Source organism: Paraburkholderia sp. HC6.4b (assembly GCF_014200875.1).
Lineage (GTDB): Bacteria > Pseudomonadota > Gammaproteobacteria > Burkholderiales > Burkholderiaceae > Paraburkholderia > Paraburkholderia tuberum.
The window spans coordinates 1-115,343 of the sequence record NZ_JACHDC010000012.1 but is presented as its reverse complement, the minus strand read 5'-3'; the positions used below and the strand labels follow the sequence as shown (position 1 = coordinate 115,343).

The window sequence follows — 115,343 nt, the reverse complement described above, 5'->3', positions numbered from 1 at the left end:
TTCGTTGGCGGCTTCATCGGCTCGCCGCAGATGAACATGCTGGCCGCGACGCTGGTGTCGCGAAGCGATGCGCAAACCGTCGTGGCGCTCGCCGGCGCGAGCCAGCGCATCGTGCTGCCCGGCCGGCTGGCGCAGCCTGTCAGTGGCGAGTTGACGCTCGGGGTGCGCGCCGAGCATCTGGGCATCGGCTCGCTCGACGAAGGTCTCGCCGCGCGTGTCGAACTGGTCGAGCATCTCGGCGACGTCTCGATCCTGCATGCTCGACTCGATGGCATGGCGCACGCGATTGCGCTGAAGCTCGACAAGAAGGACGCGCAGCACGCGGTCGGCGCGCGTGTCGGGATCAAGGTGGCGTCGTCGTCGGTCACGCTGTTCGATGCGAACGGCGCCGCGGTGAGCCTCGCGCGACCCGAAGTCGGCGAGGACGTCGGCGCGGTGGTTTGACAGGCCGATGTCGGCGAGTGAGCAACGGTAAAGCCGCGCGAATCGTTGCATGCGTGGATCGTGCATTTCGATGCGGAGCCTTCATCAGGACCCCCTGCATCGAACGAGGAAGACTGACGCAAGCAGCGATGACGTTAGCCAGTTCGCATTAAATATTACGCAGTACTTTCGACGCCTTGCATCGAGCTTTCTCCTTGCCGGGCTTGATTTAGCGGGTCCAGTCGAGGGGTCGGATAGTGGTTCGGAGCTTAGGTAAACTCCGCATGGCGGCCGCGAACATGCGCCATTAACATCCGCTAACGTTAAGGGTAACGTTAAGCAAATTTGCATCTATTCGAAGATCTATAACACGGGGCAAAACATTGCAAGCCAAGACGCGCCGCGCCGCTATCCGGCGCGACCCGTATGGCCAGAGCGGTCTGTGTAAAACCAATTGATTAGGTGAAAGTGCAGCGGTTGCGCGCAGGAATTGGCGCGACCGTTGCAGGCTGTGTCGCGGTTACGGTAGTTGTCGCCGCGAGTTGGATTGGAGCTTGAGGGAGCTCCTGGCAGTAGGCTGGGAAGCAACGACTGAGAGCAAGGTTGATAAAGAATGTCGGGCACGCATCGCGGGTGTTCGCCTGCGGGCGCACCGGCCCGATACAAAAAATACCGTTGGATTTTTGCTGGGTGGAGAGCGTCATGGAAAAGCGAGTATCTAAAGCCATTTTCAAGTCCCGGGCCTGCGAGCTGTTCCGTCAGGTCGAGGCATTGGGCGAAACCGTGGTCGTCACCGACCGCGGGCAACCCACCATCGAAATCCGGCCGTATCGCAGCAAGCAGGAAAATCCGCTCGAGCTGCTGCGCGCGTCGATTACGCATTTCAACCTGAAGCACGCGCTGCAGCCTGTCACTGCCGAGCAGGACGAGTAATGATCACGCTCGACACGCTTGCGCTCGTGTGCTGGCTCGGCAGGCAGAAAGCGCTGAGCCAGGCCGCGCACGATGCGATCGATCGGGAGCTCGCCGGCGGCGAGATCCTGATTTCGGCAATCAGTGCGTTCGAAATCGCGGAGTTCGTGAAGGTCGGCAGTCTCGGGCTGTCGATGGACGCGCGCAGCTGGATGTCGACGTTTCTGTCGCTCGACGGCGTGCGGATGATTCCGGTCGACACCGAGATCGCGTTTCGCGCGGCCACGCTGCCGCCCACGCTCGCCTTGCATCAACGCCTGATCGTCGCGACCGCGCGCACGCATGGCGGCGCGCTCGTGACTTCGGATGCGAAAGTGCGCGCGTCGACTTACGTCGAAACGATCTGGTGACGGACGCGGCGCTGCCTGGTGCGGACGGGGCCGGTGGAATCGCGCACCACCAGTTCCGCCGGCAGCGTGATGCGCTGCGAAGCGGCGTCGATCCCGGCGATCTGCGCGAGCAGCGTGTTGACCGCCGAGCGCGCCATTTGCTGGAACGGTTGGCGGATCGTGGTGAGCGCCGGGTGAAACTGCTCGGACATCGGGATGTCGTCGAAGCCGATCACCGAGATGTCGTCCGGCACGCGCAGTCCCGCTTCGCGGATCGCGGCGATCACGCCGAACGCGCTCTGGTCGTTGGCCGTGAAGATCGCGGTGGGCGGCTCGGCGAGATTCAGCAGGTCGAACGTGACGTCGAACGCCATCATTTGCGACAGGTCTCCCGCGGCGACCAGCGCGTCTTCGCGCGGCAGGCCGAGGCGAGCCAGCGTGTCGTGATAGCCGCGTTGCCGGTCGCGCACGCCTTCGATCGTTTCGTCGCCGGCCAGAAACGCAATGCGCTTGTGACCGAGCTCGGCGAGGTGCTCGACCGCGAGACAGGCGCCGCCGTAGTTGTCGACCGACACCGACGGGAAGCCCGTCAGCGTGCCGCGCTGATCGACCACGACGACCGGTACCTTCGCGGTGGCGAGCGCCTCGAGGCACAGCGACTCGCGCGGAAGAATGGCGAGGATACCGTCGGAGAATTGCTGGATGAGCCCAAGCAGGTCGTGATGCGTATGACGATCTTCGTCGAACACCGTGTAGACCAGCATCTCGCAGCCCGCGCCACGCGCCGCGCGGCCCGCGCCGAGAATCAGTTCGCTGGAGAATTGCGTGTCGAGTGTCGGCGTGATGATGCCGATGATGCCGTTGCGGCCGCCCGACAGTTTCTGCGCGGTGCGGTTGACGACGTAACCGATGTCCGACGCGATTCTCAGGACTTCGTCGCGGGTTTCGCGCGACACGCCGGGACGGCCGTTGAGAGCGCGCGACGCGGTCATCTGGGACACCCCGGCAAGCTTGGCAACGTGCTCAAGCGTTGGGGTCTGTCTTGCCATGCGGGTCGAAGGTGTGCGAGAGGTCATTGGATGGGTCGACTCGCTAATCGCGTTAGCGATACCGTTTATGTAGTCGTTATTCTAGCAGAACCCTTTATATTTCAGCTTTCCCGCAATCGGTCCATCTTATCCGGCCGTTGCGTCGCAGCCCGCCGGGACCAGGTAAAATCCCGCATAGCCTTACTTCACGCATCGACCTAACATTCACTAACGTTAAGGCTAACGTTAATGTTTCGGTGATTTCTTATAAATCCAGAAGAGGGGACACACCCATGGCGTACCCGGCTTTGTTTAAAGCGCGGTCCATCATCGGCGCGACGGCGCTGCTGTTTTCGTTGTCTGCAGTTGTTTCGAACGCCGTAGCGGCGGACTCCAAGACGATCACGGTATGGGACCAGCAGACCAATGCGTCGTCGAGCAAGATCATTCGCGACGCCTCGGATCGATTCGAAAAGGCGGTTCCGGGCTACAAGGTCGAGAATTCGCACGTCCTGAACGAGGCGTACAAGACTAAGCTGAAGGTCGCTTTCGGCGCGAACCAGCCGCCGTGCGTGTTCGAGAACTGGGGCGGCGGCGGGCTGCACGAGTACGTGAAATCCGGCCAGATCGCCGACCTCACGCCGTACCTGGAGAAGGATCCGGCGTACCGCAGCCGCTTCATGCAAGCGTCGTGGAATGTCACGACGTTCGACGGCAAGACCTACGGTGTTGCCGCCGAAAACGCGGCGGCCGCGGTGATCTTCTACAACAAGGAAGTCTTCAAGAAGTACGGCATCACGCCGCCGAAGACGTGGGATGAACTGATGCACGTCGTTGAAGTGCTGAAGTCGCACAACGTTGCAGCGTTCTCGCTCGCGAACAAGAACAAGTGGACCGGTTCGATGTACTACATGTACCTCGTCGACCGTATCGGCGGTCCGCAAGTCGTGAAGGACGCGATCGAAGGCAAGGGCAAGGGCTTCGAAGATCCGGCGTTCGTCGAAGCCGGCAAGCGCATTCAGGAACTCGTGAAGGCTGGCGCGTTCGCACCGGGCATCAACGGTCTCGATTACGACTCGGGCGCCTCGCGCCGCCTGTTGTACACGGGCAAGGCTGCCATGGAGCTGATGGGCGCCTGGGAAGCTTCGACGATCGCGAACGAAAATCCGACGTTCTCGAAGGATCTCGACTTCTTCGCGTTCCCGAGCGTGCCGGGTGGCAAGGGTGATCCGCGCGACCTGATCGGCACGGTCGGCGACGGCTTCCTCAGCATCTCGACCGAGTGCAAGACGCCGGACGCAGCATTCAAGCTGATCCAGGCACTGACCGACGAGCAGGCGATGCAGGCTCGCGCGTCGGATGACCACAAGCTCCCGCCGGTCAATAACGTCAAGATCGAGGATCCGTTCACGCAGCGTCTGCAGCAAATGCTTGCCGCCGCTCCGAGCGTGCAGCTCTGGTACGACCAGGCACTGCCGCCGGCCCTCGGTGAATTGCACAAGGACACGACGCAAGCACTGTTCGGTCTGTCGCTGACGCCTGAGGCTGCTGCGCAGCAAATGGAAGCCGCTTCGAAGAAGGGCGGCTGATCTCCAGTCTTAAAGAAAAGTCCGACCGGCACCGCGAGGTGCCGGTCGGCATACAAGCCCGTGAATATCGCACTTTCCGCTACACCCGAACGCCGGCTGAGATTTTCATCGCAAACGCTCGTCACGGTTGTGTTTCTTGCGCCGTCGCTGCTGCTGCTGGCCGTGTTCCTGCTTTATCCGCTCGTCTCCAGCCTGCGGCTGTCGCTGCTCGACTGGAACGGCCTCGGCAACACTGCCCGTTATATCGGGCTCGCGAACTGGGCGCGGCTCGCGCACGACATGGTGTTCTGGCAATCGCTGAAGAACAACGTGATTCTTGCTGTCGCGTCGATCGTCGTCCAGCTTCCGATCGCGCTCGCGCTCGCCGTGCTGCTGGAGAAGGCCGGTCGTGGCTCGCGCTTGCTCAAGGTGCTCTATTTCCTGCCGCTGCTGATGTCGAGCGTGGCGATCGGCGTGCTGTTCAAGCAAATCTACGATCCGAATTTCGGTCCGATCAACGTCGCGCTGCAGGCATTCGGGCTTGATGGCCTCGCGAAGGACTGGCTGGGCGATCCGCATTTTTCGCTGGCTGCGACCATCGCCGTGATCATCTGGCAGAACGCGCCTTTCTACATGATTCTGTTTCTCGCCGGCCTCTCGTCGATGCCGGCCGAGGTCAACGAGGCTGCGCTCCTCGACGGCGCATCCGAGTGGACCATTTTCTGGCGCATCAAGCTGCCGCACCTGCAAGGCACGGTGCGCACCGCTGTGCTGCTGTCGGTGCTCGGGTCGCTGCGTTACTTCGATCTCGTCTTCGTCATGACCGGTGGCGGCCCCGAAGGCTCGTCCGAGGTGATGGCCACCTACATGTATCGCACGGTGTTCAGTTCGTTCCAACTCGGCTACGGCAGCACCATCGGCTCAGCGATGTTCCTAATCGTCATCACGGTGGCGGCGGTGTCGATGTACTTCACCCGCCGTTATGCAACCGAGGTCTGAACCATGAACAAGAAACTACGCTTCCCCCGCGTGGGGGTTCCGCTGCTGGCACTGATCTGGCTGGCCGTCACGACGATTCCGTTTCTCTTCATGGTCGCATCGAGCTTCAAGAGCCAGGAAGAGACCTTCGCGACGTCAGTGTGGGCGCCGCCGAGCCACCTGTATTGGGGTAACTACGCGGCTGTGCTGCAGGGGCCGTTTTTCACTTATTTCCGTAACAGCGTGTTCACGGTGGGCGTGTCGGTGCTGCTGATCGTCATCATCAGTGCGATGGCGGCCTACGTGTTTGCGCGCTTGCGCTTCTCGCTGAACAAGACGCTGTTCGGTCTGGTGGTCGCCGGCATGATCGTGCCGCTGCATGCGACGCTCGTGCCGATCTATCTGCTCACGCGCAACCTCGGCCTTTACGACACCGCGTTCGCGCTGCTCGGCCCTTATGTGGCCCTCAGTCTGCCGGTGTCGATCTTTATCCTGACCGAGTTCATGCGCCAGATTCCGCGCGAGCTCGAAGAAGCGGCGCAGCTCGACGGATGCAGTCCGTTCCGCATCTTCTGGCGTATTTTCTTCCCGCTTTCGGCACCGGGGCTCGCCACCGTGACGATCTTCAACGGCATTGGTCTGTGGAACGAGTTCATCTTCGCGTACATGCTCACGTCGACGGCCGAGCACCGTACGCTGCCGCTCGCGATTTGGGACTTCATGGGGCAATACGCGTCGAACATACCCTCGATGCTGTCTGTCCTCGTTCTCACGTCGTTGCCGCTGATCGTTGCCTACGCGTTCGGTCAGGAGCGCGTGATCAAGGGGATGATGGCCGGCTCGCTCAAGGGCTGATCCGCATCGCACCTCACCTCGAATCGTGTGGGCCAAAGTGGCCCGCACACCGAACTTCGCATAAACGATATGGCAAGCATCTCTCTCACTAACGTACAGAAGTCCTATACGAGCGGTAACTCGGTGATCCGCGACGCCAACCTCGAAGTCGGCAGGGACGAATTCTGCGTGTTCCTCGGGCCGTCGGGCTGCGGCAAGTCCACGCTGTTGCGCATGATCGCCGGTCTCGAATCGATCACCGACGGCGAACTGCGCATCGACGGTCAACTGATGAACAACGTCGAGCCCGCGAAACGCAAGGTCGCGATGGTGTTCCAGAACTACGCGCTCTATCCGCATATGAGCGTGTACGAGAACATGGCATTCGGCCTGCGTCAGGCGAAGGTCGATAAGGCCACCATCGACAAGAAGGTACGCAGCGCCGCTGCCGCGCTGCAACTCGACAGCTACCTCGAACGCCGCCCCGCTGCGCTGTCCGGCGGCCAGCGCCAGCGCGTGGCGATCGGGCGCGCCATCGTGCGCGAGCCGGGCGTGTTCCTGTTCGACGAGCCGCTGTCGAATCTCGACGCCGCGCTGCGCGTGCAGACGCGCACCGAAATCGCCCGTTTGCATCGCGAGTTCAACCGCGCGAGCGCGGTGTACGTCACGCACGACCAGATCGAAGCGATGGCGCTCGCCGACAAGATCGTGCTGCTGCACGCCGGCGCGGAGATGGAAAAGCACGGCAGCATTGCGCAGATCGGCGCGCCGCTCGATCTGTACCACCGGCCGAAGAGCCGCTTCGTCGCTGGCTTCATCGGTTCGCCGAAGATGAACTTCATGCCGGCCACGGTGCTCGCGGTCGACGACAAGGGCATTCAGGTCGAGCTGACCACGGGCGAGCGCGTGCGCGCGGAGGTCGACGGCCGCAGGCAGCGCGTCGGTTCGCAGGTCACGCTCGGCATCCGGCCGGAGCATCTTGCCCTGCCGTCGGCGCAGGCCGGCGTGCAGACGATCCGCTGCGCCGTGCGCCTGGTCGAACGGATGGGCGAGCACAGCTACGTGCATGTGGACGGTGGCGTGCGCGACGGCAACGCGATGATCGCCAAGCTGCCCGGCGACGGTGGCGTGACGCACGACGAACGCGTCGAACTGGCGTTCGCACCGCACGCGTGCCACGTTTTCGACGACAAGGATTTCGCGCTGCCGCGTCTGCACTGATCCGCTTGCGATCGCGCTGCTTGCACGACGCGAGCAAGCGCGGTCCCATTGCATCGCGTCGCTAGACGCAACGAACGACCCGTAGTCGATCAAACACGGCGAATTCGAGTCGCGGCTGCGTTCGATCGATTAGCAGGACTGCGAAGTCTGGAAAGGTATCTGAAATAGAAGGGATGGCATCCGGGCTGAAGCAACGCCATGCCGCATGCTTGTCAGAAACAACGGATTTGTCGGCGCTTCATGCGCTTCGTACACCATGATAAAAAAAGGAGTTTTCGATGTTGCTTCGCCAAAGTGAGGTCCCGCTCTACCGCAATCCAGCCGCAGCCGTGGAAGAGCGCGTGGCCGATCTGCTCGCGCGCATGACACTCGACGAAAAGATTGCGCAGCTTCACGCCGCGTGGCTGAAGCTGTCGACCGATGGCAATCACAAGGCGCGTAGCATCGATTTCGCGCAGAGCGCCAACCAGATCACGGTCGACGAGATCCTGCAGCATGGCCTCGGCCAGATCACGCGTCCGCTCGGTACGCATACGGTCGATCCGAAAGAAGGCGTACGCGCGCTCAACGAGCTGCAGCGCAAGATGGTCGAAGACACGCGCCTCGGCATTCCGGTGATGTCGCACGAGGAATGCCTCGTCGGGCTCATGATCAAGGACGCGACGCTGTTCCCGTCGCCGTTGAACTATGCGGCGACGTGGAATCCGCAACTGGTCGGCGAAGTGGGCACGATCATCGGCGAGCAGGCACGCTCGATCGGCTGTCATCAGGGGCTCGCGCCGGTGCTCGACGTGTCGCGCGACCCGCGGTGGGGCCGCACCGAGGAGACGCTCGGCGAAGACCCGTATCTGGTTGGCGTGCTCGCGTGTCATTACGTGAAGGGCCTGCAGGGCGAACAGCGCGATCTGCTCGCGACGCTCAAGCATTTCGTCGGTCATTCGGCGAGCGAAGGCGGCCGCAATCATGCGCCGGTGCATGTCGGTCCGCGTGAGCTCAACGACGTGTTCATGCTGCCTTTCGAAATGGCCGTGAAGCTCGCGAACGCGGGCTCGGTGATGCCCGCCTATCACGACGTCGACGGCGTACCCTGTCATGGCGATCGCGCGCTGCTGCACGACACGCTGCGAGAGAAATGGGGCTTCGACGGTCTCGTCGTCGCCGATTACGCGGGCGTCGACCTGCTGTTCAGCCATCATGCGGTGGCGCGCGACAGCGCGTCGGCCGCGGCCCTCGCGTTCAACTCCGGCCTCGACGTCGAGCTGCCGGGTCACGAGTGCGCGGTGCATCTGAAGGAAGCGCTCGAGCGCAACGAGATCAGCGAAGCGACGATCGACACCGCCGTCTCGCGCGTGCTGCGCGTGAAATTCCAGCTCGGCCTGTTCGAGAATCCGTACGTCGATCCCGAACGCGTCGACGTGAAAAGCGCGACCGCGGGCGATACCGCATATCAGGTTGCGCTCGAATCGGCGGTGCTGCTGCGCAATCAAGGCGACGTGCTGCCGCTCGACGCGCACGGCCCGGACAAGATCGCGGTGATCGGCCCGACCGCCGACGATCCGCTCGCGCTGCTCGCCGGCTACAGCTTCCCGGTGCACCTGATCAACAGCGGCGAGCAGTCCACTGCTTCGATCGCGACGCCGCTGCGTTCGCTGCGTGCGTTGCTCGGCGACGAGCGCGTCATTCACGCGCAGGGTTGCGACATCATCAAGGAGCGCCGCGCGGGCGCGCCGGTGTTTCCGGGCGACGTGTCGCTCGATCTGACCGGCGACGCGCATTGCGACGAGCTGATCAGCAAGGACACCGACGGCATCGCGGCCGCGGTCGAGGCCGCGCGGCAAGCGGGCGTCGCGCTGGTGTTCGTCGGCGATCTGGCGGGGCTGTTCCAGTCCGGCACGGTCGGCGAAGGGTCCGATACCGACAGCCTCGACCTGCCGGGTGTGCAGCAGGCGTTGCTGCAGGCAGTGGTCGATAGCGGCACGCCGACGGTCGTCGTGATGACGGGCGGCCGTCCGTACAATCTCGGCGGCCTCGAAGAGCGCATCGCCGCGCAGATCATGGCGTTCGCGCCGGGCGAGCGCGGCGCCGAGGCGCTGGCCGATCTGCTGGTGGGCCGCGCCAATTTCAGCGGCCGTCTGCCGCTGTCGGTGCCGAAGAGCGCGGGCGCCGTGCCGTACGTGTATAACCATCGTCTGAAGAGCGCGGGAACGCCGATTGCATACCATTTCGGCTGCCGCTATCCGTTCGGTTTCGGTCTCGGCTATACGCAGTTCCGTTACGTCGATCTCGCGCTCGCGCACAGCGAAGTGCCGATCGAAAGCGGTACGATCGAGTTGAGCTTCACGGTCGACAACATCGGCGCGCGCGACGGCACCGAGATCGTGCAGATCTACGTGCGCGACCGGCACGCGTCGGTCGCGCGGCCGGTCCGCGAGCTGAAGGCGTTTGCGCGCGTGCCGCTCGCGGCCGGTGCGTCGGCGCGTGTGCGCGTGAAACTGCCGGTGGACATGCTGAACTTCACTGACGCGTGCGGCGAGCGTATCGTCGAGCCCGGTGACTTCGATCTGCTGGTCGGCAGCTCGAGCCGCGACATTCATCTGAGCGGCACGGTCGCCGTCGCGGGCTCCGCGACGAGAACGCTCGAATGCAACTGGCGCATGCTGAGCGAGGTCGAGATCGTGGCCTGAGCGGCGGGTCAGGGCGGCGAGCGCCGTCCTGTATGTGGTCCTACTCGTAACAAGTGGAAAATCTGATGTCGTACGCAACCTATCCAAGTCTGTCGGACAAAACCATCGTCGTGACCGGCGGCGGCGCCGGGATCGGCGCCGCGATCGTCGAGGCCTTCGCGCAGCAAGGCGCGCGCGTGTTCTTCCTCGACGTCGCCGAGCACGATTCGCTCGCGCTGCAGGAAACGCTTCGCCACGCGAAGCATCCGCCGCTGTTTCGCCGCTGCGACCTGAAAAATGTCGACGCGATCGAAAACACGTTCGCCGACATCATCGATGCGGTGGGCCCGATCGACGTGCTCGTCAACAACGCCGGCAACGACGACCGGCACGAAATCGGCGAACTCACCGCGAGCTACTGGGACGACCGTATCGCGGTGAATCTGCGCCACCAGTTCTTCTGCGCGCAGGCCGCCGCAAACGGTATGCGTCGCGCGGGGCGCGGCGTGATCCTGAATCTGGGCTCGGTGTCGTGGCATGTCGCGCTGCCGAACCTCGCGATCTATATGACCGCCAAGGCCGGCATCGAAGGGCTCACGCGTGGTCTCGCGCGTGATCTGGGCAGCGCGGGCATCCGCGTGAATTGCATCATCCCCGGGGCGGTGAAGACGCCGCGGCAGATGCAGCTGTGGCAATCGGCTGAGAGCGAAGCGAAGGTCGTCGCGAGTCAATGTCTGCAACTGCGCATCGAGCCCGAGCACGTCGCGCGTATGGCGCTGTTCCTCGCGTCCGACGACGCATCACGCTGCTCCGGCCGCGATTACTTCGTCGACGCAGGGTGGTACGGAGAATGAGCATGCCGGTCGCAGTGTGCGTATGGGCGGTCGGCGCCGAGCTGGCCGAAGGGCCGCTATGGCAGGCCGCCGAAAACGCGGTGTATTTCGTCGATATCAAGGGGCGCCGGATTCATCGGCTGTCCGTCGCGACCGACGAGCAGCGGACGTGGCAGGCGCCCGATCAGCCCGGTTTTCTGGCGCCGCTCGCGGACGGCACGTTCGTATGCGGGCTGCCATCCGGCTTGCATCGCTTCGATCCGGCGAGCGGCGAGTTCAGCAAGCTCGCCGAGGTCGAACCGCATCTGCCGGGCAACCGCCTCAACGACGGTTTCGTCGATGCACGGGGACGCCTGTGGTTCGGCTCGATGGACGATGCGGAAGAGGCGCCGAGCGGCACGCTGTATCGCGTGAACGAGCAAGGCGCGGCAATCGCGCAGGACGACGACTACGTGATCACGAACGGCCCGGCGATGAGCCCGGACGGCCGCACGCTGTATCACAACGACACGATGCGGCGCGTGGTTTATGCCTTCGACGTCGCCGCGGACGGCACGCTGTCGGGCAAGCGCATCTTCGCCGCGATCTCCGGCGACGGCCATCCCGACGGCATGGCCGTCGATGCCGACGGCTTCGTGTGGATCGCGCTGTTCGGCGGCTGGCGGATCGAGCGTTACTCGCCGGCGGGCGAGCTGGTCGATCAGGTGCCGTTGCCGTGCGCGAACGTGACGAAGCTCGCGTTCGGCGGCGACGATCTGCAAACCGTCTATGTGTCCACCGCATGGAAGGGACTGACGGCGGTCGAGCGCCGGCATCAACCGCAGGCGGGCGGGCTGTTCTCGTTCCGCGCGCCGGCGGCGGGGCAGGCTCAGGCGCGCTGCACGGTGGGCTTCGAGCGCTAGACGACAAAAACACAGCGACAGGACAGGCCGCAAAACGCAACCCTGACGTTGCCTGGTCGCTCCGCAAGGAGCGGCCCGCTATCATGTGCGTTCCATGACTTTCGCGCATTCGCCCCGATACCTATCATGACGTCCAGGCCGCCAGTCCCGCCCCGCATGTCCGATGTTGCCGAACGCGCGGGCGTCTCGAAGATGACCGTGTCGCGCGTGCTCGCCGGCCGCAACGTGTCGCAGGCGACTCGCGAACGCGTGCAGAAGGTCATCGACGAACTCGGCTACGTCGCCGATGCGGCGGCAGGCGCGCTGTCGTCGGGACGCTCGGCGTTCGTCGCGGTGCTGGTGCCGTCGCTGTCCAGCTCGAACTTCTCCGACACCGTGCGCGGACTGAATGCCGCGCTGGGCCCGCACGGTCTGCAACTGCTGCTCGGCGACACGGACTACCGTCTCGAACAGGAAGAACTGCTGGTGCGCTCGATGCTGCGTCACCAGCCGCGCTGCGTCGCGTTGACGGGCGGCCGGCACACCGAGGCGACGCGCATGCTGTTGCAGCGCGCCGGCATTCCGGTCGTCGAAATGTGGGATCTGCCCAGCGATCCAATCGATACGGTCGTCGGCTTTTCGAACTCGGCGGCAGCGCGCGCGATGGTCCGGCATCTGCACGAGCGCGGTTATCGGCGGATCGGCTTCATCGCGGGTGCCAGCGAGCGCGACCGGCGCGGGCACGACCGGATGCGCGGCTACGTCGCCGAAATCAAGGCGCTCGGTCTCGGCGAGCCGCGCGTGATCCGGCTCGGCGATTCGCCGATCACGATGAGCCACGGCGCACCGGCGATCGGCGCATTGCTCGACACATGGCCCGATACCGAGGCCGTGATGTGCGTGAGCGACATGTCGGCGTTCGGCGCGATCATGGAGTGTCACCGGCGCGGGCTGTCGGTGCCGGGCGACATCGCGGTCGCCGGGTTCGGCAACTTCGAGGTGTCGTGGTGCTGTCAGCCGAGCATCACGACGGTGTCGGTCGACGCGTACGGCATCGGCCTGCGCGCTGGCGAAACGCTGCTCGCGGCGCTCGCCGGTCGCGAAGCGGGTGAGGTGCAGCGCAGGAAAGCGGTGAAGATCGATTTCACGGTGATTGCACGCGATAGCGCGTAGATGGCGCACTAGCACTCCCCTTAATTAATGGTCCGGGAACCATTAAACATTAACTTGGGAAGGAGTTAAGTGCCGATTCTTCCATTTGCGAGGCGAGTTCTGGAGTTGGTTTCAATGAGTCGTCGCCAGATAAGTCCGTAGTCTTGCTGAAAGGTACATTACGCACGCCGGCTGGCGAAATACTGAGGATCGTAGTGGCCCACCCACCCTCAGCTGATTCGGAGCAGAGGCCCGACTCAAGTCGCTTTTCGGCCATTGCTGTCATTGAGGCAGCTTGGGTGCTACGTCGGCAATGTGGCGGGCTGCTGACGGTGGCGGCATCGAGCAACCCGACGGCTGCTTTCCACATCACCGCTTTCTGGGTCTCGGTGTAATAAATCCGGCGTCGCTGCTTCATCTGCAACACTCCCACTGCTTGCGCAGCTTCCATTGTGTTGCATCCACCGGTTGAATCCGCAATAGTCAAGCGGCCGCTCGTTCAGAAAAGACTTCGAACGCACTGCGGGGGCGAAACGCCCCCCGGGCACTCATACGCACGCGGCGTGTCGCGGATTGATTCAGCCCGGCCGAGGCCGCCGTTCGGGTGCCCTCTGTAGGGAATCCGCGCGGCCGGCTTTGAATGAGTTGCGGCCGATGGACTGTCACCACGGCCGACGCGTTGAATCGGCGGCGGCCGTGGTGACAAAGAAGCCCCCCGGGCAGGCTGAAGGCCGTCAAGCGACGGTATGCTGCTCGACCACACTGTCCTTCGTACGCCAATCAGCGAGCCAATGCGACAGACGGTCAAACCACAGGTGCACGACCGGCGTCGTGAACAACGTCAGCATTTGCGAAACAATCAGTCCGCCGACAATCGCTATGCCGAGCGGCACGCGCAATTCGGCACCCGCGCCGTGCCCGAGCGCGAGCGGCAGCGCGCCGAATAGCGCGGCGAGTGTCGTCATCATGATTGGACGGAAGCGCAGCACACAGGCCTGGCGGATCGCTTCGCGCGGCGACAGGCCTTGCTCGCGCTCGGCCACCAGCGCGAAGTCGATCATCATGATCGCGTTCTTCTTGACGATACCAATCAGCAGGATGATGCCAATCATGCCCATGATCGACAGAGCCTGACCGCACAGCATCAATGCGAGCAACGCACCCACACCCGCCGAGGGCAGCGTCGAAATGATGGTGAGCGGATGAATCGCGCTTTCGTACAGGATGCCGAGAATCAGATAGACCACCACGAGCGCCGCGGCGATCAGATACGGCTCACTCGCGAGCGACGCCTGGAACGCTTGCGCCGTGCCCTGAAACGAGCCCGTCAGACTATCGGGGGTGCCTGCTGAGACTTCGGCCTGTTGAATCGCCGCCACCGCGTTGCCAAGCGACTGACCCGCCGCCAGATTGAACGAGATCGTCACGGCCGGGAACAGGCCCTGGTGATTCACCGAGATCGGTGACACATTGTTTTCGATCTGGGCGAGCGTGTTGAGCGGCACCAATTCGTTCGTGAGCGGCGAACGCACGTAGAGATGCGCGAGTGCATCCGTCGTCAATTGAAAGCGTGGATCGACTTCTTCGACTACGTGGTACTGATTCAACTGCGTGAAAAGCGTCGCAATCTGCCGCTGGCCGAATGCATCGTAGAGCGTGTCGTCGATGGCTTGGGCCGTGATGCCGAAACGCGAAGCCGTGCTGCGGTCGATCACGAGTGTTGCGCTGGTAGCGGCGGCTTGCTGGTCGGACGTGACGTCGACGAGTTGCGGCAGCTTCGACAGGCGATCGGTCAGCACGCCCGCCCAGTGATTCAGTTCGCTGATGTCGGGGTCCTGCAACGTGTACTGATACTGCGCAGCGCTGATGCGGCCACCCACCTGGATATCCTGGCGAACCTGCATCGACAATGAAATGCCCATCACCTTCGCCAGTTGCGGCTTCAAACGATTGATAACCTGCGCAGCACTGTCCTTGCGCTGCCCAAAGGGCTTCAGGTTGATCATGACGCGCCCCTGGCTCACTGTCGGATTGGCGCCCATCCAGAAGTAGACGTTGTCGACGGCAGGATCGGCTTCGATCAGATGGCCAAGCCGCTGCATCTTCTGCGACATCGAGCGCGGTGAGATATCCGGCGCGGCTTGTGCGACGCCCATGATCAGCCCGGAGTCCTCCTGCGGAAAAAATCCCTTCGGGATTACGACGAACAACGCGCCGGTCGCGACAACCGTCGCCACCGTGACGGCCAGCATCAGCTTCTGGCGGTCCAGTACCCAATCGAGGCCGCGCTCGTAGCGATGCTCCACGGCGGTGAAGACCGCTTCAAGCCCTCCTTCGAGCCTGCGCATCCAGCCGCCGCCATCCGGCTCGGGCAAACGGATCAGCCAGCCACACAGCATCGGCGTGACGGTCAACGATACCAGCGCCGACATCACGATGGCCGCGCTCACCGTCACCGCGAATTCGCGGAACAGCCGGCCGACGATGCCGCCCATCAACAGGATAGGAATGAACACCGCGATCAGCGAGATCGTCATCGAGATGATGGTGAAGCGCACTTCCATCGCGCCGAGCAGCGCGGCCTTCATTCTGGGCACACCTTCTTCGATATGCCGCATCACGTTCTCGATCACCACGATCGCATCGTCCACCACGAAGCCCACCGCAATGGTCAGCCCCATCAGCGACAGATTGTCGAGGCTATAGCCCAGCAGATACATCATGCCGAAGGTGGCGACCAGCGAAAGCGGAATCGTCAGGCTGGGAATGATGGTCGCCCATACGTTGCGCAGGAAGGAGAAGATCACCATGACGACGAGCGCGACCGTCAGCATCAGCGTGAACTGCACGTCGTGCACCGACGCATTGATGGTCTGCGTGCGATCGCCCACCACATGCAGATGCGCCGCCGCGGGCAGCGTCGCTTCGAGTGCGGGCAACTTCGCCTTGATGTTGGCGATCGTCTGCACGACGTTGTAGCCCGGCTGCTTGTGAACATCGAGAATGATCGCGCGTTCGTGCCGGAGCCACGCGGCTTGCTGATTGTCTTCGGCGGCGTTTATCACCGTGCCGAGATCGGAGAGGCGAATCGGCGCGCCGTTCTTGTACGCGACCACCAGATCGCGATACTGCGACGCGGTGGTAATCTGGTCGGTCGCGTTGAAGATCACCGAGCGGTCCGGGCCATTCAGGCTGCCCTTCGGTGCATTGACCGTCTGCAAACCGACGATCGAGCGCACATCTTCGAGCGTCAGGCCGCGTGCGGTGAGCTTGTCCGGATCGAGCTGGATGCGCACCGCGGGACGCTGCTCGCCGTGGAAATCAACCAGACCGACGCCGGGCATCTGCGATATCTGTTGCGCGAGATAGTCTTCGGCGTAGCTATCGAGTTGCGTGAGCGTGAGCGAGGGCGAAGTCAGCGCCAGTGACAGCAACGTGAAGTCGGCGGGGTTGACCTTCTCATAGGTCGGCGGGTTCGGCAGATTCTTCGGCAATGTGCCACCGGCCGCGTTGATCGCGGTCTGCACGTCCTGCGCCGCGCCGTTGATATCGCGCGACAGGTCGAACTGCACGGCGATGCTGGTGGTGCCGAGCGAGCTGGACGACGTCATCTGCGTCACGCCCGCAATCAACGAGAGTTGCCGCTCCAGTGGCGTCGCCACCGAAGTCGCCATGGTCTCCGCGCTCGCGCCGGGCAACTTCGCCACGATCTGGATGGTCGGAAAATCGACCTGCGGCAACGGTGCGACCGGCAGCAGAAAATACGCCACCGCGCCGGCCAGCAGCACCGCGATCGCCAGAAAACTTGTCGCGATGCGCCGTTTGATGAACAATTCCATGAGGCTCATGACGGATTGTCCTTATTAGCCTGGCTGTCTGCCGGGTTGGCATTGGCCGGCGCCTCGGCAACCGCCGCTACAGTGGTCGCCGCCACATGTACGCCCGGGTTCAACCGACTTTGTCCATCGAACACCACCAGGTCCGTGCGCGCGACGCCGCTGCGAATCTCCGTCATACCGTCGACGGTGACGCCGGTTTGCACCGGGCGCATCTGCGCCGTACCGTTCGCGGTGATCACGTACAGTTGCGTGCCGTTCTGCGTGTTCACCACCGCGCGGCTCGGCACCGCAAGCCGCTTTGCATCGGTACGCATCAGCACACGCGCATTCACCAGTTCGCCGGGCCACAGCTTGCGGTCCGTGTTGGTGAACGAAGCCTTGAGTTTGATCTGGCCGGTCGTGGTATCGACCGTGCTGTCGATGAAGACGAGCGTGCCGTCGGCGAGCGGCGTGCTGCCGGAACGCGTGGTCACGTTCACCGCCAGCGGCGCTTTCGCCTGATTCGCGAGCAGTTCGGGCAGCACGTCCTGCGGCACGGAGAACAGCACGGTGATCGGCTCCATCTGCGTGACGGTGACGATGCCGGTGGTGTCGGCCGGATGCACGATCGCGCCGATATCGGCTTCGCGTGCGCCGACGCGTCCGGTGAACGGCGCGCTCAACGTGGTGAAGCTCAATTGCAGCCGGTCGCTTTGCACCAGCGCGGCGTCCGCAGCGACCGTCGCGGAGAGCGCTTCGACTTGCGCCTTCGCGGTGTCCACCGCCTGAGTCGTCGCCGCGCCGATGCCGACCAGTTGCGAGTAGCGCGCGAGATCGAGCCGCGCGTTATCGAGCGATGCCTGGTCTTTGCGCTGCGCCGCTTCCGCTTGATGCAACTGGGCAGTGAGCGGTCCCTGATCGAGTTGCGCCAGCAACTGGCCGGCTTTGACGTCCTGTCCTTCAGTGAAGGCGGCGCGCTGCAATTGCCCGTCGACACGTACTTTGACGTCCACGGTATTGAGCGCGAGCACCGTGCCCACCGCGGCGACGCGAATCGGAAAGTCGCGGCTCACCGGATGACCGGCGTTGACCGGCACGGCGGTCGCCGCCTTGACCGCCGGGTGCCGCGGCCAGAACCACACCGCCAACATCGCGACAACGACGGCAAATGCCAGGATGAGCGGCGCGCGGCCGCGTCCGCGGGGCGCCTCGTGGTTCGGAAGGTGTGCAGATTTCATGAGCGGGATGACGTAGAGGTGGAGGCGGTGCTGCTATCGCTATCGTCGGTCACGCCGAAGCCGCCGCCGAACGCGCGAAACAGGCTCACGGACGCTTGCAGGCGCGCGAGCCGCGCCTGCACCAGCGTGTCTTCGGCCTGATACAGCGTGCGTTGCGTATCGAGCACGGTCAGAAAGTCGACGGTGCCGAGCTTGTACTGGGCTTGCGCGAGCGTAGCGGCTTTGCGGGCGGCGTCGGCGGCGTTCTGGTCAGCGACTTCCGCGAGCTGCTGCTGTTGCGCCGCCGTGAGCGAGTCCTCCACGTCCTGCAGCGCGGTTATGACGGCCTGCCGGTAATCCGCGACGCCCTTCGCTTCGGCCGCCTGGCTCGCGTGCAACTGGCCACGCAGCGCGCCGCCATCGAAGATTGGCGCCGCCAGCGAGGTGGCGATACTGGCGAACGGGCTCGACAGGAAATGCGACAGCGACTTGCTGCTCAGCCCGCCGTCCGCAGTCAGTACGATGTTCGGCAGAAAGGCCGCGCGCGCCGCGCCGACACTCTGATTCGCCGACTGCAACTGCGCTTCCTTCGAACGGATGTCGGGGCGCGTTTCCAGCAGGCTCGCGGGCAGATTCGGGCGCGGTTGGGGAATCGGGATGTCGGCAAGCGCGGCATCGCTGACCGTGAATTGTTCAGGCGCGGTGCCTGTCAGCACCGCAAGCGCATGGATGTTGGTATCGAGCTGCTGTTGCAGCGCCGGCACGGCCGCCTGGAAGGTGGCCAGCGCGTTGCGCTGCTGCTGTACCTGCAATTCGGTCGCGACGCCCGCCTGCTGTTGCGCGAGCAGCAGCTGCAGAATGTGCGCGGCATCGTCGGAAATGGAACGCGCAATCGCGAGCCGGCGGCGCAGACCCTGCACCTGAAAATACGTGTCGGTGACCGACGCGGTCAGCGTCAGCGCCACCGTATCGCGATCGAACCCGGAGGCGCGCGCGAGCAGGTCGGCGGCGCCGGCGTTGGCGGCGTTGAAGCCCCAGAAGTCCACCTCGTAACTGGCTTCGGCGAACAGGCTCTGGGTCTTCGTGGTCGAACCGCGCCCCTGATGACTGCGATCGAAGCTGGCGCCGAGCGATAGCGACGGATACTGCGGTGCACCGGCTCGCTCGGCGTTGCCGCGCGCCTGTTCGACGCTCGCAATCGCGGACGCTAGCGTGAAGTTGTTGCGCAGGCTGCGATCGACCAGCGCGTCGAGCGCGGGGTCGTGATACTCGCGCCACCAGCCGCTTCTGACTGGCACGGTAGCGGCGAGCGACCCTCCGGCCGTCCCGTCGAAGGATTGCGCCAGCGGCGCGCCCGGCCGTTGATAGGCAGGCACAAGCGAGCAGCCGGCCAGCACCGCGAGGCCGAGCGCACATAAGGCGGCGCGCAGGCACGATACGCGCGCAGGTGGACTGACGGCGCGCGAAAGCGGCGCCCAACGGGACAGTCCTGACATTGGAGAACGCTCCGGCAACTAGAAGTGTCGCCAGATTAGCCAGCGGGTCCTGTCGGCGCTTTCGCCCATTAATTAAAAAAATTTAATGCGGCGCAACATGCCGCGTCGGCGCGCCCGAGCCGGGGCTTACAAGGCGTTCCGCGCGTGTCAGGGCGCCGGGTTCAACACGTATCCCGCGCCGACCACGGTATGAATCAGCGCCAGCGGGAAGTCGCGGTCCACCTTTGCCCGCAGCCGATGCATGTGCATATCGATGATATTGCCGCGCGGCTCGAAATCGTAATTCCAGGCCGCCTCGAGCAGCATGCTGCGCGTCACCACCTGCCCCTCGCGGCGCACCAAACATTCGAGCAGCAGGAATTCGCGGTGCTGCAGGCGCAGATCACGACCGCCGCGGTTTGCGGTCCGCGCCCGCGTGTCGAGTACCAGATCCGCGCATTCGAGCCGCTCGCTCATCCTGCTGCGATCGGCGCGCCGCGCGAGCGCCTCGATTCTGGCCAGCGCTTCGACGAACGCATATGGCTTCACGAGATAGTCGTCGCAGCCTGCGCGAATCGCCTCCACGCGTTCGTTCAGGCCGCCGACCGCCGACAGCATCAGTACCGGCGTCGTATCCCCGCCGGCGCGCAACTGCTGGACGAGAGCGAGGCCGTCGAGCGCCGGCAAGCGCCGATCAGTCACAATCACGTCGTAGATGCCCTCACGCGCATAGGCGAGCCCGGTCGCGCCATCGGCCACCGTGTCGACAATCAGACCGCTCTCGCTCAGGCCACGCGCCAGGAACTGGCTGGCGCGCATATCGTCTTCGATCAGCAGGATTCGCATGCGCTGCGGCTTACGTTAAGGGGCTTACATTAAAAATTTTTCATGTTGGCGCGAAACGCCTGTACAGCTTCGCGCGGCATACTGCGGACATCGTAGGTACGAGCCTAGTGTAAATCGGCCGGCTAGCGCAGGTTCGACGCTCGTTCATTTCTGGAAAAAGGCATGACGAACGTATTGGTCGTCGAGGACGACGAGCAGACTCTCGCAGAGATCGTTGAAGCGCTCACCGATCACGGCTGCCGGGTCGAAACCGCGAGCACCGGCCGCGACGGTTTGATGCTCGCGGTCGCCAACAGTTACGACGCCATCGTACTCGATCGCATGTTGCCGGGCGGCCTCGAAGGGCTCGGCATGCTGTCGGCGTTGCGCAGCGCCGGCGTGCTCACGCCGGTGCTGATCCTGAGCGCGCTGTCGGCGGTCGACGAACGTGTGCGCGGTTTGCGCGCCGGCGGCGACGACTATCTGACCAAGCCGTTCGAGTTCATCGAACTGACCGCTCGGCTCGATGCATTGATGCGCCGGCGCGAGGCGGCGCCCGCTGTGCAGGAGTACCAGGTCGGCCCGTTACGTCTGGACCCGCTCAAACGCGAAGTGACCTGCGCCGGCCGCCCGGTACCGCTGCTGCCGCGCGAGTACCGGCTGCTCGAATACCTGATGCAGCACCAGGGCCAGGTGGTGAGCCGGACCATGCTGTTCGAAGCGGTATGGGACTACCGGCTCGACGAGCGGACCAACGTGATCGACGTGCACATCAGCCGTCTCAGGAAGAAGCTCGACCCGGACGGGACGGCTCCGATGATCGATACCGTGCGCGGTTCGGGGTACATGCTACATGCGCCTGACTGAACTGCACCGCACCACCGGCTTTCGCCTCGCCACGCTGTTTCTGGTGCTGTTCGGCGTGATCGCGCTGCTGCTGTTCGGTTACCTGTACCGCGAGATCACCGGCTTCGAACAGGAGCGCATCGACGACTGGCTGCTTCGCGAGCACGCACAATTGAAACGCGAAGCGCCGGACGAACTGGTCGCGCGATTCGAACATCAGAACCAGTTCGATCCGCGCCGCCAGCGCCCGTTCGGCCTGTTCGAAGCCAGCGGCAAACATCTTGCCGGCGGCTATGCGGGCGATCTGCCGGCCATCCCCGTCTTTGGCAAGCCGTTTTCGATGCGACTCGCAAATCTGCCCGGTCACCCGCCTGGCCGATGCATCGCCGCGCACGTGCCCGATAACCGCATCGCTTTGCAATGCCAGAACACCCTCGAGCTCGACCACTTCGACGACGAACTGCTGCATGCGCTGCTCTCCACTGCGATGATCACGCTCGTGATCGGCCTGATCGGGGCGACCCTGATTGGCGTTTCGGCGATGCGGCGGCTCGATGCGGTGACCGCGTCGATCGAGGAAATCGTCGCCGGCAATCTCGGCAGGCGTTTGCCGGTGCATTCGAAACGCGACGACGTGGATCGCCTGGTCGGCGTCGTGAACGGAATGCTCGACGAAATCGAGCGCCTCATGAACGAGGTCAAAGGCGTGTGCGATGCGATTGCGCACGATCTGCGCACGCCGCTCACGCGCGTGCTCGGCGGACTCGAACGTGCCCAACGGCGCGCCAGAACCGAGGCAGAGTATCGCGCGGCCATTGATGAAACCATCGTGGAAACCAGCGGCCTGCTACGCACTTTCAACGCCCTGCTGCGCATTTCGGAAATCGAAAGCGGCGTGCGCCGCGCCGGCTTCACCAGCGTCGATCTGGCCGCCGTCGCCGACGACGTGTTCGAATTCTACGAGCCGACCGCCGAAGACAAGCAGATTGCCTTCGAACTGCAGCGCACCGTGTCCGGCCCGCTGGAGATCCAGGGCGATCCGAATCTGCTGTTCGAGGCGCTGGCGAATCTGGTGGAAAACGCCATCAAGTTCGCACCGCGTGACGGAGCCGTGCGTATCACGCTGTGGCATGACACAAGAGGCGCCGGCGTGACGGTACGCGACAATGGACCGGGCATCGCACGGGCCGAGCGCGATGCCGTCCTGCGCCGCTTCTATCGTGGCGAGGCCAGCCGTCATACCCCCGGCAGCGGCCTGGGGCTCAGTCTTGCCGCCGCCGTGGCCGGTATGCACGGCATGACGCTGGCGTTCCACGACGCGCACGTTGGTTGCGAGATCAGTCTGTTCAAACCGGCGCAACGTACCCAACGTCATATTGCGGATAGCCGATGATCGATAACCTGCCGGTGCATTGACCTCGCTCCGTAAGGTTCTCGGCGGGCCTAAGCTTCTGCTCCGCGTACTGTTTTTTGTTACATAGAGCCTTGCGCGAAAAAAACGCTCAGATTGGCGCCCCATGCACACGCTCACTCTAACCGTCACACGCCAGCGCGCGCAATCTGGAATTCGGCGGGAGGTGCGCTGCGCGAAAGGATTGCTACCCTTTGTCAGATGCGAGGATGATGGGTGTCATCGCCGCGCAGCCGCTTCATAGCCTGCGTCCGACGTGAAATCAGCATTGGTGAATGTCTCGTGCCAGTCGAAAGTGGACGACCAGCGAGCTTCATCAAGTGGCTGAAACTGGCCGAGAGGAGCGGTGCCTCCGACGCGAATGCGGCCGCAGAGACAAACAGTCTGTCGTACGGCCGCGGCGTGTTTTTAGATCTCAGTTTGCGCTGAGATCTCGAGCGCATCGTCGACCTCTATGCCGAGGTATCGAACGGTGCTTTCGAGCCTATGTCCCAGCAGAAGTTGGACCGCTCTGAGGTTCTTCGTCCGCTTGTAAATCAAAGTAGCCTTCGTCCGACGCATCGAGTGTGCGCCGTAAGCGGTCGGATCAAGGCCGATCGCGGCGACCCATTGATGCACCTTCCGGGCGTATTGTCGCGTTGAGATATGCGGCGACCGAGAAAGGCGGCTTGGGAAAAGATACTCGTCGGACCTCAGCTTAGCCTTCTCGATCCATGCAGCGACCGCAGCGCGAGCGGGCTCTGTGACCTCGAACTGCACGGGTCGTTTGGTCTTACGCTGCATTATCATCGCGCGCGGGAGTATCTGATTGGCGTGGGTTACGTCGCGGACATGCAGGTTGACGAGGTCGCACCCGCGCAGCTTGCTGTCGATCGCAAGATTGAATAGCGCTAGATCACGAACCGCGTGCGCGTTCTGGAGGTGAATCCGGATTGCCCCGACGTCTTTCGGCTTCAGCGGCGGCTTCTGACCAACCAACCTGCCTTTGTTCCAGAGCTGCCGGCTTTGATTGCTTCCCATGAGAGACTCCCATTGAGTTGATGGGAGTTACATTGTCTTCCTCCATTCTTTTTCGCCGTCACCGGTCGGAGCAGTCTCTTTGCCCAAGTCGGCCTTTGCCGTCATTCAGGTACCGGCTCTGGTCAGGCGGCAATACGCCGCTTTCCGGACGTTTGCACCTCGACGGTCGCGTGAACGGTCCACATCGGCCCCTCGCTAGTGCAGCGCTCAGACCAGGTCGATGGCGTAGAACGACACCGTCGCAACGGCAGGATGGAAGGTGCTCGCTCAGAAACTCGGCGAGCACTGATTCGTCGATGCGACAAACGTCCACACGACGGCGATGAATCCATTGCGCAAAATGATCGATGCTGCGTACGTAGGTGGCAAAACTGTTATTGGCGTAACCGCGGTCCGCCAGGTACTGCACGAACGCATCGACATGAGGCGCCAAGGGCCGCTCGTTGAGCCAGTTGGTGAAGCAGCGTTGAGGAAGTCGGACGTTTTTCATGGCGGTCTCCTGAAGTAGGACCACCACTGGACTCCGATGCCGAAACTATGTCTAGAAGATCGCTAACCAGCCCGCCGCCAGCCGCGCTGCACCTACATTACGCGAATTCGCAGCCAACTAACTATACATAGTTGAATTCTATACATAGGCGCCGAATACGGACGTTCGCAATTCGGTTCAGCAGCAATTGTCGGCGCTGTCCAACGTCGGTCCCGATGGGCACTTCGGTCACCACCGTGCACAATAGCCGCTGTACTACGCAAAGGATGGCCTGTGGGCGTCAACTTCGACCTGAATGATTTTGCAGGCGTTTCGAGCCGTCGTATGGTTGGGTGGCTTCCGGAAGGCCACCGAGGCGGTCAACATCTTGTTGTCGGCTCTGAGCCGCCCCATCGACAAGCTCGAGCAGGCAATCCGCGTGCGACATTTCGAGCGAACGTCGTCTTCGGAACGATCGATGTCCGCTGGTTATCAATGGACGCGGGCGAAAGCCCGCAACTGCCCTAAAGCACAGCAGCCACGTGGTTGCCTTGCCCCGCGCCGGTAAGACTCGCGCTCAGGCCACGAAGCGGCACTGGGACGCGGGCGTGCGCGTGTCCATGTTGCGTCCGCGGTTGAGGTGATCGTCAATTTCCGCCGCGCAGCCGAGCATGCGCGGATAAAGGAAGATCGTGAACGCGGCAGTCTCCAGATCGGACTCGCTGAATTCACCGCGTCGCAGCGGCTGCCACAGCATCTTCAGCAGCAATGCGGCGATCACCGCATCGACATTGACGCAATAGACGTTGCGCGAGACGCCTGCGTCGAACAACGCCTGCACCAGCTCGCGGTAGTACGCATGGAACACGTTGTATTCACCGCGCTTCTCGCTCAAGTCGGCGATGAACACTTCGCGCGGGTCGTGGTTGACCGGTCTGTCCTTGAACACCGGATGATTCACGCCCGGAAGCTTTGCGATGTCGAGGCTGCCCGCATGCTTCTGCCGCGCCTTGTACTGCGCGTATCGCTCGACGGAGCGCTCGGCGAGCGAGCGCAGGTCCACGCCGTGGCCGGGTTTCGACGGATCGTCCAGCGCGGTTTCCTTGAAAGCATCAATCAGGAACGTGATGCCCTCGTACCCGTTCCCGCCGTGCGTGTAGCCGGTATGCGAAAGAAAACCGACGAGCGCCTTGTTGAGTTGCACGCGCTCGGGGCCTTCCGGACCGTCGGCAGATACCGCGCCCTTCGCGCCCTGCGCCGAGATCGCACCCGGACCGTTGGTGAGCAACAGGCCGACGAGCGTTTTGAAGGCGAAGAGGTCGTCCGGGCCCGGCTTCCGGTTGAGCAGCGCGGCGAAGCCGATTTCGGTGAGACTGCGCTCGTTCAGCAATTCGTCGGTGGAGAAGCCGCAGAAACCGTCCGGGCGATGTCGCGATGCATCAGCCGATGCACCGATCAGCGTCGCGAACAGCATGCTCCACCAGGGCAGGCTTTCGGCGGTCACACGCGAGATGCGCTTGCGCATGAGCGGACCCCACGCCAGCGTCGTCGTAATTGCGGCCAGCACCGCGTCGCCGGTCGGGTGAGCGGGCTGCGACGTCAGCCAGCGGACGAACGCCGATTTCGCGCCGCGCGCGGCGAGTCCCGCGAGCATTGCTTCGGCGAGCGGATCGCGAGAGTCGGCGAAGAACTGTTCACAGCCGCTTGCGTCGATGCGTGCGACGTCGAAGGTTTCATTCAGCGCGTCGGCAAGACCAGCGGCCGCAAAACGATCGATCAGCCACCTGGCCGCGTCCCGCGCCGCGCGCTGACGTTTCGGCCCGACGATCGACGCCGCAGCTGCGAGAATTGCATTCGGGGCGTTGTCCGCTTCGCGTGCTGCCTGCGCCGCCGCGAGTTCCGGCCTGCCGTGCAGATTGACGAATGCGGCGATCGCCACATCGATGAGTTTTTCGTCGTTCTCGGCGCCGAATTCGTGCAGCAGGGCAAGGCCGACGTTCGCTTCGAGAGAGCGCGTCGCCGCCTCCAGCATCGACGCGCCGTGCAGGCTGCTCACTTGCGTCTTCGCGTCCATCTGCGACGCGCCCGATGCGTCCTTGAGCGTCTGGCGCGGAGCGATCACACCGATCTGTCGATTGACCTGATGGACCTGCTCGTTATACGGCGCAACAGCTTCCACGACCGGAATCGCGAGGCCGTCCGGCAGCGCGATGCCCTGATCGGAGCCGAACCACGGCTTGAGTGCGAGACTGCCCTCCGACTCGAAATCGGGCATCGTCGCGTTGGCACGCATCACGGCGCTCAACGCGGCCGGGATGTGCGCGATGTTCGTCACCACGGCACCCTTCGTCGAGCAGCATGGGTCATCCGGCGTGAAGAGGCGCGCGACGCCGAACTTCTGCATGAACCAGCGTTCCTTGGCTTGCGCATCGTCGTTGCCGCCGGCCATCGCGCCGGCGTGGCCGACGGCCCGCGTGAGGCGGCTCTTCCACCGTCCCACGACGCACGCGACGACTGGCTTCGTGAAGACCGCATCGGCCTCGTAGTAGCCACCCGGTTCGCAGTAAAGCACAGCAGCCTTGCTGCGCGCATCGTTGCCGAGCGCGAACGCGAATTCCGGCGCGGCATAGTGGATATAGACGTCCTTGCCGCTCGAGATGACCGTCGACGTGCCCCAGCCACCCATGCGCAGGTATTGCGCAATCGTCGTGCTGAAGCCACCGGAGTTGGAGAAGATCGCGATCGAGCCCTTGCGCAACGAATCGTCAGGATTGTCGCCGCCGAGCGCTCCGCCGATCCTCACGCGATTCCACGAATCGGCGACGCCGAGGCCGTTCGCGCCGAAGATGTCGATGCCCGCCTGCTGGCCCATCGCGCGGATTTCGCGGGCGTCGTGGACCGCGATCTTCTCGGTGATGATGAAAATCTTCCGCAACTCGGGATTCACGCGAATCAGCTCAGCGACGCCGTCGCGGGCCGCGGACGGCGGCAGGTAAACGACGCCGCAGTTGAACCGGTGTCCCGCCTGCAGCCCCTCACGGACGTTGTTGTACACGGGGATATCGCCGGCCGGCGTCGCGAGCACTTGCCCGCCCTTGCCCGGCGCCGTGCCGAATACGACGTTACCGCCCGAGAATGCGTGACTCACGGGCGTCACGTCCGACGATTCACCGCCCAGGATGTTGAGCACGCACACGCGATCCTCGCGCGTGGCGATCTGTGCGAGTGAGTTGACGTCAACGAAGTACTTGAACGTATTGCTGCCTTGCTTGTACATGTCGATCTCCTCAGGCATGAGCCGTTTCGGTTTGCCTCGGTGACGCGCCAATCCTTGCTGCGATCTCGGTGCGGCCGCCGGCGCGCATCCAGGCGTCCGCCTGGCGTGCGTACTGGATCACTTCGCTGATGTCAGAGTCGAAGCCGAACAGCCGGTAGGGCAGGCCCAGCGAGTCGCATGTGTCCCTCAGCGCCGACATGCCGCGCACGAGGTTCGGACCTCCACGGCCCAGCACGACATGGAGCGGCGTCGGGCCGTGCTCGCTGAAGTGCTCGCGCAGGGCGTCGGCCATGGCGCGCAGCGTCTCGTAGATGTCCGTGTTATTTGACTTGCCGCCGATGATGAAGAGCACGTTCGCCTGTTCGAGCCAGTGCCTGAAACAGATGCGCGCCACTTCCTTCATCTTCGCGTAAGGCGGATTGCCGCCGAAATCCGACGAGATGATCGCGGCGTCGCCCAGCATTTCGGTGACGAGCGAGTTGGCGCCGCCGCCGAAGGTCGGGGCGAGGATCGTCCCCTTCTCGTTGATGACATACACGTCGCTCTGGCCCTGATGGGTGCGAAGCTGGTTGATCTCCTGCTCAAAATCCGAGTAATCGGCGGCGAACAGATGAGGCGGCAGGCCAAGACGCGCCCAGCGCGGATCGTCGCGATCGAAGCCGCACTTGAAGTCGCACGCAACCGGCGTAAGGCGACCGTGCCTGTCCTCGCGCATGCGGATCGGGTTCAACTCGAGCGTCGTCATGCCGAAGTCGTGAAAGAGTTCCCAGAGTTTCGGCAACTGCTGCACGAGCGGCGAAATGATCTCCTTCGGCGCGCCGATCTCGCTCAGTGCATTCGCTACGACGAACGCCTTCAGCCCGGTCAGCGCATCGAACGGCACCATCGCCACCTGTTTCGGGTCGACTTCCTCGATGTCCATGCCGCCCATGTGGGAGAGCGTCATGGTCGGTGCGCGAAAGCGGGTGGAATCCGTGATCGAGAAGTAGACTTCGTGCGTGGCCGGCACACCGGCTTCGAACGTGACGCCATTCGCCTTCGCCTTGATGTGGCCGACGGCATGCTCGGCGAAGTAGAGCCGCTCCTTTTCCGCGAGCGCGGTCTTCAGGTCGGTCGCGCGGCCGAGCAAACCTGCCTTGCCCTTCTTGCCGACTCCGCCCTTGAAGACGGGCTTGATGAAGATCTGGCGATGACGGTCGATTAGCGCCTTGACTTCCTCTTCGCTGGCGCTCGGACCCAGGATTTCGCTGGCCGGAAATCCGACGAATTGCAGCAGGCGCGCGCCGTGCAACATACCCGTGATTTGCATGGAAATGTCTCCTGAAGTTTAAGCAATGCACTTCGCCTGCTTACAAAAGAGCACGTTGCGGGCGGACAGCGGTGAACCCAGTCGCGAGATGCCGGTTCCCCGGCACGCGGCGATCCACGAGCAAAGATTGTTGGAACCGAATCATTCGGAGCGGGGCGCATAGGCATTTTGGTCCGGCCGCTCTGCGGGCCAGGCGGACGAGATGCGTGCCTTGCGCGACTCGTCAGGCGACGGTCGCCGATCGCTCCGCTGCATCGCCTCGTCGATAAAGCACAAGCGTCGCGACGAGGCCACATACGGCTGCGAAACTCAACCAATAACCGGGCGCCGCCTTATCGCCGGTCACTTGAATGAGATAGGTCGACACGGCGGGAGTAAATCCGCCAAAGACGGCGGTTGCAAGGCTGAAAGCGAGCGAGAAACCAGCGACGCGCACGTTGACCGGCATGACTTCAGTCAGAGCCGCGACCATCGCGCCGTTATACATCCCGAAAAAGAACGACAACCACAGCAGCGCCGCGAGCATCCGCACAGTGTCCGAGTGCGTTTCTCAGGTCCCTGCCGTGCCAAGAAACAGTCAGCTACGCGGTAATGGTTTCACTCGCGGATGTGGAGCTCGGGGGTTTATATTAGACGAGCTGTGGCAAGCACTTACTTTCCGGCAGGCGTCTTCGCGCCAGTGCCCGGTAACACATCGAAGCGCAGCAGCCTTCCGCCAGCGCCTGATTCGCCAGGCGAGACCGCGACATACAGGCAGTGGCGCGCAGGCACCAGAAGCGCCGTCTTGGCGCCCTTGGCCGTCGGCACGCGTGCGATTTCCTCGTAATGGCCGGGATCCTTCTGCTGGATCACGCCAAGATAGTCGTCGCCGGCCAGGTAGATGCGCTGGTTGACTTCGTCGAAGATCACTTCGTTCGTGCGCTGGGGTGCGTCGAACGTCGCGATCGTGTTGCCGTTCGCGGCATTGAGCACAAGCAGCTTGAACGGCTTGCGCGTGCCGACAAACAGGCGTCGATGCGTCTCGTCGAATGCCATCGGCGCATTCAGCTCCGCGCCATGGATCGGCCAGTTCGCAATCACCTGGCGCGTCGCCTTGTCGACGACGGCGAGCGTGCTCTTGCCCGTCACGTTGACGAAGAGATGGTGGCCGCGCTGCTCGGCCGCCATCGCTTCGGTAAAGTCGGTGTCGAACTTCACGTCGCCGACGTGGCTGCCGGTGCGCGGATCGACCTCCGAGACGATCGTCTGCGTCATCTTCGGCTCGGCGTTTTTACCGCCCGTGACAATGTACATGTGACGGCGCGACGGGTCGTAGCGCATCGAGTCCGCACCGAGGGTGAGCTGGATCGAACCGATGACGCGATAGCTCGTTGCGTCGACGATGCGCGTCATGCCGGCGCCGCTGTCGGTGACGATCAGACGGTTCAGGTCCGGCAGGTACAAGATCGCGTGGGGCTGGTCGAAACCCTTGACGGTGCGCAGATGCTTGCCGCTGCCGAGATCGAATACTTCGAGCGTGGCGCCGTCTTCGCCGGCGAGGAACAGCCGCCCGCCGTCAACGTCGGCGGCGAAGTGGTCGAAATCGCCTTTGTAGTCCGGCAGCGCCGTGCTGCCGATCAGTCGCAGAGGTGCGCCCGCCGGGCTGGCTGCATCGACCGGGGGCGCCGTCGCGTAGGCGGTGTGCGGCAGCGTGGCGCACAGGGCCGCGAGCGTCGTCAGAGATACGATCGCGGAAATTCGCAAACGCATGGTCAGACTCCTGAATGGGGATGGCTCGATGAATACAGCCTCGTCCCCGGCGCGCCGGGGACGAGGCATTGCAAGCGCGCGGCGGGCCGTGCGCGCGGCTACTTCGCAGGCTCGAACAACGCGGCGTAGCTCGGGATCTGCTTCTGCAGCGCGTCACGCAGGCCGGTCGAAGCGAGGAAGAAGGCGGTCTCGCCCTTCGCATTGGCGCCGTCGTTCTTGTACGCGAGCACGATCTCGCCGACGTTCTGGCCGCTCGCGTCGCGCAGCGGCAGCATCATCACGAACTTCTTGACCGTGTCGTTGGGACGATGCCAGCGCGGGTCGACGATCGTGATGCCCTTTTTCGAGATGTCGATGTCGTCCGGATCGTCGGCATTGCCGATGCGCTCGAGGTAGGAACCGGCGAACATCGTGTAGGCATCCTGCATACCCGGAGGAACGCCGTGCAAAGTCACGCTGAGCAATTCGGGATGCTGTTGCATGATTTGCTCGGACAGTTTCTGAGCAAAGATCTTCGCGCTCGGCGGCGTCCAGTTCCTGGCGTGCGGTTCGGGCGCGGCGGCGGCGGTGTCAACCGCATACAGCGCGGAAGCCGACAGGAGGCCGAGCGTCGCGGCGAACAGGGTCTTGGTCAGGGTCTTCATGTCTCTCCTCTCTTTGCCCGATGGGCGTTATGGAAGCAGGTGCGAGTCGAGTGTAGGCTCGCCACCTTGAACGAGCGTGAACGCGATCTGAACGCAAATTCAGCCTGAAATGGGGAGGCCGTCGCAACGAAGGTTGCCGTCACGGCGACTGGCGCCGGTTGCGCGTTCGCGCGTCGCATGGTCACTCCGCCTGATCGAGTTTCGCCAGTTCTTCCTTGACGACGGCCGGGGTCAACGGGATATAGACGCCTTCTTTCGCGACCACGTCCTGTCCGTCGCGGCTCAACACCAGTTTCAGGAATTCCTTGATCTTCGGCTGCAGCGGCTCGCCGGGCTTCCTGTTGACGAAGATGTACACATAGCGCGAGAGCGGATACTTGTGCGTGTACACGTTCTGCAGTGTCGGCGCGAGGAACGGTCCGCCTTCGCTGGCTGCCAGCGGCACGACCTTCACGTTCGGCGTGACGTTGGCCAGCAGTGCGTACGTGAGCCCGCCCGGGTGCGTCGCCATGTCCTCGGCGGCCACCGTGAACGCATGCGTGAAGCCCTTGCCCTTGACGAACTGGATGTTGTCCTTGTATTCGCCGCCTTCCAGCAGGTTCAGCTTCAGGAAGTATTCGATGCCGTTGACCGGCTTCAGGCCGTAGAGGTGAATCGGCCGGTCGGCCCATTCGCCGCCGAGCCCCAAGTCGCCCCACGTGGTAATGTCGGCGTGGCCGCGATTGCGTGTCTTCGAATAGATCGCGTCGAGCTGGGCCATCGTCAATCCTTTGATCGGATTGTCCTTGTCGACCAGCACGACCGACGTCGCCGTCTTGCCGAGCGACCCGACGCTGCCTGTCGCGACGCGAATGGCGAGCGGCTTGTAGCCGAACTTGTCGACGAAGGCTTGCTCCTCGGCCGGCAGCAATTCGCGCCCGACCGGCGCCAGGTCCGCCGTGCCGTTGGTCAGAGCCGGGCCGCCGGCACCGGACGCCTTGGCTTCCATGGTGACGCTCAGGCGCGGATAGGCCTTGCGATACATCTTGATCCACCCCAGCGTGATTTCATCCATTACGTCAGCGCCGACGAGACGCAGGTCTTCCTCCGGCACGGACTGGACTTCGCCCGGATGCCAGATCGGTATCGACGGGTCGACCTTGAGGTGATGCTCGACGGCCGCGTACTTCAGGGCGAATGCCGGCGGCGACGTCAGCGCGCCCAGCGCTGCGATGCCAATCACTGCCGCGGCCGATGCCGCCGCAGACCTGCGCAACCCGCCAACCCTCTGCGTCTGTTTCATGTGCGTCTCCTGATTGAAGAAGTACTGGTGAGTTCGCCCTCGGCGGGACGATTCGTTGCGTGCTGCGTATCGGGGTGGGGCGGCCCGGCCGACGCGCGTCGTGCATCGGCGATGCTTTCGCCTTGCCACGATGGTGGGCCATGAAGCTGAACCCGACCTGAAGGTATCCTTAATAGATTTTCAGACAGACGACGCCAGTCAGTGCCTGGGTTGAAACAGCGCCGCGAGCGATGGCGTGCTTCCGGCCAGCTCGTCGCGCACCTGCTCGGCCCGGCGCACGATCATGTTGCGATCGACGCCCGGCACGTAGCGGAATGTCGAGCCGATAACGCCGATCGTCTTGCCGTTGGCGTCGCGCATCGGCAGCTCGACCGACAGATCGCCGGTTTTCGTCACCTCGACGCGCGGCTCGCCGCTGTCGAGCACGGCCAGGTCGTCGGCATCGGCGGACTTGCCGATACGGCCGATGTTCGACGCGATGATGACGTTGTCGCTTCCCGTCGGTGGGGTGACGTGCAGCGCGAGGATCGTCAGCTCGGGATGCGCGGCCAGCGTGGTATCGACGAGTTGCTGCGCGTAGGGCGCGGCGGTCGTGGCGGCGTATGCAGACACGGCCGAGGCGAGCAAAAGCGCCGCCGTGGCGGCGCGGATGGGTCGGTGCATGTGGACACTCCTGGAATCGGCGCCGCCCGGCGGGAATGCGCGGGACCGGCACGCGGCGCCGGGTTGGCGAGGGGGAGACGAGCGGCGCGCGGTCAGTTGGCGAGCATCGCGCGCGAGCTATCCGCTTGCTGCGCGCGCAGCGGCACGTACATCGCGTGATCGATCACGGCTTGCTGGCCCTGCTTGCTTAGCACGTAGCGGAGGAACTCGGCGATGGCCGGATCGAGCGGCTTGCCGGGAGCCTTGTTGGTGTTGAAATAGATCAGCCGGCTCAGCGGATAGGTCGCCAGCGCGACGTTCTCGTACGTCGGCGCGACGTACGGACCGTTGTTCGATGCGGCAAGCGGCAGCATCTTCACGGGCGCGTCGATATAGGCGATGCCCGAGAATCCGATGCCGTAGCGATCGTCGGCCACGTCTTTCGCGAGCGGGAACACGAGCTTGTCGTAATGGATGTCGTCGCGCCACTCGCCGCGTTGACCGTTGGCGCTCAGCACGCGTTGCCGGATGAACTCCTCGAACCCGTTCCACGGCTTGATCGCGTAGACGTGCACCGGCTTGTCCGCCCATTCTCCGGTGAGACCGAGGTCGCCCCAAGTCTTGATCGGCTTGCCGCCGCGCAGGTGCGTGCGCGAGTAGAGCGCGTCGATCTGGTCGTAGCTGAGCTTTTCCAGCGGGTTGTCCTTGTTGACGAAGAAGCCGATCGCGTCCAGGAAGCCGAAATGCCGGTACGAGCCCCCGGAAATCGGTACGCTGAGCGGGCCGTAGCCGAACTTCGCCTTGAAGTCGGTGACGTCGTCCGGCTTGAGCTCGCGCGAGACGAACACGAAGTCGAGCTTCTCCTTGACCAGCTCCTTCGCGCCGAGGCTGCCCGCGTACGGTGGGGAAATGCGGATGTCGACGTTCGGGTAATACTGCCTGAAGCCTTCGATCCAGCGGTTGACGAGCGACGGCAGCACGTCGGAAGCCGCGCCCCTGAACGTGCCGGCGAGCTTGAGGTCGGTGCGGGGCTGGTAGTCGGGCAGGGCCGAGTCGAGGCGCGGCTGCAGGATCTCCGGCTCGGCCAGCGCGCGTCCGACCTTCATCCCATCATCGGCTTGTTCCTTGGTTTGCGGCGCCACCGTCTTGAGCGCGGGCACAACCCACTCGACCATCGGCGTGGATGGGGTGTCGGCGCCCGCGGCGCCCACCGCCCAGACCGACGCCGCGGCAGTGGCAATGATCAGGCGAGCCGAACGGCGGCGCGGCATGCGCCGGTTCGTCCCGCAACGGGGTTGGTTTCGATTCACGAGATGTCTCCTCCTTTGTTCAAAGCGTGCGTGATTCCACTGCCGCTCCATTTTGAGGCAGGCGGCGCGAAAGTTGAAACGCGGTGATCGCGCCGGCCTGCGCGAGATGCGGCGAACGGCGCAGCGCCCATGCCATGCGTCCAACGATAGTGTCGCCGGATGAACGCAATCTGAAGACATTCTGAAAATCCGTTCATGGAACGCCTTGCCGAGCATGAACGAATTTTCAGCATCGATTCAGGTTGGCTTCAGCGTGCCGCCGTACCGTCGGGGCAGCTTCTCCGGGCGCGATTGCGGGGCGGCGTTCCTGACCGGAAGCCGAGCCGCTGCGCGCCATTCTCCACATCCGGCAGGAGACCCCCGTGCCTGTTTTCGATTCTCCATTGCGGCGCGCATCGCCATCGATGCCGCCCCTGTCATGCTCGTCCCGGCCATTGCGCTCGCAGGATGCATGCGCGCCCGCGGCGCGCCCTCGTCGTACCGGAGCCGGCCTCCTGCTTGCGGCCTGTCTGGCACTCATGCCGCCGTGCATTGCGCAGGCGGCCGATACCGTTGCAGGCTTGCCGGCCTATCGATCGCTCCCGAACCTGAGCGGAACGCTCAGCAGCGTCGGGGACGACGCGATGGGGCCGCTGCTCGACGCGTGGCTGGCCGCCTTCGAGCGACGCCAGCCGGGGATCCATCGCGGGCCGCATTGGCGGCACGCCGGCAGTGCGACCGCATTCGGCGCGCTTATGTTCGGCGACGCCGATATCGCACCGCTCGCGCGTGAGCCGTTACAGACGGAGCTGCAGCCGTACGCGCACCAGTTCGCAGGCGACATGATGAAGTCGCCGCTGTTCGTTTGCGTCGCGAGCCTCGACGGGCAGGCGGCCTATCTCGCCGTGAACCGGCGTCCCGGCGCGCCGCTGCCGCCCAAGGTCAAGGCGTTCGTGGCGTTTGCGCTGAGCGACGAGGGTCAGGCGATCGTCGCCGCGCAGAAACGCTTTGCGCCGCTCACCGCCGCGCAGGCCGCGCGTGAACGCGCGAAGCTCGACGGCTTCCTGCCGCCGCTTGACGCCCAACTGGCCGTCTATCGTCCCGTGGCCGGCCTGCACGGCGAGATCGACAGCGTCGGCAGCGACGGGATGAAGTCGCTGATGGACACGTGGATCGACGGCTTCACGCACGTACAGCCCGCCGTGCGCAAGGGCGATCGATGGGAACACCTCGGCACGTTGAACGGGTTTCACGCGCTGCTCGCAGACGACACCGCGATGGCGCCGATGGGCCGCGAACTCTGGCCGGACGAGCGGGCTGCCTGTACGCAGATCCGTCACGCGGCGCCGCTCGAAATCCGCGTCGCGCGCGGCGGTTTCAACACGCCGCAACGGACCACGGCCCAAGCGATCTTCGTGCATCCGGACAATCCGCTCAACGGCGTCACGCTGGCGCAACTGGCGTCGATCCTGCGGCAGAACCCGGGTATCACGCGGTGGGGCCAGCTTGGCCTGACCGGCGAGTGGGCCGACCGTCCGATCACGATCTACATCCCGCCGCACGTCGCGCCGAACGCGATGTCGATGCAGGTCATGGTGCTGGCAGGCGGAGCGTGGAACAGCGCTGTCCACGAGGGATCGATCGACGACACTGCGCGCGCGATCGCTGGGAATCCGGGCGCGATCGGCTTTGGCGGACTCGAGGAAGGCGGCCCCGGACTCAAGACGCTGGCGGTGGCGCGCCGGGACGGCGAGCCGTTCTATGCGCTCGATGCCGAGAATGCGGCGAGCGGCAAGTATCCACTCACACGCTACATGTACATCCGCCTGAACCGTCCGCTGACGCCGCCGGTGAAAGCGTTCCTGCGCTACATCCTGAGCCGCGACGGCCAGGAACCGGTGCGTTACTCAGCATACTTCCCGCTGAGCGCGCAGGAGGCGCGCGAAGAGTCGGCGAAGCTCAGGTAGGCGTCGCGCGGATCCGTCCCGGCGCATGCCGCGTGCGGCGCCGGCGGTCCCTGAATAGGCGTTCATTTTCCGTTCAGCCTGACTTTAAGGTTGCCCCGTATAACTCAAACCGTTCCGTGAGCCCACCCGTCCCTGATCCGGGACGCGACGCGAACGCCATGTGGAAAACGGCACGCCATACCTATCGAAACCGGAGGAGACATCCCATGAAACACACTGTCCTGCGCATCGCCGCTGGCGCGCTGATGCTCGGCACCCTGGTTCCGGCCGCGCATACCGCCGAGAAACTCACCCTGATGGTCGGCGGCATGGAAAAGCAGATCTATCTGCCGGCCAAGCTCGCCGAGCGGCTCGGCTATTTCAAGGAGCAGGGCCTCGACGTCGAACTCATCAACGAGGCAGCGGGCGTCGATGCCGAGAACGAACTGGTCGCCGGCACAGTGCAGGGCGTCGTCGGCTTCTACGACCACACGATCGACCTGCAGTCGAAAGGCAAGTACATCGAGTCCGTCGTACAGTTCAGCCACACGCCTGGCGAAGTCGAATTGATCTCGTCGAAGCTCGCCGGCAAGGTAAAGTCGCCCGCCGACTTCCGCGGCTTGACGCTTGGCGTCACCGGGCTTGGCTCGTCGACCAACTTCCTAACCCAATACCTCGGCGTGTCGCACGGCGTGAAGACGTCGGAGATGACGTCGCTGCCCGTCGGTGCCGGCAACACATTCATCGCCGCGCTCAAGCAGGGCAAGATCGACGGCGGCATGACCACCGAACCGACGGTCTCGCGCCTCGTCAACACCGGTGACGCACAGGTCCTGGTCGATCTGCGCTCGCCCGAGAGCACGCAGAAGTGGCTCGGCGGCCTGTACCCGGCGGCCAGTCTGTACATGCAGAACGACTGGGTACACTCGCACAAGGCGACGGTGCAGAAACTCGCGAACGCGTTCGTCAAGACGCTGCGCTACATCAATACGCACAGCGCGGAGGAGATTACCGCCCAGATGCCCGCCGACTACTACGCTGGGGACCGCGCGTCATACATGAAGGCGCTGGCCAACGGCAAGGTGTCGTTCATCGCCGACGGCCGCATGCCGGAATCGGGGCCGCCCACCGTGCTCAAGGTGCTCGGGTCGTTTGATAGAACTGTGATGGGGCACAAAATCGACCTGTCGAAGACCTTCACCACCGAGTTCGTCAACGCCGCGCAGGTCAAGTAGCCGCGCCCGCGTGACGGCCCGGCAGCGAGCCGTCGCGGGCGTTTCGTCGAATCCAATCTCCTAAAGGTGGCAATCCAATGACAGCCTCCCAGGCAACCATGCCGTATCCCGCCGCTGCGTCGAACGACGTTCCTGCGATTGAACTCGATCGTGTCAGCCGCCGCTTCGTCAGCCCGGAGGGTAAAGCGATCATGGCGCTGCAGAACTTCAGCATGTGCGTTGCGAAGGGCGAGTTCTGCGCCGTCGTCGGCCCGACCGGCTGCGGCAAGTCCACTACGCTCAGTCTGATCACTGGCCTTGCCGCGCCGAGCGCCGGCGCGGTCAGGATCAGGGGCAAGCCGGTCACCGGCATCGATCCTCGCATCGGTTTCGTGTTCCAGTCCGACGCGGTGTTCCCATGGAAGAGCGTGCTCGATAACATCGCGGCCGGTCCGCTGTACCGCGGCGAGAACAAGGCGCAGGCGTACGAGCGCGCGATGGAATGGATTCGCCGCGTCGGTCTGGTTCGTTTCGAACGCCACTATCCGCACCAACTCTCCGGCGGCATGCGCAAGCGCGTGGCGCTGGCTCAGACCTTCATCAACGAACCTGAGATTCTGCTGATGGACGAGCCGTTCTCGGCGCTCGACGTCCAGACACGCATGCTGATGCAGGACGAGTTGCTGCATCTGTGGAGCGTGAATGGCGCATCGGTGGTGTTCGTCACGCACGACATTGAGGAGGCCATCGCGCTCGCGGACAAGGTATTCGTGCTGACGTCCGGACCGGCGACCGTCAAGACGTCGTACGAAATCGACCTGCCGCGCCCGCGTGATGTCGCGGAAGCGCGCTATTCCCCCCGCTTTATCGAACTGTCGCGGCAGATCTGGAACGATCTTCGCGACGAGGTCCACATCTGAGCGCCTGGCGGCGCGCTAAGGAAAAACATGAATACCCCGATGGCAGGAGCCGTATCGAACGAGATCGAGTTGCGGAAGGTGGAAGTCCGCGCCCAGGCAAGCATACGTCGGCGCCAGACGCTGGTGTATGTGCTGCGGCTCGCGGTGCTGGTCGTCACGCTGGGCGGATGGGAACTCGCCGGGCGCGTGGGCTGGATCGATCCTTTCTTCTTCTCGACGCCTTCGCTGATCGCCGTGCAGATCTGGCAGTGGCTCACCGAGGGAACCTCGCAAGGCCCGCTCTGGGTGCAAGTGCTGGTGACGCTGGAGGAAACCGGGCTCGGCTTCCTGATCGGCAGCGTGGCAGGCGTGTTCGCCGGGATCTTACTGGGCCGCAACAAGCTGCTCGCCGACGTTTTCAGCCTCTACATCAAGATCGCGAACTCGATCCCGCGCGTGGTGCTCGGCTCGGTGTTCATCATCGCGCTGGGGCTCGGCATGGCGTCCAAGGTCGCACTGGCCTTCGTCATGGTGTTCTTCGTGGTGTTCTCGAACGCGTTCCAGGGCGTGCGCGAGGCGGACCGCAACCTGATCGCGAACGCGCACATCCTGGGCGCCTCGAAGCATGCCGTGACGCTGACGGTCGTGCTGCCGGCCGCGATGAGCTGGATCCTGGCGAGCCTGCACGTGAGCTTCGGGTTCGCGCTGGTGGGTGCCGTGGTCGGTGAATTTCTCGGCTCGAAGCAAGGGATCGGGCTGCTGATCTCGACCGCGCAGGGCGCGTTCAACGCGGCCGGCGTGTTCGCCGCGATGATCGTGCTCGCCGTCGTCGCGCTGGGTGCGGAGTTCGTGCTCACGCAGCTCGAGAACAAGCTCCTGAAATGGCGACCGCCGCAGTTCTCCGACGCGGGCCACTGATCCCCGCGCGCCGGCCGGCCACGCGTCGCCGCGCATCTGCCCGCCCCGACCGTCCTGACCCATCCCGCTCGTGCCTCATGCCGGGCGCTCACACGCAGCGCCGGCCACCCTTCGATCAGGAGAATCGGCCTCATGATGTCCACCCGTCATCCGGAGTCGGCCGCGTACCGCGCCCCGCATCATGCGCGATTCGTCAAGGCGGCGCTCGCCTTCGGCGCATGCCTGGTTTGCCATGGTGCGCTTGCCGGCCCGCCGTTCGTGACCGACGATCCGGAACCCGTCGAACGGGGGCATTTCGAAATCGATGCCGCCGCGTCGGGCACCGTGCGCGCCGGCAGTCACAGCGGCACGCTGCCGGGCCTCGAGATCAACTACGGATTGGTGGAGAACCTGCAGATCAACGCGACGGTCGGCATGGCGTTCATGCACGAAACCGGAGATCGCACCCATTACGGATTCGGTGATACCGAACTGGGCGCGAAGTACCGCTTCATCACCGAGGACGAGGCGGGCTGGCGTCCGCAGGTCGCGTTCGCGCCGAGCGTCACACTGCCGTCCGGCAACGACCACCTGGGCCTCGGTGACGGCCACGCGCACGTGCTGCTACCGCTGTGGACGCAGAAGACGATCGGTAACTGGACGACGTTCGGCGGTGGTGGATACGTCGTCAACCGCCATGCGGGACGGAAGGGTTACTGGACCGGCGGTTGGGCCGTCCTGCGCAAGTTCGGCGAACGACTTCAGCTTGGCGGCGAGGTCTTCTACACCGGGGCGGCGACCAGGGACGATCCGTCCGCGATTGGCTTCAACCTCGGCGGCACCTACGGGCTGACGGAGCACGACCGCATCCTGTTCTCCACCGGGCGCGGCCTCACTCACGTGAGCGACACTAATCGCTTCTCCTATTACGTCGGTTATCAGCTCGACCTGTGACGCGCGCCCGCTGTATGCTCAGGCGGCGTCGGTGGAATGGAGCGGCGCGTTGAAGGGGATATTGCCGGCGGTGTCGGACGGCGTGACGGCGGGAATCTCGAAGACCATCGACAACCCGCGGCCGTCCGGCCCGGCCTCCGCGAAGATGTGGCCGCCGTGCAGCTCGACGATACTGCGGCAGATGGCGAGGCCCAGGCCGCTGCCCTTGTCTTCGTCGCCCGGACGACGGATGCGCACGAAGCGTTCGAAGATGCGCTTGCGCTGTTCGGCGGCTACGCCGGGACCCTCGTCCTCCACGCGGACCTGCCAGCATTGGTTCACCAGCGTGGAACGCAAGGTGACGCGGCTTCCCGGAGGCGAGGCCGCCAGTGCGTTGCTGAGCAGGTTCAGGAGCACCTGGCGGATCCATTTCGACTCGATTGCGGCCTGTCCGCTGCCGTGATGGGTCAGGAAGAAGCGCTGCTCGCGGTGTTCGGCGAGTACATGGGCGTCCTGCGCGAAGTTCTGCAGGAACAGTTCAGGGTCCTGCGGCCTCAGATCGAGCGAAATCGCGTGTGCGTCGGCACGCGACAGGAACAGCAGGTCCTCGATGATGCGCTGGAGGTGGGCAAGTTCCTTGATCTGAATTTGCACCGCCTGTTCCTGCGCTGGCGTCAACTGACCGTCGACGACCAGTTTCTCGGCTTGCAAGCGCACGAGCGTCAGGGGCGTCTTGAGTTCGTGGGAGGCCTCAGCTGTAAACCGCCGGATCTGGTCGAACGACGCTTCGAGACGGTCGAACATCTGGTTGAGCAGGCGCGCCAGGTCCGAAATCTCGTCGCGCGCGCCTGACAACGGAATGCGCTCGCTCAGATTGTCCGAGCGGATGTGGTCGGCCGTGTCCTGGATCAGCCGCAGCGGCCGTAGCGCCATTCGGCTGAAGCCGTAGCCGATCACGCTGCTGATCGCGATCATGACGATCAGCAATCCGTAGAAAGCATGTTCATAGGCGGTCATTACCACGCGTACGTGTTCTTTCGTCGTTGCCACCACGACCGTGTACGGTCCGAGCGCGAACTTGCCCGCGCGCAGTTCACCCAGTCCTTCAACATTCGCATTGAACGCCTGGTGGCGAGGCGACGGAGCGATATCGCGACCGTGAAGGCCCGGGGAGCGAAACACCACCGTCCCAGCCGTCCCGTAAATCTCGGTGAAGAACAGTTCGAGCTTGTCGGACATCATCGCCTGAACACGCTTGCGCAACTCCGCCTCCGACAGCTTCGTACCGAGCGCGGTCTGGCTGGCGCGAATCTGTTCGAACTCAGATTGGTTGAGCAGATCCAGCGCGTGGATCGCGTGATGTTCGATGAAGTATCGTCCGGCAAGAAACAGCGACGCGAACGTGACAGTCGAAGCGAGTACGTAGCAGATGGCGAGCCGCGCGCCGATGGATTTCATAGCAGCTGGTAACCGACGCCGCGCACCGTCTTGAACAGCGGCTTGCCGAGCGGCGCCTCGAACTTGCCGCGCAGCCGGCTCATGTAAACGTCGAGCAGGTTGGTGTCGACGTCGTAATGGGATTCCCAGATCTTCTCCGCTATCAGCGTCCGGGTCAGGATGCGGCCGGGATTCTGCAGGAAGACCTCCAGTAACGCGAATTCGCGGCTGGTGAGATCGATCGGCTTGCCGTTCAGATGGACGGTGTGGCTCAGCAGGTCAAGCTTGATGCCCGCATGCTGAAGCACGGTTTCCTTGACGGACGATTGGCGGCGAAGCAGCGAGCGCATGCGCGCGAGCAGTTCTTCCAGGCTGAACGGCTTAGGCAGGTAGTCATCGGCGCCGACATCGAGGCCCTTGACGCGATCCTCGACGGCGTCGCGCGCGCTGAGGATCAACACCGGCTCATTGAATCCGGCCGCGCGCCATTCGCGAAGCAGCTCCAGGCCATCACCGTCGGGCAAGCCGAGATCGAGCACGATGACGTCATAGCTCGACTCGCATAGCGCTTCGCGCGCCTCGGCGCAACTTTCAACCCACGTCACCGTATACGCGCGTTCGCTTAGCGCCTGCTTGAGGTACAGGCCGAGCTTGCGCTGGTCTTCGAGGATAAGGATCTTCATGATAAAAGCGCGAACGCGAGGGAATTTCAGGCTAGCGCAAGCGGATGTCCGTGACAAGCGAAGCATGGCCCTGCGGGGGTTTTCCCGATTTTTCTGAACGCAAATTCAGGAAGCGTTCGCGTCTGTTTCAGGTTGGAAGCGCGCATGTGGGTCGTGGGGCGATAAGTCACGCGCAATGAGTTGGGACTTACCCCGACTTTGCGCTGAATTCAGACTTCATTCAGGTTCGCCGACAAAGATGATGGACATCAACAGTCGTCGCCTAGGCAACCCATGAAACCCGCATTCCGTCCGCTCGTCTTGCAGATCCATCGCTGGTGCGGCCTGACCGTCGGGGTCGTGATTATCCTGATGGCGATCACGGGTGCATCCATCGCATTCCGGCCCAGCCTAGAGCCGGTGCTGAATCGCGATCTGCTGACGGTGCCGACCTGCGCGGCGCGCGTACCGCTTGACACATTGACCGCGAATGCGGCCGCATCCCGGCCGTCGGCGACGCTCGACTACATTCGGCTGGTCGCCGGCAAGCACCATGCGCCGCGCATGCCGTCCGCGATGGTGCGCTTCACCGATCAGGTGTTCGTCTACCTCAATCCTTGCACTGGAGACGTGTTGGGCGAACGCTCGCGCTACGGTGGCCTGCTCGGCACGCTCGAGCAGATTCATCAGTTCCGCTTCATGAAGCACGGCAACGTGATTACCGGCACGAGTGCGCTCCTGTTCGGCATGCTGATGATCGGTGGCGGCATCGCGCTCTGGTGGCCACGCTCACGTCACGGCTGGCGAGTCGCGTTCACGACCGGACCCGGGGCGCGTGGACAGGCATTCACGTATCGGCTGCATCGGACGATCGGTCTCTATGCCAGCGCGATCCTGCTGCTGACGGTGCTGACCGGGCTGCCGTGGGCGTTCGACTGGTACGCGCACGGCATCTATGCGATCACCGGTTCACCGCAGCCCGCCAGTCCGCCGAAATCGGCCGTGCCCGAGAACGGCGCAAGGCGGCAAACGCTCGAAAGCTCCTGGCGCACCGCACAGGCACTGTCGCCCGACCCGCAGGATGCGCTGCTGCACATCCCCGAGAAATCGCGTGACCCGGTAGAGATGTACCTGATCGATCGCGCGGCGCCGCATCCGAATGCACGCACGATGTTGTTCATCGACGCATACACGGGCAAGGTGCTGCGGTTCGTTCCGTATTCGCGGAGCAGCGTCGGGCACAAGCTGTATTTCTGGGCGTTGTCGTGGCACACCGGCGCGATTGGCGGTGTATTCGGGCAACTGTTGCTGCTGTTCGGCGCGCTGTGCGTTCCGGTACTCGCTTACACCGGCGTCCGGAACGTCCTGCGGCGCACGTGGCGTCCGGTGGCGAGCGACGCACGCCTGACCATGCGCGTCGCGAAGAAAACAGTCGAGGCCGACGGTGTGTGTGCGTTCGAATTGACGGATCCGGCGGGACGCAAACTGCCGCGGTTCGCGGCCGGCGCGCATATCGACGTGCATCTTGGCGACGGTCTCGTGCGCCAGTACTCGCTGTGCGGCGATCCGCGCGAGCGGCGGCGCTACCTGATCGCCGTGCTGCGCGTTGCGGATTCGCGCGGCGGATCGGCGGCCATGCACGAGCGGGTTCACGAAGGCGATCTGCTCGACATTGGTGTGCCGGTCAATCACTTCGCGCTGGACGAGACCGCGCCGCGTTCGCTGCTGCTTGCGGGAGGGATCGGCATCACGCCGATCCTCGGCATGGCGGAACGGCTCGCGCGGCGCCACGCCGATTTCGAGCTGCACTATTGCGCACGCTCGCAGTCGCGCGCGGCGTTCGTGCAGCGGCTCGTGCGGGCGCCGTTCGCCGGCCGGGCCAGGTTCCACTTCAGCGACGAACGCGCGGAGCAACGCTTCGACATCGAGCGCGTGCTCGACAGTCAGTCGCCTCGCACGCATCTGTACATATGCGGACCCGCGGGGTTCATCGATGCGGTGCTGTGCGCCGCACGGAATCGCGGCTGGCCCGAGCGGCAGCTGCACTGCGAGCGCTTCGCGTCGATTGCGCAGAAGCCCTCGGTGACGCATGCGTTCGACGTGCAGCTCGTCAGCACGGGCAAGGTGTACCGGATTCCCGAGCACAAGTCCGTCGTCGCGTCGCTGGCCGAACACGGCGTCAGGATCCCGACGTCGTGCGAGCAGGGTGTTTGCGGCACCTGCATCACGCGGGTGATCGCCGGCGAAGTCGACCATCTCGACTGCGTGCTGACAGCCGCGCAACGGGAGCGGCACGGACATTTCACACCCTGCTGTTCGCGCGCGAAAGGGGATCTGCTGGTGCTGGACATCTGACCGGTGGCAAACGCGGGCATCGTGCCATCGGGCGCGATGCCCGCCGCGGCCGGATCGGATCGAAGACTGATAATGCAAACAAGCTGGAGGAGACCGCGGTGATCGGAAGAACGATGGTGGCATTGGCCGTCATGGCGATGTTTTCCCCGGCGCTCTACGCGCAGGCCGACAGCGGCACGCGCGAGAATGCACTCGCGCCGCGGCCCGGACATGCGAAGCTCTATGCGCAGCAGCTGGTGGACCGCACGGTTGCGCTGCACCCGGAGCTCGTCGAGCTGGATCTTCATATGCGCCCCCCCGGAGGAGCGGAAAGCGTCATCGTCGCAGCGAAGTCCGCGAACCGGGTCGGCATGAAGTCGGACCCCGACGATCTCGACGTGGTCAAGACCGGTACGCCGTTCGTGGAAGTGAACAAGCGAGGCGACCAGAACGTCGAGGTGCATCTGCCGCTGCTCGACGTCACGCGCAAAGTGATCGGCGAAGTCGAAGTGACGTTCCCGTATCCGCCGGGGTCAGGGCTCGACAAGGAGGCGTTGATCCGGGCGGGCGCACTCATCCGCGACGAGCTGAGCCGGCAGATCCGCTACGGGAACGAACTCTTCGATCCGGTGCTCCCGACCAAAGGCATTCCGGAGAATCCGTACGCGCAGACGCTCGTCGACGAGGTGATCCGCAAGCGCCGCGACGTGATGGCGCTCGTGATGCACGTGGCGCGCCCGGGCGGGGGCGGCGACTATCCGATCATCGCGTCGAACATCGGGCGCATCGGCAAGCCTGCCGATGCGGACGACCGGCGTGTCATCGAGACCGGCAAGCCGCATGTCGAGGTCGGCCGCGAAGGAGATCGCCTCGAAGTGGAACTGCCGCTGCAGGACGCCGGCGGCGCTACGATCGGCGCGCTCGGCGTGGTGATGCCGTACCGCGTCGGCGACGACCAGGAGGTGCTCGTGAAGAAGGCCGAGAAGATCCGGGATGAATTGCGAGGGCGGATCCGCGATGCCGCGGAGTTGTACGAACCGAGGCAGCTCGTGCCGGCGACGTCGGTGATTACGGCGCGACTCGACGCGCAGGCGCTCGGCAACACGCAATCGCTGCCGATGACCAAGGAGGTGATGGGCGCCGGCGCGCTGCAGACCGCGACGGAAGGCGTGACCGACGCGGTCAAGAACCAGGCCGGCGTCGCGCCGACCAACTCGTCGGGCAGCCCTGCCGACGCGGCCAGCATTCGCGGCATCAAGGTCAACCTGTTCGCGAACTACCGGCTCAACGGCGGCCTGCCGACCGCGAACGTGATGTCGGTGCCGGCGGAGGACAAGGAGCGCGTGGAGACGCTGAAGGGCGCGAACGCGCTGATGTTCGGCGTTGCAAGCCCCGCGGGCATCCTCAACATGGTGACGAAGCGCGCGCCGATGGACAGGGACGTCGCCTCGGTGGCGCTGCTCGGCAACTCGTTCGGGCAGTTCGGCGTCGCGGCCGACCTCAGCCATCGATTCGGCAGCGAAAAGCAGTTCGGCCTCCGCGTGAACGGATCCGATACGCACCTCGAAAATGGTGTGCACGGTGCGAATGGGCGCGGCTGGTTCGGCAGCGTTGGCGCCGACTGGCAGGTCACCAACCGCCTGCATTTCCAGTTCGATGTCGAGACCTATCGGAAGGACGTCGTCGAGCAGGGCAGCATCAGCCTGCCGACTGCGGTCAACGGACACATCACGTTGCCGCGCGTGCCCGATCCGAGGAATCTGCTGTCGGGCCCGTGGGCGGTTTTCTCCGCGAAGACGACGAACTTCCAGGGGCGGGTCGACTACGACATTGCGCCCGGCTGGAAGGCGCTCGTCGAAATCGGTCAGTCGGATTCGGATCGCTCGCGCTCGACGACCCGGATCGGCGGATACAACGTGTTCACCGGGGCAGGCGGCATCCCGACCGTCAGTGAGGTGACGCAGGTCTACTTCAACAAGTACAAGCGGGCAGAACTGCTCGGTCAATTCGCCACGGGTCCGCTCTCGCACGACATCACGTTCGGCGTGTCGCGCAGCGAGCGCATCGCCGAGACACCCAGACAAAACACGATCGTGTTGCCGGAGCGGGTCAACATCTTCGATCCCATCCCGTTGCCCACTCCGGTGCCGACCCATCCCGACACGTCGCTGCCAAAGCAGGTCAACGCGGATACCGGCCTCTATACCTACGACATGATCGGCGTCGGGTCGAAGTGGAAGTTGCTGCTCGGCTTCCGCGAGAGCCGGTCGTCGTCGAACGACGGCGTGGTGTCGTCAGCGACCTGGGTCGGGTCTCCGGCATTCGGGATTCTCTACGACCTGCTGCCGACCACCACGCTGTTCGCCAGCTACATGAAAGGCATCGAGGATGGCGGCGTCGCCCCCGCAAACGCGAAGAACGCCTACCAGGTCCTTGCGCCCGCGGTGTCGACGCAGTATGAGTTCGGCGTGCGCGATCACTACTTCAGGTGGTTGCAGTTCAGTGCGTCCGTGTTCGACATCACGCGCGCGAACGCGGTGACCAATCCGGCTACGCAGATTTTCGCCAACGACGGCACGATCGAATACCGGGGCGCGGAAGCCGTGCTCACGCAGGACATCTCGCGCCAGTGGTCGCTGTCCGAAGCCGTCCAGTACCTGCACGCGGTCCAGAACCCGGAATTCGACATGACGATCAAGGGCCGTACGCCGGAGAATACGCCGAAGTGGATCGGCAACATCGCACTGACGCACCGTCCGCTCTGGCTCCCCGGCCTGTCGCTCACGGTGCGTGCGTCGTTCATCACGAAGCGCCCGGTGAACCCGCAGAACCAGGGCTACATCCCCGGTTACACCATCTACTCGCTCGGCGCCAGCTACGCGACCCGGATCGCCGGCAAGCACGTCGACATCAGGGTGGCCGTCGACAACCTGTTCAACAAGCGTTATTGGAACTCGGTGCAGACCGGCACGCTTGGCACAGGAATGGACCGCAGCGTGCGGATGGTGGCCAAGATCGATTTCTGAAAAAACGTGGAGCCCTTTCCATGCCCAACCTTCACCGAATCATCATGAATCTTCTCTCCATTCGGGCCATCGGCCGTGTCTTCGCCATCGCGGTCGTACTGGCGGGCATGCTGCCCCCCAGCGCGGCGCGGGCGACAGAGCCGTCGGATAACGACGCGCTGTCGCTGATCATCACCTACCAGACCTCGCCCGCGAACCGGCCCGCGTTGCGCCACGAGCTGGCGCAGTCGACCGCGCGCGAGCTCGCGCGCTGGAAGCACGACGGGCGAATCAGGCAATACAGCCTGCTGTTCAATCGCTATGCCGATTCGGACAACTGGGACGCAATGGCCTTGCTGACGTTCGCGACGCCCGACGACCTGTACCGCTGGCGTACGCTCGAGCAGGCGCAGCCCGCGGCGCTGTCCGCGAAGGCGCTCGCGGTGACGACTTCAATCCATACGACGCCGGTTGATACCAAACGCGCGGAGGCGCTCGACGCGAAGGCGGCGAATCCGGTCTACGTGGTCATCCCGTACAAGACCCTGGTCTCAGCCGGCGACTACGAGAAGTACGCGGACGCCTATGTGATTCCGCAATTCAAGGGATGGATGGACGAGGGCGTCCTGTCGAGCTATTCGCTTTATACGAGCCAGTTTCCGGCCGGCCGCCAGTGGACCGCGATGGTACTCCTGCAGTACAGGGACGAGGCGGCCCTCAGCGCGCGCGAGGCGGTGGTGGACAAAGTCCGCGAGCGCCTGACGCACAACCCTGAATGGAAAGCGATCAGCGACAGCAAGAAGAACGTGCGCACCGAAGAACAGGTGGTGATCGCCGATCCCATCGCCGTAAGTCAATGAGCTCTCTGCTCGCAAGGAAGATCCGATGAAAAAAATCGCACTTACGCTCGTTGCCGCTTGCCTGGTCGTTGGGCAGGCAAGCGCCGCCGAACCCGCCACGCCCGCTGCCGATGCGGCGCGGCAACGCATCGTCCTGCTCGTCGACGAGATTAAGGCCATCCGCAATTTCCCTGTGGTGCTGGCGGAGCGTCTCGGCTATCTGAACGACGGCAAGATGGCCGTGACTGTCATGAACATCCGCGACGACGTGTCGACGGCCGACATGCTGAATGACGGACGGGTCGACGCGGTGGTCGCCTACTACCATCACAACGTGGTTAACCAGGCGCACGGCATCGATACGCAGGCCGTTGTCACGCTCGGCGTGACGCCGGGCGCGAAGGTGCTCGTCGCGAACCAGGCAAGGGAGAAATACCAGAGCGTGACTGACCTCAAGGGCGCGCGTTTCATTGCGGGCGGCGCCGGGTCGTCGAAGAGCACGGTCGCGAACGCGCTCATGCTGGCGGGCGGTCACGGCATCGGCGATTACACGCGGCTCGGGACGGACGGCAAGGAGAAGAACATCGACGCGCTGCGTGACGGAAGCGCCGATTTCGTCGTAGCGCCGACGCCCGACGGGGATCTCTACCAGTCGAAAGGCGTGGCCACGGTGTTCGCGGACCTGACGTCGGTCGACGGCACGCGCCGGAGTCTGGGCACGCTGTTTCCGTCGAGCACGGTCTACATGTCGGGCGCACGCGTTCGGGCGCATCCGGAGATTGCGCGGCACCTGGCCGGCGCGTTCGTGCGCACGCTGCAGTACATCAATTCCCATTCCCCCGAGCAGCTCCTGGCTGTCATTCCGCCGGAGATCAGCGGCAAGGACCGCGTGGCTTATCTGAAGGTGTTGAAGGAGGAGATCCCGATGTTCGCGAACGACGGACGCATGCCGGACGACGGCGCGACGAAGGAGTGGCAGGTGCTCGCCGCGGCGAATCCGGCTTACGGGTCGGTGAAGGTCGATCGGACCTACACCAATGCGTTCGTCGATGAAGCGCTGCGTACGCTGCACTGAGCAGAAGCGTTTTATTCGCGCGGGGCCGTGCGGCTGCGTTCCGCCCGCGCGGCGCATACAGCGCGATGCTGCAGCCGGTCGCGACGTCGTTGAAGCGTAGCGCCGACCCGTGCATCGTCGCGACGGCGGCGGCGAGGCTGAGCCCAAGGCCGCTGCCGGCTGTATGCCTGCTCGTCTCCGCGCGATAGAACCGCCGCAGCACCGCCTGCCGCTCCTCGGGCGGGAGCCAGGGGCCGTCGTCGGCGATCGTGATGCCGATGCCCGTCGCGTCGTGAAACGGCTGGATCGATACATGGCCGCCTTCCGGCGCGAACTTGATCGCATTGTCGATGAGATTGGCCAGCGCTTCGAACAGGAGGTCACGGTCTCCATGCAGTTCGAGTGGACCGTCCGGCGCCCGGTGGTAGTCGAGCGTGACGCGCTTGTCTTCGGCGGTGGGTTCATAGTACTCGACGACGTCGTTGGTGACCGTGGCGAGATCCACGAGGGCGAAACTCTGCTCGCGCGCGTGGGACTCGATCTCGGAAATGCGCAGCAGCGCATTGAATGTGTGCAGGATGCTGCCCGTCTCGATGATCGTGTCGTCGATGGCCGCACGATAGTCCGCCCCGGTCCGTGCGCGCCTCTGGGCTCGCTCGAGTCCCGCGAGCAGGCGAGTGAGCGGCGTGCGCAAGTCGTGCGCGATCGCGTCGCATACGCCCTTGACCTCGTGCATCAGCCGCTCGATCTCGTCGAGCATGCCGTTGACGACGTGCACGAGCCGTCCGACGTCGTCGTGTTGCGTATGCACCGGCAGGCGCCGGCTCAGGTTGCCGGACACGATCTCCTCGATCGAGTGCGTGACGGGAATTGAAGGCGGGCACTGGCGTCTCGCTGCAAAAAGCAATGCGATGCGCGACGGTCTCGCGAGCACCTGGAACGGGTCGCTCGGATAGGTTGGAGGCACAGTACGGCTGCGCATTAAAGGCAACCCTAAGAATTCCTTAAATTTTTTAATGCAGATTTCAGATTGTGTTTATCCGGCGTCGCTATTGTTGGATCGTGGTCAGCAGTTCGGATCTTTGCCGTGCAAGCGCTCCCGCACCATCAGGAGCGTTCGCTGCCACCGGGTCAAGGCACGGTATATCCATTGCAGCCGAAGGAGAGCAGTCATGCGCGCCGCCGATAACTCCCTGCACTCGCTGGTCGATAAGTGGCTTGGCCTGGGACTGGCGAACCCCGTCCGCGTCATGCGCTTCGGGCACACGCCGGCGAACCGGCGGCGCTATGCACTGGTGCAGACGCGGCGCCCGACCGGCATGCTGTCGATGTTTTTCTTCCGCCATGACAATGGTGGGTGGTGCGTATTCCCGCCCACCGAAGCGAGTCCCGCGATGCGCTTCGCCGCGCTGTGCATGCCGCAGAGCTGCGATTGCAATGGATGATGGCGAGTCTCACTGCTACGGCTGATCTGCGAAAAGTGTGCCGATCCAGGTGAGGATCGCAGTGACTGCGAGTCACGCCGGAACGACGCTAGTTCATGATTTGCGCCGCCGGTCTCACAATCGAGCTATACGGTGCTTCGGTTGGCAGTAAAAAAACAGGAAGGAGACCGCTGGTGAACGAGATCGGATCGAGTGTCATGATTAGCATGTCCCGGGGCGGACTGCTACCGCGCCACATCTCGATATAGGTAGCCTGTCCTGCGTTCCGTGATACTGGTCACAGCTGGCACGTAGTTGCCGACGAAGGCGGGACACGCACCCGTGGATTACGAATAGCATCTCGCAACGTTTCGGACTCTACCGCAAGTACGCATCCGCTTGCAGTGAGAACCGACATTCGCATCTGCCGAGGGGCGAATGTCGGGAAAGCAACATGCAGCCGACTCACAGATTTCCATATCTGAATGTCGGGTACGGCCGACGACGCGACTGACATGATCCGCGCGCGAAGGTCCGTTGTCTGGGCGGAGCCGGCATCCGAACGTCCGCGTGAAACCGTGGGCCATCGCCCGTCGTTGGCCGAACCTTGTCGATCGTCCAGCAATCGAACGGCACTTCCCATGAGCGGCAACAGGCGGACCCGCTGCCACCGTTCGGACCAACGCCGACGCCCCGTCCGCTTAAAGAAGTAAAGCAGCGCCAAATTTGGGCGGCCTCTCCGATGATGCTGGGCGGACGATTACCAGGGTTCGGTCCGATCTGTCAAGATGGGGTCGCCCGATCGAACCGTTTGTGGCGAAAATGCACACCGCATTTTTTGCGCTGAATACTCCCGCAAACGATTGCGTATACTCTGTGCACCTCTTTCTCCGAGGCGCGCTCTATGCGGCAGGAATGGCTTGAATCTCTCCAGCGACTTAGCTGGAACGCTCCGATAACTTTGGCACTAGCGTCGGCAGCAGTCGGCTCTGTCGTGACACTAGCGTGGATTTCGGCGCGAGATGCCCGGGAGCGCAGGCGTCAGCGACGCGACACTGCATTGGAGCTGGCGTTATCGCTGGAAAGCTACGCTCGAAGCTGTCGGACAATGATGCATAAGGCTGTTTGGGCGGCAGCGGAGCCGGCGGCCCTATCAGCAGCGAAGCCAGCAAGGGCGTGTCCATCCCTGCTTTTGCCTATCCGGACAGGCTGCAGTGGCACGTCCTGAGCCGCCGAGTTATCTCCGAGTTGCGTGAATACCCGGCTACTGTGCACGCTGCCCGAGAGTACTTGGAGGCATTTCGGGAGTTCGGCGAGCCGATAGACCTTTGCGGTCAGGTCCAATATGAGTGTGCGAAGGCCGCGATGTCAGCACTCGCGCTGGCTAGAACTACGCGTAGGCGGCACAGTGCCGCGACGTGGAAACCGGGTGCCAAAGATTCAGCCATGGAGCGCGAACTGTCCGACTTCATCGCGACCGCTGAAGAAAAGCGCAAGGCGTCGCTCGAGCGTCGAACGGAATCCACACTTGGTCGGGGAGCTGACGCACAGCCGTTCAAACAACAACCGCTAAGCGCCTGAAACTTAGACCGGACAAAGGGATATCAATCTATCAGGCGCCTCGCGACCCTCAACACCCTGTGGTACTCACGAGAGGTTAGCGGCTGCTTCCAAGGTGTCAATGCTTTCGGCATGACGACAAGTCGTCGGCCATTGCGGCCGTTGGAGTGTCGGCCGCTGTGAGGCAGTTCATAGGCGCATTGCCGCCGTTCGCTCCGTCGTTAATGCGAATGTCAGATATCGTTGGAGTGAACGAGTACTGGCGACCCCATTGCTGACAGTCGAGCGGTCAGAGGTGCAACGGCGGGTATCGGAGTTGAGCCGTCGCTCGATACTGCAGCTCACGGACGTCAAATAGAGCGAGACCTGCTGCCAGCAGCCAGGTCTCAGTCTGGATTCCGCACACCGGCACGCGAAGGCCTAACCCTTTGCGACGGGTGCAGGAGGTACGGGCAGGATGATCTCAGAAGCAACCTTCCAGTCCTTCCCGACCTTTATCCAGTTGATGATCATCAGAAACGGCTTGGGAGTTCCGTCCTGCCCTGCATACGAGACCGTGATGTTCACCGGCGCGTAGGATTGCGCTACGTCCGGCGTCAAGCCGACGACCTTGAGCTTTGAGTAATCCGGTCGGAGGACGACCGGGCCGGAGGTGCCGATGTCGTGCAGCTTCCGATCGATTGCCTCGTTGCCCCAGAAGCCTGCCCAGTTCCCCTCGGAGGGAATTGCGCTTTTGGCAACGAGAAGGGCCGAGGGGGATTGCCAGAACATCTCGTGCAGAGCCTTGAAATCGTGCCGGTTGGCTAATTCCATGAGCTCGCCGAACTCTGATTTGATCGTGTTCAAGGCCTGAGCGTCCAGCGGCTCCTTGTAAGCGGCAGGAGCAGCCGCGAGAGATCCGGCGGAGACGGTCAAGGTGGTGGCAGCGGCCAATAACGTCCTGTGCATGGTCAGCATTCCTTTGGGGATTCCATAGCTTCGTTGTGGTGCGGAGCAATCCTACGCGGCCTTCCTGGCGGAGTTCGCCGCGCCCCAGAGCGAGCCCGGATTAGCGTGGTCGGGGTAGAGTGCGAGCATCGCGTCGTAGAGTTGGACGACCACCTCGGGACACCAGGCCCAGCATATTCGATCGGCTGATCGGAAATCTTTAAATCCCTACGTCCGTTTTCTGGCGTGAGCTTAACTCCTCCCGCCGGGGATGCGGATTTCGCGTCATTGCGCTCGTATGTGCGCGGCGTCGAGCCATGCCCGTCACCCCTTCAACTCAAAGATGCTGTCAATCTCAACCGGGATGCCCATCGGCAACGAATGCACTCCCAGCGCGCTTCGAGCCGGCAGATTGTCTTGCCCAAACAGCGTCAGCAACAGATCACTGGCGCCATTGGCCACTTGCGGATGCTGGGTGAACGACTGTGCTGTACGCACGTAAACTGTTAGCCGGCTGCATCGCCGGACGTTGTCGAGTCCGCAGGCCTGTTCGACACAGGCCAAGATCATGAGCATCGTTAGGCGCGCCGCGTCTTGAGCCTTTTCCAGAGAAATATCGCGGGCGACCATTCCGACGATTGGCTTGCCATCCTCGAAAGGGCCGAGCCCCGATACATACAGTTGATTCCCCGAAACGGAAACCGTTCGATAGGACCCAAGTGGGTTGATGGGCGATGGCAATTTTAGGCCCGCTTGCGCGAGGCGTTCGGATACGTTCATGTTCGGGCTCAACGTAACGTGAAAAGGAAATGGACTTGGCCTGATGAAATTAGCGCGATGCAGTGAGCTCAACCGTCCGATACACCGAACGACGTTCGTCGGTTGAGGCTCGATACGCTCGCGGATGCTTGTCCTGGTTACGATGCATTGACGCAATCGATCAGTTCGGTCAACGCATCACGTATCAAGAAGCGTGCGAGTCCCGTTGTTCAGGCCCTGATATGTACGCACTACGGGAAAGTCAATCTCCGTGTTTGCAACGACGTTGGCGTAGTTCGTCAAGACGCTCAGTGCGATGTGCACGACAATCTCGACGATCTGCGCATCAGTGTAGCCGGCCTCCTTGAGGACGCGCAGATCTTCGTCGGATACGCGGCCACGTTCGTGCGCGACCTTCGCGGCGAACTGCACGGCAGGGGCAGCCTTTGGTTCATTCGAGCCGCCATTTCGATTGGCGGACATTTCCGCATCGTCAAGCTTCGCCACGTTCTTTCCTAAATAGCTGTGCGCCGACATGCAATAGTCGCAGCCGTTGATTTCGGCGACGGCGAGAGCTATACGTTCGCCGGTTTGTGCTGGAAGTGCGCCTTTTGCCAAGGCTCCGGCCAGACCGAGGTACCCCTCTAGCGCCGCGGGGCTGTTGGCTATCAGACGAAACAGATTCGGTACAACACCCAGTTTCTTGTTGACGGCCTCCAGGAAGGGCTGAGAAGCAGCTGGTGCATCTGCGATCGTGGCGGGTATCTGAAGACGGGACATATCGGTTCTGCCTTTTGAAAACACGAGAAATTGTCGAAGACAACGGACGCGTATGCTTCTATTGGAAAGAGCATCCCGGCACAGACCATCGAAGAGCGGCCTGCAGGACGGTGCGCGGAAGCCCGGATACCGCAGCCCTCTGCCCAGAGCAACACACTCGAAGGCAAAGCGCGGGATGACGAAGCCTCCCGCCTTCGCTTCCCCGGACCGACCGTAAGCCGCCTATTTCGCAGCGGCCTCGATCGCCTTTGCCAGACCGTCGGGATCGGTGAGGAACGGCGTATGACCGGTCGGCAGGGAGTACTCGGCTCTCACGGGGGTGGCGGCAACCATCTCGGCCTGGAACGAGGGGCTGATGACCTGGTCCATGGCTGTGTGGATATAGACCTTGTCGACCTGACCAAAGTTGGGGGAAGTCACGTGTACAGGCGTAGCCAGCGGGCCGACGGGTTCATCCAGGATCAGATCCGGGATTGCCTCGCGTAGTTTGTCAGGACCTCCATTGGCAAACAGATCGGCACGTGCCGGATATTCGATGGAGGCAATGCCCTTTTCCTTATCGATCTGCAGGTGCGGGCCGATCTTGGCGTCGGCATCCTTACTGGCCATTGAAACGAGCGAGTCGCCGTCTTGCGGCAGGTAGGCAGCAACAAAGACCAAAGTCTTGATCTTCTTCGGTGCCGTTTCCGCGGCGTCGGCGATGACGATGCCGCCGAAGCTGTGACCGACCACGACGGCCGGGCGATGGGACTTGTTCAGCGCTGCGACCACGGTGTCGCGATAGAGGTCAAGGCTGACTTTGTCCGGTGTGGCTGGCGCGCCCGGACGCCCTGGCAGATCAACAGCCACCACCTTAAAGCCGTCGGTTTGAAGCCTGGATGTGACATAACCCCAGACCTGGGCGTCTTCGAAAGCGCCGTGGACCAGAACGATGGGGGGCTTTTCCGCAGCCATCGCACCGGTACCAAAGGCGAATGCTGACATGGCGAGAACAGCGAGGATGAGTTTCATCTACATTGCTTCCTTGAAGAGACATCGGTGCCGATGTCGTGAATTGAAACCTGCATTTGAAAGATCCGTGGGCATGCCTCGATCTCTCGATTCCGTTTAGGAATCCAGAACTCCATTATGTTGGGGCGGAACTAAACGGCACCAGATCGACGAATTGCCCGAGATCAGCCGACGTTACTTATGCATCGCGGCATGCCCGGCCTTCATGCCGCCTATACGACGGTGAAGCTAGCGGCTCCGCTCCAGCTTCCGATCCAGACGCATGACGGAAGCGTGGGTGCTGAAACGAGAAGTGTTATCGCAAACCGTCTGAGCTGCCTGAGCATGAGAGATCCGAACCATAGTGCGTGAGAGCCTTTCCTCCTATTCAGATACCGGAGGACCTTGGCTATCCACTCTAAAGAATGTATTCGAGACTGACCATATCTCGGCGTCTGATTTGCATGATCCATCGTACGATCGACGCACTCGGACAAGCGAGCAGATCGGCGCCGCCTGGGGACCGACGCGATGCCATTGAAAGGAAACCGCCGCAATGACAGTTTCAACTGACGAATCAAGCCAACGGTGTAAAGAGGACTCTCAAAGGAGTTCCGCACTTCGCGCGACAAAGGCCCCGGTCTGTGCGATTCGATGCGCGTCACGCGGTGGATAGCCAAACTCCTCCTTGAAGGCGCGACTGAAGGCAGCCTCCGAACCATAGCCGGCACCGTGGGCCACTTCGGTCACCTTCAGGGTCCCTCCGCTTAGCAAGTCTGCTGCGATTGTCAATCTCCAGCGTGTCAGGTAACGCAACGGTGGAAGTCCCACCACCGCCGTGAAGCGATCCGAGAACGTCGATCGCGACATCATCGCCGTCTCGGCGAGGGCCGAGACCGTCCATGCACGGTCAGGTTCCAGATGCATTGCGTTCAACGCACGGCCTACGCGTTCGTCGCTAAGTCCGGACAGCCAGCCGAGCCGATCGCCTTGCTGGCTGACCCACATCCGCAAGGTGCGGATAACGAGTAGATCAATAAGCCGCGAGATCATCAGCGATGACCCTGGGCCGGCGCTACGCGATTCCACGTCAAGGAAATGCGAGATAGAGGCCAGCCAAGGGGGCTCGCTGACTTTGTCGCATGTCAGATGAATCAGACCGGGAAGCCCGGTGAGCAAAGAGCGTAACGGCGCCCCGTCAAAATAGAATGATCCTGCGAGAAAGGATCCTGCCATGCCGTCATCAGCCGCCCATTTGAACGTCTGAGCATCTCTGCTGGGGGTAAAGTCCACCGCCGCCTCGAAGCGTTGATGTGCTTTCCGGCCCGGCTTGCTTCGAATCGTATGTCCGTCCGCATGTGGCAAAAGAACGAAGTCGCCTGACCGCAGCGTCACGGAGGGGCCATTGCGTTGAGACACCGACAGTTCGCCGGCACGCAGATGCAAAAACGTTGCCGGCCCTGGCGGAAAAATCACTTCGGTGGAACTGCCCAGCTCGCCGTGGAAAACATGATCTCCGCGAAGGCGAATCAGCCTGAGTACCTGTGACAAGACATCGGCGTGCTCGGACGGCATGGGCTACTCCTCTGGGGCATATTCACAGGGCTGCGCCCATCAACGATGTATGCGAGGTCAAGAGACTGACGGTTGCCTCAGGGCCACCATCGTACCGTGCCGCTTCTGGTATGCGGACATATCTTCGGCGGAACGAACGCCACGCGGGGCGGGTTGTCCGATCTCAGCTTGTCTTCAGCCATTCGAGCTTTTCTCACAAATGGCCGCTGCTGGCCGATATCTTGCATTGGAGCGCGCTTGTCCGCACGAATGCTGAAGACGTTGGCGAACGTCCGCGCGTCGCCCGCCATGCAACGCGCGCCACCCGCCAAGAGATAACTCAGGCGATGACCTTCTGCTCTGCGGCAGCCTGCTCGCGCATGCGACGGGCTTCGTCGCGCAGGAACTGCTGGTAATCGTCCAGATCCCCGTCGAAGGGCTCGACGCCGCCCTTGGTGACCAGCCAGAACTCATCACATACCGCGCGCAGCAGGGCCCGGTCGTGACTGACCAGCATCACCGTGCCTTCGAATTCGTTGAGCGCCATGGCTAGCGCTTCGCGTGTGGCCAGGTCGAGGTGGTTGGTGGGCTCATCGAGTAGCAGAAGGTTGGGACGCTGCCACACGATCATGCACAACACGAGCCGCGCCTTTTCGCCGCCGCTCATCGTGCCAACCGCCTGATGGACCATGTCGCCACTGAAGTTGAAGGTGCCGAGGAAGGTGCGAAGCGATTGTTCGGTTCCACTCTGGCCGGGGGCGCGCATTTGAACCGGCGTGTCCCTGGCAAGGCGGATCATGTGTTCCATCGGCGTGTCGAGCGGGCGCAGCACGTCGAGTTCCTGCTGGGCGAAGTAGCCGATGTTCAGGCCTTTGCCTTCGCTGATTTCGCCGGTAATCGGCGTAAGCGCGTGCGCCACCGTCTTCACCAGCGTGGACTTCCCTTGGCCGTTGGCACCGAGAATGCCGATGCGCTGCCCGGCCAGCACGGAACGGTTGATGCCCCGCACGATGACCGTGGGCGGCGTGCCCGGCAGTGCGCCGGTCGGCGCGGGGTAGCCGAAGGTCGCGTCCAGCATCGACAACAGCGGGTTCGGGACATTGAGCGGCTCCTTGAACTCGAAAGTGAACTCCGAATCGGCAAGCACCGGTGCGATCTTCTCCATGCGCTCAAGCGCCTTGACCCGGCTCTGCGCCTGTTTCGCCTTCGACGCCTTGGCCTTGAAGCGGTCGATGAATTTCTGCAGATGGGCGATCTTGTCCGCCTGCCGGGCCACCGCGGCTTGCTGCAACAGGAGCTGCTCTGCGCGCATCTCTTCAAACTTGCTGTAGTTGCCGCCATAACGCACGAGCTTGGCGTTGTCGACGTGCACCGTCACCTGCGTCACCGCGTCGAGGAATTCGCGGTCGTGGCTGATCACGACCAGGGTTCCTTGATAGCGCTTGAGCCAGGCTTCCAGCCAGACCAGCGCGTCGAGGTCGAGATGGTTGGTCGGCTCGTCGAGCAGCAGCAGGTCGGATGGGCACATGAGGGCGCGCGCCAGTTGCAGTCGCATGCGCCAGCCGCCGGAGAAGCTGTTGACCGGCTGGCCAAGCTGCGCAGCACTGAAGCCAAGTCCCAGGATCAGCGCCTGGGCACGTGCGGGGGCATCGTGTGCACCGGCGTCGTGCAGGGCCATATAGGCGTGGGCCATGCGCATGCCGTCGTCGCTGACCTCAGCGGCAGCTACTTCGGCCTGCGCGGCCAGCAGTATGGCGTCACCCTCGATGACGAAGTCCGTCGCGCTCTGCTCGGTCTCCGGCATCTCCTGCGCGACCTGGCCCATCTTCCACGAAGCGGGAATCGAGAACTCGCCGCCGTCTTCGTGCAGCGTGCCGTTGAGAAGGCCAAAGAAAGACGACTTACCGGCGCCATTGCGGCCGACAAGGCCAATCTTTTCGCCGGGGGTGAAGGTGACGAACGCGCTATCGAGTACGACATTGACGCCGCGGCGCAGCGTGACATTACGGACGGAAATCATAAGGAGCTACTTCGGAGAGGATAGGCATGATAGCCGACCGGACGTACAAGGCGGTCTCTTTCCTGGCCGAACGAGTGAAGAGCCGCTTGCGCTTTGCGGCGCCCACCGGCAACAAAGCGAGGTAGACCATGGTGCACCGGGCGTTCCAGCTACGGAGCCAGCGAACTTGGCGGTGGATGACGGATCTTGGTCGAAAAGCGAAGTTTAGCCGTGGCGCAAGCGCGGCTGGCGGCGAGCAACCTGTCGCGCAGCCACGTCCCGATGTTAGATTTCAGTTTGCTCAGATATTTCGAGGGCATCGTCGACCTCAATCCCGAGATATCGAACAGTGCTTTCCAATTTGCTGTGACCAAGCAGGAGTTGAACGGCTCTAAGATTCTTCGTCCGCTTGTAGATCAAGGTGGCCTTCGTCTGGCGCATCGTGTGCGTGCCGTAAGCGGTCGGATCAAGACCGATTGCAGCGACCCACTGATGAACCATCCTGGCGTATTGTCGCGTTGAAATGTGCGGCGAGCGAGAAAGCCGACTCGGGAATAGGTACTGATCGGACCTCAGCTTGGCTTTCTCAATCCATGCAGCAACGGCAGTGCGAGCTGGCTCCGTGACCTCAAACTGCACGGGCCGTTTAGTCTTGCTCTGCATGATCATCGCACGCGGCAGTATCTGATTGCCGTGAGTCACGTCGCGGACATGCAGGTTGACGAGATCGCAACCGCGCAGCTTACTGTCGATCGCAAGATTGAATAACGCAAGATCGCGAACCGCATGCGCGTTCTGCAGGTGAATCCGGATTGCCCAGACGTCTTTTGGCTTCAACGGCGGCTTCTGACCGATCAGCTTGGCCTTGTTCCAAGGCTCCCGGTTTTGAATGCTTCCCATGACAAACTCCCCTTGAGTTGATGGGAAATATATTGTCTGCCGTTATTTTTCCGCCACACCGGTTCCATCCGGTCTTCTTACCCGAATCGGCCTGAGCCGTCATTCGAGCATCGGTGCCGGTCAGACGGGTATGGGGCGCCTTCCTGTCATTCACAGGTCGGTGGTCGCGAATGACTCGTCCCGCGGAAAGCGAACGAGTACTTGCGACCCTGAGCCGCCGTCCACCGTCTTTAACCCGGACGCCCGTTTCCCAAGGTTAAGCAGTCGATCGCGCCTCCAGACGCAGCGACGGAATTGGCAGAAATGTCCGAAGGCGGAACCGATGCTCCAGGAGTTGAATCCCCGAAATCCCTTCGTCAACCCTTAGAGGATGCCGCCGCCCAGGCGACCTTCGAGCGCTCATGCGTCCAACGTTACGCCGCTTCCTCAACAGCGAATGCCCTTCCGTCACACATCCATTCGGCGTTCCGAAGAAGTACAACGACTTGCCTGTAGCGGATAACGCAAGAATTAATAGGGTTTTCCCTGATGTAATTCTGCGACTGTTTGCCTTTAACCCAAGCCGGTAAATTCGATGGAGGCTCAATGAAGAGACACGCGCTGCCCTGTGAGCCTTTCACAATCTTGCGCTGGCTTTAGAGTCGCGAAAGCTTGACCTCGCCTTGACGAGAACACCTGGGCACCCACCGGCTAAATTCAGGAACATTCAATGGAACACTACAGCGGTACCCTTTCCCCCGAGGCCGCAAACGTCTCCGCTGATCTTTTAGAGAAACTCGCATACGCTACGACGGAAACAGCCCCACTAGTAGCAGGTCGCCGAACATTCTTCAATTATCGGGATCTCGGTGTTTCCGACGCCACAGACGGTCGAATGAGGGCGCAGGTGACCGTGGCGACAGGCGTGATGCAGCAGACCGGTTGGCATTACCATGTTTGCGAAACGCAGTTTATTTTCACCCTCCGAGGCTGGATAGATCTTCAGTTCGAAGATGGTCGAGTTATTCGGGTTGGCGCTGGCGAATCGCTTTATATTCCACCTGGTCTCAAACACAATGAAACGGCGATCTCGGAAGATTTCGAGTTCCTGGAAATTTCAGTGCCGGCCAATATGGGAACAATACCGTGCGAGCCTCCTGAAGGTTTAAAGATCCTCGACTGAATTGCACGACGTACCACTTGGCTCGCAATGCGCACTGAGACGCAGTAAGCATGACCTGAAGTCGTGCTTACCAGTCAAGAGCGCTTGCGCTGGTTGTTTTACTGCCCGCCCTTTACCGCCCGTACAGTCCTAGTCATGCAAGCTAACGGTTCTAACCAACCACGCGGCATGCGGCAGCGACAATGTTCTGCTTGTCCTGCTTTCCTTGGCGAAGCCGACGGTGCACGCAACAGAGACCGCGAAAGTCCGACGGCTGGACGGAGCCTATGTATCAGTTCAACGGGTATGATGCTTGGTATGTTCGTTACATAAGTCGTCTGGCCGATTGACCTGTCCGGCGGCTGAAGCCCAGGCGATGAAAGGAAGGCCGAAACTGCATCTGTCGTTAAGTCCAGAGGACAGAGCCGCGCTCAACGACTTCGCGCAGCGCGGCGGCAATAGTCCAGCGCTGGCTTTTCGCGCCCGAATCGTCCTGGCTTGTGCAGAGGGACTGGACAATGCTGATGTGGCCGCTCGCGTTCAGTCGACGGCGCACACAGTCTCCAAATGGCGCAGAAGGTTCATCATGGATGGCCTGCAGGGCTTGACGGATCTTCCTCGCAGCGGGGCTCCCCAAAGAATCGGCGAAGCGACGGTGGCTGCGATTGCATCTCGCAAGCCCGACGGTGTCACGGCAGTAAGCAGCGCCCGTCACGTCGCACGAGAGTCTAACGTTTCCGCCTCCACTGTCGGCCGGATATGGCAGAACATGGACAGGCCGGTAAAACGATCCGGATCCCACGGACAATCCCGTACCGCGCATCCTTCTGCTGGATCCGAAGTCGCTTCCATAAAGGCGGCGCCGCCCACCGTCAACCAGGAAGGAGAGGGTTCCAGTGATGACAGACTGGCTACCGACGTGGGTTCCGGTGAGTCGCCGTATCTGCCTGACGATCTTGCGCAGGCGTTTCGCATGGCACCCGTTGGCCTGCTCCTGTCCAGGCAGCGAGTCATCGTGTCTTGCAACTACACGTTCGGTGAAATTTTTGGGTGTGCGCCCAACGAACTGGCTGGACGCTCGCTGGAATACCTCTACCCCTCCCAGGACGAGTTTCGACACATCGGCGAGCGCGCATGGCTTGTGATGAAGGAGACGGGCTTCTATTCTGATGAGCGCATCATGCAAAGGCTTGATGGCAGCCCGTTCTGGTGCCACGTTTCCGGGCGCTCAATGAACCGAGACGATCCATTTGCAACTGCGATTTGGGCATTCGAGGATATTTCGTCGGTCCGTCGGGTGACCCGCGACCTGACTCGGCGCGAGCGCGAGGTCGCGCAACTGTTGGTGACGGGAAAAAGCAGCAAGCAGATCGCGCGCGAGCTGCAAATTAGTCATCGAACGGTTGAAGCACACCGTGCCCGGCTTATGCGCAAGTATGCAGCCATGACGACGGGAGAACTGATCGGCAAGCTACTCGGGCGCGATCGGTGACCTTCTGCACTACCTCTGCGCCACGTTGCCACGTTGTAAGTCCTACGCCCGGAGAAACGCGGATTAATGAAATGAAGTTAAGACGCATCTTACCGGTGTTCACCCTAATGTAATTCGACGACTGCCATCCCGGTGATGACGCGGGTAAATTTCCCAAAAGCACACTGATGGGAGAACGCGATGGGAGTGGCGATTGTAGGCTGGGCGCACTTGCCGTTTGGCCGATTCGACGGCGCAAGCCTAGAGGATCTGATCGTGCGGGCCGGCCGCGAAGCCGTGAAGGATGCGGGCCTGCAAGGCGAAGAAATCGACGGCACCTGGCTGGGCAACTTGAATGGTGGTCTTGTCCCGGACATCTTCGCTTCGTCACTGACGCTGAATTGCAGCGATGGGCTGCGATGGAAGCCGGCGGTGCGTGTTGAGAACGCCTGCGCGTCGGGCGCCGCCGCAATTTACTCGGCATGCGATGCGATCGAGGCGGGCCGTGCGCGTACCGCGCTGGTAATCGGCGCCGAAAAGATGACCGATGTATCCGGCGAAGATGTTACGCGGATTCTTGGTAACTGCGCATACTCGGGCGAGGCGGGAAGTCCACCCGGGGGCTTCCCGGGAATCTTCGCCTCAATCGCGCAGGACTATTTCGCGGAGTACGGAGACCATTCGTCGGCGCTCGCGCGTATAGCCGCAAAAAATCATGCGAACGGCGTCGACAATCCGTGGGCGCATATGCGGCGAGATCTCGGCTTTGAGTTCTGCAATACCGTATCTGAAAAAAATCCGATGATTGCGCCACCGCTGCGCAAGACCGACTGCTCGCTAATCTCCGACGGCGCTGCGGCACTGGTGCTTGCCTCGAGCGATGCGGCCGCAGATTTTCCTCGTGCGATATCAATCCGTTCCCGTGTGCAGGTCAACGACTATCTGCCGCTGGGGCGCCGCCATGCTGCGTCGTTCGAAGGTCCGAAGCGTGCCTGGCGCGGCGCACTCGAGCGTGCCGGTTGCGCGGTTGACGACTTGTCGTTCGCCGAGGTTCACGATTGCTTCACGATCGCCGAGTTGCTCAGCTACGAAGCGATGGGCCTGGCCGCTGCTGGCCAAGGCCATCGTCTTATCGAAGAAGGGGTCGTTGCCCGTGGAGGGCGACTTCCGGTCAACGCTTCGGGCGGCCTCAAAGCGAAAGGCCACCCGATCGGCGCCACAGGCGTGTCCATGCACGTGATCGCTGCGATGCAACTGACCAATACGGCAGGCGCGATGCAGGTTCCCGATGCCTCCCTCGCAGGCGTCTTCAACATGGGAGGCTCCGCGGTGGCGAGCTATGTCAGCATTCTGGAGCGCAGCCGATGAACATCGCGCGCTGGCTGCAGCGCACGGCAGCGATCTTTCCCAAGCGGCTCGCGGTTCTGCACGGCGACGAACCCTGGCTCGAATACGGGCAACTTGCAGCACGCGTGGCGGCACTAGCGGGTTTCCTTCGCGAGCAATGCGGCGTACGGCCTGGTGCCCGGGTTGCCATCTACTCTGCCAACCGTCCCGAATATCTGGAGGCGCTTCAGGCCATCTATTGGGCAGGTGCCGTTTCCGTGCCCGCTAACTGCAAGCTGCATCCCAGAGAGTTGGAGTACATCCTGGATGACGCCGGGGCCGACGTGCTGTTCGTTTCGAGCGAGTTGCTGTCGACATTGGGCGACATGCAATGCGGTAAGCGGCGCTGCGTCGTGTTCGGCTCGGACGAATACCTGCATGCGGTCGAATATGCACCGACCGACCTGCATCACCGTCAGCCCGACGATCTCGCGTCGTTGTTCTACACATCCGGAACAACTGGGCGACCGAAAGGCGTCATGCAGACACACCGGAACCTGATGGCGATGACGGCGTGCTATTGCATTGACGTGGACGATGTCAGCCCCGAAGACGCAATGGTCTACGCAGCGCCGATGTCTCACGGCGCCGGACTTTACCACTATGCGTACATTTTGCGAGGCGCGCGTCACGTGGTGCCGCGGTCGGGTGGATTCGAGCCCGAGGAGTTGGCTGGTCTGGCCGCGCGCGCCGGACCTCTCGCGATGTTCGCGGCACCGACGATGGTCAAACGGCTCGTCGATCATTTCCGCGCGGTCGATGCCGATCCCGCCGGCTTCAAGACCATCATCTATGGCGGCGGACCGATGTACGTGAATGACCTGCAGCAGGCTTTGGAAGTGTTGGGTCCGCGCCTCGTGCAAATCTATGGGCAGGGCGAAAGCCCGATGACAATTACCGCACTCGGACGTCACCATCTCTCAGATCGGAAGCATGCTCATTGGTTGGCCCGTGCCGCTTCGGTAGGTGTCGCACAGTCGCTCGTCGAAGTCGACGTCGTGGCGCAAGATGGAAGCTCCGCCCCGAAAGGAGAAACAGGCGAGGTCGTTGTTCGCGGCGCCGCCGTCATGTCCGGCTACTGGAACAATGCGTCCGCTACGCGCGACGCGATCCGCAACGGCTGGCTCTACACGGGCGATACCGGCAGTCTCGACGAGGACGGGTTTCTCACGCTGAAGGACCGATCAAAGGACCTGATCATTTCGGGCGGTTCCAACATCTATCCGCGAGAGGTAGAGGAAACGTTGCTGGCTCATCCGTCGGTGTCGGAAGTGTCGGTAGTGGGACAGCGAGACGACGAATGGGGTGAGGTGCCCGTGGCTTTCGTGGTGCTTCACGCGGGCCGTCAAACGACCCGCGACGAACTGGACGCCTGGTGTGTGCAGCACATTGCACGTTTCAAGCGCCCGAAACACTACCGGTTCACCAATGAGTTGCCAAAAAACAGTTACGGCAAGGTATTGAAAACGGAGTTGCGCGGCCGGCTCGGCCAGTAGCCGTTGCGCAAGCTGCTGAAGATGAGGAGAGCAATCTTGAAACAAGTCAATGTACCGGTACTGATCGTCGGTGGAGGCGGTTGCGGGCTGAGCACATCTATTTTTTTGGCCAACCTTGGCGTTGAATCGCTGCTGATCGAGCGGCACCCGCAGCAGTCGCCGATGCCGAAGGCGCGGTACCTGAATCAGCGCACGATGGAGGTGTTTCGTCAATACGGCCTTGCCGACGCAATCTACGCACGATCATTGCCGATCGAATACGTCAGCAAGATGCGCTGGTGCACGAGTCTGGGCGGAGATCGCCCGTGGGACCGCAAGACGCTTTACGAACTCGAAGCCTGGGGCGGCGGTTCCCTGGCGTCTACGTATCAGAAAGATAGTCCGTGCCAGAGCACCGTTTATCCGCAAGTGCGCCTTGAGCCGCTGCTCAAGGCGCATTCGGAGCAGATGGGTGGTGCGCAGATGCGCTTCGGTCACGAGTTGCTGTCGATCGAGCAAAGCGAGACCGAGGTCATCGCGACCGTGCGTGACCGCATCGCTGACGAAAACTATCAGGTTCGCGCTCAATACGTCGTCGCTGCCGACGGTGGAAAAACGGTCGGTCCGTGCGTCGGTGCGCGTCTTGAAGGTACGCCCGAACTGCTGGAGATGGTGACCGTCTACTTCGCGGCAGATCTGTCGGCTTATATCGACGACGACAACGTCAGCACGTTCTGGTTTGCGAATCCCGAAGGCGACACCAAAGCATGGGGTAGCGGCGTGCTGGGTAAGCTGGGCCCGACGCGGTTCGACCGTCGCTCAGAAGAATGGATGTTCCACTTCAGTTTCAAGCCCGGCAGCAGCGAAAATTACGAGGCGGCTACGCTCGTGCCTCGCATCCGCGCATTGTTGAAGATTCCTGATCTCGACGTTAGCGTGCTCAGCGTCGGCAAATGGATCGTGCAAGGTGTGCTGGCTGATCGCTATCGGTTTGGCCGCGTCTTTCTGGCAGGCGATGCCGCACATAGACACACGCCCACGACGGGGCTTGGCCTGAACTCCGCTGTGCACGACGCACAGAATCTGGCATGGAAACTGGCTGCCGTGATTCGGGGCCGGGCCGGCGCCGGGTTGCTTGACAGCTATGAGAGCGAACGTCGCCCGGTCGCCGAGCGCAACGTCAACTGGGCACTGTTCACGTTCGGAAATTATCAGGTGACGAACGCAGCCATCGGCATCGTGCCGGGCGATCCGCGGGGCAGCGAGGCAAACTTCAAGGCCTTGCTCGCCGAGGGCGACGACGCAGATGCACGACGTGCCCGGTTCAATGAACTGATGAAGGTTCACCAAACCGAATATCAGGCGCACGACCTCGAAATCGGCATCCGGTATGACACCGGTGCGCTCGTGAGCGACAACACATCGCCTCCGCCTCGCGACCCGCTCGGTCAACGCTTCGTTCCGACCACGCGCCCCGGCCATCGCATCGCGCATGCATGGCTGGCGCGCGGGGCGCAGAAAATTTCCAGCCTTGATCTCGCACGGGCTGATCGCTTTGTGCTTATTACCGGCCGGCCGGACATCTGGGAAACGGCGGCAAAGGAGACCACTGACAGGCTCGGTATGCCCGTCGAGGTGGTGGTCATCGCCGACGACGCACAGGTAAGCGATCCTTCGGGCGAATGGCGCAACGTACGCGAAATCCAGGATGACGGCGCAATCCTGCTGCGCCCGGATCAGCACGTTGCGTGGCGCTGTACAACTGCTCCAGTAGGTGTCGATCTCGCGCAGTGCCTGACGGACGTGCTGGCACAAGTCATCGATCGCGCCCCCGTGCCGGTCTAACTACGACAGATAGGAGTCGATATGCAAACTTCCACATTAGCATCGCGCCGCTCGGCCTCCGAGCTGGGACTGCGGCCGAATATGCTCAATCACTATGCACGCGTCACGCATGACGTCGGTGCGACTGCCGACTTTTACGGCCGCATCCTCGGAATGGAACTCGCGAGCGCGATCATGGATGATCACGTGCCGTCTACGGGTGATGCCTTTCCCTATTTCCATATCTTCTTCCGGATGGCGGACGGATCAACGATGGCGTTCTTCGAATGCACCGATTTGCCTTTGCCCTCGTCTCCGTCGCATCCCGCCTACGACGTCTTCGACCACATCGCGCTTGAAGTGAGCGATACGGCCGAGCTCATGCGCTGGAAGGAATGGCTGGTAAGCCAGGGCGTAGATGTACTTGGCCCCGTCGATCACAAAGGCATTATTCAGAGCATCTATTTCAGGGACCCGAACGGATATCGGCTTGAGTTGACGACGCCGATCGATCCTGCATGGAACCAGCACACTACCCGGGCACAGGAAGATCTTAATCAATGGCTCGCCGCGAAAGCAGCGGCGCAAGCCGAAGGCCGGGACGTCTCCGCCGCCATGATTGAGTTGATCGGACAGATTAAGCGCAAGCGCTACGAGACCTCTGCGGAAGGAAATGAATGAACATGACCCGTTCCAATCACACCCATGACGCTTCACGGAAGAGCTGGGTCCGCTCAGCAAATGACGGCGCGACGGATTTTCCAATTCAGAACCTTCCCCACGGCGTATTCCGGCGGGCTTCGCGAGGCGAAGATTTCCGAGGCGGCATCGCAATCGGCGATCAAATTCTTGATGTAGGCGCTGCTCTGGCAAGGAGTCTTTTTCCGGCAGAAGCGCGTGAGGCAGCGCAGGCGGCCGCACGTGCGCCGCTCAACGATTACATGGCGCTATCGTCCGACAAGCGAAGCGCTGTGCGCTCGGCTGTGTCGTTCCTGCTATCTGAGGACTGTCCTCAGCGGAAGGAGGTTTCCGAATGCCTCGTTCCGCAGGCGGACGCTGAATACGCTCTTCCGGCGCGCATCGAGAACTTTTCCGACTTTTACTCGTCGCTCAGCCATGCGACAAACGTCGGCCGTCTGTTCCGGCCCGACAATCCGATCCTGCCAAACTATCGCTGGCTGCCGGTAGGCTATCACGGCCGTACGTCCTCGATTCGTGTGTCGGGACAGGATTTCCGTCGGCCAACCGGTCAACTGAAGGACCCGAGCAGCGCCGAGCCGGAGTTCGCGCCCAGCCGGCGACTTGATTACGAAGCCGAGCTCGGTGTACTCATCGGACAAGGAAACGAACTCGGCACGGCCATTGACATCCAGAATGCTGACGCGCATGTATTCGGCGTTTGCCTGTTGAACGACTGGTCCGCGCGCGACATTCAGTCATGGGAATATCAGCCGCTGGGGCCGTTCCTTGCGAAAAGCTTTTTCACCAGCCTGTCGCCGTGGATCGTGACGCTCGAGGCGCTCGAGCCGTACCGCACCGGCTTCTCTCGGCCTGAAGGTGATCCTGCGCCGATGCCGCACCTTTGGAGTCCGGAGCTGGCGACACGTGGTTCGATTGATATTCGAGTCGAGACCCTGTTGCAGTCAGCGCAGATGCGAACCAGCGGCGCACCTCCGGCGAGCTTGTCCATCTCGCGTTATCCGGACGCTTATTGGGCAATGTCACAACTGATTGCACATCAGACATCAAACGGGACGAATCTTTGCCCAGGCGACCTGCTCGGCAGCGGGACGCTCTCAGGCCCCGATCCGGCTTCGCGCGCCTGTCTTCTTGAACTCACGGAAGGCGGCAAGCATCCGTTCACGTTGCCGGGCGGAGAAACCCGCACGTTCCTGGAGGACGGCGACACAGTCATCATGCGCGGATGGTGCGAACGAGACGGCTATCGTCGCATCGGGTTCGGTGAGTGCCGCGCGACGGTGCTTCCCGCGCGCCGGCCGTGACGGGTGACGTGAGGATGTAAGGAGCGGCGGTGGCCTTGGCCCACCGCTGGTAGGAAAACATGAACCGTATTGTCCGTAAGAGATAAGCGGCTACCCAGGAATCACCTGGATCGGTGAAGGACAAGGCAACCCAGTGACATGCCCAAAGGGTTTGGTCCAAAGCCGGTCCACCATCGTCCGGATGGAGGAGACAAAATGAAATCCGATCAAACCGCCGCGAGCCTCGCGGCAGGCACAGCTTTGCCTGAACATTCCGCAGGAAAGCGCTCGGGCGCGAGCCTTTACCAGATTGTGGTTGCTGCATCGCTTGGATCGTGCTTCGAGGCGTACGATTTGTTCCTCGTCGGCACTATGGCTGCCGTGATTGGCAAGCAGTTTTTTTCCGGTGTCAATCCCGCGCTGTCGCTGATCTTTACGTTGCTCGGATTTGCGGCAGGCTTTCTCGTCAGGCCGCTTGGCGCGATGGTCTTCGGCGGCATAGGCGACCGGCTCGGTCGAAAACAGGTTTTCGTCGTGACGGTCGCGCTGATGGGACTCGCGACCGTGCTCATCGGTCTGCTGCCGACATACGCAACCGTCGGCGTCCTCGCCCCCGTTATGTTCGTCGGGCTGCGGCTTGTGCAGGGGTTCGCGTTGGGCGGCGAAAATGGAGGGGCGATGGTGTACGTCGCGGAACACGTTCCGGCAAATCGGCGCGCCTTCTATACCTCGTGGCTCCAGATTGCACCGATCGCTGGTCTGATTCTCTCTCAGCTGGTCGTGCAGGGCACGCGTTCTACATTTGGCGAGGCGGCTTTTCTTGAATGGGCCTGGCGTGTGCCGTTCGTGCTATCGCTGGTTTTGCTGGCGTTGTCGTTGTGGATGCGTACCCGCATGGGCGAATCACCTGAATTCGAACGCCTGCGCAACGAACACCAGGTCTCACGCGCGCCGCTCAGGGAAGCGTTCACCGGTCGTCGCAACATCGTCGCAATGATCTGTTCGCTGTTCGCTCTTGGACCCGGCGCGGCGGTGACGTTTTACAGCGCATTTTTCTACACGCCATTTTTCCTGACTGAGGTGCTGCGCGTTGAGCCCGCAACGGCCAATCTGCTTTCAATGTTCTCGCTCGTCATGGCGGTTCCGATCTTTCTCGCTTTCGGCGTGCTGTCCGACAAGATCGAGCGTAAGACAGTAATCTGCACAGGTTTCATTCTGGTTGTCCTTTGTTATCCGGCGATTTACCGCGGCCTGACGCATTTTGCCAATCCGGCGCTGGAACGCGCCATTGAGACGGCGCCCGTCGTGGTCGTGGCCGATCCGCACGAATGCTCCACGCAATTCAATGCACTCGGAACGTCGAAGCTTCATACGTCCTGCGATCTCGCGAAGAGTGCGCTTGTCCGCGCCGGCATCAGCTACACGAATGAGACAGCGAGCGCGGGTGCCGGTGCAATCATCAGGGTGGGCGATAAGGTCGTCGCTTCTTACGAAGGCAGCGGGCCGGACGCCCCAGTCAAGGCTAAAGCTTTCGCCGCCTCGCTGCGCGGTGCGCTGGACTCGGCCGGATACCCGCAGAAGGCCCCGCCGCACGGTGTGAACCGGCCAATGGTCTTCCTGCTGCTGGTCGCCCTTGCCACTTTTTCAGCGATGACCTACGCACCTTTAGCAGCGGCCATGACTGAACTGTTTCCAGCCAGGATTCGCTTCACCGCGCTTTCCGTGAGCTACCACATCGGCTTCGGCTGGACTGGAGGATTTCTTCCTGCAGCGGCTTTCGCGATCGTCGCGACGAACGGGAACATGTATGCAGGATTGGCCTATCCCAGGGTGGCCGCCCTGATCGGCGCAATTCTTGTCGTGGCGTTCATGCTGGCAGCACGCACGGGAAGTCTGAAGCACGAGACGTGACACGAGGGGTTGCGTGGCGGGCGGGCGCCGGGTCGGCGTTGCATGGCGTGACCTGGCGGCGCGGTTACGCAAGGTTGTAATCTGGAGACATTGACAGTGCATAGTACCTATCAGTACGAGAAATTCGAATTTGTGCGTCCGCCTGAGCTCAATGGCGTTCCCCATGGGCGCTACCCGGTGGTCGTGGTCGGCGCCGGTCCGGTCGGTCTCACTACCGCTATTGACCTGGCCGCCCAGGGGACGCCGGTGCTTCTCCTGGACAACGACGATACTGTTTCATTCGGCTCACGCGGGGTGGCGTACGCCAAACGCACGCTCGAGATCTTCGACCGACTCGGCTGCAGCGGGCCGATGATGGAAAAGGGTGTGTCTTGGAACGTCGGCCGTACATTCTTTGACGAGACGGAAGTTTTTAACTTCAATCTCAGCCCGGAGCCCGACCATCATCGCCCCGGCATGATTAACCTTCAGCAGTACTACCTCGAAGAGTTTCTGCTTCGACGCGCTCGCGAGTTGCCAAATCTCGAGATCCGTTTCAAGAACGAGGTCATCGGCATTATGCCGCAGGGTCATGAGGTGACGCTTCAGGTCAGGACCCCTGCGGGGGACTACACCTTGGACACGGAATGGCTCGTCGCTGCGGACGGCGCGCGCAGCCCAATCCGCACCTTTCTTGGGTTGGACATCGACGGGAAAATCTTCAAGGATCGGTTCCTGATTGCCGATGTGGTCATGAACGCCGATTACCCCACGGAGCGGTGGTTCTGGTTCAATCCGCCGTTTCACCGTAATCAGTCGGCGCTCGTACACCGTCAGCCCGACAACGTCTGGCGGATCGACTTTCAGCTTGGCTGGCAGGCCGACCCCGAAGAGGAAAAGAAGCCAGAGAATGTCATCCCGCGCATAAAAGCGATGCTGGGCGACGACCGCGAGTTCGAGCTCGAATGGGTGAGCATCTACACGTTCCAGTGTCGGCGCATGGGCAGCTTCAACCATGGCCGGGTGCTTTTTGTCGGCGATTCCGCGCATCAGGTTTCTCCTTTTGGCGGGCGGGGTGCCAATTCGGGCATACAAGACGCCGACAACCTGGTATGGAAGCTCAAGCTCGTTATGGAAGGCGAGGCGCCGCCGGCGCTGCTCGACACCTACACGGAAGAGCGCGGGCTGGCTGCTGACGACAACATCAGGAACTCGACGCGCTCGACGGATTTCATTACCCCGAAAAGCAACATCAGCAAAACGTTCCGTGATGCGCTACTGGGGCTGGCCGGGGAGCAGCCTTTTGCACGGGCGCTGGTGAACTCTGGCCGTCTCTCGGTGCCCACGATCCTGATCGACTCGAGTCTTAACACGCCGGATGCGTCACCGTTCGCCGGCAACATGGTGCCGGGGGCGCCGATGGCCGATGCGCCGGTGACCGGTGGCGGTCACTCATGGCTGCTCGGGGCATTCGGTGATCGCTTCGCGCTACTCCTTTTCACGAAGGACGCGTCAGCGCTCGATGCGGCGACTGTTCAGGCGCTCGCCGAACTTTCGGATGCGCCGATTCTGGTCGAAGCAGTTGTGGTGGCGGAAGGTGGCAGCGCCCCTAGCGGCATTCCCACGCTCATCGACATCAAGGGGCGCGTCCGCGAGCGATACGATCTCGCTCCCGGGAGCGTCTATCTTGTGCGGCCCGACCAGCATGTCGCAGCACGCTGGCGCGAGCTTGACCCGATGAAGGTACGGAGTGCGATTGCCCGCGCGACGTGCAACGATTGAAGGACTCAGAATGGCACTGACTACGCAGCCCAATTTTGCTGAACCCGGCAAACGCTATTTCTATTCGTTCGTTCCCGGCGACGATTTTTACGAGGCGCTCACCAATGCTCATCGCGACCTCACCGATGAGCAGAGTTCAACGCTCAACGCGCGGCTGATCCTGCTGCTGGCCAACCACATCGGCGATCTATTAGTGCTGCGCGAGGCGCTTGGTATCGCGAGGGGAAAAGTGGAGACCACCGGCAACCTCGAACCTTCCGCGGAGCATTGATCCATGAGCGGATCCAATGATTTGATGCAGGCTGAATGGCGTCTGACGGATTTTGTGCATGGGTTTGATGCCTCGCATGCACCGGAACAGGCACTCGCAGTCGTGCGCAACATGCTTTTGACGACCCTCGGGCGACGACGGGCGAGCAGCAATAACCCGGAGGCTGTCGGAAAGCACTGAAGTGTTTGCAATATCAGCCGCCTGATGAATTTCTAAGGAACTCGATAGCAAATTCAGTTGCACGCCGCGAGAAGAAACGAAAACCCGCGTTGCCTCTAGCTGCCCGCGTGGACTCTGAGCGGTAGGCGGCTGTTGATTGTTGTGAAGCGGACAAACCGACGTCCCGTATGCGTAGGCTTCGGGCGTCGCCTAATGGCCGAGAGCACCAGTTCAATGAAGGTACCCAAGAGCTGTCATCGAAATTTCCAACGGCAGCTCAGGGGCGGCTTCGGCGAATGAGTACAGTCGGCCAATTTCTGCCGTTGGGTAAGCGCGTTTGGCGGTCCGTTCTTGTCCAGGGAGCGGACGATGGCACAAAAACACTGCAACTTCGCCCGTTCTAATATGACATGTACGCCTCTAGCTGGTTCAGCTGCTCCGCTCCTGTAGCAGTGCCACCATGCGTTGGGCAAGCGGAGAGAGGTAAGCCCCGGTCCGGAACACTACGCCAATACGTCGACGCAAGTCGAGTTCGTCCATGTCGAGATTGAGCGCGCGCAGCCCCTCGAGACTCTCGAACGATTCGGTGCCTGCTATGCAGAGCATCGTCGTGCCGCGCAGCAGATGTAGTAGCGAGGTGCTACCGAAATCGGTTTCCACGCGAAGCTTCGGCGGCCCGAGCCCCTGCCGCTCGAAGGCCGCGTCGACCTGCTGCCGCAGCAGAATGTTCGGTCCGGGCAGCAACCATTCCTGACCTGCCAGATCCGCTAGCCGTAGATTGCGCTTGCGATGTAGTGCATGCGCCTCATCGGCTAGCACAGAGAGCGAGTCGCGAAAGAGCTCGACGAAGGTCACGTCGCCTACGCTGCGAGTCGGCTCGGGCGCCACGACCAGATCGAGTTCGCCCGCCATGAGGAGGTCGACCAGATCGCGCGCGAGCCGGCGCCGCAGTCGCAGACGCGCGGCCGGGCGTTCGTTCAACAACTGCCGGCACGCGCCCAGTACCAGCGCGTTTGGCACCGTTGGCGAATAACCGATGCGAAGCACGCCCTGTTCGCCGCTCCGGATCGCATGCATTTCCTTCAGCGCGTCTTCGTATTCGAGCGCAATGCGCTGCGCACGTACGATGAACAGCGCCCCTGCCTGGGTCGGCACGATACCGCTGGCCGTGCGCTCGAACAGTCCCAGGCCAACCTGCGCCTCCACGCGTTGAATCGCCTTGGTCAAAGCCGGCTGGCTCATGCCTAGTGCCTCGGCGGCACGGCCAATGCCCCCGTGCTTCTCGACGGCAAGCAGATATTCCAGGTCCCGTGTCTCCATTGTCATTCCTAACGGCTATGACTTTATAGCCAACGCGTCATTGTGGTGATCCCCTGCATCTTACAGACTAAGAGCCAGATCGATAACGGGAGACACCGATTGGGCTTTGCTTATTTTCTGCGCCGCGCCGCGCGTTATTGGGGCGACACCGTAGCGGTCATGCATCGCGAGCGCGAGCTGACGTACCGCCAACTCGACGAACGCTCAAGCCGGCTCGCGAATGCATTACTCGGTCTTGGACTGACGAAAGGCGACCGGGTCGCGGTTCAGGCCCGCAACTGCACGGAACTGGTGGAGATCGAATGCGCGCTTTATAAGGCGGGGCTCGTCAAGGCCGCGTTGAATCCGCGCTTCACGGCGCACGAAGCCGCCGACGTGGTCGAGAATTGCGCACCGCGCGTGATGATCGCGGGAGCGGGATACACGACTTACGATCGCAGCTCGCCAGGTTTCCGTTCAGTCGAAACATTCATTTCTCTTGGCGAAGCGGCGAACGGCTATGCCGACTACGAAACACTGATTTCGCGGGCCAGCGCGAACCTGCCCGATGTCACGCTGTCGTCCGACGACCTCGCCGTGCTGCACTTCTCGTCCGGTTCGACCGGCAAGATCAAAGCGGCTATGCAGACCTACGGCAATCGCCTCGCGTCGCTGCGCAAAATCCTGTTGGGCATGGACCGTCCCGCGAAACCCGGCGACCGCCTGGCGCTCATCGGACCAGTCACGCACGCGTCGGGCATGTTGATGCAGCCGTACCTCTATTCGGGCGCCACACTCGTGCTGTTCGACACGTTCGAGCCAGCGCACTTTCTTTCGGAAATCGAACGACTGCGCATTACGCACGTGTTCATGGTGCCCGCGATGATCAACATGCTGCTCAACGACGCTGCGCTGGACACCGCCAATCTCAAGAGCCTGAAGATGCTCGGCTACGGCGCCGCGCCAATGGCGCCCGCGCGCATCGAGGAAGCATGGACGCGGATTGGGCCGGTGCTGTCGCAAGGTTACGGCGCGAGCGAGTCGACCTCGGGCGTCACGCGCCTGAGCATCGCCGATCATGCCGACGCAATCGCGTACCGTCCCGAAAGGCTGGCATCGTGCGGCCGGCCGGCCGGCGAGACTGAAGTCCTGGTGGTTGACGAACACGGCTGCGAGGTCATGGGCGATGCGATCGGTGAGGTCATCATTCGCGGCGCCGATGTGTTCCAAGGCTACTGGGGCGAGCCGGAACTCACGCGCGAAGTGCTCGTGGACGGCTGGCTGCGCACCGGCGATCTCGCGCGCCTCGACGAAGCGGGCTTTATCTACCTCGTCGATCGCCAGAAAGACATGATCATTTCCGGCGGCTTCAACGTGTATCCCACCGAAATCGAAGCCTCGCTGTATCAGCATTCCGATGTGATGGAAGTATGCGTGGTCGGCGTGCCCGACGAGAAGTGGGGCGAAAGTGTCAAGGCAGTCGTCGTGCTGAAGTCCGGACGCAATACGTCTGCCGAAGAAATCATCGCGCATTGCCGCGCCCGCCTTGCTGACTACAAGCTCCCTCGCACGGTGAGCTTCGTCGCCGATCTGCCCAAGAACGCGAGCGGCAAGGTCGCCCGCAAGCTGGTTCGCGAGCAGTACTGGCAAGGCATCTCGCGTCGTGTCAACTGAAGGGGACAACCATGTTCGATCACCTGAGCAATCCGGTATTCGTTGAAACGCGTGAGGGCATTCGCCGTTTCATCGCGGAAGAATTGTTGCCGCTGGAGCAGGAACTCGGCATCGGCAGCGAAGACATCTGGCCGCGCGACACGCTACGCCGTGTCTGGCGCCGCTCCGCGCAGCTCGGCTTCTACGCGGCATGTCTGCCCGTCAAGCTCGGCGGCCGGGGGCTGTCGATCATTGAACAGTGCGCACTCAAGGCAGATCTGGCCGCCTCCGGATCCGCGCTCGCGCCTCACGTGCTCGGCGACCTGGGCGGTCCGCCGCGCGTCGGCAATATGCTCAAGTACGCGACGCCGGATCAGCTCGTGCGCTATTTCGAACCGGTGGTCCGTGGGGAGAAATCGACCTGCTTCGCGCTGACCGAACCCCACTCGGGCTCGGATGCGCAGAGCATCACCACCTCGGCCGTGGTGGACGGCGACGACCTCGTGATCAACGGCGTCAAGCACTACATCAGCGGCGCGCCGTTTGCCGATTTCGCGATCGTCATGTGCGTAACCGATGCCAGCACCACGCCACCTGCCATTACCGCGGTGCTCGTCGATCTCGACCGGCCCGGCGTGACGGTCGAACAGCAATATGTGCCGATGTCTGGACAGCACATCGACGCGGACATCCGCTTCGTCGACGTGCGCGTGCCTCGCGCAAACGTGTTCGGCGGAGAGGGCAATGGCTTCAAGCTCGGCATGTCGCGTATCAACGTGAACCGCCTGCTGCATTGCCCGACGATGCTCGGCCTCGCCACGGCGGCCTACGAAGCGTCGCTCGACTATGCGCGTACGCGCCGGCAGTTCGGCGGCCCGATCGCGCGCTTTCAGGCAATCCAGCACATGCTCGCCGACATGGCCGCCGCGCTGTGGGCATGCGAAAGCATGATCGCCCAGACAGCAGCGCTCGCGGACGCCGGTGCCGATCTGCGGATGAAGGCCGCGGCCTGCAAGCTGTTCGTGTCGGAACGTTGCTTCGAAGTCGCGGACAAGGCCGTGCAGATTCATGGCAACGTCGGCGTGACGCGCCATCACCCGATCGAGCAGACGTTCCGGAAACTGCGGATGTTCCGCATCTTCACGGGCACGAGCGAGATCCAGCGCAATACAATCGCCCGCGTCATTCTCGACCCGGCCGGCTCGCCGGCATAAAAGAAGAATGCAGCACGCACGCGGCTGCCGCATACCGTGAAGAGGTACCGATGAAACCGGAATGGTCCTGCCTGAACGGCGTCAAGATTGTCGATTTGAGTCAACTGCTGCCCGGGCCACACGCCACGTCGATGCTAATGCATCTGGGGGCGGACGTGGTCAAGGTCGAGCCGCCCGGCACCGGCGATCCGGCGCGCCAACTCGGACGCGAGATATTCGCCCAGCTCAACCGGGGCAAACGGTCCATCGCGCTCGACTTGAAAAGTTCCGCCGGACAGGCTGCGATGCTCGAACTGGTGTGTGACGCGGATGCGGTGGTCGAAGGTTTCCGGCCAGGCATCATGAAACGCCTTGGACTCGACTATTCGACGCTCGCCGAAGTGAATCCGCGCATCGTGATGTGTTCGATTTCCGGATTCGGGCAGACCGGCCCGTACGCGGCCCGGCCTGGCCACGATCTCAATTACCTGGCGCTCGGCGGTTTCTGGTCGATTCCGGTTCAGGTCGACGACCGGGTCACGCGCCCACGTGTGCGGCTTGCGGACTACGCCGGGTCGAGTCACGCCGCGCTCGCGCTGGCGGTTGCTGTTATGAGCGCGCGTCAGAACGGTCGCGGCCAGCATCTTGACGTATCGATTCACGACTGTGTGTTGGCGTGGACTGCATCGGCCGCGTGGACCTCGCGCGAGTATGCGGACCGCCCGCTGGCATCGCCCAACGTCATGCCCGAGAACGATCTTTTCGCGACGCGAGACGGCCGGCATCTTGCGTTGGGGATTCTGGAGAACAAGTTCTGGTTGAACCTGTGCGAAGCGCTCGGCGCCGACTATCCCGCGTTGACTGACGATCGCTTCGCGTCACGCCTTGGCAGGCAGCAGTTCAAGCGCGAGGTCAACGCGCTGCTCACGCAGATGTTCTTGCAGCGCACGCTTGCGGAATGGCTCGACACGCTCACGTCTTTCGATCTACCGGTGTCGCCGCTGCTCGACGCGCACGAGTTATTCGACGATCCGCACGTGCGCGAACGCGGCATGATCCGTGAGCTCGCTAACGAGGCAACCATGGCGGTGCGCTTTCCCGTGAAATTTTCGGCGGGGTTGCCCGATGCCGGGGACACCGTCCCGCTGCTCGGCCAGCACGACGGCTGAAGCCGTCCGACAGCAACAGCAATAGCAGGAACGCAGAAGACGTCCCCACCATTACGGAGACAACCCGAATGACAAACGAACACAACCGGTACCGACCGGCGCGCGCATGGTCTATCGCAATCATGCTCGCGCTGATGATGCTGGTGAATTTTCTGGACAAGGTCGTGCTCGGCCTCGTGTCCATCCCGATGATGCGTGAGCTTCACCTGTCGCCCACGCAGTTCGGGTTGATTGGCGGGAGCCTCAACTGGTTGTTTTCGATTTCCGCTGTGCTGGGCGGCCTCGCGGCGAATCGCGCTTCGACAAAATGGCTGTTGCTGCTGATGGCTGGCTCATGGGCCCTGCTGCAATTGCCGATGCTGGTCGCCGGTTCGATCTGGAGCATCATCGCGTGCCGTGTGCTGCTCGGCGCCGGCGAAGGACCGACCTCGCCGGTTGCGGTGCATGCGCTTTATAAGTGGTTTCCGGACGCCAGGCGCAACCTGCCTGTCGCCGTGCTGCATCAGGGGAGCGCGCTCGGTCTGCTGGTCGCCGGGCTGAGCATTCCGGCCATCACCGCACACTGGGGCTGGCGGGCAAACTTTCTCGTGCTGTCCGCGCTGGGCTGCCTCTGGTGCATCGCGTGGCTCGTATTCGGCGCGGAAGGTCGTTTGTCGAGCCCCGTGCGTAAGGGTCGCACGGCGCGCGTCCCGTACGCTCTGCTGCTGACCGATCGGACCGTACTGGGCGTTTTTGCCGGGCACTTCGCCGCCAACTGGATTCTTGCCATGACGCTCACCTGGACGCCAACCTGGCTGCAACTGGGAATGGGTTATGAACCGCATGTCGCGGGCAGAATGTTTGCGTTATTCGTCGCCATTACGGCGCCCCTTAGCCTCGGGCTTGCCGGGCTGTCGCAGCGCCTGTTGGCGAACGGGGTGCCGTCGAGAGTCGGGCGCGGCGGCTTCCTAGCCGTGACGCTGATCGTGGCGGGCGCACTGATCGCGTTGCTTGCGTGGCCAGGCGTCTCGCCCATGGTGAAGTTCATCCTGCTGACGCTCGGCAGTGGCATGACGCTTGCCATGTATTCGATCGGGCCTGCCATGTTGGGCGAAGTCACCCCCGATTCGCAACGGGGCGGCGTCCTCGCATTGAGCAACGGATTTTCATCGCTCGCCGGACTCGCCGCGCCGATCGTCACCGGGCTGCTGATCGACGGCGCCAGCCGGTCCACCGCGCGCGGCTTCGAGCAGGCGTGCGTCGCCTGCGGCGTGGTACTGCTGGGATGCGGCCTGCTTTGCGGATTCTGCCTCGACCCGCAGCGCTCGCAACGGCGCCTCGCCGGTGGCGTGTCCCGCGCCCCGGCGCCGCGTAGCGTCGCCGATCCTGGCTGAAGCTCTGCGCATCACCGTCTTTGAGTGCGTTCCGCGACACGTCTGGACGGACGCCATCCATTAGTTATCCGTAATAATACCAATAGAAAACAAAGGAAACGTATGAAGAAGGTTCTTGGTGCGACGCTGATAAGCCTGCTATCTGGAGGGGCCTGTGCGCAATCAACCGTGACGTTGTATGGCAATGTCGGCGGCGGTCTTCGCTGGACGAACGGCGCCAAGGGCGGCAGCGTGGTCGGTTACAACAACAATATCATTGCCGGCAACCAGTTCGGCTTTACCGGCAAAGAAGACCTCGGTGCCGGCCTGAAGGCCATCTTCAAGCTGGAGGGCGCGTTCAACAGCGGTACCGGCGCGGTGAAGACCTCGGGCACCTTGTTTTCGCAGGCTGCGTTCGTCGGTTTGACTGGCAATTTTGGCCGCCTGACCTTTGGCCGGCAACTGAACGCAAACGAAGACCTTGGCATTCTCATCGATCCGGCGGGTGGGCGCGGACAGTCCATTGCGATCGAACCAGGCGTGGTATATAGCGCTAACTATTTCACACTGGACTCGCGTTTCAATAACACTGTCAAATATATCGGACAGGTAGGCGGCTTTCGCATGGCCGCGAGCTATTCTCCCGGCGGCGTCGCGGGCAATCCCCGCGCGGCGACAAACTTCTCGGGCGCGGCCTTGTATCAGTGGGGACCAGCGCTCGGCGGCGTGTCGTATCAAAAGACGTGGAACGCGACGGCGACACAATGGGCGCAGACGTTCCAGACCGGCGGTACGCTCCAGATCGGACCAGCGCGGCTTTACCTGAACTATGCCGATCTCACCGTTACTGGCGCTAAGCCCACTACACCCCGGCGCCGCGACAGAATTCCGGGCGGTGGAGTCGTCTGGTCGGTCACGCCAGCGTTACAGTTCACGGCGGCTTTCATTGATGATATTGCCAGTAATCTTGGCAATGTCGCGTCGGCCAGCGGCCGTAAAGTCACAACGTTTGCAATTGCCGAGTATTTTCTGTCGAAGCAGACCGAACTCTACGCGGAGTTCGATCGGAATGGATTTTCGGGCGCCTATCGTTACGATCCCGCCAACATCACGGCACTCGGCCTGAATCCCGGTGCCCATACGATGACCGGCGTGTCACTCGGTCTCATGACACGTTTCTAGAAGGGAGGCGCAAGCCTACGCCTGGCCGATCCCACCCATTCACTTTATTGAAGAAATCGCATGACGATCCGTATTCGAATTCCCCGCGCTATGCTCATGGCTGCGCTTATCGGCGCGTCCGCCGGCGCATTTGCCCAGTCCGGGGCCGCATCCGCGGGCGGCTCCACCACCGCCTCTGACGCGACGTCCGTCAAGGCAAGGAAGGCCGCGGACAGGAAGCTCGCTCGCCGGGTATCGACTGCACTAGCTCGCACTCGAGGGCTCAACGCCGCACGCATCTTCGTGAAGGCACAAAGCGGCCACGTCACGCTTTCCGGCTCGGTGTCGGATAACGAGCAGATTCCACTGGCCGTCGAAGCGGCAAAGCAGGTCGTCGGCGTCTCAAGCGTGGAGAATTTTATCCACCTCTCCGGGCCATCTCTGTAATGCCTGCCTTCCGGGAAAAAACATGAAAAGCACTCGAAATCGTGACCTCACCACTGGCCCTGTCGCGACCGCCGTGGCGCTTGTCATTGGCGCACTGCTGCCGCTGTCCACGCATGCTCAGGAGGTCGGGGTATCTCGCGACCCCGTCGAACTCGGCATCATGCAGGGCTTTCCTCCGCCTGCGGACAAGCTTGTGACCAAGGCCAACTCGCTGCGCTACCCGAACCTTGCCTGGGCGCTCCGCAATACCCGTCTGATGACTCCTACTGCAAATGTCGAGCACGCGCACACGCCGTTGCCACTACCTGCCGGTGCCGCGCTCGACCCCGACAAGGTGCAGTTCACTGTCGACGGAACGACGCTAACCCTGACCGATTATCTGCGACGCACCTATACCGACGGTTTCATCGTCGTTCACGACGGCAAGGTGGTGCTTGAGCGCTACTTCAATTCCTTTACGCCCCGGCAGACGCACGCGTGGGCATCGATGACCAAATCCGTGACTGGGCTCGTCGCGGCGCAACTGATCGACGAAGGCCGACTGGACCCACAAGCGACACTCTCGACGTACGTTCCCGAACTGGCGGGCACGCCGTTCGGCGACGCGACGGTCCAGCAAAATCTGGATATGGAGGTGCCGGTCAGCTACCCGGCCGATCTTCCACCAGATCTGGGACTCTTCGGCGCAGTGGGCATCACTCCGCGCCGCAGCGGCGCGCCGGACAGCATCTACGACTTCCTGAAAGTGGCACGCCCCACGCCCGCCGCGACGGCGGGAAACGTGTGGTTCTACCAGAATGGCTCGCCCGAAGCTGTCGCATGGGCGATACGGCGCGTGTCTGGCCTGTCGTGGAGCGAACTGGTCTCCCGCACGATGTGGCAGAAGATCGCCGAAGACGACGGCGACGTCGTGGTCGATCGTTTAGGTACCGAGATGGCAAGCGGTGGTTTCAACACGACGCTTCGCGACGCCGCACGTTTCGGTGAGTTAGTGCGGTTGGGCGAAGCGGGACGGACGACTTTGCTCCCGGCTTCTACCGCCCACATCACATTTATGCCTGCGGATAACGCCCGCGCCTTCGCGAAGGGCAATCTGGCGTCCGGCCGCCCGGGCTACTCATATCGGGACTACTGGTATCAGGTGAACGATGGGCACGGCTCGTTCGCGGCCGGCGGCCGGTTCGGGCAATCGATCCTGGTCGATCCTAAGACGAAGCTCACCATCGTCAAGTTCTCGTCATCGCCTGATCAGGCCGCGCGACCGACCAGTGCGGCAGCGGGGCGCTCGATCCCACGGGCGTCGCTCGATACTGCCGCTGCGCTTAACCAGGCCGCACGTGCCATCAGTGCCGCGATCAGATAACGCATTGCAGTGCGAGCGGGGAGCGGTAACGCGACGCGCCGCCCGGTTATCGGGCGGGCGACGTCGCGGCCGCGCCGAGACACAATGTGCCGGCCGACGTAAGGGTTAGGTGCGACCGTACGCGCTGTTTAAGTGCTAATCGCCCGGCGGACAGCTAGCCTTCGTCTGCGACCGTCCGATTTGTAGTTGCTCAGGGGACATTCGCGGTCAGGGTGCGACGGGCGGCTCCGGGTCGACTTCGGCCGACCGCGTCGGGTCGGCTGTGGCCTTTGGTGGATGGTCGCGTAGCCCACGTCGGCGCAGTCCTATCGCCGACCGCCACCGCAGTTCAATCGGCATGCGTCCGTCGAAGAAGAGTATCCGGCGTATGCTAGAAAAGATTCATGCAATGACCGCTCTTAAGACGGGATGGCAAGAAACCACGGAACTGGTGGGCAGGTTGAACCGCTCGCTACGAGGCTGGGCGAACTACTTCAACGTAGGAACGGACAGACGCGCGTATCGCGCGCTCGACAGCCACACCGCTGCGCGGTTGCGTCTGCGTCGGTGGTTACGCAACAAGTACAAGGTTCGACGTCGCAGGGGCGGGACTTATCCATCCCAGCACCGCTACGGGCACTTCGCTCTCGTGCGTCTGACTGGTCCCTGGTTGTGAACCTGCCGCCAGACGAAAGAGGCGGCAACAGACAAATCGAACCTACCGCTACCGCGCCACGTCTCGATACCGACATGCGACGGATGGCTCGGCCAAACGCAAACAGATTGCGGCGCTAACCTTACTCGTCACACAAGCCCAAGGCCGTTAAGCGCCCTCCTACTAACAACAATCGGGATTGAAACTGGCATCGGGCGCGCCCGGGGAACCGCGGCTGCTTGCTTTCGACGGGCACGCGGGACATGCACGCGGAAACCCACTCAGCGATAGTTAATCGCCCACGCGAAAGGGCTGCTAATCCCATTGGTCAGATACAGGGAGATCCCTGGTTGAACCCGATCGGCCATTTGCCTAGTATTTTAACATCATACGTATGATGTAGAGGCAAAACATGGAAACGCTTCATCGGCAGGTCCTGAACCAGATGGGCGAACAGATCTGTTCAGGCAAGTTCGCGCCGGGCGACATCCTTCCGGCTGAGCCCGTGCTCGCCGAGCAAATGCAGGTCAGTCGCATCACGATTCGCGAGACGATGAAGTCGCTGTCGGCGAAAGGCATGCTCCAGGTGCGCCGCCGTTACGGCACGATCGTGCTGCCGCGTTCGCAATGGCAACTGTTCGACCCGGACGTGATCACGTGGCGCGCGCGGGCGGGGGCGGTTGACGCCGGCCTGATCCAGGACCTGATGGAGTTGCGCCTCATCATCGAACCGAACGCAGCCAAACTCGCCGCCCGGCGCGCGACCGAAGAAGACCGCGTTGCCGTGCGTCGCGCTTTCAAGGCGATGGAACGCGCAGTCGCTGGCCATGGCGAATATGTTCCCGCCGATCTCGCCTTTCACGGCGCAATCCTGAGCGCCTGCCATAACCAGTTTGTCCAGCAGATGCAAAACGCGCTGTCGGCGATTCTGCGGACGAGCTTTGAACTCAGCTCCGAAATCGCCGGTGGTCCGGCGCGTTCGCTGCCGATGCATGAAGCTCTTTGCGTGGCGATCGAAAGGGGCGATGAAGCGGCCGCGGAGGCCGCGGTACTGACGCTGATCGAGCGCGCGGAGAAGGACTTCGAAGACCGCGACAAGCTCAGGCAAACCGCCAACGACCGGCCCGTCTGACGCTTCCTGTTTTCACCATCATCGCGACGCAAGCCCTGTCGCGAGGGGCGCCATTACGCCTCGTTTTTGAACACTGGGAAAGGAACAACGCATGAATCAGCTATTCAATTTGAGCGGGCGCACGGCGCTCGTCACGGGTTCGGCCCGCGGCATCGGCTTTGCGCTTGCCGAGGGACTCGCAACCGCAGGCGCGCGCGTGATCCTTAACGGCACACGCGCCGATACGGTCGCCGACGCGGTCAGCCGGCTGGATGCGAAGGGCTTCAGCGCGCAAGGCCGAGCCTTCGACGTGACGGACGAACAGGCCGTAGCCGATGCGTTCGCCCAATGGGACAAAGACGGCGTGAAGATCGACATCGTCATCAATAACGCCGGCATCCAGTTTCGCAAGCCGCTCGTCGAGCTCGAACTGTCGGACTGGCAGCGCGTGATCGACACCAACCTGACCAGTGCCTTCATCGTATCGAAGCAGGCGGCACAACGGATGATCGCGCGCGGCACGGGCGGCAAGATCGTCAACATCGGCTCGCTCACCAGTGAGGCCGCTCGCGCGACGGTGGGCGCATACACCGCGGCGAAGGGCGGCATCAAGATGCTGACCCGCGCGATGAGCGCCGAGTGGGCCGCATCGAACATCCAGGCGAACGCGATCGGTCCCGGCTACATCCTGACCGATATGAATCAGGCCCTCGTCGACAACGCCGCCTTCGATGCCTGGGTCAAGAACAGCAACCCGTCGCAACGCTGGGGCAGACCGGAAGAACTCGTCGGCACGGCGGTGTTTCTTGCGTCGCCCGCATCGAGCTACGTCAACGGCCAGATCATCTATGTCGACGGAGGCTGGCTGGCCGTGCTTTGAAAGCAACTCACGAGGGGTCTATCACAACTAGAAGAACGGCACGATCCCCGCTCATCACACAGTGTGTGCCGTCTTTCGCGGCACCGATCGGAGACATCATGGAAAGCGTCAAACCCGTAGCAACCCAGAGATGGTGGTATCTGATGCCTATCATCTTCATCACTTACAGCCTCGCCTATCTCGATCGTGCGAACTACGGTTTCGCCGCGGCCGCCGGAATCGACAAGGACCTCGGCATCACGCACGGCATGTCGTCGCTGATCGGCTCACTGTTTTTTCTCGGCTACTGTCTGTTTCAGGTGCCCGGCGCGATCTACGCGCAGCGCAACAGCGTCAAGAAACTGATTTTCTTCAGCCTGATCCTGTGGGGCCTCTGTGCCGCAGCGACGGGCATGGTCAGCAACATTCCGATGCTGATGGTGCTGCGTTTTGTGCTCGGCGTCGTGGAGGCCGCAGTGATGCCGTCGATGCTGATGTATATCAGCCGGTGGTTCACGCGAACAGAACGTTCGCGCGCCAACACGTTCCTGATTCTCGGCAATCCTGTGACGGTGCTGTGGATGTCGGTGGTGTCCGGCTATCTGGTGCACAGCTTCGGCTGGCGCGAGATGTTCGTGATTGAAGGCATACCTGCGCTGGCGTGGGCCGTCGTGTGGTGGTTCACGGTCAAGGACAAGCCGGCTGACGCGCCCTGGATGAGCGAAGCAGAAAAGACCGAACTGCAGGCGCGCCTGAAGGCCGAACAGGCCGACATTGCGCCGGTGCGCGACTACAAGACCGCATTCCGCTCATCGATCGTGCTGAAATGCTGTGCGATCCACGCGCTGTGGAGCGTGGGTGTGTACGGTTTCATCATGTGGCTGCCGTCGATTCTCAAGACGGCTTCGACGATCGATATCGTGTCGGTCGGCTGGCTTGCCGCCGTTCCGTATCTCGCTGCGATCATCCTGATGCTGCTCGCATCATGGCTGTCCGACAAGACCCGCAACCGCAAGCTGTTCGTCTGGCCGCTGCTGCTGATCGGGACGATTGCATTCGTGGGTTCGTACATGATCGGCAGCTCGCACTTCTGGATCTCGTTTGCGTTGCTGGTCGTGGCAGGTGCAACGATGTATGCACCGTATGGACCCTTCTTCGCGCTCGTTCCCGAACTCATCCCGAGCAACGTGCTGGGCGGCGCGATCGGACTCATCAACTCATGCGGCGCAATGGGCGCGTTTCTCGGCTCCTGGATCGTCGGCTATCTGAACGGTGCGACGGGTAGCCCGGCGGCGTCGTACATGTTCATGGCGGGCGCGCTGCTCTGCTCTGTGATTCTGATGATCACCGTGCCTGAGCACTCCGGTCAGCGCTCGAAGCAGGAAGGGCGCCTCGCAGTGAGCCGCTGATAAACCGCCACGCCACGACTCAACATTTGCAATGGCAGGAACAACATGACAACGCTGATCACCGATGTAAAGGTCATCCTGACCGCGCCGGAAGGCATCAACCTGATCGTCGTCAAGGTGGAGACCAATCAGGCTGGACTGTATGGGCTCGGTTGCGCGACGTTTGCGTATCGGCATGTAGCGGTCAAATGTCTGGTCGAGGAGTATTTGCGACCGCTTCTGATCGGCAGGGACGCCGAGGCGATTGAGGAGCTGTGGCAACTGATGCACCAGAACGCGTACTGGCGCAACGGCCCCATCGAGAACAATGCGATCTCGGGCATCGACATGGCCTTATGGGACATCAAGGGCAAAATGGCGGGCATGCCGCTCTATCAACTCTTCGGCGGCAAGTGCAGGGAAGGGGTGCCCATCTATCGCCATGCGGACGGGCGTGATCTCAACGAGTTGTGCGAGAACATCCAGAAGTATCGGGAGCAGGGCATCACGCACATTCGCTGTCAAAGCGGCGGCTACGGCGGAGGCGGCTGTGGCAAGGCGCCATTGGGCGCGCCGGCGCGCGCGCCTGAGGGCGTGTATCTCGACAGCAGGAAGTACATGCGCGAGACCCTCAAACTCTTCGACGGCATTCGCAGCAAGGTCGGCTTCGACGTCGAGTTGTGTCACGACGTGCATGAGCGGCTCAAACCTGTCGAAGCGATCCGCTTCGCGTGCGAGCTCGAGCAATACGAGCTGTTCTTCCTTGAAGATGCGATTGCGCTAGAAGAGGGCGAATGGATACGGCAACTGCGCACAAAGACGACGACACCTCTCGCTCAGGGCGAACTCTTCAACAACCCGTATGAATGGCGCTTCATGATCACTGAGCGCCTGATCGACTTTATACGCGTTCACCTGAGCCAGATCGGCGGGATTACTGCCGGACGCAAGCTGCAGATATTCGCCGAACAATTTGGCGTGAGGACAGCCTGGCATGGTCCGGGCGATATGTCGCCGATGGCTCACGCGGCGAACATTCATATCGATCTCGCTGCGCGCAATTTCGGGGTTCAGGAATGGTCGGGCACCGAGCCGCCCAACTTTGTCATCCAAGCCCTGAAGGGTCCGCGGGCGGCATTGCTGGACGTCTTCCCAGGCTTGCCCGAGTTCCGCAACGGGCACGTGTATGCGAACGACAAACCCGGTCTCGGAGTCGATATCGACGAAGCTGAAGCGACAAAGTACCCGTGTGAAAACACCGTGACGACCTGGACCCAAACCCGGTTGAAAGACGGCACCTTGCAGACGCCTTGATTGAGAGCAAGCGCCGGGCGTATTCGTTGTCTGAACGGCTTGGGCATGCTTTACGTCGCAAGCTGGCTATCCTTGGTGGCCTCGGATATACCGATAATGGGAAATCGTAGTAGGCATCGGGGCCACCGATACGGTTCGGGTCATTGGTCGACTTCCGGATTCGGCAGACATCGGCCATGAGCCGTCATTCGCACCCGCCGCGGTTCGGACATTCAGACGTCTGTTCCGGCGAGCAACCAGCCACTCGCCCAGCAACGCACGTGGAGATTGGGCATGGGCGGTTCATCGAAGCGGTACCGCAACAACCAGTTCGCGCGCGCGTGTGGCCTTGTCTGCGTGCGTCAGCGGCCGGGCACGGTCAATGGCGTGATGTTCATGACGCTGGAGGATGAAACCGGCCATGTGAGCGTGATCGTCTGGCCATCCGTGCTCGAGGCGCAGCGACGCGAGGTACGCGGCGAACCACTGCTTGCTGCGTACGGCGTCTGGCATCGCGAGGGTGAGTTCGCCATCTCGTGGCTCAGAAACTCATCGACGCTTCGTATCTGCTCGGTAAGTTGCCCACGGCGAGCCGCGACTCTCACTAAAGGGACGATCATGCTCGAAGCGTGGCACGATCCCGCGACTCCGCCGCCGCGTCCTTGAGTTGTCCTCGTGCATTCGGTAGCCTATAGATTCCGACACCCGTCCCGTTAGCCACGGTATCTCGCCACGCATCCTGGCATCGAACGTCGTGTTTGTGGCCTTAAAGCCAACGCTTACGAGATTACGAACATTTGTTAAGGCCCGGCATTGCATCGTGATCCTGCGTCGAAGCTAGCCCGTTTGACCGCTGCTATTGTTGTGGCAAGCACGGCCGTGGCCGTTGACGTGCACGCCGATGAGCAGCCGCTCAGCTTTTTCGATCCAGAAGATGGCCAACTGGACATGAGCGACTTCCTTCTCAAACACAAAGGCGCGTTACCAGTGCCGATCGTGATCACTGAGCCGGCCGTCGGTTATGGTCTTGGACTCGGACTGCTCTTCTTTTCAGGGCCGATTGCTGACGCCGCCGCGGATACAACGCCCGATCATCCCGACCGCGTTCTTCCGAACGTCACCGCGCTGGGCGGTCTGTATACGGCAAACGGAACGTGGGCAGCGGCGGCCGCCCACTTTCACACCTGGGACGATGACCGGTACCGCTACCTCGGTGCGCTGGCAAAAGTCGATGCGCACCTGGACTACTTCGGCCTCTTGAGCCAGCCGAGGGCCTATACGCTGCAGGGCAACGCGTTGCTCCAGCAGTTTCTTGTGCGCATGGGCAACACCCGCTGGTATGGGGGCGTACGTTACGTTTTCTTCGATTCTTCCTCCACCTTCACGGGCGGGAGCGTTCCCGGTGAACTGGGCCATTTCCAGAAGGACCAGCGAATCGGCGCCGGAAGCCTTATCGTGGACCACGATTCGCGCGGTAAGGCAGAGGATTTTTAGCGAAGCGCAGACGGCGCACGAGGCGCGCGTTGGCACAACGTGCGGGCCGTCTGTGCTTCGCTAAAAATTCTTTGAGCTAAACCGCTCCGCAGACGGTTGGGCTATGGGCATTGAATCGACGCGCGCTTGCGATGTTCACGACGACAGTATTCGCAGCGTCCGGGATGAACGGTTGGCGGTCCGGGTTGAGCAAGGAATGTCCGCGCAACGCAGACGATGAACAATCGACGCGGGGTGCGTGCGTGGACGGTCGGCGCCGTCTGGCCAAGCGTGTCCAACGGTGCCTGCGAGACGCGCTGGAACCGGTGTTGCAGGAGAAGGGGTCGAGATTCATCGGGAATTCGCCGGTGGTGCTCGCGGCGGCGCACAGGGTAACAGCCGGTCGATGCACAGCATGCGCCCGCGCGAGCACACCGGACAGTCGCGGAGCGAGCGGCCTGTGAGTTTCGCGTAGCGGTCGCGATAGTCAGGTTCGGGAACGCTGCAGGCCATGGCGGTGGGTTCGACGTTGAGCAGATGACGGCATACGGTCAGCCGGGGCTCACGCAGGCGATTGCTGAGCAACCCGTAGTGGCGGATGCGTTGTAGCCCACGCGGCAACACATGCAGCAGGAAGCGCCGGATGAATTCGTGGGCGTCCAGGTGCATCACGCGCGGCCGGCCCGGATGACGATAGTCCTTCCAGCGGAACGTGACGTGGTCGGCGCTCAGGCCGACGAGGCGGTTGTTGGAGATCGCGACGCGGTGTGTGTAGCGGCCGAGGTAGTCGAGGACCTGCTGCGGGCCGCCGAACGGCTCCTTTGCATAGACCACCCACTCGGTGTGCCGCGAACCGGCCAGGTAGCGGGCAAATTCGCGTCGTTCGGCCAGGTGCGCCAGCGAGGCGAAGAACCGCAGTTCGCCCACGTCGAAGGCGTGCTGCAACCGTTCGAGGAACAGTCGCCGGAACAGACGCGAAAGCACCCGCACGGGCAGGAAGAAACCAGGCTTGCAGGCTACCCAGCGGCTGCCGTCGGGTGCGAGGCCACCGCCCGGGACGACGCAGTGCAGGTGGGGATGATGCACAAGATTCTGCCCCCACGTGTGCAGGATCGCGATGAAGCCGATGGTCGCGCCGAGATGGCGTGGATCGGAAGCGATCGTCTGTAGCGTTTCGGCCGTGGCCTGAAACAGGATGTCGTAGACCACGCGCTTGTTCTGGAAGGCGACCGACGCGATCTCCTCGGGGATGGTGAAGACAACATGGAAGTACGGTACGGGCAGCAGGTCGGCCTGGCGGTCCTCGAGCCATTGCGCGCGGGCGAGCGACTGGCACTTCGGACAGTGCCGGTTACCGCAGGAGTTATAGGCGATGCGCTGATGTCCGCATGTGTCGCACTGTTCGACGTGGCCACCGAGCGCTGCGGTACGACACTGCTCGATCGCGCTCATGACGCGACGCTGCTCCCGGCTGAGCGAGTCGACATGGACTTCCCGATACGTTGGCCCGTGGCGACGCAGAACGTCCGCCAACTCCAGCGCGGCGCGCATGATCGCGCTCAGCTTACGGACGGCGGCGCGGAGCAGATCGATGTAGGAGATTGTTGAGGCAGTCGGTCGAACGGACTGGTCGTCGCGCAGACGGTGCTGGTTGCGACCTTCAGATAGCGCGACGTGGTGGCGAGGCTGCGATGGCCGAGCAGTAACTGGATGGTCCGCACATCGGTACCTGATTCGAGCAGGTGCGTCGCGAACGCGTGACGCAAGGAGTGCGGAGTGATGGATTTGCTGATGCCGGCACGGCGACGCGCTTGCTGGCACGCCAGGCGTATCGTTGCTGGATCGATGGGCTGGTCAGGAAACCGCCCGGGGAACAGCCAGTACTGTGGCCGGCCGATACGCCAGTAGCTGCGCAGGCTCTCCAGCAGTCGCGGCGAAAGCATGACGTAGCGGTCGGTGTCGCCCTTGCCCTGTTCGACACGCAGTACCATGCGTTGGCTGTCGATGTCGCTGACCTTCAGGCGGGTTGCTTCCGAGATGCGCAGGCCAGCCGCGTACGCCACCATTAGCAGGCTGCGATGCTTGACGCTTCTGATCGATTCGAGAAACCGCGTCACCTCGTCGGGGCTAAGAATCACCGGAAGTCTGCGCGGTACCTTCGACATGGGGATCTCGTCGATCGGCCAGTCGCGTTTGAGCGTGATGGTGTACAGGAAGCGCAGCGCCGCCGTGGCCACCACCAGCGTGCTCCGGGAACGCTGCTGGAATTCAGCGAGGTGCACCTGGTAAGCGCGAATCTCCTCCGGGCCCAGCAGCGCAGGCGAACGTCCGAAGTATTGGGCGAAGCCGCGGACCTGCTGCAGGTAGGCGCGCTGGGTATTGGCCGCGAGGTTGCGCACGCGCATATCCTCGATCATGCGTCGACGTAATGCCGTCATGGCGGACTCCTTCGAAATGGACAGGGCAGAAACTGCACTGCCATCGTCGCATTCGAAGAAATGCTCGCCGTCAACGATGCCGAAGCCGACTCCGTTGGCCAACCACCTGCTACCGCGTCAGCGGTTTAGTTCAACATTTTTATCCGGCCTCGGGCAGTTTTGCCGAGTTCGAGACACAATTCGCGCGCCCAGGGTTCGGGGGCACCGAGAATTACAACGTGTACGCTGCGCGGGGCTTCACGTGGATTCCACTCACGCATACGTTAATCCTTGGGCTACGGCTGGACACAAAGTTTTCGACCGGTGATATCCCGTTCTATGCGCAACCGTATGTTGATCTGCGTGGCGTCCAGAAGGGTCGATACCAGGACCGCAATGCGCTTGCGGCTGAAGCGGAGCTGCGCTGGGACGTGACGCCCAGGTGGTCGCTGCTGGGCTTCAGTGGCGTGGGTAAGGCCTATGGACGGTTGCAGAGCTTTTCTCAGGCGCAGAACGTCCAAAGTGTCGGGGCGGGTTTCCGTTACCTGATCGCACGCAAGCTGGGCGTCTCGATCGGGATCGACGTCGCCCATAGCAAGGACCAGAACGCGTTTTATATTCAGGTTGGCAGCGCGTGGCGTTGATATGCGTGACACTCACGTTCGAAAGGAGCGCGAGTCTGCGCCTGCACACAAGCCGCAAGCGGACCGGCAGGGGCTCGGCTCGCCACCGCTCGTCGGTGGCGCGGTGAGACTTTCGCCGCCTACGCGCTGCGTCCTTCATTTGAGAGGGCCGAAGGGGCATGGAAGGGGCGGGGCTTCGTGGTGATGTAAGCTTTTACCCGTTATCCGCACAAAGTACAGTTCGGGCGCCTCAGGGCCTTTCGCAAAGCGTTAGCCGGACGACCCAGCTCTCACAGGGGTGACCTTTCGGAAGGGGGCTCCATGCACGCATGCATGCGGGGAGAATTCAGCCATGCCATGGTCTTCGTCAGACGGCGGGCTCGCCCCGGCGTGTGGCGCGCCATAGAGTGCGCCTGCTTTCGGCTGGCCGCGACCTGCCTCCTCGTTCTGGCGACGGTGGCCTTCAATCCGGCGACCGCCGCCTTGCCCGCCGGGCTGCAAAACCTAATCAACAGTGCGACGGGAGGTCCCGCGCCGCCAGCCTCGGCGGCGCAGGCTGCATCGGCACCAACGCCCGCAAGTCAGGCCGAACTTGCGCGTTCGCTGGACAGCCTGATCGGCACGCTCGAGAGCGATCCGAAACGCAAAGAATTGGTCGCCCAGTTGAAGGGACTGCTTGCAGGTACCCAAAGTGCATCACCCACGGTACCTACGGCGCCGGTGTCGTCCGGACAGGGCAACAGCGACCTGCTCGGCACGATTGCGTCAAGCATTGCGTCTGTCGAGACGGATCTGAGTGAGGGCCGCACCCCCTTGCACTACTGGGCGGCCCGTTCGAGCGCAGCGGCTAACGAGTTGTGGACCATTCTTGGTGGCGGGAGCCGGGAGCCGTTCGGCCAGGTCCTGCTTGGCCTGATCGCGACGCTTGCGGGCTGGGGCGCGTGCGCTGGCCTGTTGGTCTATCTGCGCCGGCGCGTCAGTGCACGATATGGCTGGAAGGCCGCGCTCGAACCGAATCCAACGTCGTTCGAACTATTGAGCTTCGCATTTTGGCGTACGGCGCCATGGGTCATTGCATTCGTGACGGTGGCGCTGTTCATGCGGGGAATGCCCGACGCGCTCGGCAGCACGCTGGGGCTTGTGATCGTCTATGCCATAGTCGCGGGCTTGCTTTTCTCGGCGATCTGCCTAATCGTCTTCTCGGCGTTTAACACGGCACACCGGCGTGTCGCCGTTCACCAACTGCTCGCGCAAAGTCGTTGGCCGCTTTTCGCGATCGGTGCGTGTGGTGCGCTCGGTGACGCGACGGCCAATCCGGTCGTCACAGGCCTGCTCGGCGTGAATCTCGCCGGGCTCGTGTCCGCATCGGCAAACGTGGCGGCGGCGGTCCTGATCGGTTATTTCGCACTCGCTTACCGGCGGCCCGTCACGCATCTGATACGCAATCGCCCGTATAAACGAAGGCGTGATCACAAACTCGCAACGGAAGCGCTCGATATCCTCGCATCGCTATGGCACATCCCGATCCTTTTAATCGCGATCGCCTCGGTCGTGGCGATCATCGATGCGCGCGGTTCGGAAGAGAACGTATTACAGCCGTCGCTGCTCAGTGCGCTGTTACTCGTGCTCACGCTGTTCGTGTCAGCGCTGCTCATGCACGTGACGCGTAGAAGGGACACGCGCGCACACCGCCGCGCGCCGCACCTGATGCGACTGTTGCGCTTCGCGATCACGCTGCTCACTCTCCTGATGTGGCTCGCGTTCATTAAATTCGAACTGGACCTGTGGAGCGGCCCGATCGCTCGAATGATCAAGCACAGTGCGATGACACCCAGTTTCAAGCATGCGCTCGTAACAGTCATCGCGACGGTCTTCGGCGCCTGGTTCATATGGATACTGTGCGATACCGCGATTCTCAACGCGCTGGGCCCGAGCAGTTCGCGTAGCAAGGCACTCGATCCCGGTGTGCGCGCACGCACGATGTTGCCGCTCGTGCGCAACGCGGTTTTCACGACGGTGGCGACCCTCGCCGCGATCGTCGCGGCCGCCACGCTAGGCGTCAATCTGACGCCTCTCCTGGCCGGTGCGGGCGTAATCGGTCTTGCGGTCGGCTTCGGTGCGAAGGCGCTTGTCACCGACCTGATCACGGGGCTCTTCATCATTGTCGAGGAGACGATCTCGGCCGGCGACTGGATTGAGATTGACGGCAGTCATTCCGGCATCGTCATGGACCTGACGATCCGCACGGTTCGCTTACGTGACGGACAAGGCGCGGTTCACACTATCCCCTTCTCGCAGATCAAGATCGTGAAGAACCTGTCGCGCGATTTCGCCAATGCGGTATTCGAGGTGCGGGTGCCGTTCACCGTTGATCTCGACGAAGTGTCGCGCATGATTGTGCAAGTGGGCGCCGATCTGCAGGCAGATTATCGTCTGCGCAACGAAATACTCGCGCCTGTTGAAGTGTGGGGGCTCGACCGCTTTGAAGCGAACTGGATGGTGGTGAAAGGGCAGATCAAGACGCGGCCGCTGCAACAGTGGAGCGTGGCGCGGGCGTTTAACGCACGGCTTAAGCGCAAGATGGACGAGGCGGGCATTGAGATGCCGGTACCGCACATGCGGCTTCACACCCCGCCGAGCGGACCCAACGCACGGTCGCAGCCTGACGATGGTGGCGAGGACGAGCGCGAACAGGCGATCGATGGGAACAGTGAGCCCCGACGCAGGCCGGCTGCCACCACCACGCCATTGGAACTGGGCGTGCTCAAAGAGCCGCCCGCGAGGCGGCCAACTGAGGATCAGAAAGGCTCAAAATCCTCGCCCAACTCCCCCGGAACCGATACTGACCGTCTCTGATCGCTTCAGTCGTCAGGACTTCTTTTGCGCGAATTTCCGCAAGCCTGAGCGAACGGCAGGCGGCTGGGTCGCTACCGCTTTTATCGGTGCCCAGCCGGACAAGCTGGCGGTGCGCATCGAGCGGCAATTGCGCGATCTGCGGCGCCGGGGGCCTGGGCATATGGCAATCCGGATTAGGCGAACACGACCGTATTTCTGCCCGCTTGCTTTGCGTCGTCGATCGCCGCGTCGGCGCGCTCGATGACCGATGCCAGCGGCTCTGCCTTGGTATTGGTGGCCACGCCCGTTGACAGCGTGACTCCATGCCGTTCCATCGTCTCAGCGGCGGTGCGTATGCGCTCCGCAAACGCGCATTCCGTCCTCCGGTTTCGTATGGGGGAGAAGCACAACGAATTCGTCACCGCCCCACCGGCACGCAAGATCCCATCCACGGACGCTGCCTCTGATCGCGGCGGCAACCCGTTGAAGGACAAGCTCCGCGGTGCAGTGCCTGAGCGTGCCGTTCACGCTTTTGAACCTGTCGCAATCGATGACCAGCAGTCTGTTGAGCCACCCATCCTGGAAGCGGCCGTACTCGGATTCAAAGGCGGCGCGGCGCATGAGTCCGGTGAGCTTGTCATTGCGGGCGTCTTCATACAGGACGCCAACCATGCTGTTAAGTGCATTCAGCGAGAAAGCGTTGGACGCATCGGTCGCGTGCTGCCGGTCGTAGTTGTGCAAGACCAAAGCAATTCTGCCAATCGATGAGGCGGGACCCGGCCATGAAGCGACTTTCGTCGGATGCGGCGTTCAGACATTCACATGACATATTTACTTAGCAAGCGGTCATTCGCTCATCGAGACAGTCTCGTGCCTTATGGTGCTTGGGAAAGCGTTCGTTGCGTCTCTGCATGCTCAAGCATATGTGCAACAAAGCAGGTGAGCTTCGACAGTGGTCGCCGGTCCTGTCGATACACGATATGGATCGGGTGTGGCTCGGGCAAGTAGGCTTGCAGCACCGGCACCAATGTCCCGCTCGCCAGATCGTGAGCCACTAGGACCTCGGGCTGCAGCAACAACCCCGCACCCGCGATGGCGGCCATGCGCAGGCCGTTACCATCATTGCATGTGATGACCGGATCCTTCGAAAGCTGCGGTCCATCCCAGCCGCCAAGTTTCCAGACGTTACGGCTGTTCCAAACTGCGTGAGACAGGCAGTGATGCGCGCTGAGGTCCTGCGGCGTCTCTGGACGCCCGTGTTGAGCGAGATAGCCCGGCGACGCACAGATGACCATGCGATACATGGTCAGCGGTTTTGCAATCAGGTCGGCATCGCCCAATTCACCAATGCGGATGGCCAGATCAAAACCCTCGTCAATAAGGTCGACGATGCGATTGCTCAATTCCAGCTCAATGCGCACGAGAGGATACATCTGCTGGAAAGTCGCCGCCAAAGGAGCGATGACACACGGGCCAAACGTGATTGGAGCGCTCATGCGCAACGTGCCGGATGGCGACGCGCGCAACCGTTCGATCGACGTCTCGGCCGTACGTACGTGTTCAAGCGCACGCTTGGCGTCTTCGTAAAAAACGCGACCAGCATCAGTCAGGGCTCTGGCGTCGTGTGGTGCGCTCCAGCAAGCGCGCACCGAGACGCTCTTCAAGTTCGCGCACATATTTGCCAACCATCACCGCCGATATTTCTAGCCGCTGCGCCGCCTCGGTGAAGTTACCTCCCTCCACGGCGGCAACGAAGGCTTCCATGCCACGCAGCTTGTCCATATTGCTAACTATGGGTTAGTAGTGTTTTGAAATTAGAGCATATTTATCACCTCTTTGGTTTGATGAAGAATAGTGGCGTTCTAATCTGAATTCAAAAGGAGCGTTTTTATGAAAATCATTGTGATCGGCGCCAGTGGGGACGTAGGTCGTTCTGTGGCAGATGAACTTGCGCGTGGCGGCAAACACGAAATTATTCGCGTGGGTCGCACCCAAGGTGACCAGCAGGTTGATATCACCAGTGACGACAGCGTGGGCGCGTTGTTCAAGAAGATCGGACAGATCGACGCCATCATAGCTGCCGCAGGTAATGTAATTCTGGCTCCAATCGAAAAGATGACAGCAGCCGACTTCAACAAAGGCTTGCAGGACAAGCTGTTAAGTCAGGTGCGCGTCGCGCTGGTTGGTCAGCATTACCTGACCGACGGCGGGTCGATCACGCTGACCTCCGGCATCGCTGTCGATGATCCGATTGCGCAGGGTTCCAATGCCGCAGCGTCGAATGCTGGGATTGAAGGGTTCGTGCGTGCCGCTGCGTGCGATTTTCCACGGGGCATCCGTATCAATGCCGTTAGCCCGACAGTGCTGACGGAATCTATGGGCCGGTTTGGTCCGTTCTTTCCCGGCTACGAAAGTGTGCCAGCGACAAGTGTGGCAATAGCCTATCGACGCAGCGTGGAGGGCGTGCATAGCGGCCGCGTATATCGGGTTGGTCATTGAAGTAAAGGGCTCGCGGCACTTTGTGGTGCGCCTCAACTGCCGCGACAACACCAAAAACAAACTGAGAGGTGCAGACGCGATTGATGCCTGCCAAACGTCGATCTGTCCGTTGAGCTGTACTTCATCGCCGGGCGCTGAAAAGTCTCAGGATCAAATCTGACCGTTTCGCCGTTACGTACCTAAACGTCCGAATCTTGACCGCACCCCGATCTCGTGAAACGCAAACGAATCCTTGTTTGCGATGGCGGCTGACCGCCCCTGTCTGCTACTGTTGCCGCGCAAATTCATCCCGCGAATGGCCGCTATACTTTGAAACGCGCCACAAGGGTCGCGCGACGGCGACCGGCAGCAGTGGGTCGCGTGCCGCCGATCGCCGTCAGGCAGAAGCCGGCCACTTTGAGACGTTCGACACGACCGGCCGAATCGTTGACAATCAGCCTTCGAAATTCTCTTAATTCAGACTGACGCAGAAGAGCTATGACAGCAACTGTTACTGATATCTTGACGCTCGTCCACGAATTTTGGACACTCATGGGCTCAAACGACTTTGCGTCAGTCGAGTCAGTGCTAAGTGAGCAATTCATCCTCGAATGGCCCCAGTCGAACGAACGCATCAGAGGCGCGGCGCGGTTTGCGCAAATGAACTCGGAGTATCCGGCAGAAGGGCCCTGGCGCTTTACGGTGAACCGAGTCGTCGCCAACACCGGTCATGAAGCAGTATCCGATGTGACCGTTACCGACGGTGCGTTGACGGCGCGAGCCATATCGTTTTTCTCAGCCGAAGCCGGGAAGATTACTAAGATTGTCGAATACTGGCCCGAGTCTTATGCTGCGCCCGTCAATAGAGCGCATCTTGTTGAGCTCATCGACGAGGAGAGCCCATATTGACTGGTGTCTCGTGGCTAGATCACCGGCACGGACCGGCCAGGAAGCGTCATCCGATCGTGCCATCGCCCAGGCATTCAGGCGTCGGCTCCACTCAGACACCGGCCGTTCAACCCGTCGAAGTTTTGCTTGTCGATCGTTGGCCCTGTTGCGCTGGCACGCATTCGGAAGCGGATGGCTCACGGGGCGACATATCGACCGGTCCCGAATGTCGGCACTACTGCTCTCGGGCCTCATATTCAAAATTTGGTTTCTGAACGATCCGCAGGAGGGGGAAGACGTCGCTTTTGAACCCCTCCGGGATGTAAAGAGCAAACGCGCTCGGATCGACAGCGACATCAAGTGCGACAGGACGCCTGTCAGCGACCGTCATTTCTGCAAAGGCGGCACTCACCATCGAACTGAGATTGCCAATCACCTCCAAATCCTGCCCTTCGTGTGTTTCGCGCGGCGTTGCAGTGATGACCATCCCCAGCAGTTTTCCATTCTCGACAATGGCCTCAGAGGTATCAGGCCAATCCCCGTATCTCATCAGCCGAAAGGCAATTTCTTTCTCCGCCGGCTCGATGATCTCCATACCGCGGCAAAACAATCGGGAGCTTCGGAAGATGATCTGCGCCTGACCGTCATCGTCGATCTCCTTCGCCTCTGTGGGATTTGCCAATAACTCAAGCCGAAGCTCAGGCAATGTAGCGAGCGACACATCCCCGATTGCGGACATCTCATTTTTTGCCATTGCGTTCATTACGCCTGTAATAAGGCTGTCTCCCTTTTCTTCGAAAGAGTGCCGTGAGAGCAGGCACCATCGATTCCAACGGGAGAAAAAGATAGCAATCTTCAGCGGTGTCGAATTGATGTCCGCGTATCGATCCAACTGTTCGAAATAACTTCGTTTTAAAGAAAACGGCCGGTCCAGACCATCTGCGTGACAGTTCTTGACCTCGATCAGCATTTGGCGGCGGTCCCGGAGTGTTAGCCGGTAGTCGGGAGCCTTCACATCTCCATCAGCGGTGAAGATATCGCCGGAATCCTCGACCTTTACCATCAAACACTGTCCCAGGGCCCCGGCCACGTGAGCGAATAGCGCCTCGATGCGCTTTCCGTAGAGTATTCTGAGATTCCCGTGCGCAGCTTTGAGCGAATTTTCGATCGCGGTGATGAATTGCCTCTGGTGAGCTTCGTTGTCGACCCGGTACCCTTCTTTCAAGCCAACAGCCGTGAAAAGGTTGAGCGCCTCGAAGGTTTCCGGGGTTCTGGCAATTCGCTTCATTTTTACCCTTCGATTGAGGCCGGGACAGTGCGCTTCGGGTTACAGCTTCGGCGTCGCAAGTTGACAACTCCCGACGAACTGTTGAGATATAAGGTACGGCTTGAACCACGCCTTCATCTTCTTTCGATCTACCTCGGTACGCTCTTGGGTGTCGAGTTGTTCGTCGTTCACCTGAAGGCTTACTCTGTCAATCACCACAATGTTCATCGCGAACTCTGTGTTTTGATGCTGCGAGAGGAAGCGATCCACTGAGGACTGGTCTGACACTTTTAACCACTCCCCGATGTAGCGATTGCGGTTTGTCGAGCAGTCGTCCGAGAAGACGTAGCTCGTGTCGGTCGTGCGGCAGAGCGGATACCGAATCTCGTGTGTCCCATCGTCGTTCTCGATCAATGTGTTGTCCTTCAACGTGTAGATCGCCGTGACGGTCGTGGCATCGCCCGTCTGGACATCACTTGGGGCGTTGATGCCTGAGGTTTTCATAGTGCCCTCGCAGTGAAGGATGCGAGCTGGCGGCGACTCAGCAACCGCGACATTGCAAGCGCAGACCAGCAGCGCGACGACAGAATGCACGGTCCATTTGTTCATGGTCTCCCCCAGTGTGGTTTGGCAGAACTGTAGCGCACCCGGACCGAAAATTGGTCTGATAATCCGTGAGGACAGCGCCCGCGCGCGGCCCTCCGCTTTCCCCCATTGGCCCTCCTTCGAACGCGTCTGAGAATTTCGGAGGGTGCGGTTGCTGGAATTGGCCGTTGGGGCGCGGGGCGTCGCTGCCGTGTGAAGGCGGTTGGCTCAAAGGTGCCGGGTAAATGTCCGCTGTAGTCAGAGAGCCGCCCTTGCAGTGAACTTATTTCCGCAGACCGAAACGGGTCGGTACGCGTCAGCTGGTTGAGGCGCGCGTCGGCGAGCAGCGCATGAACGCCGACAATCGCGGGAGGAGGGTCTCTTGTCGGCATGCGGAGAAAATCGGTTCCCCGGTTTTCCCTTCGATGTCCGTGGGCTTGGTCCATCTGAGCAAACAACGTGAAGCTTCCGCCGACGTATTCCCGCCGACGTTAAATCGGTGCTCGCCGCCACGGGTTCTTCGAAAAGAGTTCGCAGCCAGACTCAACAGAGAGTAGACGGGCCTGGAACATGGCTAAGGATTGCACGTTCAGCGTCCCCATACTCCTCGTTAAATGTCGGGTACTGCCGCTCAGTGCGTATCCTGCCTCACATACCGTAGATTGTCGCGCACACGTCTGGTCAAAAGGGAGGTTAGGTAAATAGGTACGACTGTGCGGATTTGAGGTGAACCGCACCGGGTGAGGCGCAGTTGGGGAGCCGTTGCGGTCCGGACAATGTCGAAAAAGACATATTGTGTTTGTGTGCGCTGCAGCAGTCTCATTTTTGATTCAACATTGTGAACCGGTATGCGGGTAAGTCCTTGAATGTTGATCAGAAAGCGTTCTTCAACTGGGTGCGACCCGGCATGAAAATGATATTTGCTGCTCTGCACAAATGCGCCATACTATGCACCAACGGAACAGATACGCAGCACGCATGCGCTCGGGCGGCAGCACGGTGGAGACCTCTGCGGCCGCTTCCGATCGTCAATGGCGAGCTATGCAGGCGGTATGCGCGAAGAAGCTTCGAACCATTTTCGTCGATCAACCGGGAGGTGGACATGCTGACTTTGGCCGAATTGCAAAGCACGCTGCAAATCGAGTACGAACTGCAGCTCGAAGCGATGGACGAGCAGACATTGCGTGGGCTGCTCGCGGATCCGATTGCACCCAACGCGCTGGTGCCGGCTTTTATGGGCTTTGCGGAGGGGCGCCGGATAGCGGAAGCAACACTTGTACAACTGCTCGCTCGCGAGCCGTCGAACGCCGAACGGGGCATTCCGCATGAGGCCGCGCCCCTTTGGGCGCAGTGGCTCAAACCATTCTGGATGCTGCCGCTCTTCGGTGCACGCAAGGGCGAGTAAAGGCGCTCGGCCGACCTGATCAACGCCGAATGGAATTGCGCTGGACCAAGCATACCGATATCGCGACCGCCCAAGCGGCAGAGGCCGGCCAGGAAGCGTCATTCGCCCGTCGCGTCGCTCGGACGTTCAGACGTCGGGTCCGCCCAGTAAACAGTCATTCGACTGGCGAAGGCGAATGTTGCTTCGTCGGCCATAGCCGACGTGGGACCGGGGTTCGGTTCTGCGTCAGCTAGGGGCATTGCCGTCAGCGGCGGCGTTGAGCAGTCCGACGGCAGCTTCCGCGACCGGTGCCCTCGCACTTTCGACCCATTCGGCATCTCTTTTATCAATCGTATCGGTCGTCCCGGTCGTTTCAGAGAGCGAGTTGGCTTATCGCGACACAGCCGCCAAGTTAACTACCCTGATAGATATCGCACGACAGGCCGACCACGCACGGTTGACCGTCTCGGGCTTTGCCGTAACCATCTCGTCCGCCAGGTTGGGCTCCATGGTCCCACGGACTGTCGCCGTCCGTCGGCATCGCCCGCTGCGATGAATTTATTGCTTGCTGGCTGGAGGAGTGGCTAGTGGCGTCTAACGGTTGCATTTCCTGAGAGTAGGCAGCGCCGGCCGCGGTGAGCAGGAATAGCACGATGGTTACAGCCGAGGGTTTCACTTTCATTTCTTCACCTTTCGTCATCAATGGATTGCGTTAGCGACGCCGAACTCGCGGCCGGGGAAGGAATTCCAGAAATGCGCGGCCCAGACGTCGTCTTAAGTGAGCGTTCCCGCGAAGGTTGAATTGACGCGAAGAAGAGTTGGCCGTGGCCCGCACCACGCTGACGTCCTGCCAGCTGCAACTGGCGCGGCGATTTCGAACTCAAGCTTCGCGACCGCCCAAATGCTCGTTATGACGCCCCTTCCACTTGCTCCTGAAGCGCCGTCGGGCCTCTCGCGTGTCGTGGCGCCTCCCCTCTCAGGAGGCGCCACCTGAAAGAGTGACAGCGAACTCGGTAAGCCGGACCACTTTCCAGTCATGGCTCGCGCGCCGTCAGATCGGTGTTAGCTCCCTCCAAAAAAACGTTGCATTGTGGATCCATCCGGCACGGTCTGGCATGTTTTGCACCGGCTTGTACCCGTGTGTCGGGCGTACCGCCGTATGCTTCCATCCCCGCACTCGGGTCAGCGGCTTGTGTTGCGGCGCTTTCTTGCGGGGCGGGTTGAGACGCTTCCGGTGTGCCTTGCGAATGGGCAACACCGGCCACGGCAAACAGCACGACGGCGGATGCGACTATCAGTGGTGATTTCATGCTGGTTCCTTTGTGTACGTTGAATTTTCCATTCATGCGATTCGTTATTTGCGTGCCCCGAGCTCGAAGGCCACGCGCATCGAGCGTGTCGCGCACGAGCCGCAACACCGGTGGTGATTGATTGATAAGGTTTCGTGAGAGGGCTCGTTGGAGTTAAAGCAATCAGCCTGTTCACTTCATGTCGACCTGCAGCAGTCGTCGCACGAGCCAAGGCCGGTTCAGCTCTTCACGACGACCAACCGCTCTGGGTACACTCGCCGAATGCACCCTCTGCGCTGCTGTCATACTCATTCTTGGTCAGGCGAAACGCCGTCGCAACGCACATGCGTAGGCGGTCGACAGCAATCGTCGGCGGAAGATGTATGCACTGTTATCGTCCGATCCCGGTGACATGTCGGATACTCGCCTCCCGACGCAGCTCGTTCCTGAAGTGGTCAGGCGCTGGGCGAGCGCGCGTCACCTGGCTGATACATTTGTGGCTGTTAGTAGGGATAGCGACCTGTTATTTTGCTTTTTTTTCGCGCTGCGGCCACGCACGAGGCGTTGTGCATCGTGCTGTTAAGCAAGTCTTCCACTCCAGAAAGCACGCTGCCTGAAGTCAGTCGGTTGATTGTCCCCCAGCAGCCGGTAGTCTTCGGTCAAGCGCCGGATCCGTGACCGGCGGGACGCCGAGCTTGATCCCGCTATTCGCCAGCATGACGATGAGTTCCGTACGGCGCCGGAGATTGAAATGCGCAAGCAGATGACTGATGTATTTCCGTACCGTAATGTCCTCGAGGCCCATTCTCAGGGCAATGGCCTTGGACGGAAGTCCGCGCACCAGCCACGCCAACGTTTCGAACTCTCTCGGTGTGAGTCCCAGCTCGGATGCATTGCTCGTTTCCGATTTAACGCGCGGCTCACGATCCTCAGGTCCATTTGCCGGAGTCTCATCAGTGTCCATCTCACGACTGAGGCTGGCGATGCTGGAGGCTGGTAGGAATACGCCCCCCGCAAGCACCGCGCTTATCGCCGCACGAAGCGCTTCAGGCGGCGACGATTTGGGCACGTATCCCATGGCGCGAAGTTGGATGCATCGACTGATGGTTTCCACTCGCTCATCGGCCGATATCACGATCACCGGTAAGGACGGTCGCGATTCCTTCAATTCGGCAAGCGCGTTGCAACCGTTGCCATCGGGCAGGTCGAGATCGAGAAAAACGATGTTCAGGAGGTCACAAAGCGCATGATTCAAACCCTGCGACAACGTGCTCGCGTGCAGCAACTCGATGTTCGGAAAGAGTTCCGTCAGTAGAAGCGCCAATCCGGCTCTGAACAGCTCATGGTCGTCGACGATCAGTACGCGCATTCCATCGTCTCCCGGAATCGTATTCGAGCCAGGCTGCGATTACACATCGGAGGAGGGTTCAATCGACAGTGATCGTCCGATGTCACAGGTCAGATAGTACACACTAGCGGTGGATCTACATGGCGCCGCCTGAAAAGTGGCGGTTTTCATCCACCATTAGACGAATCGAGCGTATCAAGGGGACCACCGGGCCTTGCATGGGCCAATACATCAGTCATCTGTTCGCATACTTCAAGTTGCGGCGCCGCGCAGCACTCACCGTGATGCTGGCAGAGAAGGGCGTTACGCTCGGGACGCTTTCAGTCACTGATCGTTCGCGAGATCGAGATTCACCTTCCGTCGAGCGGTCACGAACCGGCTAATCTCGGCCAGCAGGTCTTTCGGGGCGGAGGACTTGCGCAATAGCACGAACGGTTCGGGAAAGTCGCGAAGGATGTGATCGGACAGCAGCTCGCCGGTGATAAATGCGACGGGAATCACGCCGGCCCACGCGAAATGACGCCTGAGCCGATCAGCAACCTCCTTGCCGGTTACTCCCTCGCGCAGACGAATATCGGCGACGATGAGATCGGGAATGCGGCTGTCATCGGCAAGGACGGCTTCGAATCCAGCCATCGACTCGGCGGCGTGCACGAGCGCGCCCGCGCTCGAGAAAAGACGCCTCAGGCCTTCGAGCACGGTAGGTTCATCGTCGCACAGGAGCATGAACGTGCCAGCGAGATCGGGCATGCAGACGTCGCCATCCTGAGCATTTTCGCCGACTGTCGGGGCGGATGCCGAAACCGTCGCGTAAAGCGAAAATCGGGATCCGCGCCCTTCCACGGACGCGAGACTCATGCCATGTCCCGGCAGGATATGGATCGCACGCTGCACGATCGACAGCCCCAGTCCCAGTCCTTTCGAACGGTCGCGCCCCGGATTGTTGATCTGATAGTACTCGGAGAAGATCGCGTCGCGATGTGCGGGCGCAATGCCGATGCCGGTATCCCATACATCGATGCGCAGCCGTTCATTCAGTTGCACCCAGCCAAGCACAACGCCACCCGATGATGTGTTCTTGATCGCGTTCGATACGAGATTCGATACAGCCCGCTTGAAGAGCGACCGGTCGGTCGCGATAGACGGGGGGTAGCCTCGCCGTCCCGCGATCCTTAGATCGATGCCACGCAATCGGGCCGTCTCCCGGTACTGCTCGAAGACCTCGGTCAACAGGCCGTGGGTGTCGACCGGTACGACATGGGGAACATATGAGCCCAGCTCGCTGTAGTCCTGAATGTCCTTGAACATGTCGAGGATGTCGGACGCGGTCTCCTCGACGACATCGAGCTCGCGATCCACGGCGTATCCGTCCCTGATCCTCGTCCGGGCGCTTCGGATGAAAAGGTTGATTGCGGCCAGAGGCTGCTGGATGTCGTGATACGCCGATGAAAAGAATCGCTCTTTCTCCCTGACGAGCTCTTGCATGCGTCGGTTCTGCTCGTTGACCACACGCGAAGCCGCTTCGACGCGCGCCTTGGCCGCGCGCAAGGTGCGCCGGTACATGAATTCGCGCCTCGCGGCACGTTCCAGCGGGATACTGACGAGCAAACCGACGATATACATCATCGGCACCATCGTGGCGTGCGCGATCACCGACTCCATGCGCGCGCCGACGCTCTGGCCATCGGGCTTGAGATAGAGCATCACCAGATAACTGACGACGCATAGGCCGACCAGCCACGCCGCCGTAATTACTCGAAGCCGGAAGGCCATGAATATCATGAAAAGGGCAAACGTGAGGATCGGATAGGCCTCCCGCCAGGCCAGGTCGCCCGGATAGATCTGTACCATTCTCAGGACCGCGAACCAGCAACTGAGCGTCCAGACACTGAGCAGCCCGACGCTCCAGCGCTCGTCGAGTGCGTGTCGGCTCCACAACAGAACGGGCACCGTCATGCCGATCGTCCCGGCGATTCTCAGGACACTGAGTTCTTTGTGGTGCAAGTGGGCGGGATCGAGTATGTCTAATCGCCCGAGGTCGTGGACGGAAAACACGACCCACAGCACGGTGAAGATTGTGATGGCGAGCCTGCGCTGTCCGAAGAAGCGCCGCGCATAGTCCATCCGGAACGCGCGTTCCTGAGCCGCCGATCTGAACCTGCGCACCGTGAGGCCTGACGATCTCATGACGACGCTCGATCAGGAAATTCGCCGTCCGCGGATAGGGCAGCGTGCAATTCAAACAGAATAGCAGGCCGCCATCCAGAGTCATACACACAAATGTAGCGGTCTCGATGCGCCTGCCCGCCCAGGAACGCCTACGTTTCCAGACTCGGTTCCGGGCCGGCAAACGAGAAATGCGCTTTCTTCGTAACTGTCATCGCCTCGGTACGGCCTCTTCTTCCGGACTTTCATTCGCATTATTTTTGTTCTTGAGGCGGTTCGGGCGTTTGCCTCGCCTCATCGCAACCGGACGTTACGGCAACGCTCGTTAAAGGAGATTCTCGTGAAAACAGGGGCTCAATACCACCACCGTCAGCAATCTGCCACATTGCTGACGTAGAGCCCAACGGTCCCAGTGGCAGCAATGCCGATCGACCTGCCGTGCGACCCGCGAGATTGAGCGGCCGTTGCACCTCGCAAACGGCCATTGGGGGCGTGTCGAGCCGACAGGCAGTTGTGGGTCGCAAGTACTCGTTCACTCCAACGATATCTGACATTCGCATTAACGACGGAGCGAACGGCGGCAATGCGCCTATGAACTGCCTCACAGCGGCCGACACTCCAACGGCCGCAATGGCCGATGGGACTAAACCGCTCGCGCGGTAGGGGGCTGCGGCCCGTCTCTGGCGGCGAATGGGAGGCCAGTGGTGCCGGCGCTTATGTTGGTGGTTGAGGCAATCCGCCTCGTCCTCCAGCAGGAGCCCCATCATGACCTCCTCCGATCCGGACATCAGCCCGCTGCGCCGCCGTATGCTTGAGGACTTGCGCATGCGCAAGTTCGCACCCAAGACCCAGGCCGCCTACCTGCGTGCCGTACGTCAGTTCGCCCGATACCTCGGGCGTTTACCCGATAGCGCCACTGTCGAGGACCTCCGGGACTACCAGCTGCATCTGGTCGATCACGGCGCGTCGCCGGTGTCGCTGAACGCCGCGATCAGCGGTCTGAAGTTCTTCTTCGAAGTCACGCTCGGCCGGCCTGAGCTGATGGCGCGGATGCAGCCGGTACGCGTGCCTCGCACGCTCCCGGTTGTGCTCAGCCCCGAGGAGGTGCGCCGGCTCATCGCGGCAGCCGGAAACCTCAAGCATCAGACCGCGCTGTCGGTCGCCTATGGCGCCGGGCTGCGTGCGAGCGAAGTGGTCGCGCTCAGGGTCAGCGACATCGACAGCCAGCGCATGACCCTGCGCATCGAGCAGGGCAAGGGCCGCCGTGACCGCTACGCGATGCTCTCGCCGGTCCTGCTCGAACGTCTGCGCGTCTGGTGGCGCGTTGCCCGTGCCCAGGGCTGCATGCTCGATGGCGGGTGGCTCTTTCCGGGCCTCGATCCGATCGACCCGCTCAGCACGCGGCAACTGACCCGCGCCATCCATGCGGCCGCCGAGACCGCAAACATCGACAAGCGCGTATCCATGCACACGCTGAGGCATTCCTTTGCCACGCACCTGCTGGAACAGAAGGAGGATATCCGCGTGATCCAGGTGCTCCTTGGACACAGGCAGATCGAGACCACCACGCTCTATACCCAGGTTGCCACTGACCTTCTGCGCAAGGTGATCAGTCCGCTGGACCGCCTGCCCGCCGGCTAGCCCGGTCGCACGCGGAGCACCCCGTGCTGGAGGTCGCGGATATCTTCCGCGCCTGCGGGCCGGCGTGGCGGCGCACGGTAGCGCTGAGCCTGGGGCAGCTGAAGGTCATGTCAGCCATCGAACAGTGCCGCAGCGCGGCGCTGGGGGGCATGTGCTGCGCTGCGCCGGCTGCGACCGGATCGAGGTTGCCTACAACTCCTGCCGCAACCGTCATTGCCCGAAGTGCCAGGGCAGTGCTGCGCATCGCTGGCTCCAGGCACGCCAGGCCGATCTGCTTCCGGTCGGGTACTACCATGTCGTCTTCACGCTGCCCGCGCCCATCAGTGCCATCGCCCGGTACAACAAGGCCGTCATCTACGGGCTGCTGTTCGATATCGCCGCCGAAATGCTACGCACCATTGCCGCTGATCCGAAGCACCTCGGCGCCCAGATCGGCGCGACGCTCGTGCTGCACACCTGGGGCTCGGCACTCACGCATCATCCGCACGTACACGGTATCGTCCCCGGCGGTGGGCTGTCGCCCGATGGTCAGCGGTGGATCGCATGCCGGCCCGGCTTCTTCCTGCCGGTACGTGTGCTCTCGCGCCTGTTCCGCAGGCGCTTCCTCGAAGCGCTCACGGACGCGCACCGGCACGGCCACCTGCAGTTCTTCGGCCAGTACGCTGAACTTGCCGACCCGGCTGTCTTTGACGTGTGGCTTGCGCCGCTGCGTGCCTGCGAATGGGTCGTCTACGCAAAGCGTCCCTTTGCAGGACCCGAAGCAGTGCTCGCGTACCTGTCGCGCTATACGCACCGCGTCGCGATCTCCAGCCAGCGCCTGCTTGCATTCGATGAATGCGGCGTAACCTTCCGCTGGAAGGACTACCGTGCGAAGGGGCACACCCGCTACAAGACCATGACCCTCGAAGCCGGCGAGTTCATGCGCCGCTTCCTGCTCCATGTGCTGCCCGGTGGCTTCCATCGTATCCGTCACTACGGACTGCTCGCCAACCCGGTGCGCCGCGCCAGTCTCGCGAAGGTCCGCGAACTGCTGCACGTCGCGACCGACGTCAACACATCAGCTCACGAAACCGTCATCGAAACGCGCCCCGCCTTCATCTGCCGGCACTGCGGCGCGCCGATGATCGTCATCGATATCCTTGCGCGCACTGCACCGATCCGCGCACCACCCACGCGCCGGGGCGAGATATGAGCGTCACTGTTCCAGGACGAACAACCCGACCCTCGGCTTTGCGGCAACGCGGTCCACGAGCAGACCCTTGCGTCTGTCGCTTCGCACAGGCCCTTGCAGGTCCGTTCCGCCATCACGATGGCGCCACTGCACCGCTTCGGCACAACCTCAGCCCTCAGCCGGCCTCCCGCCTGACCACGCATCCCGCAACACCGCTCGCCATCCCGGGCAATCAATCGCCCAGGGGACGGTCAGGCCCGTCAAACGAAAGGAAGGCGAGGAATGGCTGGAAAATGTACGGGAACGTCTCATCTGCCAGGACGAGGTCCGTACAGCGGTAGATCCACCAGAAAAGCGCCGCCATACGTGTTCTGTCGCAGATGAGCCGCGCTTCTGCCCACAGTCCAACGAGTGTTTCAAACAGTTCAAATACCAGGGGTGCTTCGACCCTGCGCGGATCCCACAGTCCGGGAAGGACCCGGGATATCTGGGATGCTATCGCCGGTGGCAATACGCACTCATCGAGCGGGTGGCGGCGCCATGCTACGTGTTCGTCTTCCCGGGCAGGATCGGAGTCAAAGAGTCCCGGACGGACCACCTCCGGGAGTTCAAAAAGCAGTGCCCGCAGTTCCATTAGCGATGTGTCGGGATGCAGCATCTTGAACACCCGAAGATCGAGCGAGGGCTCGGCGAGTGCGCCGCACGGGTCCGCACTGATTGCGCCGACCAGATCGTATCCAAACTTGCCCCGCGGACCGCGGCGCTCTTGCCAGAAATGTAGCGGTGCATCAGATTGCTGGACCGCTTTGGTCCATCAGTGGGTCCCAGCGAGCTCTCCGCCGCTGAATACTCGAGCGATATGGCCGACGGTGTTTTCCCCAAATAGTGGCAAACGGCGTAGGCCCACGCCATACCACGCAGGCCATTGAGGCGTTCCAGGCGGGACCCCTGGGTCTGAACGTCTGGCTCGGCGAACGGCAATATCCATCTCCTGGAGCGGCGGAACTCGGACGACCGCGGAGAATCGTTCATTCGTGAGGTCCCCAAAAATGTAATTCAAAGTACAGTGACATTTACCGGCCATGACTGTGACATCGGGCGTCTCAGGGCGTTACTCTATAGCTACAGGCCCCTTTTGTCGGCTGTCTGCGACGGACAATGGCGTCGACGGCGGGGATGGCATAACCGGCCGGTCTTGCACGGGCGAGTCTGAATGAATTGCGAACCTCAACAGAAGACTGATGACCGGGCCGAACTGGAAGCCAAACTGGCGGATCGGTACGGGCCATTGATGGGCTCGGCTGCTCTAGCGGAGGTACTGGGATACGCCTCAGTGGGCGCATTCCGGCAGGCGTGCTGGCGCGGAAAAATCGGGATACCGATGTTCGCCGTACCCGGACGTGCCGGGCGATTCGCACTCACTCAAGACGTTGTGCGATGGATGTGGGCGTTGCGGGAATCGGCAGATCCCCTGATTATCCGGTGACGCCCGGATGCCGGGTTCCAGCGCCTGGACCGGCGAAAACGAGACACAAAAGAGGAGGTGTAATGACCGATCCGTGACCATCACGGGCTGAAACGAATAGGCGGGAGACCGGGTTGCAGCCCAGAACTCCCGCCGAGAAAGCATCAAGTTGCTCACCTGATGCTTTGATTCTACTCAGCCCATCCCCTTTGTCAACCGCAGACACCGCAGACAGCGGGTTCGCCATGAACCCGCCGACTGCGCTCGCCATTCCGTACGGTCCGGCGTTGACGCCGGGCGGGTTGAGGAGAACTGATGAACATTCGAGAACAGATAGATCTGGCGCGGCACACCGTTGCGTCCAGTGACGGCGCACAGCATCGCGCCGGAAAATCAAAATTGGGCAGCCCGGCAGGTCGTTCGGCGCTCTTCTACAGCGCCACGAATGGTGCTTTCATTCCGGTCCGGACACCACTGCTGTTCGCATATTGCTTCCACGTGGAGGCAGAGGCGGATATATCGGCATATGGTACCGCCGCTATTGAGATCGACCCGGGTGCCCGACTCAGGGCTCGTCGCTTCGGGAAGAGCAACGCAACGAACGCCCAAGTCAATTGTGTGTGGCGATACCGGATAAGGCCGGCGCTGTCCATGGCTGGACGATGGACCCGTCCTACGCGCTCATCAACGACCGCCGACTGCGAGCGCCGACCACTCGCAACTGGCCATCCGGCGAAAGTGCACGCATTGAGAGTGTTGACGGCCGAGTGCGCGAAGAGTGTTTGCACGAGCGCGGGTGCGTCAGCCTCGACGATGTACGCGGTGAATCATAGCGTGCCGCACCGGCTACTTCCCGTTCGTCTGCAAACAGCGGTGAAGCGGATGCCGGGGAATCACTCGGGCAACTGAATCGCCCGAAATCCCGCCAGCCACCCAACTTGCAGATGGTGTCGCCGGCGGCGTGAGGCAGGGACTGATCTCCTATGTCACTGACGATGCCACGGGAGCAATGGGGCAACCGGATGCTCGAATCGAAAGTGGCGTTCGCTTGGCGCTGCGTGGTGCGTCGGGATAGTCAGAGGCATCTACCGGACCCGTTGCACCTGTTGGTGTCGTCTTTGGCAATGAATCAATCAGTAGAAAGATAATTGGACATCCTGATTAAATCAGGATATATCGCCGCCTCGGGTTATTTTGCGACTGCAAATTCGCATATGACTTCATTGTGTTCAGAGACGAGCGTCCCTGTGAACTGCTCAAGTCCGCCGCAAGCCGGCGATATGGTAATCGTGAAACGAATCAACTGCGACCTGCTCGACGCGCTACTCCAACGCCTGCTCGTAACGAAGCAAGGGATCGAGCTCGTGAATGAGGTCCGAGATGGCGAGCCGCTTGAACCCAAACCTCGGGTCCGTGCCGGGCGGATACGCGGCGTACACGTAAGTCTCTTGATGGGTTTTGCGGTCCGGCTGAACGATGCCACGCTGCAGTCAGCCCTGTTACACGAGCTGGATGATCCGCACGCGAAATGTCTCGAATACTAGAGTTGGCCCAGGGATATCGGTGGTGTCCGTTACGGCGTCAGCCATGGGACTCGCACCCAGGTTGACGTAGTCAGGCCATTTTTGCTTGCGATAACCGAGGAGTGGTGCGGGTTCGTCGATGTCCTCCGGACGTCAATGCTGAAAAAGAGCGTAATGGGCGGGAGCGCGCTTTACGAGGAAGTCGATGAGGGACATTGGACGAGTCCTCCAGTGGCAGAGCGTTTGTCACCATACGGCCTTCAGTACCGCATTCTGACGGAAAAGCATTTCGGTCGTTGGTATCTGCTGAACATGGGGTTACTCAGCCGCTACTATCAGCCCGACTACAAGGTTCAGGATCCCACCGCATGCGAGACTGTGGTAGCGATGGTCAAGGCCAAGGGTTACATGTTTCGTCGTGAGCTGATTGAGATCCCGCTGATCGGCGCGGATGATCTCAACCATCTGATTGCTACCCGTCGCGTGTTCTTCCCGCTACATCTGCAGGATCTGACGGACATGCGCTCTTCTGCAGTTTTCAGGGATGCTACGGCGTATGAAGTTTTAAAGGCAGCCAAGGCAGCTGGCGACGGTTTCCTGTCGCTGGAAACAACAGGCAAAGAACCATTGGCGAACAAGGCACCTAACCTGGAGCCAGACTTCATTCAGTTTGTGTCGCCCGAAGCGTACAACCATGCTCACAACAAGCTGGGGGCGCTCTCTGGGCGTGTCTCAAAATGGTGGGCCGGCAGTGGTCGCAAGAGGGAGGGTAAGCTCATCCCGCCCGCGACGATAGCACTCTGGAAGTCGCAGGCGGAGTTAGGAGACCTGCTGTACAACAGTGCAGCGTATGGGCTCATTCCCCGATGGCACGAGCGTGGTAGCAGAGCGATGCGGTTTCCGGAGAGTGAGCAGCTCTGGGACCATGTCTTCCTCAAGTATCGGCTCAAGAAACGATGGAGTCTACGTGCCACCCACGGCAAATTTATCGCGGTGACGGAGCGTTTACGTCTGCCAGCCTTTTCAGAGAGGACCGCCAAGACACGCGACAAGGAATACGACCGGAGTATCTTCGTCCAGTTCCGGGATGGCAGTGCCGCTCGCTACGCCATTGCAGGATTTGCTCCGCCTGGTACGGCAAATCCGCTCTATCAGGTCACGGTGCCGCTCTTCCTCGCACAGATCGATCACACGCCACTGGCAATCAAAATCGAGAATTCGGCAAATCGTCGACGCATCAAGGGCCACTTGTGGCTCTCGGTGATGGTCGACGTCGCGACTGGTGCAAAACTCGCCTGGACGGTCTCGTTCAGCCCGCCGAGCGCAGCAGCAGTCACAACGGTCCTGTTTGAATGTATCGACAGGCACGGGTGCCTGCCGCGATTCATCGTCGTTGACAATGCACCCGAGTTTGATTCAATCGTTATGCACCGCATTCTGCAGGAGGCAGAGTCACATCTCTTATGGCGCCCTGCTTATCACCCCCGATACGGTAGCGCCGTCGAGGCGGCAAACCACAAGATCACCGTCCAGGTATTGCAGCTGCTGGCGGGGAACACGGTAGCGGTGAAGAGCCTGTATGACTATTCGCGGACCTTTATTGCTCGCAACCCGGAGCTCATGACTCTGACACAACTGAACGCGTACCTCAAAGGTGTCTTCGATGAAGTGGAGCAGGAAGTGGGATCTGCGCGAACAGGGGATGAGGCCGTCAAGGACTATGACGTGCGCAGAGAGCTGGAGGTCGGCATCTCGTACCGCAAACGTGTTGAAATGATGAACAGGGCGCCGTCTCTTCTCAAGACGGAGCCAGATTCAGACAAGTACTTCAACGCACCGCCCAGCGTCGGCGCGGGCGCCGAGGCCAGCGAAACCTGCGACGCAACAGCCAGGGAGTGTGCGGAACCGCAAGGAAGCGCACAACCGGTCTCGGGCACCGAAACCGCTGTGGCCGGGCAGGCTGCCTCGCAAGTGGACGGCGAAACCCTCCACTCGAATCCGCAACCCGTGGACGCTGCCGGGGGTACCTCTGACACTGGTCAGGCGGACCCATCAATAAAGGATAAGGACGTCGAAGTTATCGTTCGACCATCTCGGCTGTCTTTCTAGCCCGAATCGCAACCAGGTGTGAACGGCTGTGAGAAACCGACACTAGACGGCGGCATCGATCAGAGATACCGAATGGTCCAGGTCTGCTGAGCGGTTTGGTAATGGTTTGT

General features: G+C 61.9%; 91 protein-coding genes and 7 pseudogenes (1 of these 98 running past the window's edge). 59 read left to right on the top strand and 39 right to left on the bottom strand.

Going from position 1 to position 115,343, the window contains the following annotated elements; all coding sequences use genetic code 11:
- From HDG34_RS19385 to HDG34_RS19375, 3 genes are all read left to right on the top strand, one after another.
- A protein-coding gene (locus HDG34_RS19385) for an ABC transporter ATP-binding protein (RefSeq protein WP_184061745.1) crosses the window boundary here: on the top strand, positions 1-444 show its 3' end. It extends 687 nt beyond the left edge of the window; the window shows 444 of its 1,131 coding nt (coding positions 688-1,131); its start codon lies off the left edge, out of view; its stop codon occupies positions 442-444.
- A gap of 582 nt (positions 445-1,026) precedes the next feature.
- Positions 1,027-1,356, top strand: a complete 330-nt coding sequence (locus HDG34_RS19380) for a type II toxin-antitoxin system Phd/YefM family antitoxin (RefSeq protein ID WP_409259442.1) — start codon at positions 1,027-1,029, stop codon at positions 1,354-1,356.
- On the top strand, positions 1,356-1,745 hold the full coding sequence (locus tag HDG34_RS19375) for a type II toxin-antitoxin system VapC family toxin (RefSeq protein WP_090810623.1): 390 nt from the start codon (positions 1,356-1,358) through the stop codon (positions 1,743-1,745). Before HDG34_RS19380 ends, HDG34_RS19375 begins: the two co-directional genes overlap by 1 nt.
- On the opposite strand, the gene HDG34_RS19370 is transcribed toward HDG34_RS19375, so the two are convergent.
- Positions 1,724-2,773, bottom strand: a complete 1,050-nt coding sequence (locus tag HDG34_RS19370) for a LacI family DNA-binding transcriptional regulator (RefSeq protein WP_026226194.1) — start codon at positions 2,771-2,773, stop codon at positions 1,724-1,726. The genes HDG34_RS19375 and HDG34_RS19370 overlap by 22 nt on opposite strands.
- 272 nt (positions 2,774-3,045) lie before the next feature.
- Here HDG34_RS19370 and HDG34_RS19365 point away from each other — a divergent pair, with 272 nt between their 5' ends.
- From HDG34_RS19365 to HDG34_RS19330, 8 genes are all read left to right on the top strand, one after another.
- Positions 3,046-4,341 (top strand): extracellular solute-binding protein, encoded by a 1,296-nt coding sequence (locus HDG34_RS19365; RefSeq protein ID WP_184061744.1) that lies wholly within the window; start codon positions 3,046-3,048, stop codon positions 4,339-4,341.
- A gap of 60 nt (positions 4,342-4,401) precedes the next feature.
- Positions 4,402-5,319, top strand: a complete 918-nt coding sequence (locus HDG34_RS19360) for a carbohydrate ABC transporter permease (RefSeq protein ID WP_244144714.1) — start codon at positions 4,402-4,404, stop codon at positions 5,317-5,319.
- Between the two features lie 3 nt (positions 5,320-5,322).
- A complete protein-coding gene (locus HDG34_RS19355; RefSeq protein ID WP_184023548.1) occupies positions 5,323-6,153 on the top strand; it encodes a carbohydrate ABC transporter permease in 831 nt (276 codons plus the stop codon).
- A 69-nt stretch (positions 6,154-6,222) separates the two neighbouring features.
- On the top strand, positions 6,223-7,353 hold the full coding sequence (locus tag HDG34_RS19350) for an ABC transporter ATP-binding protein (protein ID WP_184061743.1): 1,131 nt from the start codon (positions 6,223-6,225) through the stop codon (positions 7,351-7,353).
- Between the two features lie 278 nt (positions 7,354-7,631).
- Positions 7,632-10,037 carry a glycoside hydrolase family 3 N-terminal domain-containing protein gene (locus HDG34_RS19345; RefSeq protein WP_184061742.1) on the top strand — a complete coding sequence of 802 codons (2,406 nt, stop codon included), beginning with the start codon at positions 7,632-7,634 and terminating at the stop codon, positions 10,035-10,037.
- Between the two features lie 65 nt (positions 10,038-10,102).
- Complete coding sequence (locus tag HDG34_RS19340) at positions 10,103-10,870, top strand: SDR family NAD(P)-dependent oxidoreductase (protein WP_184061741.1); 768 nt, start codon at positions 10,103-10,105, stop codon at positions 10,868-10,870.
- The gene (locus tag HDG34_RS19335) at positions 10,867-11,751 is read left to right on the top strand and encodes an SMP-30/gluconolactonase/LRE family protein (protein ID WP_184061740.1); all 885 of its coding nucleotides are present in this window, start codon (positions 10,867-10,869) and stop codon (positions 11,749-11,751) included. Before HDG34_RS19340 ends, HDG34_RS19335 begins: the two co-directional genes overlap by 4 nt.
- Before the next feature lie 156 nt (positions 11,752-11,907).
- The gene (locus tag HDG34_RS19330; RefSeq protein ID WP_184061739.1) at positions 11,908-12,903 is read left to right on the top strand and encodes a LacI family DNA-binding transcriptional regulator; all 996 of its coding nucleotides are present in this window, start codon (positions 11,908-11,910) and stop codon (positions 12,901-12,903) included.
- Between the two features lie 49 nt (positions 12,904-12,952).
- On the opposite strand, the gene HDG34_RS19325 is transcribed toward HDG34_RS19330, so the two are convergent.
- From HDG34_RS19325 to HDG34_RS19305, 5 genes are all read right to left on the bottom strand, one after another.
- On the bottom strand, positions 12,953-13,369 hold the full coding sequence (locus tag HDG34_RS19325; RefSeq protein WP_184061738.1) for a hypothetical protein: 417 nt from the start codon (positions 13,367-13,369) through the stop codon (positions 12,953-12,955).
- A 247-nt stretch (positions 13,370-13,616) separates the two neighbouring features.
- Positions 13,617-16,730, bottom strand: a complete 3,114-nt coding sequence (locus tag HDG34_RS19320) for an efflux RND transporter permease subunit (protein ID WP_184061737.1) — start codon at positions 16,728-16,730, stop codon at positions 13,617-13,619.
- Positions 16,727-17,938 (bottom strand): efflux RND transporter periplasmic adaptor subunit, encoded by a 1,212-nt coding sequence (locus tag HDG34_RS19315; protein ID WP_184061736.1) that lies wholly within the window; start codon positions 17,936-17,938, stop codon positions 16,727-16,729. The genes HDG34_RS19320 and HDG34_RS19315 overlap by 4 nt, the downstream gene beginning before the upstream one ends.
- The gene (locus tag HDG34_RS19310) at positions 17,935-19,413 is read right to left on the bottom strand and encodes an efflux transporter outer membrane subunit (RefSeq protein ID WP_184061735.1); all 1,479 of its coding nucleotides are present in this window, start codon (positions 19,411-19,413) and stop codon (positions 17,935-17,937) included. The genes HDG34_RS19315 and HDG34_RS19310 overlap by 4 nt, the downstream gene beginning before the upstream one ends.
- A gap of 147 nt (positions 19,414-19,560) precedes the next feature.
- Positions 19,561-20,238, bottom strand: coding sequence for a response regulator transcription factor (locus HDG34_RS19305; RefSeq protein WP_184012715.1), 678 nt, complete (start codon positions 20,236-20,238; stop codon positions 19,561-19,563).
- 162 nt (positions 20,239-20,400) lie between these two features.
- Here HDG34_RS19305 and HDG34_RS19300 point away from each other — a divergent pair, with 162 nt between their 5' ends.
- On the top strand, positions 20,401-21,084 hold the full coding sequence (locus HDG34_RS19300; RefSeq protein WP_184061734.1) for a response regulator transcription factor: 684 nt from the start codon (positions 20,401-20,403) through the stop codon (positions 21,082-21,084).
- Here the strand turns inward: HDG34_RS19300 and HDG34_RS39265 are convergent.
- Positions 20,999-21,532, bottom strand: a complete 534-nt coding sequence (locus tag HDG34_RS39265) for a hypothetical protein (protein ID WP_260321231.1) — start codon at positions 21,530-21,532, stop codon at positions 20,999-21,001. The genes HDG34_RS19300 and HDG34_RS39265 overlap by 86 nt on opposite strands.
- Positions 21,533-21,562: 30 nt before the next feature.
- On the opposite strand from HDG34_RS39265, the gene HDG34_RS39260 reads away from it, so the two are divergent.
- Positions 21,563-22,456 carry an ATP-binding protein gene (locus tag HDG34_RS39260; protein WP_311734790.1) on the top strand — a complete coding sequence of 298 codons (894 nt, stop codon included), beginning with the start codon at positions 21,563-21,565 and terminating at the stop codon, positions 22,454-22,456.
- Positions 22,457-22,882: 426 nt separating this feature from the next.
- On the opposite strand, the gene HDG34_RS19290 is transcribed toward HDG34_RS39260, so the two are convergent.
- Positions 22,883-23,494: a tyrosine-type recombinase/integrase gene (locus tag HDG34_RS19290; protein ID WP_184061732.1), complete on the bottom strand. Its 612-nt coding sequence runs from the start codon at positions 23,492-23,494 to the stop codon at positions 22,883-22,885.
- A 58-nt stretch (positions 23,495-23,552) separates the two neighbouring features.
- On the bottom strand, positions 23,553-23,984 hold the full coding sequence (locus HDG34_RS19285; RefSeq protein WP_184061731.1) for a site-specific integrase: 432 nt from the start codon (positions 23,982-23,984) through the stop codon (positions 23,553-23,555).
- A gap of 273 nt (positions 23,985-24,257) precedes the next feature.
- Between HDG34_RS19285 and HDG34_RS39255 the strand changes: the two are divergent.
- Positions 24,258-24,453, top strand: a pseudogene (locus HDG34_RS39255) (LysR family transcriptional regulator); the annotation flags it as partial.
- Between the two features lie 87 nt (positions 24,454-24,540).
- Here the strand turns inward: HDG34_RS39255 and HDG34_RS19275 are convergent.
- From HDG34_RS19275 to HDG34_RS19240, 8 genes and pseudogenes are all read right to left on the bottom strand, one after another.
- Positions 24,541-27,240, bottom strand: coding sequence for a CoA-binding protein (locus HDG34_RS19275; protein ID WP_184061828.1), 2,700 nt, complete (start codon positions 27,238-27,240; stop codon positions 24,541-24,543).
- A gap of 10 nt (positions 27,241-27,250) precedes the next feature.
- Complete coding sequence (locus HDG34_RS19270) at positions 27,251-28,549, bottom strand: ATP citrate lyase citrate-binding domain-containing protein (protein ID WP_184061730.1); 1,299 nt, start codon at positions 28,547-28,549, stop codon at positions 27,251-27,253.
- 223 nt (positions 28,550-28,772) lie between these two features.
- Positions 28,773-29,078, bottom strand: a pseudogene (locus HDG34_RS19265) (citrate-proton symporter); the annotation flags it as partial.
- 122 nt (positions 29,079-29,200) lie between these two features.
- Positions 29,201-30,298, bottom strand: coding sequence for a YncE family protein (locus HDG34_RS19260; protein ID WP_184061729.1), 1,098 nt, complete (start codon positions 30,296-30,298; stop codon positions 29,201-29,203).
- Between the two features lie 98 nt (positions 30,299-30,396).
- Positions 30,397-30,942: a hypothetical protein gene (locus tag HDG34_RS19255; RefSeq protein ID WP_184061728.1), complete on the bottom strand. Its 546-nt coding sequence runs from the start codon at positions 30,940-30,942 to the stop codon at positions 30,397-30,399.
- 181 nt (positions 30,943-31,123) lie between these two features.
- The gene (locus tag HDG34_RS19250) at positions 31,124-32,224 is read right to left on the bottom strand and encodes a PstS family phosphate ABC transporter substrate-binding protein (protein ID WP_184061727.1); all 1,101 of its coding nucleotides are present in this window, start codon (positions 32,222-32,224) and stop codon (positions 31,124-31,126) included.
- A gap of 198 nt (positions 32,225-32,422) precedes the next feature.
- The gene (locus HDG34_RS19245) at positions 32,423-32,887 is read right to left on the bottom strand and encodes a hypothetical protein (protein WP_184061726.1); all 465 of its coding nucleotides are present in this window, start codon (positions 32,885-32,887) and stop codon (positions 32,423-32,425) included.
- Positions 32,888-32,979: 92 nt separating this feature from the next.
- A complete protein-coding gene (locus HDG34_RS19240) occupies positions 32,980-34,176 on the bottom strand; it encodes a substrate-binding domain-containing protein (RefSeq protein WP_311734791.1) in 1,197 nt (398 codons plus the stop codon).
- Between the two features lie 518 nt (positions 34,177-34,694).
- On the opposite strand from HDG34_RS19240, the gene HDG34_RS19235 reads away from it, so the two are divergent.
- The 5 genes from HDG34_RS19235 to HDG34_RS19215 all read left to right on the top strand — a co-directional run bounded on the left by HDG34_RS19235 (position 34,695) and on the right by HDG34_RS19215 (position 40,065).
- A complete protein-coding gene (locus HDG34_RS19235; protein WP_184061725.1) occupies positions 34,695-36,122 on the top strand; it encodes a substrate-binding domain-containing protein in 1,428 nt (475 codons plus the stop codon).
- Between the two features lie 206 nt (positions 36,123-36,328).
- The gene (locus HDG34_RS19230; protein WP_184061724.1) at positions 36,329-37,336 is read left to right on the top strand and encodes an ABC transporter substrate-binding protein; all 1,008 of its coding nucleotides are present in this window, start codon (positions 36,329-36,331) and stop codon (positions 37,334-37,336) included.
- 77 nt (positions 37,337-37,413) lie between these two features.
- Complete coding sequence (locus tag HDG34_RS19225) at positions 37,414-38,235, top strand: ABC transporter ATP-binding protein (RefSeq protein ID WP_409259439.1); 822 nt, start codon at positions 37,414-37,416, stop codon at positions 38,233-38,235.
- A gap of 27 nt (positions 38,236-38,262) precedes the next feature.
- The gene (locus tag HDG34_RS19220; protein WP_184055245.1) at positions 38,263-39,132 is read left to right on the top strand and encodes an ABC transporter permease; all 870 of its coding nucleotides are present in this window, start codon (positions 38,263-38,265) and stop codon (positions 39,130-39,132) included.
- 132 nt (positions 39,133-39,264) lie between these two features.
- Positions 39,265-40,065 (top strand): hypothetical protein, encoded by an 801-nt coding sequence (locus tag HDG34_RS19215; RefSeq protein WP_184061723.1) that lies wholly within the window; start codon positions 39,265-39,267, stop codon positions 40,063-40,065.
- A gap of 18 nt (positions 40,066-40,083) precedes the next feature.
- Here the strand turns inward: HDG34_RS19215 and HDG34_RS19210 are convergent, their stop codons facing one another.
- Positions 40,084-41,283, bottom strand: a complete 1,200-nt coding sequence (locus HDG34_RS19210; RefSeq protein WP_221309189.1) for an ATP-binding protein — start codon at positions 41,281-41,283, stop codon at positions 40,084-40,086.
- Positions 41,284-41,498: 215 nt separating this feature from the next.
- Positions 41,499-42,164, bottom strand: a complete 666-nt coding sequence (locus HDG34_RS19205) for a response regulator transcription factor (RefSeq protein WP_184061721.1) — start codon at positions 42,162-42,164, stop codon at positions 41,499-41,501.
- Between the two features lie 273 nt (positions 42,165-42,437).
- On the opposite strand from HDG34_RS19205, the gene HDG34_RS39850 reads away from it, so the two are divergent.
- The 4 genes from HDG34_RS39850 (at position 42,438) to HDG34_RS19185 (ending at position 49,396) form a co-directional block, all read left to right on the top strand.
- Positions 42,438-44,498: a PepSY domain-containing protein gene (locus HDG34_RS39850; RefSeq protein WP_184061720.1), complete on the top strand. Its 2,061-nt coding sequence runs from the start codon at positions 42,438-42,440 to the stop codon at positions 44,496-44,498.
- Positions 44,499-44,596: 98 nt separating this feature from the next.
- Positions 44,597-47,503 (top strand): TonB-dependent siderophore receptor, encoded by a 2,907-nt coding sequence (locus tag HDG34_RS19195; RefSeq protein ID WP_311734792.1) that lies wholly within the window; start codon positions 44,597-44,599, stop codon positions 47,501-47,503.
- Positions 47,425-48,342, top strand: a complete 918-nt coding sequence (locus tag HDG34_RS19190; RefSeq protein ID WP_260321230.1) for a hypothetical protein — start codon at positions 47,425-47,427, stop codon at positions 48,340-48,342. The genes HDG34_RS19195 and HDG34_RS19190 overlap by 79 nt, the downstream gene beginning before the upstream one ends.
- Positions 48,343-48,367: 25 nt before the next feature.
- Positions 48,368-49,396, top strand: coding sequence for an ABC transporter substrate-binding protein (locus tag HDG34_RS19185; RefSeq protein ID WP_184061718.1), 1,029 nt, complete (start codon positions 48,368-48,370; stop codon positions 49,394-49,396).
- A gap of 109 nt (positions 49,397-49,505) precedes the next feature.
- On the opposite strand, the pseudogene HDG34_RS19180 reads toward HDG34_RS19185, so the two are convergent.
- Positions 49,506-50,357: pseudogene (locus tag HDG34_RS19180) on the bottom strand (sensor histidine kinase); the annotation flags it as partial.
- Between the two features lie 190 nt (positions 50,358-50,547).
- Between HDG34_RS19180 and HDG34_RS19175 the strand changes: the two are divergent.
- Both HDG34_RS19175 and HDG34_RS39240 read left to right on the top strand, forming a co-directional pair.
- The gene (locus tag HDG34_RS19175; protein ID WP_121317629.1) at positions 50,548-50,820 is read left to right on the top strand and encodes a hypothetical protein; all 273 of its coding nucleotides are present in this window, start codon (positions 50,548-50,550) and stop codon (positions 50,818-50,820) included.
- A gap of 1,425 nt (positions 50,821-52,245) precedes the next feature.
- Positions 52,246-52,380, top strand: coding sequence for a hypothetical protein (locus HDG34_RS39240; RefSeq protein ID WP_260321229.1), 135 nt, complete (start codon positions 52,246-52,248; stop codon positions 52,378-52,380).
- 399 nt (positions 52,381-52,779) lie between these two features.
- On the opposite strand, the gene HDG34_RS19165 is transcribed toward HDG34_RS39240, so the two are convergent.
- The 7 genes from HDG34_RS19165 to HDG34_RS19135 form a co-directional block, all read right to left on the bottom strand.
- Positions 52,780-53,316, bottom strand: coding sequence for a hypothetical protein (locus HDG34_RS19165; RefSeq protein WP_260321228.1), 537 nt, complete (start codon positions 53,314-53,316; stop codon positions 52,780-52,782).
- Between the two features lie 294 nt (positions 53,317-53,610).
- The gene (locus HDG34_RS19160) at positions 53,611-54,066 is read right to left on the bottom strand and encodes a RidA family protein (RefSeq protein ID WP_026225479.1); all 456 of its coding nucleotides are present in this window, start codon (positions 54,064-54,066) and stop codon (positions 53,611-53,613) included.
- A gap of 177 nt (positions 54,067-54,243) precedes the next feature.
- A complete protein-coding gene (locus HDG34_RS19155; RefSeq protein WP_184061717.1) occupies positions 54,244-54,825 on the bottom strand; it encodes a carboxymuconolactone decarboxylase family protein in 582 nt (193 codons plus the stop codon).
- Between the two features lie 222 nt (positions 54,826-55,047).
- Positions 55,048-55,836 carry an alpha/beta fold hydrolase gene (locus tag HDG34_RS19150; RefSeq protein ID WP_018418538.1) on the bottom strand — a complete coding sequence of 263 codons (789 nt, stop codon included), beginning with the start codon at positions 55,834-55,836 and terminating at the stop codon, positions 55,048-55,050.
- Between the two features lie 582 nt (positions 55,837-56,418).
- Positions 56,419-57,390 (bottom strand): AraC family transcriptional regulator, encoded by a 972-nt coding sequence (locus HDG34_RS19145; protein WP_184061716.1) that lies wholly within the window; start codon positions 57,388-57,390, stop codon positions 56,419-56,421.
- 319 nt (positions 57,391-57,709) lie between these two features.
- Positions 57,710-59,389, bottom strand: a complete 1,680-nt coding sequence (locus HDG34_RS19140) for an ABC-F family ATP-binding cassette domain-containing protein (RefSeq protein WP_184061715.1) — start codon at positions 59,387-59,389, stop codon at positions 57,710-57,712.
- Between the two features lie 264 nt (positions 59,390-59,653).
- Positions 59,654-60,268, bottom strand: a complete 615-nt coding sequence (locus HDG34_RS19135) for a tyrosine-type recombinase/integrase (protein ID WP_184061714.1) — start codon at positions 60,266-60,268, stop codon at positions 59,654-59,656.
- A gap of 709 nt (positions 60,269-60,977) precedes the next feature.
- Here HDG34_RS19135 and HDG34_RS19130 point away from each other — a divergent pair.
- The 11 genes from HDG34_RS19130 to HDG34_RS19080 all read left to right on the top strand — a co-directional run bounded on the left by HDG34_RS19130 (position 60,978) and on the right by HDG34_RS19080 (position 73,670).
- A complete protein-coding gene (locus tag HDG34_RS19130; protein WP_184061713.1) occupies positions 60,978-61,430 on the top strand; it encodes a cupin domain-containing protein in 453 nt (150 codons plus the stop codon).
- Between the two features lie 355 nt (positions 61,431-61,785).
- On the top strand, positions 61,786-62,901 hold the full coding sequence (locus HDG34_RS19125) for a LuxR C-terminal-related transcriptional regulator (protein WP_184061712.1): 1,116 nt from the start codon (positions 61,786-61,788) through the stop codon (positions 62,899-62,901).
- A gap of 180 nt (positions 62,902-63,081) precedes the next feature.
- The gene (locus tag HDG34_RS19120; protein WP_184061711.1) at positions 63,082-64,248 is read left to right on the top strand and encodes an acetyl-CoA acetyltransferase; all 1,167 of its coding nucleotides are present in this window, start codon (positions 63,082-63,084) and stop codon (positions 64,246-64,248) included.
- Positions 64,245-65,762 (top strand): AMP-binding protein, encoded by a 1,518-nt coding sequence (locus HDG34_RS19115; RefSeq protein WP_184061710.1) that lies wholly within the window; start codon positions 64,245-64,247, stop codon positions 65,760-65,762. The genes HDG34_RS19120 and HDG34_RS19115 overlap by 4 nt, the downstream gene beginning before the upstream one ends.
- 3 nt (positions 65,763-65,765) lie before the next feature.
- Positions 65,766-67,586 carry an FAD-dependent monooxygenase gene (locus tag HDG34_RS19110; protein WP_221309188.1) on the top strand — a complete coding sequence of 607 codons (1,821 nt, stop codon included), beginning with the start codon at positions 65,766-65,768 and terminating at the stop codon, positions 67,584-67,586.
- 21 nt (positions 67,587-67,607) lie between these two features.
- Positions 67,608-68,246, top strand: a complete 639-nt coding sequence (locus HDG34_RS19105) for a VOC family protein (protein ID WP_184061709.1) — start codon at positions 67,608-67,610, stop codon at positions 68,244-68,246.
- Between the two features lie 2 nt (positions 68,247-68,248).
- Positions 68,249-69,568: a fumarylacetoacetase gene (fahA, locus tag HDG34_RS19100; RefSeq protein ID WP_184061822.1), complete on the top strand. Its 1,320-nt coding sequence runs from the start codon at positions 68,249-68,251 to the stop codon at positions 69,566-69,568.
- 195 nt (positions 69,569-69,763) lie between these two features.
- Positions 69,764-71,458, top strand: a complete 1,695-nt coding sequence (locus tag HDG34_RS19095) for an MFS transporter (protein WP_260321226.1) — start codon at positions 69,764-69,766, stop codon at positions 71,456-71,458.
- Positions 71,459-71,554: 96 nt separating this feature from the next.
- Entirely contained in the window at positions 71,555-73,219 is a 1,665-nt protein-coding gene (locus HDG34_RS19090) for an FAD-dependent oxidoreductase (RefSeq protein ID WP_184061708.1), read from the top strand.
- A gap of 10 nt (positions 73,220-73,229) precedes the next feature.
- Entirely contained in the window at positions 73,230-73,490 is a 261-nt protein-coding gene (locus tag HDG34_RS19085) for a DUF2783 domain-containing protein (RefSeq protein WP_184061707.1), read from the top strand.
- Between the two features lie 3 nt (positions 73,491-73,493).
- Positions 73,494-73,670, top strand: coding sequence for a hypothetical protein (locus tag HDG34_RS19080; RefSeq protein ID WP_184061838.1), 177 nt, complete (start codon positions 73,494-73,496; stop codon positions 73,668-73,670).
- A gap of 408 nt (positions 73,671-74,078) precedes the next feature.
- Here the strand turns inward: HDG34_RS19080 and HDG34_RS19075 are convergent, their stop codons facing one another.
- Positions 74,079-74,969 (bottom strand): LysR family transcriptional regulator, encoded by an 891-nt coding sequence (locus HDG34_RS19075; protein WP_184052640.1) that lies wholly within the window; start codon positions 74,967-74,969, stop codon positions 74,079-74,081.
- Between the two features lie 99 nt (positions 74,970-75,068).
- On the opposite strand from HDG34_RS19075, the gene HDG34_RS19070 reads away from it, so the two are divergent.
- The 14 genes and pseudogenes from HDG34_RS19070 to HDG34_RS19005 all read left to right on the top strand — a co-directional run bounded on the left by HDG34_RS19070 (position 75,069) and on the right by HDG34_RS19005 (position 90,065).
- The gene (locus tag HDG34_RS19070) at positions 75,069-76,622 is read left to right on the top strand and encodes an AMP-binding protein (RefSeq protein WP_184061706.1); all 1,554 of its coding nucleotides are present in this window, start codon (positions 75,069-75,071) and stop codon (positions 76,620-76,622) included.
- 11 nt (positions 76,623-76,633) lie between these two features.
- Positions 76,634-77,815, top strand: a complete 1,182-nt coding sequence (locus HDG34_RS19065; protein ID WP_184052644.1) for an acyl-CoA dehydrogenase family protein — start codon at positions 76,634-76,636, stop codon at positions 77,813-77,815.
- A 50-nt stretch (positions 77,816-77,865) separates the two neighbouring features.
- Positions 77,866-78,963 carry a CaiB/BaiF CoA-transferase family protein gene (locus HDG34_RS19060; RefSeq protein WP_184061705.1) on the top strand — a complete coding sequence of 366 codons (1,098 nt, stop codon included), beginning with the start codon at positions 77,866-77,868 and terminating at the stop codon, positions 78,961-78,963.
- Between the two features lie 122 nt (positions 78,964-79,085).
- On the top strand, positions 79,086-80,336 hold the full coding sequence (locus HDG34_RS19055; RefSeq protein ID WP_260321225.1) for an MFS transporter: 1,251 nt from the start codon (positions 79,086-79,088) through the stop codon (positions 80,334-80,336).
- A gap of 102 nt (positions 80,337-80,438) precedes the next feature.
- Positions 80,439-81,497 carry a porin gene (locus tag HDG34_RS19050; protein ID WP_184061703.1) on the top strand — a complete coding sequence of 353 codons (1,059 nt, stop codon included), beginning with the start codon at positions 80,439-80,441 and terminating at the stop codon, positions 81,495-81,497.
- 60 nt (positions 81,498-81,557) lie between these two features.
- A complete protein-coding gene (locus HDG34_RS19045) occupies positions 81,558-81,923 on the top strand; it encodes a BON domain-containing protein (protein WP_260321224.1) in 366 nt (121 codons plus the stop codon).
- A gap of 22 nt (positions 81,924-81,945) precedes the next feature.
- Entirely contained in the window at positions 81,946-83,286 is a 1,341-nt protein-coding gene (locus tag HDG34_RS19040) for a serine hydrolase (protein ID WP_184061702.1), read from the top strand.
- A 337-nt stretch (positions 83,287-83,623) separates the two neighbouring features.
- Positions 83,624-83,941, top strand: coding sequence for a group II intron maturase-specific domain-containing protein (locus HDG34_RS19035; RefSeq protein ID WP_311735646.1), 318 nt, complete (start codon positions 83,624-83,626; stop codon positions 83,939-83,941).
- 391 nt (positions 83,942-84,332) lie between these two features.
- On the top strand, positions 84,333-85,052 hold the full coding sequence (locus HDG34_RS19030) for a FadR/GntR family transcriptional regulator (RefSeq protein ID WP_090812118.1): 720 nt from the start codon (positions 84,333-84,335) through the stop codon (positions 85,050-85,052).
- A 91-nt stretch (positions 85,053-85,143) separates the two neighbouring features.
- Positions 85,144-85,911 (top strand): SDR family oxidoreductase, encoded by a 768-nt coding sequence (locus tag HDG34_RS19025; protein WP_184061701.1) that lies wholly within the window; start codon positions 85,144-85,146, stop codon positions 85,909-85,911.
- Between the two features lie 98 nt (positions 85,912-86,009).
- Complete coding sequence (locus HDG34_RS19020; protein WP_184061700.1) at positions 86,010-87,299, top strand: MFS transporter; 1,290 nt, start codon at positions 86,010-86,012, stop codon at positions 87,297-87,299.
- A 45-nt stretch (positions 87,300-87,344) separates the two neighbouring features.
- Positions 87,345-88,592 carry an enolase C-terminal domain-like protein gene (locus tag HDG34_RS19015; RefSeq protein ID WP_184061699.1) on the top strand — a complete coding sequence of 416 codons (1,248 nt, stop codon included), beginning with the start codon at positions 87,345-87,347 and terminating at the stop codon, positions 88,590-88,592.
- Between the two features lie 294 nt (positions 88,593-88,886).
- Positions 88,887-89,179: pseudogene (locus HDG34_RS19010) on the top strand (OB-fold nucleic acid binding domain-containing protein); the annotation flags it as partial.
- 238 nt (positions 89,180-89,417) lie between these two features.
- Complete coding sequence (locus tag HDG34_RS19005; RefSeq protein WP_311734793.1) at positions 89,418-90,065, top strand: hypothetical protein; 648 nt, start codon at positions 89,418-89,420, stop codon at positions 90,063-90,065.
- 330 nt (positions 90,066-90,395) lie between these two features.
- Here the strand turns inward: HDG34_RS19005 and HDG34_RS19000 are convergent, their stop codons facing one another.
- Both HDG34_RS19000 and HDG34_RS18995 read right to left on the bottom strand, forming a co-directional pair.
- Positions 90,396-91,598 (bottom strand): IS91 family transposase, encoded by a 1,203-nt coding sequence (locus tag HDG34_RS19000; protein WP_311734797.1) that lies wholly within the window; start codon positions 91,596-91,598, stop codon positions 90,396-90,398.
- Between the two features lie 5 nt (positions 91,599-91,603).
- The gene (locus HDG34_RS18995) at positions 91,604-92,584 is read right to left on the bottom strand and encodes a tyrosine-type recombinase/integrase (RefSeq protein ID WP_260321222.1); all 981 of its coding nucleotides are present in this window, start codon (positions 92,582-92,584) and stop codon (positions 91,604-91,606) included.
- A 35-nt stretch (positions 92,585-92,619) separates the two neighbouring features.
- Between HDG34_RS18995 and HDG34_RS18990 the strand changes: the two are divergent.
- Positions 92,620-93,105 (top strand): annotated as a pseudogene (locus HDG34_RS18990) (glyceraldehyde-3-phosphate dehydrogenase); the annotation flags it as partial.
- A 300-nt stretch (positions 93,106-93,405) separates the two neighbouring features.
- Positions 93,406-95,940, top strand: a complete 2,535-nt coding sequence (locus tag HDG34_RS18985) for a mechanosensitive ion channel family protein (RefSeq protein ID WP_184061696.1) — start codon at positions 93,406-93,408, stop codon at positions 95,938-95,940.
- A gap of 173 nt (positions 95,941-96,113) precedes the next feature.
- Here HDG34_RS18985 and HDG34_RS18980 read toward each other — a convergent pair whose 3' ends face one another.
- The 3 genes and pseudogenes from HDG34_RS18980 to HDG34_RS18970 form a co-directional block, all read right to left on the bottom strand.
- Positions 96,114-96,254 carry a diguanylate cyclase gene (locus HDG34_RS18980; protein ID WP_143037333.1) on the bottom strand — a complete coding sequence of 47 codons (141 nt, stop codon included), beginning with the start codon at positions 96,252-96,254 and terminating at the stop codon, positions 96,114-96,116.
- Between the two features lie 4 nt (positions 96,255-96,258).
- A complete protein-coding gene (locus HDG34_RS18975; RefSeq protein WP_184061695.1) occupies positions 96,259-96,660 on the bottom strand; it encodes a GGDEF domain-containing protein in 402 nt (133 codons plus the stop codon).
- Positions 96,661-96,794: 134 nt separating this feature from the next.
- Positions 96,795-97,701, bottom strand: a pseudogene (locus tag HDG34_RS18970) (LysR family transcriptional regulator).
- Between the two features lie 108 nt (positions 97,702-97,809).
- Here HDG34_RS18970 and HDG34_RS18965 point away from each other — a divergent pair.
- Together HDG34_RS18965 and HDG34_RS18960 are read left to right on the top strand one after the other, a co-directional pair.
- On the top strand, positions 97,810-98,418 hold the full coding sequence (locus HDG34_RS18965; RefSeq protein ID WP_184061694.1) for a short chain dehydrogenase: 609 nt from the start codon (positions 97,810-97,812) through the stop codon (positions 98,416-98,418).
- A 477-nt stretch (positions 98,419-98,895) separates the two neighbouring features.
- Positions 98,896-99,306, top strand: coding sequence for a nuclear transport factor 2 family protein (locus tag HDG34_RS18960; protein WP_184061693.1), 411 nt, complete (start codon positions 98,896-98,898; stop codon positions 99,304-99,306).
- Between the two features lie 214 nt (positions 99,307-99,520).
- On the opposite strand, the gene HDG34_RS18955 is transcribed toward HDG34_RS18960, so the two are convergent.
- Both HDG34_RS18955 and HDG34_RS18950 read right to left on the bottom strand, forming a co-directional pair.
- Positions 99,521-100,573, bottom strand: coding sequence for a hypothetical protein (locus HDG34_RS18955; protein WP_184061692.1), 1,053 nt, complete (start codon positions 100,571-100,573; stop codon positions 99,521-99,523).
- A 39-nt stretch (positions 100,574-100,612) separates the two neighbouring features.
- Positions 100,613-101,161 (bottom strand): hypothetical protein, encoded by a 549-nt coding sequence (locus tag HDG34_RS18950; RefSeq protein ID WP_184061691.1) that lies wholly within the window; start codon positions 101,159-101,161, stop codon positions 100,613-100,615.
- A gap of 1,078 nt (positions 101,162-102,239) precedes the next feature.
- Between HDG34_RS18950 and HDG34_RS18945 the strand changes: the two genes are divergently transcribed.
- Entirely contained in the window at positions 102,240-102,542 is a 303-nt protein-coding gene (locus HDG34_RS18945) for a hypothetical protein (protein ID WP_184061690.1), read from the top strand.
- A 1,013-nt stretch (positions 102,543-103,555) separates the two neighbouring features.
- Here HDG34_RS18945 and HDG34_RS18940 read toward each other — a convergent pair.
- The 3 genes from HDG34_RS18940 to HDG34_RS18930 form a co-directional block, all read right to left on the bottom strand.
- Positions 103,556-103,831, bottom strand: coding sequence for a hypothetical protein (locus HDG34_RS18940; protein ID WP_184061689.1), 276 nt, complete (start codon positions 103,829-103,831; stop codon positions 103,556-103,558).
- Between the two features lie 598 nt (positions 103,832-104,429).
- Positions 104,430-105,179, bottom strand: a complete 750-nt coding sequence (locus HDG34_RS18935) for a response regulator transcription factor (protein ID WP_184061688.1) — start codon at positions 105,177-105,179, stop codon at positions 104,430-104,432.
- A gap of 303 nt (positions 105,180-105,482) precedes the next feature.
- On the bottom strand, positions 105,483-107,345 hold the full coding sequence (locus HDG34_RS18930; protein WP_184061687.1) for a hybrid sensor histidine kinase/response regulator: 1,863 nt from the start codon (positions 107,343-107,345) through the stop codon (positions 105,483-105,485).
- Positions 107,346-108,089: 744 nt separating this feature from the next.
- On the opposite strand from HDG34_RS18930, the gene HDG34_RS18925 reads away from it, so the two are divergent.
- Entirely contained in the window at positions 108,090-108,965 is an 876-nt protein-coding gene (locus tag HDG34_RS18925; protein WP_184061686.1) for a site-specific integrase, read from the top strand.
- A gap of 23 nt (positions 108,966-108,988) precedes the next feature.
- Positions 108,989-110,157: pseudogene (locus tag HDG34_RS18920) on the top strand (IS91 family transposase).
- Positions 110,158-110,368: 211 nt separating this feature from the next.
- On the opposite strand, the gene HDG34_RS18915 reads toward HDG34_RS18920, so the two are convergent.
- Positions 110,369-110,803, bottom strand: coding sequence for a hypothetical protein (locus HDG34_RS18915; protein ID WP_184061685.1), 435 nt, complete (start codon positions 110,801-110,803; stop codon positions 110,369-110,371).
- A 1,946-nt stretch (positions 110,804-112,749) separates the two neighbouring features.
- Here HDG34_RS18915 and HDG34_RS18910 point away from each other — a divergent pair.
- Complete coding sequence (locus HDG34_RS18910; RefSeq protein WP_184061684.1) at positions 112,750-113,145, top strand: hypothetical protein; 396 nt, start codon at positions 112,750-112,752, stop codon at positions 113,143-113,145.
- A 135-nt stretch (positions 113,146-113,280) separates the two neighbouring features.
- Positions 113,281-115,233, top strand: a complete 1,953-nt coding sequence (locus tag HDG34_RS18905; protein WP_184061683.1) for a DDE-type integrase/transposase/recombinase — start codon at positions 113,281-113,283, stop codon at positions 115,231-115,233.
- The last annotated feature ends 110 nt before the right edge of the window (positions 115,234-115,343 follow it).

Excerpts from the sequence above, each read along its gene's own strand:
- HDG34_RS19065 (WP_184052644.1), top strand. The coding sequence starts at position 76,634 with ATGTTCGATCACCTGAGCAATCCGGTATTCGTTGAAACGCGTGAGGGC.
- HDG34_RS19290 (WP_184061732.1), bottom strand. The coding sequence starts at position 23,494 with ATGGGAAGCAATCAAAGCCGGCAGCTCTGGAACAAAGGCAGGTTGGTT.
- HDG34_RS19055 (WP_260321225.1), top strand. The coding sequence starts at position 79,086 with ATGCTCGCGCTGATGATGCTGGTGAATTTTCTGGACAAGGTCGTGCTC.
- HDG34_RS19255 (WP_184061728.1), bottom strand. The coding sequence starts at position 30,942 with ATGAAGACCCTGACCAAGACCCTGTTCGCCGCGACGCTCGGCCTCCTG.
- HDG34_RS19220 (WP_184055245.1), top strand. The coding sequence starts at position 38,263 with ATGAATACCCCGATGGCAGGAGCCGTATCGAACGAGATCGAGTTGCGG.
- HDG34_RS19130 (WP_184061713.1), top strand. The coding sequence starts at position 60,978 with ATGGAACACTACAGCGGTACCCTTTCCCCCGAGGCCGCAAACGTCTCC.
- HDG34_RS19160 (WP_026225479.1), bottom strand. The coding sequence starts at position 54,066 with ATGAACGTATCCGAACGCCTCGCGCAAGCGGGCCTAAAATTGCCATCG.
- HDG34_RS39240 (WP_260321229.1), top strand. The coding sequence starts at position 52,246 with ATGGAGCGCGAACTGTCCGACTTCATCGCGACCGCTGAAGAAAAGCGC.
- HDG34_RS19080 (WP_184061838.1), top strand. The coding sequence starts at position 73,494 with ATGAGCGGATCCAATGATTTGATGCAGGCTGAATGGCGTCTGACGGAT.
- HDG34_RS19035 (WP_311735646.1), top strand. The coding sequence starts at position 83,624 with ATGCGTCCGTCGAAGAAGAGTATCCGGCGTATGCTAGAAAAGATTCAT.
- HDG34_RS19300 (WP_184061734.1), top strand. The coding sequence starts at position 20,401 with ATGACGAACGTATTGGTCGTCGAGGACGACGAGCAGACTCTCGCAGAG.
- HDG34_RS19075 (WP_184052640.1), bottom strand. The coding sequence starts at position 74,969 with ATGGAGACACGGGACCTGGAATATCTGCTTGCCGTCGAGAAGCACGGG.
- HDG34_RS19370 (WP_026226194.1), bottom strand. The coding sequence starts at position 2,773 with ATGGCAAGACAGACCCCAACGCTTGAGCACGTTGCCAAGCTTGCCGGG.
- HDG34_RS19020 (WP_184061700.1), top strand. The coding sequence starts at position 86,010 with ATGGAAAGCGTCAAACCCGTAGCAACCCAGAGATGGTGGTATCTGATG.
- HDG34_RS19115 (WP_184061710.1), top strand. The coding sequence starts at position 64,245 with ATGAACATCGCGCGCTGGCTGCAGCGCACGGCAGCGATCTTTCCCAAG.
- HDG34_RS19270 (WP_184061730.1), bottom strand. The coding sequence starts at position 28,549 with ATGCAAATCACGGGTATGTTGCACGGCGCGCGCCTGCTGCAATTCGTC.
- HDG34_RS19215 (WP_184061723.1), top strand. The coding sequence starts at position 39,265 with ATGATGTCCACCCGTCATCCGGAGTCGGCCGCGTACCGCGCCCCGCAT.
- HDG34_RS19030 (WP_090812118.1), top strand. The coding sequence starts at position 84,333 with ATGGAAACGCTTCATCGGCAGGTCCTGAACCAGATGGGCGAACAGATC.
- HDG34_RS19260 (WP_184061729.1), bottom strand. The coding sequence starts at position 30,298 with ATGCGTTTGCGAATTTCCGCGATCGTATCTCTGACGACGCTCGCGGCC.
- HDG34_RS19140 (WP_184061715.1), bottom strand. The coding sequence starts at position 59,389 with ATGATTTCCGTCCGTAATGTCACGCTGCGCCGCGGCGTCAATGTCGTA.
- HDG34_RS18980 (WP_143037333.1), bottom strand. The coding sequence starts at position 96,254 with ATGGAACGGCATGGAGTCACGCTGTCAACGGGCGTGGCCACCAATACC.
- HDG34_RS19150 (WP_018418538.1), bottom strand. The coding sequence starts at position 55,836 with ATGAAACTCATCCTCGCTGTTCTCGCCATGTCAGCATTCGCCTTTGGT.
- HDG34_RS18945 (WP_184061690.1), top strand. The coding sequence starts at position 102,240 with ATGCTGACTTTGGCCGAATTGCAAAGCACGCTGCAAATCGAGTACGAA.
- HDG34_RS19050 (WP_184061703.1), top strand. The coding sequence starts at position 80,439 with ATGAAGAAGGTTCTTGGTGCGACGCTGATAAGCCTGCTATCTGGAGGG.
- HDG34_RS19015 (WP_184061699.1), top strand. The coding sequence starts at position 87,345 with ATGACAACGCTGATCACCGATGTAAAGGTCATCCTGACCGCGCCGGAA.
- HDG34_RS18935 (WP_184061688.1), bottom strand. The coding sequence starts at position 105,179 with ATGCGCGTACTGATCGTCGACGACCATGAGCTGTTCAGAGCCGGATTG.
- HDG34_RS39850 (WP_184061720.1), top strand. The coding sequence starts at position 42,438 with ATGAAACCCGCATTCCGTCCGCTCGTCTTGCAGATCCATCGCTGGTGC.
- HDG34_RS19315 (WP_184061736.1), bottom strand. The coding sequence starts at position 17,938 with ATGAAATCTGCACACCTTCCGAACCACGAGGCGCCCCGCGGACGCGGC.
- HDG34_RS19175 (WP_121317629.1), top strand. The coding sequence starts at position 50,548 with ATGCGCGCCGCCGATAACTCCCTGCACTCGCTGGTCGATAAGTGGCTT.
- HDG34_RS19275 (WP_184061828.1), bottom strand. The coding sequence starts at position 27,240 with ATGTACAAGCAAGGCAGCAATACGTTCAAGTACTTCGTTGACGTCAAC.
- HDG34_RS18905 (WP_184061683.1), top strand. The coding sequence starts at position 113,281 with ATGCTGAAAAAGAGCGTAATGGGCGGGAGCGCGCTTTACGAGGAAGTC.
- HDG34_RS19205 (WP_184061721.1), bottom strand. The coding sequence starts at position 42,164 with ATGAAGATCCTTATCCTCGAAGACCAGCGCAAGCTCGGCCTGTACCTC.
- HDG34_RS19210 (WP_221309189.1), bottom strand. The coding sequence starts at position 41,283 with ATGTCCGACAAGCTCGAACTGTTCTTCACCGAGATTTACGGGACGGCT.
- HDG34_RS19125 (WP_184061712.1), top strand. The coding sequence starts at position 61,786 with ATGAAAGGAAGGCCGAAACTGCATCTGTCGTTAAGTCCAGAGGACAGA.
- HDG34_RS19335 (WP_184061740.1), top strand. The coding sequence starts at position 10,867 with ATGAGCATGCCGGTCGCAGTGTGCGTATGGGCGGTCGGCGCCGAGCTG.
- HDG34_RS19145 (WP_184061716.1), bottom strand. The coding sequence starts at position 57,390 with ATGCCGTCCGAGCACGCCGATGTCTTGTCACAGGTACTCAGGCTGATT.
- HDG34_RS19330 (WP_184061739.1), top strand. The coding sequence starts at position 11,908 with ATGTCCGATGTTGCCGAACGCGCGGGCGTCTCGAAGATGACCGTGTCG.
- HDG34_RS19245 (WP_184061726.1), bottom strand. The coding sequence starts at position 32,887 with ATGCACCGACCCATCCGCGCCGCCACGGCGGCGCTTTTGCTCGCCTCG.
- HDG34_RS18955 (WP_184061692.1), bottom strand. The coding sequence starts at position 100,573 with ATGAAGCGAATTGCCAGAACCCCGGAAACCTTCGAGGCGCTCAACCTT.
- HDG34_RS19120 (WP_184061711.1), top strand. The coding sequence starts at position 63,082 with ATGGGAGTGGCGATTGTAGGCTGGGCGCACTTGCCGTTTGGCCGATTC.
- HDG34_RS19285 (WP_184061731.1), bottom strand. The coding sequence starts at position 23,984 with ATGAAAAACGTCCGACTTCCTCAACGCTGCTTCACCAACTGGCTCAAC.
- fahA (WP_184061822.1), top strand. The coding sequence starts at position 68,249 with ATGACCCGTTCCAATCACACCCATGACGCTTCACGGAAGAGCTGGGTC.
- HDG34_RS19230 (WP_184061724.1), top strand. The coding sequence starts at position 36,329 with ATGAAACACACTGTCCTGCGCATCGCCGCTGGCGCGCTGATGCTCGGC.
- HDG34_RS19310 (WP_184061735.1), bottom strand. The coding sequence starts at position 19,413 with ATGTCAGGACTGTCCCGTTGGGCGCCGCTTTCGCGCGCCGTCAGTCCA.
- HDG34_RS19155 (WP_184061717.1), bottom strand. The coding sequence starts at position 54,825 with ATGTCCCGTCTTCAGATACCCGCCACGATCGCAGATGCACCAGCTGCT.
- HDG34_RS19375 (WP_090810623.1), top strand. The coding sequence starts at position 1,356 with ATGATCACGCTCGACACGCTTGCGCTCGTGTGCTGGCTCGGCAGGCAG.
- HDG34_RS19345 (WP_184061742.1), top strand. The coding sequence starts at position 7,632 with ATGTTGCTTCGCCAAAGTGAGGTCCCGCTCTACCGCAATCCAGCCGCA.
- HDG34_RS19350 (WP_184061743.1), top strand. The coding sequence starts at position 6,223 with ATGGCAAGCATCTCTCTCACTAACGTACAGAAGTCCTATACGAGCGGT.
- HDG34_RS19355 (WP_184023548.1), top strand. The coding sequence starts at position 5,323 with ATGAACAAGAAACTACGCTTCCCCCGCGTGGGGGTTCCGCTGCTGGCA.
- HDG34_RS19165 (WP_260321228.1), bottom strand. The coding sequence starts at position 53,316 with ATGCTGACCATGCACAGGACGTTATTGGCCGCTGCCACCACCTTGACC.
- HDG34_RS19365 (WP_184061744.1), top strand. The coding sequence starts at position 3,046 with ATGGCGTACCCGGCTTTGTTTAAAGCGCGGTCCATCATCGGCGCGACG.
- HDG34_RS19095 (WP_260321226.1), top strand. The coding sequence starts at position 69,764 with ATGAAATCCGATCAAACCGCCGCGAGCCTCGCGGCAGGCACAGCTTTG.
- HDG34_RS19250 (WP_184061727.1), bottom strand. The coding sequence starts at position 32,224 with ATGAAACAGACGCAGAGGGTTGGCGGGTTGCGCAGGTCTGCGGCGGCA.
- HDG34_RS19340 (WP_184061741.1), top strand. The coding sequence starts at position 10,103 with ATGTCGTACGCAACCTATCCAAGTCTGTCGGACAAAACCATCGTCGTG.
- HDG34_RS18965 (WP_184061694.1), top strand. The coding sequence starts at position 97,810 with ATGAAAATCATTGTGATCGGCGCCAGTGGGGACGTAGGTCGTTCTGTG.
- HDG34_RS19235 (WP_184061725.1), top strand. The coding sequence starts at position 34,695 with ATGCCGCCGTGCATTGCGCAGGCGGCCGATACCGTTGCAGGCTTGCCG.
- HDG34_RS18960 (WP_184061693.1), top strand. The coding sequence starts at position 98,896 with ATGACAGCAACTGTTACTGATATCTTGACGCTCGTCCACGAATTTTGG.
- HDG34_RS39265 (WP_260321231.1), bottom strand. The coding sequence starts at position 21,532 with ATGCAGCAGTTCGTCGTCGAAGTGGTCGAGCTCGAGGGTGTTCTGGCA.
- HDG34_RS19040 (WP_184061702.1), top strand. The coding sequence starts at position 81,946 with ATGAAAAGCACTCGAAATCGTGACCTCACCACTGGCCCTGTCGCGACC.
- HDG34_RS18925 (WP_184061686.1), top strand. The coding sequence starts at position 108,090 with ATGACCTCCTCCGATCCGGACATCAGCCCGCTGCGCCGCCGTATGCTT.
- HDG34_RS19025 (WP_184061701.1), top strand. The coding sequence starts at position 85,144 with ATGAATCAGCTATTCAATTTGAGCGGGCGCACGGCGCTCGTCACGGGT.
- HDG34_RS19225 (WP_409259439.1), top strand. The coding sequence starts at position 37,414 with ATGACAGCCTCCCAGGCAACCATGCCGTATCCCGCCGCTGCGTCGAAC.
- HDG34_RS18985 (WP_184061696.1), top strand. The coding sequence starts at position 93,406 with ATGCACGCATGCATGCGGGGAGAATTCAGCCATGCCATGGTCTTCGTC.
- HDG34_RS19105 (WP_184061709.1), top strand. The coding sequence starts at position 67,608 with ATGCAAACTTCCACATTAGCATCGCGCCGCTCGGCCTCCGAGCTGGGA.
- HDG34_RS18930 (WP_184061687.1), bottom strand. The coding sequence starts at position 107,345 with ATGAGATCGTCAGGCCTCACGGTGCGCAGGTTCAGATCGGCGGCTCAG.
- HDG34_RS19320 (WP_184061737.1), bottom strand. The coding sequence starts at position 16,730 with ATGAGCCTCATGGAATTGTTCATCAAACGGCGCATCGCGACAAGTTTT.
- HDG34_RS18950 (WP_184061691.1), bottom strand. The coding sequence starts at position 101,161 with ATGAACAAATGGACCGTGCATTCTGTCGTCGCGCTGCTGGTCTGCGCT.
- HDG34_RS19045 (WP_260321224.1), top strand. The coding sequence starts at position 81,558 with ATGACGATCCGTATTCGAATTCCCCGCGCTATGCTCATGGCTGCGCTT.
- HDG34_RS19305 (WP_184012715.1), bottom strand. The coding sequence starts at position 20,238 with ATGCGAATCCTGCTGATCGAAGACGATATGCGCGCCAGCCAGTTCCTG.
- HDG34_RS19085 (WP_184061707.1), top strand. The coding sequence starts at position 73,230 with ATGGCACTGACTACGCAGCCCAATTTTGCTGAACCCGGCAAACGCTAT.
- HDG34_RS19135 (WP_184061714.1), bottom strand. The coding sequence starts at position 60,268 with ATGGGAAGCATTCAAAACCGGGAGCCTTGGAACAAGGCCAAGCTGATC.
- HDG34_RS19185 (WP_184061718.1), top strand. The coding sequence starts at position 48,368 with ATGAAAAAAATCGCACTTACGCTCGTTGCCGCTTGCCTGGTCGTTGGG.
- HDG34_RS19060 (WP_184061705.1), top strand. The coding sequence starts at position 77,866 with ATGAAACCGGAATGGTCCTGCCTGAACGGCGTCAAGATTGTCGATTTG.
- HDG34_RS18940 (WP_184061689.1), bottom strand. The coding sequence starts at position 103,831 with ATGAAATCACCACTGATAGTCGCATCCGCCGTCGTGCTGTTTGCCGTG.